Genomic DNA, 115343 nt, shown 5'->3' with positions numbered 1-115343 from the left:
GACCTTGGCAATGTTCGATAGCTAAGGCCCGCTGCTCGCTCGATACGGTGATACCTAAAACCTTCACACCATAGCGCTCCGCCGCGAATTTAGCCAACCCACCCCAACCACAACCAATTTCTAATAGCGACTCACCTGGCTTTAACTGAAGCTTCTTACAAATCAAATCAAGTTTATGTTCTTGTGCCTCGGTTAAATCCTTTGCATGAGCCCAGTAAGCACAGGAGTAGATCATGCGTGGATCAAGCATGGCCTCAAACAGATCATTGCCCGCGTTATAGTGCTGCTCACCCACCTGAAAGGCTCGATCTTTGGATTGCAAATTAAATAGTTTGGAGCGGGCGATTTCATAAAGAAGGCGGACTTTAGCGAAACCCTGCACGCTCTCGTCTAATTCATCACGCATTAAACGATAAAAGAACTCGTCTAGACGCTGGCAGTCCCATTGCCCATCCATGTAGGACTCACCAAGGCCCAAAGACCATGTTTGTAAAATCCGATCAAAAACCATCGGGTCATGAACTTGCATGTCCCAAGCTTGAGTACCGTTAACGACAATGCCGGCTTGCTGAAGAATTTGTTGGAGTGCAGCAGGGGCTTTGATACCCCCGGGAGGTGAATAACTTGCGGAATTACTTGACATCATGGCAAGTGATACCGGCTTACATCATCGTGCTAGAAGCACTGGCATTTAACCAAATACGTAACCCATATGGGCTGCAACCAAGGCAAACAAAATCGCTAGGCTGGTAGCGGCTGCCAACATCACAATTAGGGTAATCATCTTTTTGTTGATGACGTCTTTGCTTTCATTTTGCCATTCGTTCATGGTCTGCCCCTTTATCTAAACGATATAGTCAATATTATCCACACTTTAGGTGATTATCGGCCCCGACCAGCTTTTCGCATCATGCCCTTACCACCCCCAAATCCTTGTTGTGGCTTGCCCCCCATACTTTGAGGGCCCTTCCCGACCGGTGGGCGGGCTGGAAGCTTAGGTGCCTTCACGGCGGATTTAACTAGGGGTTTCTTCTCATCGGTCACAATAGCCTCCTCTCGATATGATCTTAATATGATTTCTGACTATTCTATCCAAGCTATTGCAATTAATGCGATTCCCTTGGTTTTTGCCATTACGATTCATGAGGCTGCTCATGGGTATGCAGCCAAACGCTTTGGCGACAACACTGCTTTCTTTCTTGGTCGTGTCACGCTTAACCCCCTAAAACATATTGATCCGATTGGCACTGTTTTAATCCCGATTGCACTGATTTTGGCAAACTCCCCCTTCTTGGTTGGTTATGCTAAACCGGTTCCAGTGCGCTTTGATCACTTGCGCAATCCTCGAATCGATATGATTTGGGTCGCACTCGCTGGGCCTGGTTCTAATTTTTTTCAGGCGATCGCTTGGGCTATTGCTTGGATTTTGCTTCAAGGGTCAGGTATTAATGAGCCGTTTTTGATCTCCATGGCTAAGGCGGGGGTCTTTTGGAACATTGGACTCTTGGTCTTTAATTTATTTCCCCTCCCTCCATTGGATGGTGGCCGCATTTTGGCAGGCTTGTTACCGTACCGCCAAGCCCTGTTATTAGGTAAATTAGAGCCCTGGGGCTTTTTTATTGTGTTGGGACTCGTGTTTACCGGAATTATTTCTCAATGGTGGATGGTTCCCTTAAGTGAGTTCTTCATTTCGATCGTGCGGGGCCTCACCTACCCCATCAGGATGATTTTTGGAGCTTAATGAGCTCGCAAGGACTGTCTTATCGCCATCACAAAACTGGAGTATTCTTAGATCTGAATCAATTCTGATTAGTTTCATGGAGGATTTATGAGTATTCAATCACTTCGCTTTTCCCTAAAAGCCCTCATCCCAGCACTTGCTCTCGTAACTGCATCACCGGCCATGGCCCAGTTTGCCAAGCCAGAAGATGCAGTCAAGTACCGTCAAAGTGCATTTGTATTGATGGGTGCTCATATGGGCAGACTTGCTGCCGTGGTTAAGGGTGAAACCCCCTACAACAGAGATGAGGTTGTTCGCAATGCAGCGGTCATTGGAACGCTCTCGAGCTTGCCTTGGCAGGCATTTGGTCCTGGGACAGAAGGTGGTAAGGCTGAACCAGCCATTTGGAAGGAAAGTGCTAAATTCAAGACAGCTGCTGATCGGATGCAAGCCGCAGTTGCAGAACTCAATACTGCCGCTCAATCAGGCAATCCGGAGAACTTGAAAAGGGCCTTGGGGGCAACGAGTCAAACCTGCAAAGCCTGTCACGACGATTTCCGCAAGAAGTAATTATTCGCCACAACTCGGCCTATATTCTCTGATTAAGCAATCAGGAGATATAAGCCGAGAATAATCAACAAAAATATTGCCAGTGCCAGCATGCGTTGGCGAGATGAATCAACCGTTTCCTGCAACTTTGGAGCGGTAGTAGTTAATTTATCTCCAGTGACCATAGGTCGGACTAAGTTTTCTCGTTTCACGAAATAGTAGTACGAGATTGCGGCAATATGCAGTCCGACCAAAGCAAATATTGAGTATTGGTTGAAGCGATGAATACTAGTGAGTAGTGCGACCGTACTATTTGATACATATTTTGCAAGTGGTCCCTGGAAAAAAATATCATCATCGGCAAATAGGCCTGTCAGAGCCTGAATTAAAACGACAAGTAATAAACCGATGACGGATAAGGCGCCGAGCGGGTTATGACCAAGTCCGCCATCGACTTGACCCCGAAGAAAAGCAATTAGCGTTGCGGGGCTGGGAATGAAATTAGCAAACCGTGCATACTGCGAACCCACAAAACCCCAAATGATGCGAAACAAGATCAGTGCCAGCGCAGTATAGCCACAATAGGCATGCCACTGAATAGCATTACCGCCAATTTTTACAAACACAATACCGAGCACAATACAGATCGCCAAAGCCCAATGAAATAGCCGCGTTGGCAAATCCCAAATGCGAACCGGCGTGCTCACTTTATTTGATTTCAGGAAGTTCTTTTTGTAAGAGTTTCAAACCGGCACGAAGCAAATCATCATACCGCTGGCGCTCTGCTTTGATCGCCTCGGCATCCCAGGAATAAAACCCTTGGCCTGTTTTCATTCCGAGATTTCCAGAATCTACTTTTTCCTTAAGGCATTGTGCAATCTCACCTTTGTTATTCAGGGAGGGGTAGATACTGGCTCCGGCCGCGGCATGAACCTCAACACCAGCATGATCACGCTGTAATACTGGGCCTGCAGCCAAGTAACGAAACCCGAAACCAAAACGTACTGCTTTATCAACATCCTCGGGGGTCACAATCCCCGCATCGATCAGATCAAAAGCTTCACGAGAGAGTGCATGTTGCAATCGATTGGCCAAAAACCCTGGCAGATCTTTTTTGACTGTAACGGGAACCATGCCACACGCGGTCATTAAACGACTCAAACTGTCTGCTACCAAACGCGATGTTTTTTCACCATAGATCACTTCCACACAAGGAACCAAATGTGCGGGCATAAAAAAATGCAAACCAATCATGCGAGCAGGACTTTTTAAACCTTTGGAAATTTCACTAATAGGAAAGCTAGAACTATTACTTGCTAGAACAGTTTCAGGGTTAACCACCTGCTCGAGTTGGGCAAATAAATCCTGCTTGACTTCGAGTTTTTCTGGAACGCACTCAATCACCAAGTCAATTTCTGACCAGTCAAAATGATTGAGTGAATCAACGACGGAGAGTAAGTGGAATCGATGCGAATAGCCAATTTCTTGCAATTTAGTTTCAAAATAATTGGGCAATAGAGCGCGACGTTCAGCGCTCGATTCAAAAACTTGGGTTGCGCACCCTCCACGAGCACAGACTAGGGCAACATCAGCCCCCATGGTTCCACCACCAACGATTAAAACTTTAGTCTCGGCTGGATTAAATAGCATCTCATTTTCCCTTTAGAAGTGGTACCACGCCATGTGCAGAGGGAACCATAAAGTCAAAATCACACCCAACATCTGCTTGCGTAACCGTCGTTTGATAGAGATGACGATAACCTGTTTCTGGAATATTCAAGCGCTTTGCTGGTGTCTCAAGAGCAGCGATGCGACGCGCAATTTCTGCATCATCAAGATCTAATTGCAATAAACGTTTTTCAACATCCAAGGTAATCATGTCGCCATCCTGAACGATGGCAAGCGGTCCATTCTCGGCCGATTCTGGGGTGACATGCAACACAATCGTGCCAAAGGCGGTGCCACTCATGCGTGCGTCTGAAATCCTGACCATGTCTTTGACCCCTGATTGAGCCAGCTTTTTGGGAATTGGTAAATAGCCAGCTTCAGGCATACCCGGCGCACCTTTGGGGCCAGCATTTTGTAATACCAAGATATCTTCTGCCGTGACGTCTAGATCTGGACTGTCCACGCGCAAGGCTAAATCCTCCAAAGATTTAAAGACTACTGCGCGACCGCGATGTTTGAGCAAATTAGGGCTAGCTGCTGAATGCTTAATGACTGCTCCACGTGGTGCTAAATTGCCCTTCAAAACAGCCAAGCCACCGACAGGGTAAATTGGTTCGCTCGCAATCCGAATGACCTTACGGGCTTTGGTCACTTTTGCTGCGTCAATCTCCTCGCCCAGTGTTCTGCCAGATACTGTTAAGCAATCGAGGTACAAGTGGGGTTTTAGCTCTCGCAAGACACCCATCAAACCACCGTCTTCGTATAAGTGCTCCATGTAGTGCGAACCACTGGGCTTTAAATCAACCAGGACCGGTATATTTCGGCCCAAGCGGTCAAAGCGCTCTAAATCCAGTTTGATTCCCAGACGTGCTGCGATCGCCGTGAAATGAATCAAGGCATTGGTTGAGCCCCCGATTGCATGCAAGACAACAAGCGCATTCGTCAACGCTTCGGGACTTAAGATGGTTCGTGGTGAGAATTTACCTTCACCAGCTGTTTTGCCAAGCTCAACCGCTCTGCGACCGGTGAGCTCCGATAAACGAAAGCGTTCTGCAGTGACTGCTGGAGCTGCTGCTGTGCCAGGCAAACTCAAACCAGCGGTCTCAACCATGCAGGCGATGGTGCTGGCGGTTCCCATTACCATACAAGTACCGGTCGTTGGAGCTAATTTGCCATTGATCTCATCAATTTCTGCTTGGTCAATTTCCCCAGCCCGAAACTTTCCCCAATATCGACGGCAATCGGTGCAAGCTCCTAAACGATCGCCCTGATGCAAGGTGGTCAGCATAGGGCCTGTTGGAATTGATAACACTGGCACATCAAGACTAGCCGCAGCCATTAATTGGGCGGGGATGGTTTTATCGCAACCACCAACAAGTACTACGGCATCCACCGGTTGCGAGCGCATCATCTCTTCGGTATCAAGCGCCATCAAATTGCGCAAATACATGCTGGTTGGAAATGCAAACGACTCGTGAATGGAGATGGTTGGAAATACCATCGGCATCCCACCCGCCTGCATCACACCACGCTTAATCGCCTCAATCATTTGCGGCACATTACCATGGCAAGGGTTGAAGTCACTATAGGTGTTCGTGATTCCAATAATGGGTCGGTCAAGAGCGCTGTCACTAAATCCCATCGCCTTGATAAAGGCTTTGCGCATAAATAAAGAAAATTCAGTATCGCCGTAGCGAGTGAGGCCCTTGCGAATTCCTGTTTGGGGTGTGCTGTTCGATGCAGCTTTAGGATCGTTATTAGTGCTCAATGGGTGGTATCCAAAATGTTAAAAATATCGACTTACAATGTCACATTATTCCAATAAAAATAGAAACAAGACATGATTCCAGTCAATAGCGTATTACAAGTGGGATTTTTCCCTGAAAGCATGCAAGATGAGGTCTTACGTCGCCTAACACCAGTGATGATGCCTGACCCTCAGGGTCTCATTCCACAACAGGATGTTCAGGCGATTTTGACAAGACCCAGCTATCCAATCACGCCCGCTCTTTTAGATCAATTGCCCCGGGTCGAAATGATTGCCTGCTGTGGCGTTGGATATGACAATCTTCCGCTCGATTATTTAAGGCAAAAAGGGATCATGGCATCGAACACGCCAGGGGTACTCAACGATGCAGTGTGCGAACTCACGATCGGCATGTTGTTTGCCCTACTGCGACAAATTCCGAAGGCGCATGAGTTTGTAATTCATAAAAATTGGAGTAAAGGGGCCTTTCCGTTTACAACTTCCTTGGCAGGTAAAACAATCGGGATCGTAGGCATGGGACGAATTGGTCAAGAGCTCGCAGCGCGACTAGTGCCTTTTAAGGTAAAGATTGCCTACCATGGCCCACATGACAAGCACCTGTCCTATCCATACATTTCCTCATTAATTGAGCTAGCAAGAATGAGTGATATCTTGATTCTGTGCTGCCCCGGCGGCAAAGAAACCGAGCGCATGATTCATCGGGAGGTGCTTGAGGCTTTAGGTCCCTCGTCCTACTTGATTAATGTCGCCCGTGGCACTGTGATCAACGAGTCCGATTTATTGGACGCACTTCATGGCGGGAAGATTGCTGGAGCTGCCTTGGATGTATTTGAAAACGAACCCAATCCTGATCCACGATTTTTAGAGCTCCCCAATGTCTTACTAACACCCCACATTGGCAGCGCGACCCAGGAGACTCGTCAAGCGATGACGAATCTTGCGATTGATAATCTTGATGCTTTTTTTAATCAGCGCCCTCTACCAACCCCTATTGTCTTGTAATTGGAGATTGTGATGCCCGTTCACCCCTCAAGTTTTTCAGCAGTCCTGTCACCGGTTCTAACCCCATTTAATGCCGATGGTGGTCCGAATTCCAAAAAACTCCTGCGACAATGTCATTGGCTACAAAGTCACGGAGTGGGTCAAGCGGTCTTTGGAACGAACTCTGAAGCCAATTCCATGTCCGCACGCCAAAAGATCATGGTGCTAGAGGAATTGATTGATGGTGGGCTCAACCCAAATAATGTGATGCCAGGGACTGGTGCATGCTCGGTTGATGATACAGTTGCCATGACACGTGCCGCAGTGAATGCTGGTTGTGCCGGAGTATTGATGCTCCCACCCTTTTATTACAAAGACGTCGCCGACGATGGCTTATTTGCGTTTTATGCTGAAGTCATTGAAAAAGTGGCTGATGCAAACTTAAAAATCTATGTCTACAACATCCCTCCGGTCACCAAAATTGGTCTGAGTATTCCTCTGTTGGAGCGCTTGGTGAAGGCTTATCCCAATACTGTCATCGGGATGAAAGATAGTTCGGGAGATTGGCCATATACCGAATCTGTGATTAAAGCGTTGGCGGGCTCAGGATTTCGGGTCTATGCAGGTAGTGAGGTATTTTTACTGCGCACCTTAAAAGCTGGGGGCGTGGGTTGCATCTCAGCCACTGCGAATGTCAATCCAAAAGCAATTGCCCAACTGGCAGCGCGTTGGCAAGAACCAGGGGCAGATGCCCTACAAGAGTCCTTATCGGCAGTTCGGGCCATTTTTGCCCAGTTCCCGATGATTCCTGGCATGAAGGCAGCGGTCGCTCACTATAGTGGTGATCTTGATTGGCTTCGCGTGAGACCCCCTCTGCTATCCCTCGATGCAGAGCAGCAAAACAGACTGGTTCACGAACTGCAAAAAATTAACTTCCAGATGGAAGGGCTTTAAGACGATTAAATTGGTATAGACTTACGGCTTGTAGTAACGATCAATAATGATTACAGGAGATATCTACATGAAACTACTTAAATTGTTGCCTCTGTGTTTTGCACTGCTTTGGGGCAGCGTTCAAGCTCAAAATCTTTCGGTCGCGACTGGCGGTACCGGCGGTGTTTACTATCCCATGGGTGGCGGCCTAGCAGCTGTTCTGTCCAAAAAAGTGCCTGGGATGTCTGCGACTGCTGAGGTAACTGGCGGCTCAGTGGATAACCTCAACCTGATCGGCACTGGTAAGCCTTACATTGGCTTCTCAATGGCCGATGCCGCTAAAGATGCACAAACTGGTCAAGGCAAGTTCTCGGGTAAAAAAATTGACCTCAACACCTTGTTAGTTCTCTATCCTAATCGGATGCACATTGTGACCACCGAGGCATCGGGCATCAAAACGATGCAAGATCTCAAAGGCAAGCGGGTAAGTACTGGAAGCCCTGGTAGCGCCACCGAAGTGATGGCCTTTCGCGTGATTGAGGCTGCTGGTCTCGATAAAGATAAAGACATGAAGCGTGAGCGTCTTGGTGTAGCGGAGTCTGTCAATGCAGTGAAAGATCGCAAGATTGATGCGTTCTTTTGGGTAGGTGGCTTACCAACCGCTGCTGTAACTGATCTTGCCAATACTCCCGGAACTAAGATTGTGATGATTGATCACTCCAAAGAAGTGGATGCCATGAACAAAAAATATGGCAACCTTTACTTCAAGGACGTGATTCCAAAAACTACCTACAAGGGTATGGATAAAGACAATAATGTGATCTCTGTTGCCAATATCTTGGTCACCAGCTCAAAGATGTCTGAAAAAGAAGCCTATGACATCGTGAAAGCCGTGTTTGATAACAAGATCGACTTGGTTCGTTCACACTTTGAGTACATCAATGTGACCCCCGAAGGTCAAAAAGCTGCCTCAACACCAGTTCCATTTCATCCTGGTGCTTTGAAGTACTTCAAAGAGAAAAACATTAAAGTCAATTAATTCGTTTCTTCGTTTTGTTTGAATGGCCGCTAATGCGGCCATTTTTCAGTAAAGACCAATACCATGAGCCAAAGTGCAATTGATAGCGCAACCCAAGAAAAATTAGATGCGCTGATTAAACAAGAAGAGGGTGACTCCAATAATTACAAAGGGATCTTTGCGATCTTTTTGACCTTAATGGCGGTTGGCATGTCGCTGTTTCATTTGTACGCCGCTTACTCCATTGTTCCAACCCAAGTGCTTAGAACAGTACACGTGAGCTTTATGCTCTTTTTGGTCTTCTTAAGTTTTCCGATGTTGGCTCGGTACAAGAATCAAGTGAAATGGTGGGATGTGATTTGCGCCCTGTTGGCGATTTATATTGCCTATTACGCAATTGCCGGTGGAGATGATTTTGGCGATCGCAATACTGCGCCCGACCGCATGGATGTGGTTTGGGGCTCCATACTGATCCTATTAATCCTAGAGGCTGTGCGTCGCACCAGTGGCGCTATTTTGGTATCAGTGACCATACTATTTTTACTCTACGCACTTTTTGGAGACTTGCTTCCAGCCCCCTGGACCCATAAAGGCTACTCAGTAGACCGTCTGGTTGGGTTTATGTATATGACCCTAGAGGGTATCTACGGTACCGCGGTTGATGTATCCGCTACCCTCATTATTCTCTTTACGATCTTTGGGGCATTCTTGCAATTTACGGGTGCGGGCAAGTTTTTTATCGACTTCTCATTTGCTGCCATGGGCGGCAAATCATCTGGTGTAGGACGCACCATTGTTTTATCTTCATTCTTGCTGGGCGGCCCCTCTGGGTCCGGCGTAGCCACTACCGTCACCGTCGGCTCAGTAGCAGCCCCAATGCTCGATAAGGTAGGTTACGAGAAAAACGCGGCTGGTGGCCTCTTAGCAGCTGGTGGCCTAGGGGCGATCATTTCTCCGCCAGTATTGGGTGCAGCAGCCTTCTTGATTGCCGACTTTTTGAAGATTTCGTATCTCGATGTTTTATTAATGTCGATTATTCCGACCATTTTGTTTTATCTCGGACTTTTTACGATGGTGGAAATCGATGTTCGTAAGTACGGCATGAAAGCAATGCATTTTGAGGCAGTCGAGAGTGCCTGGTCCCTCAGCAAAAAATACTGGTTTCATTTCTTCTCGCTGATCTCAATTGTTCTATTTATGCTGATGGGCTTCACGCCCGTCATGGCTGTGTTATGGGCAACAATTATTTCCGCGTTGACCAGCATGTTGCGCCGGGATACGGCCATCATCCCCTACGAGTGGTTTATGGGTAAACAGCCCATCCTTAAGGGTCTTTATGAATCCAATTTAACCAAGGCGCTCGCTTCTGGCTCAACCGGTGTTCTGGCGATTGCGGCAACCTGCGCTGGTGCCGGCCTGATTGTGGGTACCGTGGTATTGACTGGTTTAGGCCTCAAGTTCAGCTCGATTGTGATTCAGTATGCGGGCGGCTCTTTATTACTCACCGCCATATTTACTGCCTTCATTGTTTGGATTGTCGGTCTAGCAGTACCAGTCACTGCTTCGTACATCATTTGTGCTGTGATTGCAGCTCCTGCGCTCATTAACTTGGGCGTACCCGCATTTGCAGCGCATATGTTTATCTTTTACTATGCAGTGTTATCGGAGGTTTCACCGCCTACCGCCCTATCGCCCTTTGCGGCGGCAGCGATTTGTAAGGGTAACCCATACAAAACAACCTTACAAAGCTGGAAATACGTGGCGCCTGCGATTCTGGTGCCCTTTATGTTCGTGCTAGATAAATCAGGGGTTAGCCTCTTGCTGATGGGCTCTACAACTGCATTGGCCGAGGCAAATTGGATGGAAATCGTTTGGTCAACACTAACCGCCATCGTCGGAATTGTGGCACTGGCCGGCGGTCTGCAAGGTTGGTTTATTGAGAAGACTAATATTGTGGAGCGTACCCTGATGATTGTTTCTGGGGTCGCGCTGGCCTACACCTCACCAACCGCCGATATGATTGGCTTTGCTGGATTTGGCTTGGTACTCATCCTGCAGTTCTTTAAGTACTTTAAGGCCAAGCCTAAGGCCAGTGCCTAAATGGTCATCAACTAAAAAGCCGCTTTCATCAAGCGGCTTTTTTGATTCGTTTCGTACTATTTTTTGATCGTAGTCCAGGCTGATTTGCCGGCGTATTTCTTAACCGCAGCTTCATCAAACTCAAATCCCAATCCTGGTGTTTTATGCAAAATCAGATCACCGTTCTTAAATGCCAACTGCTTGTTAATAAGGCGTCTGAAGTTTAAGACTTGGTTGTCAGGGAAAAACTCCACAAAGCGAGCATTGGGTGTTGCCGCAACTAAGGGAGCATGCAAATCATGGAACCAGTGGGGGCAAACTGTAATCCCTTTAGAGTCAGCATAAGCAGCAATCCGCCTGAATTCGCTAATGCCACCGCACACTGCCGCATCCGCTTGCAGGATGGTTGCGCCACCGGCATCAACCAGCTCACGAAAACGCCAACGGCCTACCTCAATTTCGCCAGTAGCGATCGTGATGGAGGTATTTTTTGCCAAGCGGGCATGCAAATCAATAGCATCCGGGGAAAATGGCTCTTCCAACCAATAGGGGTTGTATTTCTCAAAACGACGGACATACTCCATCGCGGTTGGTAAATCGCGCCAAGCATTATTCGCATCGAGGGTTAAAAGGACATCATCGCCGACTGCACTGCGAGCGGCTTTGACTCGAGCCTCCTCCTCACGGGGGGATAGGCGACCCACTTTCATCTTCACCGCCTTAAAGCCAAGCTTCACAAACGATTCCATTTCCTTGCCCAATTTAGCTGGAGTTTTACCTTCCAAGTAGTAACCACCGCTGGCATAGGCAGGGACGCGATCATCTACCACGCATCCCAAGTATTGATGGAGAGGCAAACCAACGGAGCGGGCGTTGAGATCCCAAATTGCAGTATCCAGAATCGAGATGCCACGCATCACAGAGCCAGAACGACCTTGCAAAATCGATTCCGCATACATCTCCGACCACAGACCCTCGCTACGATGGCTATTCTGACCAATCAATTTAGGAGCCAACAATTGCTCAACGGCGACTTTGGCGATACTACCGGCGGCAGATCCGACGTAACAGAAGCCAACCCCCTCGTGACCATCTTTACTGCGAACTTTAACGATGCAGTAATGGCGCTCGCTCACGGTTCGAGTCGCAAACGATGTTACAACATCTAAGGGAACTGGCACGCTGGCCACTTGAACAGATTCAATAATCGGCATCTTTTCCTCTTTTGGTTAACCAATCAAAGAAAATGATTGTAGCGATTATTTGCCGATGGATTCTGCAAGACAGCGTTTCATAAAACTCTCTTTAGCAACGTCGATCAATTTACGATCTCGTGCCGTCCGCTCACAATCGATGCGAGCCTGCTTGACACAATCGTCATAACTCATGAGCTTGGATCCTGGACGAGCAGAATTTTGTGGGGCCAATTGTTCTGAGCAACTCTTGGCCGACGCCTGCGAAGAAGGGATACTAAATACACAGGCAGCGGTCATCAAACGAATCATCACAGCTTGCATCGATTACCGCTCCCTTGAAGTCAATGCCTGATCATACCTAGTTTTTAGATACAAAAATGTTGCACTACGGAATAAATACCTCGATTACCCCTCTTGATATTGGATAATCGAGGTGTGCATCAAACCCATACCTCTCGATTCAGTGTTCAATCTTTGGCTCCTTGGGGCAAAGTATGTCTTGGAGTTTGCCTCATACTTTGCAGTCAGATCGCGCTCTCTCAATCTAATCAAAACACCAAATCGAATGTCACCAACAAAAAAGTGACCGCTCCCCAAAAAGGAATTCAGGTTAATCAACGCACCCAAAGTAAAGCAGGGAGTGGTGCCTCGGGCTTGCAAAGTAAATCCGTTGCAGAGCAAAACCAACAGCTGACCGATCCCGGCACCGAAGAATACAGTCAGTTTGATGCGGTACCTGATTTTCAGGTACAACGTGGCTGTCTAAAGCGAGGATTTCGAGAGGGGAATCTTCCCAGTCGAATTGGAATCAACGATCCAGAATTTTTAGAGTATTTCAAGAATCAAACGGGTCGGTTCTTCGACTCCGCAAGTGGTCCATGCATCCCTTATGTCGTTGCTTTCGGAAAACGGGGGCGCTTTGAGTCGCTGAGCATCATGAATGGGCCAAGTAGGAATGAAAAATCGCAGATTTTGACCTTTACTGCCTCAGGGTTTGGGGGATACCTCGTTCAAGAAGAAAACCTTGCTGACCAAATGCAGTTTTGGACAGAGTTATTTATTCCGTTGCAAGAGGTACTCTATGACCCCCAACGTTTAGGAGATAAATTACCTGTTGAGCTTGCCTGGGAACTCAACTCGATCGTGAAGCAACTTTATCCAGATGACTCCGCCTCACTTGGAAATAGCCCAAAGCAAGTGCGCGTGATCGTTGATTTTGGTACTCGGGATCGTTGGGCACAAATTTGGGCAGTTGAGATTCTGAACCTAGCAACCAATCAAGTACTAGCCGATGCATTTTGGTTGGATCGCGATGATATTCCTGGATCATTTTTTACTGCCAACGGCGACTCTATTGAGCGTAGCTTTTGGACCAATCCTCTTAGCTATCGACGGATCTCTCGAGGTGTTGGACAGGTTCCGATTCGCTCCCGAACCAATCCTAATAATCCGCAAGCCCAAAGCAAAGACCGACGCTATCGAACCCATATGGGGATTGACTATGCAGCCCCTACTGGTACGCCAGTATTTAGCGTTGCGAATGGGAAAGTGGCTTTTCTTGGTTACAGCGGCGCGTACGGCAAACTCATCATCATTGACCATCCAGGCAACTATCGAACCTATTACGCCCACTTGAGTAATTACAATAATGAATTAGTAGTCGGAAATGATATTCGGCGCGGTATGGAGATCGGCTATGTTGGCTCGACCGGTCGTTCCACCGGCCCCCATTTGCATTACGAATTACGAAAGAATGGTATCTATGTGGATCCATATAACCCAAAAATCCAGCTGGATTTGTGGACCATGCGCCCAAGCGATAGCGGCTCGTTCACGAAGCAGCTGTTAATGTTAGGTAGCATCCCCAAAGAATGAGTGCGCATGTCTAAATCGTTACGCCTTGAGTCCATTGCATGCGTGCGTGGGGGTCGTACCTTGTTTGAAGATCTCCGCCTTGAAATTAAACCGGGATCTATTCTACGCATCTCTGGGGATAACGGTTCAGGCAAATCCAGTCTTCTGCGTATTCTGTGTGGCCTACTCTCACCCCATTCGGGACAGATATTTTGGGGACCAGATCCAATTACCGAGGACCGGGATCAATTTCATAGCGAGCTGATTTATCTTGGGCATATCCCCGCCCTGAAGTCAGACTTTAGTGCGATCGAGAATTTAATGTCATTGGCATTACTAGGTGGACAATCGATCTCCAACGATGAGGCTATGTTCGCTCTGCGTGCAGCGGGTTTGGAGCGCCAAGCCCATCGTTTTATTCGCACCTTATCGCAAGGGCAAAAGCAACGTATCGCGCTAAGTCGCTTGCGCCTTCCTCAAGCAAAAACAATTTGGGTTTTAGATGAACCATTTAATGCCTTGGATCGAGAGGCCAACCTTGCGTTACAAAGCTTATTAATTGAGCATGTCAATCATGGAGGAATCGTAGCACTTAGTAGCCATCAAGAGCTACAGATCGATAGCGAACCTTGTGTGATTCGATTAGAACTATGAGTCAAAGCGCATCCGGATTTGTGATCTTCCAAGGCGTGATTACGCGCGACCTGCGCCTCGCTCTGCGACGCAAAAGCGATAGCCTTGCGGTCATCATTTTTTTTGCCGTAGTTACGAGTCTTTTTCCATTGGGTATTGGGCCAGAGCAAAACTTGTTGATGCAAATTGCACCAGGCATGCTGTGGATTGCCGCCTTACTAGCAGCCATGCTATCGCTTCACAAAATATTTTCAGAGGACTTTATCGATGGGTCTTTGGACCAAATTGCGTTAACCGCCTTACCCTTGCCACTCGTAGTGCTTGCTAAAACCATTGCGCATTGGATGAGCAGTGGTCTATTACTTGCCCTCATCTCACCAATCCTTGCCTTGCAATTTAATTTACCGATGGATACGGTCGGTGTTTTGTTTTTATCCCTTCTACTGGGAACACCTCTATTGAGCCTAATCGGCTCTATTGGTGCAGGCTTAACCTTAGCCAGTCGTGGTAGCGGGACCCTGTTGGCCCTGATCATTTTGCCCCTCGTAAGCCCCGTCCTCATTTTTGGAGCCGGCGCAGTCGAGTCCTACCAGAGTGGCCTTGGGGTTGCCGCCCACTTTTCTTTGCTTGGCGCCATGCTCGCAATCGCATTATTTTTAGCCCCCCTTGCCAGCGCGGCTAGCATTCGGATTGCCTTGGAATAAAAGACGATCACACGCAATCGACTTACAATACTTTCGGTTAATTAATCCTTTAGGTTTTATTACTTTGTCTTTACTCAATCTAAATTGGTTTAAGTATGCAGCCCCCCAACGTTTTTATGGGCTTGCCGGATCGCTAATCCCATGGTTTGTGGTGAGCGGTGTGATCCTGACCGTCATTGGTTTGGTGATCGGCTTAGGTATTGCCCCCACCGATCATCAGCAGGGTGACTCGTATCGCATCATCTTTATCCACGTTCCTGCGGCCTGGATGTCGATGCTGATTTATCTGGTCATGGCATTTTGGGCGGCGATTGGTCTCATTTTTAATGCGCGCTTGGCAAGTATGTTGGCTCTCTCCCTAGCGCCAACAGGAGCCATCATGACCTTTATTGCTCTGTGGACGGGTGCGGTTTGGGGTAAGCCAACCTGGGGTACCTGGTGGGTCTGGGACGCTCGCCTCACTTCAGAGCTCGTATTACTTTTTCTGTATTTTGGCTTCTTATCATTACACGCCTCGATTGAGGATGTGCGCAAGGCCGACCGAAGCGCAGCACTACTGGCAATAGTGGGGGTGATCAATGTCCCCATTATTTATTTTTCAGTGAAATGGTGGAATACCCTTCATCAAGGGGCCTCCGTTAGCCTCACCAAAGCCCCTACGATGGCCACTCAAATGTTGACTGGCATGCTCATCATGGTTTTTGCTTTTTGGATGTATTCGATTGCAGTTGCCCTATATCGCTGTCGCAATCTCATTCTGGACCGCGAGCGCCACGCCGACTGGGTGAAGGAGTTGCTGTAATGTTTTATTGGTCGAGCTTTTCTGACTTTCTTCACATGGGTGGCTATGCCCTCTTCGTTTGGGGGTCTTACCTGGTCACGATTTTGGCTCTAGTCATTGAGATAGCCCTGTTACGAAGTCGGAATAAGACCCTCCGAAAAACCCTAATTTCTGAAATTCGCGAGTCCCAAAGAAATTAGGCAAAATAGGGGGTTATGAAACCCCGTACAAAGCGCGGTCTTGCGATCGCTGGTGGTCTGGCCTCATTAGGTGTTGCAGCCTATTTGGTATTGCAGACCTTCCAAAGTAATTTAGTGTTCTTTTTTAGCCCATCCCAGGTCTATGCCAATGAAGCACCGAAGAACAAATTATTTCGGATTGGCGGCTTGGTTAAGGAAGGTAGCATTACACGCGACCCCGGTGGTCTGAAGGTGAACTTTATCGTGACTGATACTGCACACGATGTCCCCGTTCAATACGAAGGTCTTTTGCCAGATTTATTCAAGGAAGGTAAAGGCGTGGTTGCTCAAGGTCAACTCGATCAAAACGGAATCTTTCAGGCAAAGCAAGTGCTTGCTAAGCATGATGAGAACTATATGCCACCAGAGGCTGCTGAGGCTCTTGAAAAAGCCAAATCAAAAGACCCTCAAGCCGCACCTACTCTAAAAGAGTATGGGGGTAAAAAATGATTGCAGAAATCGGCCAATACGCGATGATCTTGGCGCTGGTGACTGCGCTCATCCTCTCTGTGTTTCCAATGGTAGGCGCCCAGAGTAATCGCCCTCATCTCATGGCCATTGCTAGGCCTGCCTCTTGGGCCCTCTTTATTTGGGTCGCAGTTGCCTTCGTTTGCCTCACAGTGAACTTCATTCAAAATGATTTCAGTGTGCTGTATGTGGCACAAAACTCCAATTCCAATCTGCCTCTAATTTATCGAATTTGTGCCGTCTGGGGTGGCCATGAAGGCTCCATCTTGTTATGGGCATTAATGTTGGCGGCCTGGACCTTAGCCGTGGCTGTTTTCTCAAAACACCTTCCAGACAAAATGATTGCACGCATTCTGGCCGTATTGGGTATTTTGAGCGTGGGTGTTTTGCTATTTACCATCCTGACCTCCAACCCCTTTGATCGGCTCTTTCCTCCCGCTCCTGAAGGGCGCGATCTGAATCCTCTGTTGCAAGACCCTGGGATGATTATTCATCCGCCGTTTTTATACATGGGCTATGTGGGTTCAGCAGTCGCTTTCGCATTCGCAATTGCTGCTCTTTTATCTGGTCGACTCGATGCTGCCTGGGCGCGCTGGTCGCGCCCTTGGGTTACTACCGCCTGGTGCTTCTTAACCATTGGTATTGCGCTTGGAAGCGCTTGGGCATACTACGAACTCGGTTGGGGTGGCTGGTGGTTCTGGGACCCCGTTGAAAATGCGTCCTTTATGCCTTGGCTAGTCGGTACCGCATTGATGCACTCGCTTGCCGTTACAGAAAAGCGTGGTGGTTTCAAAATGTGGACCGCCCTCTTAGCGATTTTAGCTTTCTCACTATCACTATTGGGAACCTTCCTAGTTCGCTCAGGTGTGATTACTTCGGTTCACGCCTTTGCTACCGATCCTGAGCGGGGCGTATTTATTCTGGGCTTTTTAGGTCTGATCGTTGGTGGCTCCTTATTGCTATTTGCATGGCGAGCCCCGAAAGCCAACATTGGTGGTAACTTTGAGACCGTCTCACGCGAAGGCATGCTCCTCGTCAACAATGTTCTCTTATTGGTTGCCGCCGCCGCAGTGTTACTAGGCACTCTCTATCCACTGATCTTAGATGCCTTAAACCTTGGAAAGATCTCGGTGGGCGAGCCTTACTTCGAAGCAGTATTTGTACCACTCATGACGCCTGCATTATTTTTAATGGGAGTTGGTCCAATTGCGCGCTGGCGCCAATCGCCGCCAATCGAACTGGCGACTAAATTGAAGTGGGCACTTGCAGCAAGTGCGATCTCTGCGATTATTGCCCCCCTAATTCTGCGTTCCTGGACGCCAATGATCGGCTTTGGACTTTTGATTGCTGCCTGGATTATTAGCTCTGGTATTACGCAATTAATCGATCGTGCCAGGATTAACCCAAGTAAGACCTGGTGGCAAAACCTACGGATTCAACCAGCTGGTTACTACGGCATGCTACTGGCACATTTTGGGGTTGCAGTATTTATTATTGGCGTGACCGCAGTGCGTGGCTTTGAAACCGAGCAGGATGTGCGCATGCAAATTGGTAGCGTATCGCAGTCCGGTGGCTACGACTTCAAGATGGTTGGCTTAAAAACCATCAATGGCCCTAACTATGCGGCCATTCAGGGTCAATTTGATGTAAGCAAGAATGGCAAACCAGTAACCAGCTTGTTCCCTGAGAAGCGGATTTACACCGCAAGCCAAATGCCGATGACCGAGGCAGCAATCGATTCTGGCCTGACACGCGACCTGTACGTATCTCTAGGAGAGCCAATTAATGAAAGCGAATGGAGTGTAAGGATTTATCACAAGCCATTTGTTGATTGGATCTGGGGCGGATGCTTCTTGATGGCTCTCGGTGGTTTCTTGGCGATTACCGATCGTCGCTATCGTAAGAAAGAAGCTTAAGATGCGACGTTACCTGATTCCCTTCATCATCTTTTTGGTGCTGCTGGTTTTTCTGGGAATCGGCTTACAGCTGAAGCCGCGTGAGGTTCCCTCGCCATTTATTGGTAAACCTGCTCCGATGTTTAATCTACCAGTGCTTGGTAAAGAACAAACAAGTTTTTCTCCTGATCAGATGAAAGGACAGGTGTGGATTCTCAATGTCTGGGCATCTTGGTGTGCTGCCTGTCGGGACGAACATCCTTTACTAGTTGACTTTGCAAAAACTCAGAGCACACCTCTGATTGGGCTTGACTACAAAGATAAGCCTGAGGCGGCGCAAGCGTGGCTCAAGCAATTCGGCGATCCGTACCAACTCTCAGTATCGGACATTAAAGGTCAGGTTGGAATTGATTATGGGGTCTATGGGGTTCCTGAAACCTTTGTGATTGATCGCTCTGGCGTGATTCGCCTCAAACACATCGGGCCACTCACCAAGGATGCGATCGAGAAAAAAATTATCCCCTTGATTGCCAGCCTCTAATCATGAAACGCCTCTCTATTCATTTAACTGGACTCTTGCTTAGCTTTGCTATTCCCGGCCTGGGTTTTACACAAAGCAATACAGCCCCCTCGGTCTCCGATAACCCAGCGCTTGAGAAGAAAGTTCTTGAGGTCTCGAATGAACTGCGCTGCCTAGTTTGTCAAAATCAGACGATTGCAGATTCTAATGCCGATCTTGCGGTGGATCTCAAAAACCAAGTTCGCCAACAGCTAAGTGAGGGGCGCTCCAAACAAGAGATTTTGAAATACATGACCGAACGCTATGGGGACTTTGTGCTGTATAAGCCCCCCTTTAATGCAGCGACCGTAATGCTTTGGGTTGGTCCATTTTTACTGATGCTGCTTGGTCTCATTTTATTAGTTCGCCAAATTAAGCAACGCAAACAAGAGCTGTCTCAAGAAACGTTTTCGGCTCAAGAGATTGAGCGCGCGAGACAACTACTAGACCGCAAACTAGGAAACCAGTAATGACTCTTTTCATCCTGATTGCTGTATTGATGACCGTAGTTGCGGTTTTACTGATCATTATTCCGTTTCGTAAAAGCAAGCTTAATACTGAAAAAATTAGCCTCGAGCAAGATGAGAATATTGCCATTCTTAGAAATCAATTGCGTCAATTTGAGCTTGATCACCAAGAAGGTCGAATCACCAAAGAGCAACTAAATGAATCACGTCTAGACATTGAAAAACGCTTACTTCAAGAGGAGCGGGCGATCGCTGCTGATCAACTTGTTTTAGATGGTGAGTTGCATCAACGTAAGAAAAAATGGTCGACCATTTTCATTGCCACTACATTACCCATTGGGGCGATTGTTTTATACCTCTTGGTCGGCTCCCCATTGGCCCTGTACTTGCCAGAGGCTAATCAAGGCCAACCGCAGCTGACGCAACAAGATATTGAAGGCATGGTTGAGCGTTTAGCTCAACGACTCGAGAAAGAGCCTAATAACGCTGAGGGCTGGCAAATGCTGGGGCGCTCATATGCTGCATTAAACCGGATGGCAGAGGCTCGGGCGGCTTATAAGAAGGCATTGGAACTCAACCCCAATAATGCCCAGCTCTTAGTGGACTATGCCGATCTCTTAGCGTTTGAGAATAAGAGTATTCGGGGTGAACCGATGCGCCTGGTGCAAAAAGCCCTGCAGATCGACCCCAATAATCTCAAAGCCCTTGCTCTTGGAGGCACCGCTTATTTTGAGATGGGCGACTATAAAAAGGCTGAAGAATATTGGGCGAAGGCAAAAGGCTTGGTTCCTGCCGATAGCGAGTTTGCACGTGGCATGGATGAAAACATCGCTGCAGCCCGCGCTGAGGCGGGCCAACAGAAAAAGAAGTAGAAACTAGCCTAAAACCAATACTGGCAATTTAGTGTGCACGATCACTGCGTGGGTTTCACTGCCGAGCATAATCCCTTTGAGGCCAGTATTTTTATGGGATGCCATCACAATCACATCTCCTTTTGATTTCTTGGCAGCTTCAATAATGCCTTCGAACAGATTGACATGAAAAACATGGCGGGTATCAACCATTAATCCTTTACCTAATTTTTCAGTGGATTTAGCCAACACTTTTTTTGCAAAGGCCTCGCAGGTCTTTTTATGCTCGGTATCGGTAAACGCAACGCCCATCGTGCTATCGGCATATGCAATCGGAGGCAATGGATCAGACACATAAACTAAAGTAATTTTTGCGCCATCTGCTTTTGCTAACTCAGCTACTTTCTTGAGCGATTTCATACTCACATCGCCGCCATCAACGGGTACGATTAAATTCTGAAACATAGAGGCCTCCAACGAAATAATTGAAAGATATATACTCGAAGTACTATGTTAAGTCTGATTGACGTTCTGTGCGGCTGGTTCTGACCAAAATGCTCAAGTATTTCATCCCCTATTTTGCCTTCCTGCTTTGCCTCTTAGTGATTGATTTAATTTGGTTATTAGGAATTGCCAAAGGCCTGTATCGCAGTGAAATGGGTACCCTCATGTCCCCCAATCCCAATCTGATGGCCGCTTTAGGCTTTTATCTGTTGTACGGACTTGGAGCCCTAATTTTTGTGATTTATCCCGCCCTACAAAAGCAGGTATGGCTTGATGCACTCATTTATGGTGCGCTTTTTGGACTCTTTTGCTACATGACCTATAACCTCACCAATCTAGCCGTGATTCGTGATTTTCCAAGTAAGCTTGCTCTGATTGATATCGCCTGGGGCAGTATTCTGACAGCAACATGCTCAGTGTTGGCCTATGGGATTACTCAGTGGTTGGGGAATTGGTTTAAAACCTAAAAACCTACAATGGCTTTCTTTCGACCAGCCATCCTTGATTCATTTAGCGAGTATTCGCGTCAACAGTTCTCACAAGATGTACTCGCCGGTATCACGGTAGGGGTGATTGCTCTACCACTGGCAATGGCGTTTGCAATTGCTAGTGGCTTAAAACCCGAGGCTGGAATCTTTGCCGCCATTATTGGGGGATTGATTGTCGCCCTATTTGGCGGCACTAAAGTTCAAATTGCAGGGCCTGCTGGTGCCTTTATCGTGATCGTTTATGCCATTGTTGATCGCTATGGGGTTGCCAATCTCTTACTAGCCACCACCCTATCAGGTGTTTTTTTATTTCTGATGGGACTGTTTCGCCTAGGAACTCTAGTTCGCTTTATACCGATTGCGGTGATTGTTGGCTTTACCAATGGCATTGCAGTTCTCATAATCCTCTCGCAAATTAAAGATTTCTTTGGTTTGCAAATTCCACAATTACCATCGCAATTCGTTAGCATGGTACAAACGCTCATTCATCAGGCCGCTACCTGGAGCCCAACGACCTTAGCTCTATCACTCTCAAGTCTGCTCTTTCTGATTCTATGGCGACTCTTTCATAAGCGCCTCGGAAAACCGGGGATCATTCCAGGGACCATTTGGGTTCTGGTACTCGCAACTCTGGTAACCACCATTTTTTCATTACCAGTGGAGACGATTGGAACGCGCTTTGGTGGAATTCCATCCGGTCTTCCAAGTCCTCAATGGCAAGGAATTACTTGGGAGAGCGCTCAATTGGTGATTGCCCCAGCGATGACCCTAGCACTATTAGGCGCCATTGAATCCCTGCTCTGCGCTCGTATTGCCGATGGCTTGACGCATGAGCGCCATCGCCCCAATCAAGAGCTCATGGGCCAGGGGATTGCTAACTTTTTCATGCCTTTCTTTGGGGGTATGCCAGTTACCGGTACGATTGCCCGCACGGTCACTAATATTGAATCTGGCGCTAGAACACCAATCTCAGCGATTGTTCATTCAGCCACTCTACTGCTCATCATCGTATTAGCATCACCATTGGCAAAAAATATTCCCTTGGCATGCTTAGCCGCTATCCTCATCTTTATTGCTTGGAACATGGGGGATTGGAAAAAGTTCATCGATGTCCAACAATTTCGTCTGCCCTACCGCATCACCATGATCAGCGTGTTTTTACTCACAGTCACGGTGGATTTAACGGTTGCTGTGCAAGTGGGATTAATCTTGGCGTTCATCACTTTTGTATATCGAATTTCAAGTCTCTCACGAATTGAAAATGCGCCGATCACTGACTTTCCATTTCTTGAGGGTCAAGAGGATAAAGTGGCAGCGTATCGCATTTATGGCGCACTCTTTTTTGGAGCTATTCAGCTGCTTGAAAAAATCGAGCAACGGCTGCCGCAATGTGCGGTGGTATTGGATTTTAAGAATGTAATTTATATGGATGCGACTGGGATGGATAGTTTGATGGAGTTCATGCACCATTGCCAAACTCAGGGCGTAGTAGTTTATATCTGCGGCTTAAATCATCAAACCCATGATATTGCCCTGCGCTCTGGTCTTTACGACAAGATGAGTTCGGAGTATTTCTGCCATGACCTCGCTAGTGGACTTCAAAAAGCCAGAAATGCATTTTTGATAACTTAGCGGACCCAGCCCTTGCGACGTTCATAGATCACAAATAAGACTCCCCAAACTACGATCGAAGCATAGGCCCAAATCCAAGAAATCCGATCGGACTGGGATCCGGTGAGATCAAGCACAAAACCAAAGATTGCTGGGCCCAATAATCCACCCCCAAAACCCATCAGTGAATGTAAGCCCATTGCTGCTCCCTTGAGCTTCTCATCAGCGCTTGTTACTAGCCCCGCGGTCAACGTAGCAGAATCTGCCATGATAAAAATGGCATGACCAATTGCCAGTGCCAAAATAATCCAACTGGCATGGCCCATGGAGTAAGCGAGCGCCACTCCAAAAACAGCGCTGGTGATCATCACAATACACACCCATTGTTGGCGACCCACCTTTAAGGCAAGCTCGTTACCCAAAATCGAGGCAGGTACCCCAAAGAAATTAATGACTCCAGCAAGTGTCGTAGCCGCCAGAATAAATTGCTCGCCCGAAAGCTGGGTGCTAAGGATAAAAAAGGCAACCAACCAACTGCGCGAGGCAAAGAGCTCAAGTGAATGAACGGTATATCCGAGGATGTATCCTGAGGCATTGCGATTTTGCAAAACTTGTTGCCACTTCCGGATCGGAAAAATATTACGCCAATCAATCCTTATATTGTCTTGCCAGTGAGAATGACGTGTTGGCTGAATCAACACCAACACGATCAGGAGCGAGCATGCTGGACCCAAAGCGACCCAACGGTAAACATGATGCCAATCACCCAGATCGAGGATCCACCCTGAGATGACGTAGGAGAGGCCCGTGCCAACCCCAAAGAAGGCCGTATAAAACGCAATATGGCGGGTGATTTCCCCTTGGATAGCTCGATCGGAAAGGATTTTGAGACCTGGCATATAGGTAGCTGCCAACCCAGCGCCGCTCACCATCATACAAGCGCAAGCGCTGATAAAGCCACTGGCGATAAAGCCCATTCCCAATTGACCCGCAATCGCTAACAAACTTCCAGTCATATAAATACGCCGTGCATCCATCTGATCGGTTAGCGCCGTGGCAAATGGCACTACCGCGATATATCCAACAAAGAATGCACTGGCAATTAGGCCGGATTCAAAATTAGAGAGGCCCCACTCGCCTTGCAAAGTGGTTAGGGTCACAGCATATGCAGCAAAGCCTAATAGAGCACCGACTTGAGCTACCAACATCCATGGTGTATTCCCTTTCAGAATGCTCATGACGATTTAATTATTGATCTTGCCGGTTTGAAGGCTCTTGAAAACCGTTGTGCCGAAAGGTAATCACCAAGGTGTCTCGATAGCCATGGGCTCCGATGGGTTGAATTGGTGTGGTCTCATGAATCATCTTCGCATCATTCAAAACTAAGGCTGTCCAAGAATCCTGCAAGGTAAACCGCAAACCAATCGAGCCTTGTGCTTCAAAAATACGGGTCTCCCCGCCTTTGACACCCACTCGATCCACCAAAATCACCACAACGTAGTCGACACCGTCGCGGTGAGCCCCTTCAGGCGTAGGGCGCCCAATACCATCGCTGGTATCAATCCGAAAAGGATGGGCCTCGACAAACCATTTTGGAGATGCAGGAAATAATTGCGAGATCCCCAGCATTAATTGTTGCCAAGTAGAGTTGTTCTGCAATTCGGGCTCTAGGGGCTCAAACCAACGCTCGATCCCGCCATGCAGAGCGTTGTAATCAACCGATTGCCAATGGGCACGATGGGGTGCTAATTCAAGAGTTCCTTGATGAAGCAGATAGCTCGCATGACGACGAAACCGATAGCGTCCCCCATCTTTTAAGTACGGATCGCGCGGCAGATTATTCCAATAGGTCTTCAAGCCCTCCAGATCCTTGAGGGGAGTTTTCACCAATTGGCTCAGGCTATCAGGGGATATCACCGCATAGCCCCGCTCTTGCAAGGAAAGTTGCAGTTGATCAAAGGGGGTAAATGGGGGCGCTAACATTGAAATCTTATTTTGCCTGTTTTAACTGATTACGTACTAAAGCAATATGCGAACGGAGATCATAAAGTTCTTTTGACTGAATTAGGGATACATTGAGTCGCTCAATGCGTTTCTCAAGATCATTTAGCTCAGTCAACAAATGATCCGCATCTCTTGAAGATGCAAAGCGTTTTTCAATATTTTTCAAGACTCTATAGAGTCGGCCCAGCCGAATCTTCAAGCTTAGGTTCAAAATCGCAGGCAGATAGGCAAAAATGGGAAACAAAATGATGAGCAACGGGATCAAAATCTTGATGACGCGCTCAAGCCATACCGCACCCCAAAAAGGCAGATGTCGATAGAAAAATGAAGGGCCGTCTTTTAAGAAAATCTCTGCGTCTAAATCGATTGGAAAATCCAAGCCTTTACTGGAAGGAAACTCACCTGGTTTTTGCAAGCGCGAGTAATTGCGCAATATGTCATAGGAAGCGCCTAGCAAAAGACTCACCGTAGCAGGATTGATATTCGAATGTGCTACTAAGGTTGCCGTGGGTGCAATCACATGAATATCTTCTTTCGGTAAATCATGTGCAATGCTCACTATCCCCCTTGGGACATCAACCCTCTTGAGAAAAGGCAGAACACGGGTGTATGCCTCTGCTTGATCAAAGTCCATTAGGCGAATGCCGGGTAATTGGTAGAAATCTTTCAATAGGGGCGCTTCGCCAGCAAGAACAATCATGGCAACGTCAATCTCCCCTTTGCGAAGCTGTGAAATCGCTTCATCAGGATTCAGGGTTAATAAATGAAGTTGCGTGAGCTCAATATCATTGAGTTTGAGAATCGCTCGGGAGAGTAAATTTGTGCCGCTCCCCTCATTACCGATTGATACTTTTTTTCCCTTGAGCTGATTCAATTGCTGTAAAGACCTCCCATCTTTGACAAAGGCCTCGGGTCGATACCAAACCCAAAGAGGTTCGTAGAAGAGTCCTGCCAATGCGGTGAGCTTTGAATACCGACTAGGGTCACCTACCCCACTCTGAATAATCGCTAAATCCACTCCCGATTTGGGATCTGCCATTAGCGCCAAGTTATCCGCACTGCCACCCGTATTCCGGATACGCAAGGTGATCTTTTGTTTTGCGAGTTCTGCTTGAAGTTGCGTAGCAAACTGATGGTAGAGCCCCTCCGGAAAACCAGTAGCAATCGTCAATGTCTTGGGAGGCCCAGGCAATATCAGCCAGATCGCCAAAAAGATACTGGCAATGATCGCGATAAATGCCGTCACCAAGTAGGCAGGTCGAGAGGCGATCTGATACAAAAGGTTCATGGCTTTATCATTCTATTTTTAACTATTATGCCCTGATTAAATCCATGCCAACGAACTCAAACTCTCTGCGTGTTGCTCTTATTACCGGTGCCGGAACTGGTATTGGTAAGGCCGCTGCTAAAGCACTGTTATCCGATGGATTCTCGGTCGTGCTTACTGGGCGTAATCTAGAACGTTTGCAAAAAGCAATTAACGATATTGGTGGCAATGCTAGCAATTGCTTAGCGGTGGCGTGTGATGTCGGTAAACCTGAAGAAGTGAAATCATTATTCAGTAAGCTCAAAAATCAATTCGGCCGCATTGATGTACTTTTCAATAACGCGGGGATGGGCGCACCTGCGATCCCGATGGATGAACTCTCCTATGAACAGTGGATGAATGTCGTCAACAGCAATCTTTGTGGCGCCTTCTTATGTGCACAAGAGGCTATGCGGATGATGAAAGCCCAGTCACCACAAGGTGGTCGCATTATTAATAATGGCTCAATTTCAGCCCATGCGCCTAGACCCAATACCGCACCTTACACCGCAACTAAGCATGCAATTACCGGTCTAACCAAATCCATCGCCCTCGATGGCAGGCCATTCAATATTAACTGCGGTCAGATTGATATTGGTAATGCCGCTACTGAAATGACCGAGCGCATGGCCGCCGGAATTATGCAGGCTGACGGCTCGATCAAAGTCGAGCCGCGGATGGATGTTGATCATGTTGGACAGGCTGTTTTACAGATGGCCAAACTGCCGCCCGAAAGCAATATCTTGTTCATGACCATCATGGCAAGCAAGATGCCATTTGTTGGTCGCGGTTAGTCGTCTAGCGATAACCTGCCTGATCCAAGATACGCTGCGCCGCTACTTGATTACGGCCAATGGCAGCGATCGATACTTTTTCGACTTGATAAGGTCCGAGCGCTTTTAAAGCAGGATTGTCGACTTTTACGCCCGTCACAACCGGCCATTCGTTATTACCATCGGCCAGATAGATCTGCGCCGCATCGCTGGCTAGATACTCTAAAAACTTAACGGCTGCTTGCGGATTGGGAGCGTTCTTGGCTACCCCTCCCCCAGAAATATTGATGTGCACACCACCGGCATTTTGATTGGGCCAAATATGACCCACTTTAGCAACCACCGCAATATCCTCAGGCTTGGTCGAGCGCATTAGGCGCGCTAAGTAGTAGGAGTTGGTTAAAGCAACAGCACACTCACCCGATGCAACAGCACGGATTTGATCGGTGTCGCCACCTTTCGGTGCGCGCGCCATGTTGGCAACCATGCCTTTGGCCCACTTTTCAGTGGCCGCAGAGCCATCACGCTCAATCAGAGCACCCACCAATGACAACATATAGGGGTGTGAGCCCGAACGAGTGCATACCTTACCTTTATTGATTGGATCAGCTAACTTTTCGTAAGTGTTCACATCCTCCGGCTTAATACGATCTTTGTTGTACACAATAATGCGCGCCCGAGTTGAAAATCCAAACCAGGTGGTTCCATCCGGATCAGCCTTAGCACGCAGGTTGGCAGGTATGCGCTGATCCAATACCTTCGACTGAATCGGCTTGAACATTCCATTGACTTGAGCGCGCCACAATCGTGCTGCGTCAACAAGCAAGATCACATCGGCTGGGCTTTTGGCACCTTCGCTATTCAAGCGCTCAAGCAAAGCATTGTCGTCTGCCTCAATCCGGTTAATCTTGATACCAGTACTTTTTGTGAAGTTGGCGTAGAGCGATTCATCGGTTTGATAATGACGCGCGGAGTACAAATTAAGAACTGTATTAGGCTCAGCCGCATGGCTAAGTGGGGCACTAATTGCAAAACCCAAACCAAGTACGAAAGATACCTTCTTGATTGAAGATGTGAAGCCTGAGCGAATTCCTTGCATGTCAAACCATTCCTATCAGCAATTACAAAGATTACATTGTAATACGAATGAGAATGATTATCAATAATATTGGTACTTATGTGGTTTTTTAACGTTTCTGAGCAATGGCCCTAGATAGCAAGATCACCGGTAAAAGACCAACCAAAACAATGCTTAAGGCAGGTAAGGCTAATTCGGCCAGACGCTCATCAGCTGCTAATTGATAGGTAGCGACTGACAAGGTATCTAAGTTAAATGGTCGCAATATTAAGGTGGCTGGCAGCTCTTTCATGACATCAACAAACACAAATAACAAGGCTGTTAAAACACTGCGTCTTAGTAATGGCAGATGAATCCGCCAAATCATCTCCATCGGCTTGGCGCCCAAGAGCGCAGCGGTCCCATCCATCGCTGGGGTAATACGGGTCAGGCCAGTCTCAATACTTTGCAAGCCTGCAGATAAAAAACGAATCAGATAGGCGTAAACTAATACTCCAACGCTTACCGACATCAACCAAGCAATATCCAATAAACCCAATAGAGACAAAATACCGACTCCCAAAACTGCACCCGGCAAGGCATAGCCAACCGTAAGCAAGCGATTGACCCCTTGCAACGTTTTGCTTTGAGTGAGGCGTGCCGCATACGCCAAAAAGAGTGCGCAGAATACAGCCAATATCGCAGTGAACGCGGATAAGCTTAAGGAATTTTTTAACCACCCCCAATAGCGCGGATCAGCCTCTAGCCCCTGCTCGCTTAGAAGATCAAATAAAACTGCCATTGGCAAAACAAATGCAAAAAATAGGGTTAAGGCGCAGAATAAAAATGCGTAGAGCGCATGCGAACCGACTAAGCGTTTTGGGATCGCAGGTCGGGTATTCGTGTTAGCGAGGGCATAGCGTTGCCTGGCTCGATTATGACGCTCCCAATAAAACACGATGAGGACAAAACTTAAGAGCATGAGGGATAGATGAACTGCAGCACTGCGGTCCCCAAACGATAACCAAGCCTTAAAAATGCCGGTCGCAAAGGTTTGCAAGCCAAAGTACGATACTGCTCCAAAATCGGCTAAGACCTCCATCAGTGCCAACGCAATACCGGTAAAAATTGCGGGTCTAGCCATGGGCAATACTAGCTTCATGAATGCTTGCACACTGGTGTACCCCAGAGTCTCGGCAACCTCCATAAATCGTGCACTTCGATCTAAAAAAGAGGTGCGAGCCACTAAGTAAACGTATGGATATAAACACATGGAGAAGGTCCAAATCGCACCTCCCAAAGAACGCGGATCGGGCAATGCCAATGAAAGACCTAAATTCTCACGCAACATAGTTTGCACAGGCCCTGCGTGCTGCAAAAAATCCACAAACAAATACGCCATCACATAGGCAGGAACTGCAAGGGGCAGGATCAAGGCCCATTCAAAGATTGCCTTTCCTGGAAATTGATAGTTCGCTACTAGCCACGCATTACCAACGCCCAATACAAAGACGCCGATACCAACGCCTAAACACAACAAGATCGTCGTGACAATGTAATCGGTCAGCACGTAGTTCCAGAGGTGGGTTAGCGTACTCTCGGCGACTATCCCATCGGATAGGATGGGGCTAGGTTGACCCAATAAAGCTGCCAAGATCAACCCTAGAATCGGAAGACTGAGGGCGAGGGCTAAAAGAATGGAGCTAGTGCGCATCGACTGCTGTGAAGGATCAAATAAATAGGTAGGTTATGGTGTTTTTATGAATTTTTATGATTCAATGCGAAAATTATAGGGATGAATTCCAATCCAGCCCTGATTTCCCTTGAAAACATTGCCATTGAGTTTCCAAAGCAGGAAGGCTCAGGCTTTATTCGAATTGTGAATGGGCTCAGTTTCCAACTTCCCAAAGGGGATATTGCCTGTCTTTTGGGCCCCTCCGGCTGTGGCAAATCTACGGTTCTACGCGCCATTTGCGGCTTTGAGCCCGTGCAAACTGGAGAAATCAAGATTTATGGCAAAACGGTGAGCTCACCAGGTATTCGAGTTCCACCAGCAGAGCGCAAAGTGGGGATGGTTTTTCAGGACTTTGCCCTCTTTCCACACCTAAGCGTTCTCGAGAATGTCATGTTTGGACTATGCACGGGTACAACAGCAGAGCGTGAAACTGTTGGGATGCAATGGTTAGAACGCGTAGCACTTGCCGATAAAGCAAGCGCTTATCCTCATGAGCTCTCGGGTGGACAACAACAACGCGTGGCTCTGGCACGTGCAATGGCTCCCGAACCCGATCTCATTTTGCTCGATGAGCCCTTCTCCAACTTGGATATTGATTTGCGTGAACGTCTGGCTAGTGAGATGCGCGACATCCTCAAGGCCAATGGAGTTACCGCTCTTCTAGTCACGCACGATCAATTTGAAGCGTTCGCAATTGCTGATCACATTGGGGTGATGAACGAGGGCAAAATTATTCAGTGGGATACACCTTATGACCTTTATCACAAGCCTAATACACGGTATGTCGCTGAGTTTATCGGTCGCGGGGTATTTATCAAAGGCAAAACCCAAGATGGTGGTGCCGTTGAAATTGAACTCGGTCAGTTACAGTTAGACCCAGGTGACGAACTAAGTCCTGGAAAACAAATTGATGTGCTCTTACGCGCTGACGATATTCAGCATGATGATGAAAGTCCGATGCAAGCTGAGGTTGTACGCAAAGCGTTTCGGGGAGCTGATTTTTTATACACCCTCAAACTTAGCTCAGGTCAAGAGGTATTTGCCTTTGTTCCCAGCCACCATAATCACGCCATTGGTGAAAAGATTGGGATTCGCTTAGGCGCGGATCACGTGGTCACGTTCAAAAACTAAGCAACTACTCCGTTGGGGTTGGATTTTGATTGGGCTTGTTGCCAATCGATAGCAAGATCGCAATACCAATTAGTACAACCACAATACCAGCAAGCTGTAATGTGCTCACAGGCTCACTCAAGAAATACCAACCCAAGAATGCCGTTCCCACCGGGCCAATGGTGCCTGCCTGAGCGGTCAAGCTTGAGCCAATACGATTGACGGCCATCATGATAAAGAGCATGGGCATGAAGGTACAAAACAAGGCATTGACGAGAGCAAAGTAATACACCTCGGGCTGTTGTACAAAAAGTTGATCGGCCCCCAGAACGAGGGATTGAATACAGGTTGCGACCGTGGCTGATGCACTTGCAAGCGCAACCAGTCTGATGCTGCCTACACGACCGACTAGCTCACCCGCAAAAATTAAGTAGATCGAATAAACCACAGCCGCTAGAAAGACCAAAATACTGCCCAAGACAACGGCGCCATGCTCATTCAATTGAATATCGTGCATAAATACCATCACAATTCCTAAATAAGCAACGACCATTGCCCAATATTGCCTGCGAACAATCTCTTTTTTAAGAAAGAATTTTGAAAGCACTAAAACAATGGCTGGGGTCAAGTACAAAATGACCCTCTCTAAGCCTGCTGAGATGTAATGCAATCCTAAAAAGTCTAGGTAGCTCGATAAAAAATAGCCTAATAAGCCAATCGCACAGACTTTAATTACATCCTGTCTCACCAAAGGTATAGGGGATGTAACTCGCTGATTCCACCAAACTGCCAACCAAAAGATGGGTAGCGAAAACACCATGCGGAGTGTCAAAACGACATCCGCAGTCGCACCATATTGGTAAGAAAATTTCACCACAATTGCTTTAGCAGCAAATAGGATGGCTCCTAGACTGGCAAGAATGATGGAGAGGTAAAAGCCTGACTGCACTAGCGCTTTCTAAAAATAGTCACCTATTCTTCCCATGGAAATCGTTGGCGTGATAACTCTTCCATGATCTCGCGCTTACTCATGGTGGGCTTGGGCTCAGATTTGATCTCAGCCTTGAGTTGGCTTGAGGATTGATCTTCCTCCTTTGCTTGATCAACTGAATTTGTATTGTTTGGCTCAGATGAATTCATGATGCTTAGATTGTAAGATTATATTGGTAAGATGCCGCTGATCTAAAAATAAGCCGTCATCGAAAACGATGAGTGCTTTGTATTTCATAGCTGAAGCAGTTCATCAAGTGGATTCAAAATTTACTTTTTATTGCGCTTTCTTTTTGGCAAAATACTGTCAAGTATTTCTACATAAATAATATGTTTCTTAAATTCAAATTTTTTGCGTTTTTTATTATTTTATTTAGCATTGCTGAATCCAGCAACGCAATACCGCTCTTCTCGAGACAAACGGGTCAGAACTGCGTCTCATGCCATGCTGGCGGTCAATATCCTGAACTAACCCCTTATGGCAGATATTTTAAGCTCACCGGTTACACGTTGGGCACCCGTCAAGATTTGCCCATTTCGATTCAATTTGTAGGTGGTGCTGCTACCAGTACCAATGGTAATAATGGCACTGGGCAGACTCAGCAAAGTGGCAAACTAGAACCAAATTATCTTTTTCTTAATGTAGGTGGTAAGATTTTTGATAACTTCGGTGCTTTTAGTCAGTGGTACTACGCATTTGATGAGCAAACTAGTGGTGGAGGCTCAGTCAAAAATCAAAACAGTTTTGCTGCCGATGTTCAGGATTGGCGTTATGCTGACCGCTTTGTGGGTGGCGATGGCATCATTAAAGATATTATTTGGGGTGCCTCACTTAATAATTATGCGGGCGTTACTGATGTCTGGAATTCTTCTCCAATGTGGATGTATCCCTACATGGGCTCTAACAGAAACTCGTCAACATATGGACTTCCCTTCAACACCAAACTAAGCGCTTATGGCATCAACGCTCCCGGCTATGGTGTTTATGCATATATTAATAATAATTTTTATGGTGAACTTAACCTATATCAATCAGGTGGTTCGGGACCATTGTCTTGGATGACTTACCCCGCATCAAATAGCAATCCGAATAACGCACCAACATACCTTCAAGGACTTAATCCTTATTTTCGGTTTGCCTATCAAAGTAATGAGCGAAACGGCCACAATTGGATGATTGGATTTCTTGGATCGAATATTAATCAATATCAAAGCTGCTCGACCGTTGCCAATAGCGCTCAATTCACTGGCAACATTCCATCGTGCTTGGCAATAAACTCGCCCGCTCTGGGCTCAGGCACTGTGCAATATCAGGATCGAGCAGTTGATGGGCAGTATCAATACCTAGTGGATCCTCATACTGTTACTGCGCAAGCCCGCTTTACTCAAGAAAATATCACTGATGCAAACAATATTCTTTACAGCAACACAAATAACAATCTCAATTCATTGATTGCTAAAATCAGCTATGTCTACAAAGCGACTTATGGTGCGGGCCTTGGCTACTTAAGTGTTTCTGGTTCAGCAGATGCTCGATATGGAACGAATGCCATTAGCGGTGCAAACTTACAGCCAAACTCAGTCGCCTGGATGCCATCTATTTGGTATCAACCACTCCAAAATATCCGAATTACCTATACGTATACAGCATTCACTCAGTTTAATGGTGGCAATAAAAACTACAATGGATTAGGCACCAACGCAAGCGCAAATAACGCATCATGGTTTTACGTTTGGATTGCAATGTGATGTTAGTGAGATACAAAAACATTAACAAAATTAGTATCCTAAGGATATTCCTTGGTTTACTGGTATCTGGAATATTTTCAGGCTGTACATACTTCAATTCGACCCCCCCTATAAGTACTCTTGAAAACCCATCACGGAGTAGAACCATTGGTGATTATCCAGTTTCTGGAAAAGTTCTTGCCGTTCAGATTTGCTCATCTTGTCATGGGCTTGATGGCTACTCAAACACTCCGATCATACCCAATCTTGCTGGACAGCAAAAAGAGTATTTAATAAATCAATTAAATGATTATCGAGATCAGACTCGTCGAAATGAATATGGCGTGATGTATATGTGGGGCATGGCTAGAGGACTATCCGACTCACAAATTAATGAGCTTGCTGAGTACTTTTCTCAATTAAAGATAAAACCTCAGAAGACCACTTATACATCTGAGTCGATAACTCGAGGAAAAGAAATTTTCGAGAAGGGAATACCCCAGAAATCTGTTTTACAGTGCAATTCCTGTCATGGCAATGAAGGTCAGGGACAAGGCTCAATACCTCGAATTGCCGGTCAGAAAGCTTTCTATAACCAAAAACAGCTTAACCTTTGGAAAAATCCTAATCAAAAAAGATTTATGGAAATTGGCGGCACAACATGGTCGGCAAAAACTATTCACTTTGAACGTCCGCGAGGCAATCTCATGCAAATGATTTCAAAAGGACTGTCTGATAGTGATATGAAAGCAGTTACTGAATACCTTGAAACAATTAATTAAGAAAATATTTCAAAGTTAGTTACTAATTCCAATTAACTCACAAGGCCTTAATAGAAAATTTTGTCTTAACTCAGGTGTAGAAAATCCAGATTTAAGGCAGTACCCAAAAAAGCCGCTGTAGCCTTTTTGGGTAAATTCTAATTAAAACCTATACCCAATTCCGATAACAGCATTTACTGAATTTGCGCCAAGTGTGTTAGAACCAGAGGCACTAAAACCTTGAAATGAACCGGCATAGCTTCTAGTTACATTGCTGTAGCTAGCATAGTTTATTTCACCAAAACCATACAAACCACCTCTAATAATTTGTTTATATCCCAAACCTAACATATAACCACTCAGGTTTGTGGTGTAGCTAAAAGCACGCTCAGTAGACTGAATTTGAGCGCTGGAATAACCTACCTTTGCATACAATAATGCATCGGCACCAATCGGTGTAGCGGGTGAGAGGAAAATATTGTATGAATTCTGTTTTTTCCAATTTCCATTTACAGAAGTCCCAGCTACATTGTAGGCAAAATTTCCAGACTGTGAGTTAAGCGGCTCATAATCAACACCAATTCCCAATAAGAAGTCTTTGGTAATGGGTGCTATGTAACCCAGTGTTGCGACTCCCACAAATGAACCTTGACTGCTAATAGAAGTTGAAGCGGGTACGGTACCAATTCCTGAAAAAGTAATTCCACTACTAGATGTACTTGGGTTTACATTTTCATAGCCAACCCCAATTTGACCGTAAAAACCTTCAAACTTTGACTGAGAAAAAGCACCTGACATTCCAATAGCACAGAAAGATGCAACTAACATTTTTGCTTTCATATTTAATTACCCCCATTTTTATTAAAGTAAATAGATATCAGTCTTTTATTCTACAACCAAAATCTATAAGTCTTTAATGTATGGAAATTAATAAACCGCAAGATGAAACCCTAAGATCTTGAAGATATGTTTTTATGAATACATAATCACATCATAAGTATTTATTGTTCCAATTAATATTTTTTGCTTGCGGCTATTACCTACTTATTTAAAAAAATTGCTCAACATAAAAGTGCGAAGTCATTAATTTGAGGGTTGAACCCACTAAGACTTGAACCTGAGACCAAAGGATTATGAGAGCAGGCACTTAAAAAATGCCTATAGGATTCCAAGAAGTTATATCACTAAGTTATCGGTGTGCGAGCTTTTGTAGAAGTATTTGTCGGCCCCATGTGAATTTCTGCATTCTAAGCACGGCTTGTTACTGTGGCGTCGCTGGCTTTAGGAAAAAATCCATTGCTACCGAAACTACTGCTGGCTCGATGCGGTGCGGACCTTTGAATTCCAAAGAAGTTACGTCATAACCTGCAGCCTTAAGTTTGGTTACGTGAGGACGCGCACTAGTTTCAATTGACAGTTGCTCGTCTTCCAAACCGTGGGCGATGAAAATGCGGGGCGCACCATTTTGCTGAAGAACTGACATAAAGCCTCCAGAAAATACAATCACGTGGCTAACAACGTCGCCATTGGTCAGGCCAACTGACAGTGCATAGCTGCCTCCGTCTGAAAACCCAGAAAATCCCAAGTGGGATGGATTAATAGAAAAACGTGAGGCTACTTCGTGCAATGCTTTGTCTAGCCGCTCTAGGTCTGGGCCATTACCACCCACAACCAAATCCCAAGTCGGAAACTGAGACTGCGGCAGTAGAAGCAAAAAGCCATGCTGACGCGCATGCTCGATCAAAAATGGCAACACCTTATCAGCGCTGCCACCAGCACCATGAAACATCACAAGCAGAGCAACTGGAACTCCAGGCTGGAGATCTTCCGGCACGATCAATACTGCATCGCGCTCGCTAGCAATACCCAGGTTGTGACGACCAGGGGGCAAAGCTTCCTTGTCGGGTACAGTGCCAGGCCGAAAACTGAGCCGGCCCAGTAGCAAATCTCCAAGGAGGGATGTGTCAAACGTTGCCATCTTAGACGGATTTGCTGATGCTGCGAAAAGCCGCGCACTGAGCAAATGCTTCTTCGTTCAGTAACAAATTCCTACCCTTGCAGAATTTGAGCGTCAGCTTGAGCAACTCCTTGATATCGCGGCCGCTGGCAGCTGGGTAAGTTACTATCAAGCGCTCAACTAGGTCATCAGACAGCTCGGTGTTGAACTGCTGCGCGAGCGATTTCCATAATTGTTTCGCCTGCTCTTGTGTCGGCGTCTCGAACTGGATGATAGCGATGCAGCGCGATAGGACAGCATCATCAATATCGGCTACGCGGTTGGTGGTCATGAACAGCAAACCGTTGAAGTACTCGAGGGTCCGCAGAAACTCGGCCACGATGGCGTTATGCTCCAGATCATTGTCGCGGCGGCGAATGTAGACGTCAGCCTCGTCGAGCAATAGCACCGAATCCCAGCGCGCAGCACGCCGCAGGATTTTCGAAAGGTTGGCTTCCACTGAGCTTGCCGTCACGCCGAGTTGACCAGAGTGTACGCGGTATAAAGGTTTCTCGACGACCTCGGCATAGACCTCTGCTGTCAGCGTCTTACCTAAGCCAGGCGCGCCTTTGCAAAGGATGGTTGTACCGCCCGACTTACCCTCGACAATGTCCTCCATTAGGAAGTTACGATCAGCGGTCAAGATATCAATCAGGTCGCGATGAGCATGCGGCAGAACCAGCTTGTCACGCAATTCTGGTTTGTAACGATAAGTCTTAACATTTTGCACATGCACCCATACATTACAGTGGTAATCCAGGTGGAATAGATGTAGATAGCAATGCTGGGGAATCCTCTCAAAACCCTCGCTAATGCCGCTTGCTCGCCAGAAGATTGCGTCAGAGGTGGTATCGAAGTGGCGTTCCAGTAGCTCTTCATCATTGACGCATCGAGCTGTTGTACCGGCCTGCAGCCTCAGGCATTCGAGTTGTGGACGAGACCCTTCGCTAGACATCCAGACAGTGCCAGAAACAGTAAATTGCGCACCAAACTTCGGTTGCATTTGCATGAAATGTTTCAAGTGTGTCTCGTATTCGTTTTTGAATTCCACACATTCCTTGAAGTAACCATAGCCCGTCATCAATTCAGGAATCGTGCAATCCTGAATATCTTCGGCGTAAAAGGTGATACTGTTGGTCATGCCGGTGCGCCTTAACCTCGGATCGTTAATTGGCTCACGATCTGCGGCCTGCAAGGTATTCGCCAGAAGGCCGATGATGACGTAAGCTGCGCCATCGACAGGCTGTACATAGCGCATCGAATGGACCAGCCAGGGCAGCAACACACCGTCCTTGCCAAGTTTGTAGAGCCAGCCATCGATCATGTCGCGCGACAACCAAGCGATCAGACCAGGGATCAGATGCTCCAAGCTTGGGATTTTTCGGGCAGCCGGCGCGGCGTGGATATTGTCCAGCGCAATCATTTGGAACATCAGCTCACGCTCGTCGGCCGTGCGGCACAGGCCGTAGAGCGTGTTCAATGAAGTGGCATCGAAAAGACGGCTGGATACCACACGTTTACCGCGGGAAAGGCCGTACTCGCTAAGCCGCTTCGCAAGCAGCGTATCCTCATCGATCATTTCAAGAAGCGTATTGGCTAGGGTTTCTGGTATTTCGAATTCCATGTGTTCTTTTTACTCTTCTACTCGTTGAATAAATCATAGAAAGCAAAGTCTGAAACATGATTGACTGCAGTCAATGCGAGCCAAAATTGGGTCTATTTCAGGCATGATATACGCATTAGTAATACTCAAAAGACAAAAACCCCGACCATTTCTGATGAGGGTTTTTGTTTTCTGGTGGGCCCACCAGGACTTGAACCTGGGACCAAAGGATTCCGGTTTGTGCGACTTTCATCACTCCCTGGACTATGCCTTCACCGTATTCTTTTCAGAACTTAGGTGGGTGCCGTCTAGTCTCTACACCTTCAGAATCTTGCGATCCTGCTTGGCTCGGCGTTGGCGTATCTTGCGACTTAGCGTTCACCGAATTTGACACCATTCACACAGCAGCTTTCGCTATCTGGTGCACAACTTTCGCTATGAGTCCTCTGCTCTAACCAACTGAGCTATGGGCCCTTCTTAACTTTTTTAACACACCAAAAACCACATAAAAACTCTATTTACTACACACCATGAAAAATGCCTTGGTGTGTAAGCGGTGTGTAGTGAATTTAAACCACTCGTTTCACCACTAACCGCTTGAAATCATTGAGGTCTTTACTGCTAGACCTCATGGTTAAGTCCATTATGAGTCCTCTGCTCTAACCAACTGAGCTATGGGCCCCTAAGACTTCATCAATCTTCTTCAAGGAAGGTTTTCAACTTATCACTGCGGCTTGGATGACGCATCTTACGCAATGCCTTCGCTTCGATTTGACGAATGCGTTCACGCGTCACATCAAACTGCTTGCCAACTTCTTCGAGGGTGTGATCGGTACTCATCTCAACACCAAAACGCATCCGCAATACTTTTGCCTCGCGCGGTGTTAAGGAATCAAGCACATCCTTCACTACATCGCGCATCGAGTCATGCAGTGCGGCCTCGGCAGGTGCCAAGGTATTAGAATCTTCAATGAAGTCGCCCAAATGTGAATCCTCATCATCGCCAATCGGGGTTTCCATCGAGATTGGTTCTTTTGCGATCTTCATGATCTTCCGAATCTTATCCTCTGGAATCTCCATCTTCTGTGCCAAGGTTGCAGCATCTGGCTCATGACCAGTCTCTTGCAAAATCTGGCGACTAATGCGATTCATCTTATTGATGGTCTCAATCATGTGCACCGGAATACGGATCGTTCTAGCTTGATCCGCAATCGAGCGAGTAATTGCCTGACGAATCCACCAGGTCGCATAAGTAGAGAACTTGTAACCACGGCGGTACTCAAACTTATCGACTGCTTTCATCAGGCCAATATTGCCCTCTTGAATCAAATCCAAGAACTGTAAGCCACGGTTGGTGTACTTCTTCGCAATCGAGATTACCAAGCGCAAGTTTGCAACGGTCATCTCGCGCTTCGCTTCCCTCGCCCGCTTCTCACCGGCAATCATTTGCTTATTCACTTCTTTGAGCTCATTGAGCGGTAAGACCACTTTGGTCTGAATATCGATCAACTTTTGTTGCAGCTCTTGAATCGCTGGGACATTGCGCTCTAAGAGAGCGCTATAGGGTTTTGGCTCTTTTAAAAGATTTGCGGTCCAACGCAAGTTCATGGCCATTTTTGGAAATGCTTGCAGAACTTCAGCTCGTGGGATCCCGATCTTATCAACCAGAATACTCACAATGCCACGCTCAAGCTTCCATACTTCATCGACTTGGGCACGCATGGTGTCACAGAGCTTTTCAACACTCTTTGCTGTTAAGCGAAAGCCAAGTAACTCGTTTCGAATCGCATCTTGCGCTTTTAAATAACCTGGTGAGTTATAACCATCGCGGTCGTGGGCGCGACGCATCTTGTCAAACTGCGTCCGAATCACCGCAAACTTTTCAAGGGAACGTTGCTTGAGCTCTTCGAGTTGCTTCGCACTAGCAGTACTCGCGCCACCACCGCCACCTTCATCATCATCGCCCTCTTCGCCCTCATCCATCATCTCCAGATCCTCGGGCTCATCGGCAGCCATCGGAATATCTTCAGCATTAGGATCTACTAGGCCATCGACAAACTGATCGATTTCCATCTCTCCGGAAACAATCTTGTCAACATTGGTGAGGATCTCTGAAATGGTGACGGGGCAAGCAGAAAGAGCCATCACCATATCTTTGAGACCGGCTTCGATCTTTTTGGCGATCACGATCTCACCCTCGCGGGTTAAGAGATCGACGGTACCCATCTCGCGCATATACATGCGCACGGGGTCAGTAGTACGACCGAACTCCGAGTCAACGGTTGAGAGAGCAGCTTCAGCTTCTTCTTCCGCCTCTTCTTCCGAGGTTGCGGTAGGGCCATGTTCATTTAAGAGTAAGGTTTCTGCATCGGGAGCTTGCTCATAGACGGTAATCCCGATGTCATTAAGTAGGCCGATCAGAGTTTCAAGGGCGTCCACCTCTGATAACTCATCGGACATGACATCGTTCATCTCGCCATGAGTTAAGTAACCCTTAGACTTACCCATTTTGATGAGGGTCTTCAAACGTGCACGGCGTAACTCTTGCTGCTCTTCACTACCCAATTGTTGTGCAGCAAACTCTTTGAGGAGTGCTTTTTCTTTTGCTTTGCGATCGCGTGCTTTTTGGCGATCGGTGCGATTATCAACACCAGGCTCACCCGCTACTTCGACCTTTGGTTTACGACCACGCGTCTTTTTAATCGGCTGACCATTTTCATCCAACTCAACCGCTGCCTCTTTGGCTTTTAACTTGGCGGCTTTTGCTTCCGCCTTAGCTTGTTCCTTCGCCGCCTTCTCTTGCGCTTTCTTCAGGGCCTTCTCTTCAGCTGCTTTTTTAGCCAACTCTTTCGCGGTCAGCTTTGGTGCCGCTTTCACTGATTTAGCACTTGGCTTGGCAGTCTTTGCTGTCGGCTTGGCAGTTTTGGAAACCACTTTTTTAGCTGGCGCCTTTATTGCCTTACCCGCAGGTTTGCTCACTTTTTTTACTGGAGCCTTGGCGGGCTTCTTAGCAACCGCTTTTGCTGACTTCTTTGCCGGAGCAGCAGGCTTTGCTTTTTTAACCGGTGCCTTAGCTTTAGGTGCCGGTTTTGCTAATTTTTTAGGAGCGACTTTGGAAGCTGGTTTTTTCATGGATATCTTTGCAATCGATCAATCTAATAAGTTAGTAAATACTCACTTAAGCCATATTTCCTGATGATCTGGTTCATTTGCCCGCATCGATCATCCAAAGGTACTCAGGCCATGGAGGTAAGTGGCTGATTCAAATAGTTTTTTCTGGAAGTGCGTATTATACTCGATTGAGCCAATCAAGACCTACAAAAGCTTAAAAAATATCGATTTAAGCCATTTATTTTCTGATTTTCCTACTGCCTACTCAAACGCTGACTAATTTCCCGGTAGCGCTCTAAATCCTGTGTATTTGCAGTTCCCTGAGTCATTTTTTCGGTAATTTCAGTCATTTCGGCTTTCAAATGACCAAGTTCTAGCTTATTTAAGACTCCCTCCAGATCCTCTTTTGCTCCAAGATACTCAATCTCAGAACCCAAAATGCGTTGCCTGAGGATTTGGTACAAATCGGCCAATGGACTGGTTGCTAACTGATCCTGAAAAACCGCAAAAGAGGAGTTTGGATTTTGCGAATTAATCTCCAAAATGTCGCACTGATGAATCAGGTCGCCCATTAAATCATGCGCCTTATCCGATCGTTTTTTGGCGACCTCCAATGCCAATTGACGTTGATCGGCTGTCATATTTTTTCCTAGAACCGGAAACTGAATCAATAAACGCATGATGTGTTCCGATAAGTCGGTTAGCTTTGGTGGTTCAACCTTGGGATGCGACTGTTTTGCCGATCTTGGGGCGATTGGTTTTGTCATTGCCAGTTTGATAGTCTGCAGATTTGTTTGGCTTTGAGTTGTGGGGGGCGGTGTTTTAGTCGCCGGTGTCAGTGCGCAAAATTGCTCGAGTTCACTTAGGCTGGATGCCGTACGATTAGCAAGTTCACGCAGCAATTGAGAGCGCATGGCAATCGCTGGCATCGATTGCAACCAGGGCTTAGCAACATGGTGGGTTTTAGCGCGACCCTCTGGAGTTGCTAGATCATTACCCTCGCTCGCAAGCTTGAAAAAGAATCCGGATAAGGACATCGCCTGATGAATTGCTTGCTCAAACGCGGCAGCGCCATATTGACGAATATAGCTATCGGGATCGTGCTCACTGGGCAAGAATAAAAAACGAATTTCTTTATCGTCACTCAAGATGGGTAGGGTTGCCTCCAGCGCACGCTGCGCCGCACGTTGACCCGCCGCATCCCCATCAAATGAAAATACAATCCGATCGGTTTGGCGCAATAAAGAGCGCACATGAAAGGGTGTGCACGCAGTCCCCAAGGTGGCAACCGCATTGGCAAAACCTAGTTGGGCCAAAGCCACCACATCCATATAGCCTTCACAGACCAAGACAAATCCGCGATCCCGAATCGCTAAGCGTCCCTCAAATAATCCATAAAGAGTATTTCCTTTGGAAAACAATGGGGTCTCTGGAGAATTTAAATACTTAGGCTCCCCTTGATCTAAGATGCGGCCGCCAAAGGCAATTACTTGTCCTTTGGGATTTCGAATGGGGAACATGATCCGATCTCGAAAGCGGTCATAACGTTTGGTCTTGCCCTGACTGTCGGTACCCTCCCCCTGGATAATCAAGCCAGCTTCGATCAGTAGCTTGGCAGTTTCATCCTTGCTATACGAATCAAATACCGCCTCGAGTCCCTGCCAGCCATCAGGTGCATACCCAAGGCCATAGCGCTTGGCAATCTCGCCGGTCAAACCACGCCCCTTCAGGTAGTCAATGGCCCGCTGCGATCCTTTTAGTTGCTGGGAATACCAATCACTCGCCATGGTCATTACTTCACCCAAGGCCAAGGCTTGCTTTTGCGCAATCACATCACGGACATTGCGCTCCTCACGGGGAACAGTGAGGCCTACCGAACGTGCGAGATCTTCAATCGCATCCACATAAGACTGTCCGGAGTACTCCATCATGAAGCCAATTGCCGACCCATGCGCCCCGCACCCGAAGCAGTGATAGAACTGCTTGGTGGGGGATACTGAAAACGAGGGTGACTTCTCTTGATGAAAAGGACATAAGCCTTGATAGTTCGCGCCCGCCTTTTTGAGTTTGACGTGCTTGCCCACCACATCCACAATATCGACCCGATTGAGTAAATCGGAAATAAAGGATTGGGGAATCAGGGCCATAAACGAATCACTACTTTGCGAGAGCGGCCTTGACCATGCCCGAGACCATTCCCATATCGGCTTTCCCAGCAAGTTGTGCCTTAAGTGCCCCAATCACTTTGCCCATATCCTGTGGGCCCACAGCTCCCAAGCTCGAAATTGTCTTTTGAATCGCCGCCTGTACTTCAGCCTCCGATAGTTGGGCTGGCATATACGCTTGTAAGATTCCCAGCTCTTTACTCTCTTGGTCCACTAAATCCGTGCGACCTGCTTTCTGAAACTGCTCAATTGAATCTTTGCGCTGCTTGATCAGTTTTTCAACAATGGCAATGATGCCGGCATCATCTACCGTAATACGCTCATCCACTTCGCGCTGTTTAATTGCAGCCAACAATAAGCGAATGGTGCCCAGCCGCTCGGTCTCTTTAGCACGCATAGCTGACTTCATGTCTTCGGTAATTTGCTCTTTGAGAGTCATTTAAGTTCTCCAAATCGTAGATGGCATGGATCCATTATCCAAGAGATTAAAAAAACAAAGCCCGCAGACTAGGCGGGCTTTGAAGATTGGTGGTTTTCGGGAACTTTCCGAAACCCCAGAAATTCTTAATAGAGCTTTTTAGGGAGCATCTGGCTACGAATGCGCTTGTAATGGCGTTTTGCAGCGGCTGCTTTCTTACGCTTACGCTCAGCAGTGGGTTTCTCATAGAACTCACGTGCACGAAGATCGGTCAATAGACCATTCTTCTCAATGGTGCGCTTAAAGCGGCGCAATGCCACTTCAAATGGTTCGTTTTCGCGAAGGCGTACTGTGGTCATGCTGTTTTTACTCGCTTTTACTCTTTGATTGCTTGAAAATGATCAAAATTTACTAAAACATGGATTCTAGCACGACCCTGCCACCAATGATAGTCCTCGGTATTGAAACCTCCTGCGACGAAACCGGCCTAGCCATCTATGACACAGGGCCCTGGGAGGCTGGAAGACCTGCCCATCATGGCATCTTAGGTGCTGCTTTGCACTCCCAAATTGAGATGCACCAAGATTATGGTGGGGTGGTTCCTGAATTGGCCTCACGGGACCATATTCGCCGCTTAATTCCTTTATTAAACAAGGCGTTAAAAGATTCTGGCCGCACCTTCCAGGAAGTCGATGCCATTGCCTACACCCAGGGGCCTGGTCTGGCAGGCGCCCTGCTGGTGGGATCAGCCTTTGCCAATGCACTAGCCCTGGCAACCCAAAAACCCCTGGTCGGAGTTCATCATTTAGAGGGTCATCTGCTATCCCCTTTGCTAGCAGATGGATCCTCGCGCCCACCTAAATTCCCCTTTGTTGCCCTATTGGTCTCCGGTGGGCATACGCAACTCATGCTCGTAAATCGAATTGGGGACTATCAACTGCTTGGGGAAACAGTGGATGATGCAGCCGGTGAGGCATTTGACAAGACTGCCAAATTGTTAGGTCTTGACTACCCAGGCGGGGCAGCGCTCTCAAAATTGGCAGAGTCTGGAAAGGCTGCCGGATTTGATTTACCCAGACCGATGTTGCATTCCAAGGATCTGGATTTTTCGTTTTCGGGACTAAAAACCGCAGTGCTGCACCAAGTCAAAAAAGCGCAATCCACCAATTCCGATACCGAGTCCTTTCGTGCCAATCTTGCCTATGCATTTGTTGAGGCCGTGACCGATGTCTTAAGTCATAAAGCAATGGCAGCACTCGAGCAAATGGAGTGTCGTGATTTAGTGGTTGCCGGAGGTGTGGGTGCCAATACCCAGCTTCGTAAAAAACTGACGGCCATGGCAACTGCTCGCGGGTATCAGGTGCACTATCCATCAATCGAGTTATGTACTGATAACGGGGTGATGATTGCATTTGCAGGAGCACTTCGACTACTACAAAGTGGTTCGACCACGAATGGGGCATTTGATATCAAACCCCGTTGGGATCTGAGTTCTTTAGATCGCTCCAATCATTAAGGAAGGCTGATACGGGCGAACGCACTGTGGTTATGGATGGACTCAAAGTTCTCCGCTTCGACCATCAAAGACAGGATTCGTTCATCGTGCTTTAACCGGGTAGCAACATCACGCACTAAGTCTTCCACAAATTTAGGAGTCTCATACGCGCGCTCTGTTACCCACTTTTCGTCAGGGCGCTTCAAAATAGCCCATAACTCGCTTGAGGCTTCGGTCTCCGCAATCCGCAATAGCTCTTCAACATTCAGATTGGCGGCAGGATCGACTTTGACCAAAATGGTGACATGCGAGCGCTGATTGTGGGCGCCGTATTCCGAAATCTCTTTTGAACATGGGCATAAGCTCATGACCGGTACGATAGCCTGTAGATACAAGTCAACATCGACGCTTTCATCAGGCATTTGTTTGGCCTCGGCACGATACGTGACCTCGTAATCCATCCAACTTTCTACCGAGGAAACGGGTGCGCTTTTCTTTTCAAAATGGGTGTATTGCATTTGAATACGGCCCTGCTTCGCCTGCAACAGGGGTAACATTTTTTTTGCCATCCCAACGATCTTTGAGCCACTGTAAGCGCCTTGCTCATCGTGCAAAAGATGGACAAAGCGCGACATATGGGTCCCCTTTTGGTCAGCTGGGAGTGCCACATCCATTTCAAACTGAGCAACAGTTGGAAATGATCCAGAACCACTTTGAACATGAATGGGATGCTTGATGCCACGAATTCCAACACGCTCAATCGCAAGAGCGCGAAGGTCATGACCACCTTGAATGTCAGGTAAGGCAGTCGTGTTCAGGAAGTGGGTGTTTAAATCATTCATACCAATATTTTCGCTCAAAACAATCCAACTGACTCAAGGAGCGCCTGTACAAACGCTTTACTTACCGACGGGGACCTGATCCGATGGGGTCTTAAGATTGAGTGGGGCGGTACCCAAATCTGGGAAGCGGGCAAGAATTGCTGCTTCGATTCCTGCAGCATCCAATCCACACTGAGCCATGAGCAAGTTGTAATCTCCGTGCTCAATAAAGACATCGGGTAATCCAAGAGTTAATACCGGCTTGGTGATACCCAAGAGGTTCATGGCCTCCATGCAAGCGCTACCAGCACCACCCTGAACACAACCGTCCTCAACGGTCACAAAGTAATCATGATTACGGGCAAGCGTTTTGATCAACTCAATATCCAGCGGTTTTACAAAACGCATATTCACTACCGTAGCATCCAGTTTTTCGGCGACATCCAAAGCAGGATAGAGCAGCGTTCCGAATGCCAGAATAGCGAGACGTTTACCCTTTGTTTGCGCCTCACGACGAATCTCACCATACCCGAGTGGTAAGGAGCGCAATTCGGCAGAAGGCGGATTGCCAATACCTGCGCCGCGGGGATAGCGAACTGCGCTTGGGTGATTTTGATGATACGCGGTCGTTAATAAATCACGGCACTCCGCTTCATCCGCCGGAGTCATGATCAACATATTAGGAATGCATCGCAAATAGGCAATATCGTATGCCCCGGCGTGAGTCGCACCATCGGCACCCACTAACCCAGCACGGTCAATCGCAAACACAATCGGTAAATCTTGCAAGGCCACATCATGAATTAACTGATCATAGGCACGTTGTAAGAAGGTGGAGTAAATCGCCACGACGGGTTTCATACCCTCGCAGGCCATACCTGCAGCAAAGGTCACAGAGTGTTGCTCGGCGATGCCCACATCGTAGTAACGATCGGGGAAACGTTTTTCAAACTCGACCAAGCCTGAACCTTCGCGCATTGCAGGTGTGATACCAATTAATTTTGGATCCGCCTGCGCCATATCGCATAACCACTCACCAAATACTTGAGTGAATGTTTTCTTACCCGCACCACTCGATTTGATTCCTTCTTGGGGATTAAATTTACCGGGGCCATGGTACAAAATGGGATCCGCCTCAGCCAACATATAGCCTTGGCCTTTGCGCGTGATCACATGCAAGAACTGAGGCCCATTCCCCTCCTTTGCCAAACGGCGTACGTTTTGCATCATCGGGATGAGGGTATCCAAATCATGGCCATCAATGGGACCAAAGTAGGTAAAGCCAAACTCCTCAAAGATAGTGGATGGAGACACAAAACCTTTGGCATGATCCTCAAGACGTTTAGCAAACTCGCGTAGCGGCGGTGCCATCGAGGACAGAACCGAATCAATTCCTTTTTTGGTTGCCGAGTAAATATTGCCGCTCAGAAGACGCGCTAGATAGCGATTGAGGGCGCCAACCGCTGGTGAAATTGACATATCGTTGTCATTTAGAATGACTACCAGGGGCATGTTCTCATACACGCCTGCATTGTTCATGGCTTCAAACGCCATCCCTGCACTCATCGCGCCGTCGCCGATCACAGCAACTGCCACCCGATCCTCGCCCTTGGTTTGCGCTGCGCGCGCCATCCCCATGGCTGCCGAGATGCTGGTAGAGGAGTGAGCTGTACCAAAAGTGTCGTACTCACTCTCAGAACGTCTTGGAAATCCTGACAATCCCCCAAATTGCCGTAAGGAATGCATCTGATCGCGACGTCCAGTCAAAATCTTATGCGGATAACTTTGATGACCCACATCCCACACGATCCGATCGTGCGGTGTATCGAATACATAATGCAAGGCAATCGATAGCTCTACCGTTCCTAAATTCGACGAGAGGTGACCGCCCGTCTTTGATACAGAATCCACGATGTACTGTCTTAGCTCATCGGCAAGCGCCGGGAGCTCCTCACGTGTTAATTTACGTAAATCGCGAGGGTCATTGATCGAGTGCAACATACTATTTTTTGCGATCCACAACTAAATGAGCAATATGACGCAAGGCATCGGCCTGTGGCCCAAACTCATTCAGACTGTTTAGCGCTCTCCCCTTTAATTCATTAGCCAGTTCGTTTGCATAGTCTAAACCCTTCAGGGTCACATAGGTAGGCTTATCTTGCGCCGCATCTTTGCCCGCCGTTTTTCCAAGTGTTGCACTATCAGCGGTCGCATCCAGAATATCGTCCACCACCTGAAAAGCCAAGCCAATCGCCTTTGCGTAAGTATCAAGTTGAGCCATCGCTGGATTGGACAATTGGGCGGCAATCCCTCCGAGCTGGACAGCGCAAATGAGTAGAGCACCGGTCTTCATGGCATGCATTTCTTCTAGAGCGGGCAAGTCCATTTTTTTGCCCACGTTCTGTAAATCAATCGCCTGTCCACCGGCCATGCCCTTAGAACCCGAGGCATGAGCCAAGGAAGCAATCATGCGCAGCTGTGCAAAACCGGTCTTTGGGTCAGGACCGACTGGATACGAGAGGATTTCAAAGGCACGGGTTTGTAATGCATCGCCCACTAGTAAAGCAGTCGCCTCGTCATAGGCTTTATGAACTGTAGGCCGTCCACGGCGTAAATCATCATCGTCCATGCATGGCAAATCATCGTGCACCAGGGAATAGGTATGAATCATCTCAATCGCACTCGCGGCACGATTCACGAGCGACCCATCCACTTGATCAACTGACCCTAACTCACTCGCAGCAAATACTAATAGGGGACGAATTCGTTTGCCACCACCCAACACGGCATAGCGCATCGCGGAGTGCAAATGCTGGGGGATCGCAGTATCTGAGTCGAGATACTGCAGGAGCGCATTTTCTGCTCGCTGCGATTGGGAGGCCAACCATGCCTCGAATGAAAATAAGCTCATCGATTCAGTGTTAATCGACTTAACTCTCGATCACTTTAACTTGTTGCTCAACCTGTGCCAACACGCCCTGACAGTGTTTTAAGAGTGCGGCACCTCGTTGATAGGCGGCCAAGGTTTCTTCAAGGGATAGCTTGCCAGATTCCATAGCAGCCACCAAGGACTCAAGCTCTTTGAGGGCTGCCTCATAGCGCATTTGGGGGTCAATATTTCCCTCGATTGGGGCTGGGTTCATTTTTTTACTTGCCATATCAAGATCTTAATACCGAATTGGATTTCAACTGATTTCGGGGTTTATGGGGATTTCCTTCGTTTGACAAATGTCACGAGCAAGATTTTGCCCCATGGGTATAATCCTCCTTCCTTTCCAATATCGACATGTCGATGGTTGGATTGGTTGTTCCGCTTAGCTTCGGCTGACTTTTTCGGGGGTGGGGAGAATGACTAATCTGGCTACCGCGCAATTCCTTGCGCCGTCCAATTTACAACTGCCGGTTTCGGCATATTTTGACGTTGATTTATTTCAACAGGAATTGCAATTGCTGTTTAAGCAAGGGCCCGGCTACGTCGGTCATGAACTCATGGTTCCCGAAACAGGTTCGTATCGAACCCTGCTAGCGGAAAATGAGGGGCGTATTCTGGTTCGCAATCACGAAGGTCCAAACGGTATTGAGCTCTTATCCAATGTCTGTCGCCACCGACAAGCACTGATGCTCAATGGTAGCGGAAAGGTCGACAACATCGTTTGTCCACTGCATCGCTGGACCTACGATCTCGAAGGTCAGTTGCTAGGTGCTCCACATTTTGGGGACAAGCCTTGTTTGAATCTTGGTAAGTCACCTTTACAAAATTGGCAGGGCCTACTATTTGAAGGTCCTAGGGATGTTCAAGCCGATCTCGGAAAGCTGTCCGTGGGTTGCGATTTGGATTTCTCGGGTTATATGCTCGACCATGTTGAGGTGCACGAGTGCAACTACAACTGGAAGACCTTTATTGAGGTATATCTCGAGGACTATCATGTAGTCCCTTTTCATCCAGGGCTTGGTAAGTTTGTGTCGTGTGATGATTTGCGCTGGGAATTTGGTGACTGGCACAGTGTGCAGACCGTCGGGATTCACAAGGAACTGAGTAAGCCTGGTACACCAACCTATCGCGCCTGGCACGACGCGGTTTTACGTCATCACCAAGGGCAAATGCCAAAGCATGGCGCCATCTGGCTCACTTACTACCCCAATGTGATGGTGGAGTGGTATCCAGGTGTACTCTGTATTTCAACGCTGCATCCGATTGCCCCAAACAAGACTCGCAATATTGTGGAGTTCTATTACCCTGAGGAAATTACTCTTTTCGAGCGCGAGTTTATTGAGGCGGAACGTGCTGCGTATATGGAAACCTGCATTGAGGATGATGAAATTGCCGAGCGCATGGATGCAGGTCGCGCGGCCTTGCTTGCTCGTGGCCAAAACGAAGTGGGCCCTTATCAAAGCCCCATGGAAGATGGCATGCAACACTTCCACGAATGGTATCGTCGTGAAATGAATTACTAATGGATCTTCACCCAGGAGGCTATATGAATCCCATCATTACTGCAAATCAACTGGAAGAACTGATCAATGAAGGCAGCGATGTCTTAATTTGCGATTGTCGCTACGACCTCACGAATGCCAACGCCGGCTATGCAATGTACAAAAATGCCCACATCACTGGCGCCATCTATGTGAATGTTGAGCATGATTTATCGGGCCCTAAAACTGGAACGAATGGTCGCCACCCACTACCCACCCCCGAGGCTTGGGCAAAAACCCGTCAACGCCTAGGGATTGCTAATCACACCCATGTGGTTGCCTACGACAGCCATGGCGGTACCTTTGCGAGTCGTTTATGGTGGATGCTACGCTCCACTGGTCACGCTTCGGTGCAAGTACTTGATGGCGGACTAGACGCTTGGAATGGCAGCATTGGCAATGTGGGTCGTGAACCAACACCATTGACCTCGATGCCAGAGGTCTATCCCTTCCAGGGAGTTATCACAACCAATGAGATGGAACAAAACGTCAAATCCGACGCTCCTAAAATGGTGATTGATGCGCGCACGCCAGATCGCTTTCGCGGTGAGAATGAGACTTTAGACCCGGTCGGTGGTCATATTCCCGGAGCAACCAATCGCTGCTTTAAGGAGAATTTGGTCTCGGGTAAATTTAAATCGCCCGAGCAACTCTATAAAGAATTTGTTCTCCTCATTGGTCAACAAAAACCTGGAACTATTATTCATTCGTGTGGATCTGGGGTTAGTGCTTGCCATAATCTGTTGGCGATGGAAGCAGCAGGCCTCAGTGGCTCACGCTTACATGTGGGTAGTTGGAGCGAGTGGTGCTCAGATCCAAGCCGTCCGATTGAGCGATAAACCCAGTTTGTATTCTTTAAATTAGTGGTTGTGGTCGGTTAGCAAAACCACAATTCCAACCCCGATTGCGATCAATACGACTTGGCGTAGCGACTCCTGCCAATGGGGTCGCCGATGCATCTGCGGAATTAAATCACTCACTGCAATGTAAATAAAACTGCTCGATGCAATCACCAGCAGATAGGGCATCACTTGAGTAGCGCGCTCTAAAAAGTAATACGCTAATACGCCCCCGACCACTGCCATCAAACCACTAATTCCGTTGTATAGCAATGCGCGTGCCCGAGAGAAGCCCGCATTGAGAAGTACGATGAAGTCTCCAATCTCTTGGGGGATCTCATGCGCAATGATGGCTAAGGCAGTAAAGATACCGATTTGCACATCGACCATAAAGGCGGCAGCAATCAAAACACCATCCACAAAATTATGAATGCTGTCACCCACCAAAATCATCCAACCACTACTACCCGCCTCCTCTTTATCGTGGCCGTGGTGATGGTCATGCCCATCGCCTTCGTGGTGATGGCTATGACGAAGGAGTGCGATTTTCTCCAAGAGAAAAAATCCAAGCAATCCACCCAAGAGGGTGGCAAATAGGTAGTGGGCTTGCGCACCTGGGATCTCAAAGGCCTCGGGCAGAGAATGTAAAAAGGCGGTGGCCAACAAAATACCTACCGAGAGGCTCACCATATTGTTGACGATTTTGGCAAGCAAGGTTAAGGAAAGGCTTGCGGCAGCGAGCACACTCGCAAGCCCTGCGCCTGCGGTGACCAAAACAATCATTTGAAGTGTGCTCAAACCCACAGGCAATCCGCTCGATTCAATGGATTTTAAGAAACGCCGTACTGCTTAAACCAAGCTAGGCATTTTGCCCAGCCGTCTTTTGCGGGACCCTCGCGGTAGGTATTGCGATAGTCCGCATGAAAGGCATGTGGGGCATCTGGATAGATCTCGAACTTGGAGGCTTTCGCCGCAGGATTGGAACTTGCTTTAGCGAGCGCTGCTTTCATTTGCTCCACGGTATCGAGTGGAATACCAGTATCAGCTGAACCATAGAGACCCAATACGGGAGCTTTCAGATCAGCTGCAATCTCAACGGGTTGTCTGGGGTTATTAGCGGTTTTATCGCCCACCAGGCGTCCATACCAAGCTACGCCCGCCTTCACCTCAGGCATCGTTGCTGCTAACCAGGTAATGCGTCCACCCCAGCAAAATCCAGTGACACCGACTTTTTTAAGATCGCCGCCATTTTTACCAGCCCAGGCAATCGCAGCCTTGAGATCGCCCAATACTTGAGCATCGGGTGTCTTAGCCACAATATTGCTCTGAATCTCAGCAATGGTTCCAAAGGTATTGGGATCGCCTGCACGGGTAAAGAACTCTGGCGCAATCGCCATATAACCCAATTTTGCAAAGCGCCGAGTGGTGTCAGCGATGTACTCATGTACACCAAAAATCTCACTCACGACAATCACGATGGGTAATGGGCCACTCGCTTTCTCGGGACGAGAAATATAAGCCGGCATATTAAAACTACCCACCGGAATATCCTGCTCACCCGCTTTAATGCCAGTAAAGTCGGTTTTAATCGCTTGGGCCAAAACAGGATCCGAAGCGGCTACAAAGCCAATCCCCAAGGCTCCGGCGGTCACCGTTGCTGTTGAGGCTTTCAGTGAGGTCTTCATGAAATCACGTCGACCTAAATCATTGCGCATATGATCGTTCCTCATCATCTTGTCTCCTTATTTGATTTCAATTACTAGTGTGCTTCTTCCCAATTATCGCCAACTCCGATACTTACAATCAGAGGCACCTTGAGTTCAGCAATCGATCCCATCAGTTGAGGTAGGGATGATTTTAGATGCTCAAGCTCCTCAGGCGGGGCCTCAAAGACGAGCTCATCATGCACTTGCAAGAGCATGCGGGTCTTCAGTTGCTCTTGTTCTAGCCAATTTTGTACGGCGACCATCGCCATCTTAATAAGATCAGCGGCCGTTCCTTGCATTGGCGCATTAATCGCTGCGCGCTCAGCGCCCTGCCGTCTTGGACCATTGGCCTTAATGTCGGGTAACCATAAGCGTCGCCCAAATACGGTTTCTACATACCCATTGGCACGAGCCTCTTCTCGAGTTCGTTCCATATATTGGGCAACGCCTGGGTAACGCTCAAAATATTTTGCAATGTACTGCTGAGCAGCTGCGCGCTCGATCTTTAAATTGCTGGCTAGTCCATAGGCGCTCATGCCGTAGATGAGACCAAAGTTAATCACTTTGGCATAGCGCCGTTGCTCCGAGCTCACTTGCTCCAGTGGAATCGCAAAGATCTCGGCCGCTGTCGCTTGATGAATATCCTTACCCGCCTTAAACGCAGCTAATAAGTTTTCATCCTCGGCAATGTGCGCCATGATGCGCAGCTCGATTTGCGAGTAATCCGCAGAAACCAAGCGATAGCCTGACTGAGGAACAAAGGCCTCCCGAATCCGACGACCCTCTTCAGTGCGAACTGGAATATTTTGCAAATTAGGATCGTTTGACGCCAAACGGCCGGTGACCGCAACGGCTTGGGCGTAATTAGTATGCACGCGCCCTGTTTTGGGATTGATCATGCGCGGCAGTTTCTCGATATAGGTCGACATCAACTTGGCCAAACTGCGGTAATCCAAAATCCGTGCCGGCAAGGCAAAGTCCTCGGCTAGTTTTTGTAAGACCTCTTCGTCGGTGGATGGCGCTCCTGATGGAGTCTTTTTAACTACAGGTAATTGCAGTTGCCCAAACAGAATTTCACCGATCTGCTTGGGTGATTGGATATTAAATGGCTGACCCGCCAGTTGATGAATCTCTTTTTCGAGGACGAGGAGTTTTTTTCCAACCTCCTGCCCCTGGATTGCTAACTTCTCACGATCAATCGTGATGCCATTACTTTCCATGATGCCCAAGACGCGCATCGCTGGCATTTCGATCTGTTCATACACGTACCGCAAGCTGGGCATGCGTTCCAATTGTGGCCACAAATGGTGATGAAGGCGTAGGGTGATGTCAGCATCTTCAGCGGCATACTCGGTCGCAGTTTTGAGATCCACCTGATCAAAGCCAATTTGATGCACGCCTTTGCCACAGACCTCTTCATATTGAATGGTCTTCACTCCCAAATGGCGCTGGGCTAAGTTATCCATGCTGTGACTGAGGTGGGACTCCAATACATAGGATTCAAGTAAGGTGTCGTGCTCCACTCCTTGCACCTGAATTTGATAATTGCCAAAGACGTGTATGTCGTATTTAAGATTTTGACCAAGCTTCTTCGCTTCAGGATTCTGAAGCCAGGGCTTTAGTCGAGCGAGCACCCAATTGCGATCCAGTTGCTCTTCGCCAGTACGATGCGCAACCGGGATGTAACAAGCCTTACCCTCTTCAACCGATAAGGAAATCCCAACCAGCTCGGCTTGTAAGGCATCTAGGCTCGTGGTCTCGGTATCAATGCAGGTTAGTGTGGCATTCTCAATTTTCTGTAGCCATTGTTCAAACACTTCTTGGGTTGTCACGCATGTGTAGTCACGCGTAATCTCACTTTTAGATGGTGCTTGAGACTCCTGCGAAAGAGACTCTTGGAAGACTGGGGTATCTGAATGATTCGTTGCGCTCTGTGAAGTTGGAGCAGATAGACTCTTAGCGTCTAGTTCTTTCAACCATGATTTAAATGCGTAGCGCTCAAAGAGTGCTCTCAGTTGGCTTGGGTCCTCGGGCTTCGCGTGTAAATCATGTAATGAACCGATGTGCGGATTGAGATCGCAATCGAGTTTTACTGTCAGCAGTTCTCTGGCCTTGGGCAACCAATCAAGACTCGCTCGTAAGTTATCACCCACCACTCCTTTAATTTCACTCGCGTGGGCGATGAGTTGATCCAAATCACCATACTCAGCTAACCATTTATTTGCGGTTTTAGGCCCTGCCTTATGAACTCCTGGAACGTTATCCACGCTATCCCCAATAATCGCTAGATAATCCACAATGCGCTCCGGTGGCACACCAAATTTAGCTACCACCCCCGTGCGATCTAATTTCTCGTTGGTCATGGTGTTCACTAAAGTTACTTTGTCATTCACGAGTTGCGCAAGATCCTTATCACCCGTGGAGATCACGGTTGACCAGCCCATCTCAGCAGCTTGCCGGGCCAGAGTGCCAATCACATCATCGGCCTCGACGCCAGAGATCATTAGAACTGGCCAGCCAAGCGCCTTTACCACCTCATGAATTGGCTCGATTTGTGCCACCAAATCCTCGGGCATGGGGGAACGATGCGCCTTGTACTCAGGATATAAATCCTCTCGGAAGGTCTTGCCCTTGGCATCAAATACACAGGCAATGTGATCGGCACCAATTTCTGCACGGGCGCGTCGCATCATATTGACCATACCGTAGATTGCCCCGGTCGGCTCCCCAGCACTATTTCGTAGATCCGGCATGGCATGAAAGGCTCGGTAGAGGTAACTAGAGCCGTCGACAAGGAGTAATTGGTGTGCTGACATGCCTCAATCGTACAATTTAGTTGCTGGGGTCTGGAAAACCCCTGATTTTGCTGTATCGGCGTAACGGTGCGGCAAATCCTAGTTTCTTAGGATAATAGGTGGCATTCTCTCTTAATAAAAATGACGATATCCCTCAATTTACCTACTAAGTCTGGACTACTTATGAGGCGCTATGCTTTCATCGTATGTTCTGCCGCACTCTTATCGCATGGCGTGTTTGCCCAAACATCTGGCACACAAGCGCTAAGCAAAGAAGATCTGAACCAAATTAATAATCAGCCATTAGCTCCGTCATCCAGAAATCCTGCGGGTCTTGGTGTCAAAGAAGAGCGCAAGCCCAGCTTTGAATACACCGACCCCTCCGGTACTCAAATCCGCGAATACCGGGACAGTAATTTACCTACTGAGATCGAGGTGAAATCCGCCTTTGGTACTTATGAGATGTCACCCCCGCAAACGGTATTTCCAGCAGGCGGTATGTCATCGGATAATTTGATTAGCGTTCCGAGTATTCGGATTCCGATAAAGTAATCCGACTCATGGCGGTTTATACCTCCCTCACTCTTGATGAGATCGCTCCTCGCATTGCTAACGATTTTTCAATTGGCAATGCCATCGAACTTAAAGGTATTCATGGTGGGATTGAGAACTCCAATTTCTTTCTGGATTGCCAAACCTCTGAAATCAATTACTATGTTCTGACCATCTTTGAACGGTTAAGCGCTGCGCAACTGCCCTATTACTTGGAGCTAATGCTTCATCTTGCCAATCAAGGCATCTCAGTTCCCAAGCCGATTGCCAATCGTGCTGGACAGCTATGGTTTGAGATCAAAGGAAAACCGGCAGCGATTGTCACCAAACTCTTGGGTCAATCAGAACTTACCCCCCAGAGCGAGCATTGCGATGCCGTGGGTAGAGAGTTAGCGAAAATGCATCTGGCTGGGCAATCGTTTGCGCTATCCCAACCCAATTTACGCAGCCTCTCCTGGTGGCAAGAGACCGTTCCTGTCATCGTGCCACACCTTAATACGTCTCAAAAAGAATTGCTCTTATCCGAGATGCAATTTCAGGAGACATTTTTTCAATCCTCGGTATACGAGTCTCTTCCTGAGGGCCCTTGCCATTGCGATCTCTTTCGGGACAATGTGCTTTTTACTCGCCACCATGGTCAAGAATCCTTAGGTGGTTTTTTTGACTTCTACTTTGCGGGCAATGACAAATGGTTATTTGATTTAGCCGTCACTGCCAATGATTGGTGTTTGGAGGATCCCTTTACCAATGGCTCAGGCGCTCTTAATCGCCAGCGTTTACACGCCTTATTAGCATCCTATATGGGAGTGCGTCCACTCACCGATGGCGAGGAGGCATCGTGGAGCGCGATGTTACGTGCAGCCGCTCTGCGGTTTTGGATCTCGCGGCTTTGGGATTTTTATCTACCGCGTAATGCACAGATGCTCACCCCGCATGATCCAACCCATTTTGAGCGAATCCTACGTAACCGCCGTCACACAAGTTAAGGTAAGCTAAGTGCCTATGAATCTCAATCCCGTTGCAACCAATGAAGGCTATGTATGGGTCCGCCAGGGGGTTTGGCTCTTCAAGCAAAACCCGCTAGGCTTCTTGATGTTGGTCTTTATGTATGTTTTTCTGGCTCAGCTAGCCATCATGATTCCATTGGCTGGAGTATTTGCGGTCCTCATTTTGACCCCTGCCTTATCGGTTGGCTTCATGACCGCGTGTCGTCAAACGATTCAAAAGGATCGGATTTTGCCAACCGTCTATTTGGCAGCGTTCCGCTCGAATAACCCTGAGGTTAAAAAACGCATCTTGCAACTAGGACTGGTGTATACCCTCATGATCTTCACCATGAGCTTAATTGCGAGTATGGTGATTGATTTTCAGGCGCTCCTGCCATTCATTACCAATGACAAACCGATCACCTCTGAGGTCATGCAGCAGTTGTATTACTCACTGATGATCGGTGGTATTTTGTATATTCCAGTAGCCATGCTGATGTGGTTTGCGCCCGTCTTGGTGGCATGGGCTGATATGCCACCGAGCAAAGCTTTATTTGTTAGCTGGATGGCGTGCTGGACCAATAAAGGTGCATTCTTTTACTACATCACCATCTGGAGCGTGGTGTTGATTGTGATTCCGCTCACGCTAGGAATGATCATGGATATCATCGGTTTGAGCCGTTACGCGTCCTTTGTGGTGGCGCCCTTCTCCATGGCTGCATTAACGGTGATGTATTGCTCGTTCTTTGCGACCTGGAAGGGTTGCTTTACGGGTAATGATTACGAGCAGTTACCGAATTAGACCGGAGTATTAGGTCTCAACTGCCACCAGCTTGGCAATCGATAGTTGTAACCACTTTGTGCCATGGCGTTTGAAGTTCACTTGCGCCTTGGCATCGACTCCTTCACCTTCTACTGCGGTCACACGCCCTTCACCAAACTTAGTATGAAATACTTCTTGACCAACCCGAAAAGAATGTCCGCGCTTCTTGTTTTGCTCTAACTGGAGAGAGCTTGTGACAATCGCGTTACTCACCTGATCATTGCGCACAGGCACATCACTCTCGTTGCCGCCCCACCACAACTCATCGACACTGTTTGTATTTACAGATCGTCCTTTTTGCCACGATGTTGCTCCCCAGCGGGCATCTTTTGCTTTAGGTGTTAAGTGTTTGAGGCTCTCAGCGGGCAATTCATCTAAAAAGCGTGAGGGCATGTTGTAACGCACTTGACCATGGAGCATGCGTGACTGCGTATGCGAAAGATACAACCGTTCCTTCGCTCGGGTGATTGCCACATACATGAGGCGTCGCTCTTCCTCAAGTCCACGGGGCTCTGAAATGCTGTTCTCATGCGGAAACAATCCTTCTTCGAGACCAGTCATAAACACGGCGGAGAACTCTAAGCCTTTAGCCGAATGTACGGTCATCAACTGAATGGCGTCTTGACCGGCCTCGGCTTGATTGTCACCAGCCTCGAGCGAGGCGTGAGCCAAAAATCCTGCCAAGGGAGAAATATCCTCCACGCCCGCCTGCTCAGGACTAGGTGGCGTGGCTGCTTGAACGTCTTGACCATAACCCTCTTCGGCTACAAATGCAGTGGCGGCATTAATGAGTTCCTGCAAGTTCTCGACACGATCTTGCCCCTCACGCTCAGTCAAATAATGCTGAATCAAACCACTGTGCTGAATCACATACTCTACCGTCTCCGGCAAAGTGTTGTGTTTAGTCGCATCTCGCAGATGCTCTATGAGGCGCACAAATCCCGAGATACTATTACCGGCTTTGCCCTCAATAAATGAAGCTGCTGCATAGAATGAGCACTGGTGTTGTTTAGCAGCATCTTGTAAGGCTTCGATCGAACGCGCCCCAATCCCGCGCGCCGGGAAGTTCACAACCCGCGCAAAGGAGGTGTCATCATTGGGGTTCTCGAGTAAACGCATATAGGCTAATGCATGCTTAATCTCGGCGCGTTCAAAAAAGCGCAGGCCCCCGTAAACGCGATACGGAATATTGGCTGAGAACAGCCCATGCTCAATGATGCGTGACTGGGCATTGCTGCGATAGAGCACCGCAATCTCACTGCGGCTCATGCCACCACGAATCAAAGCTTTGATCTCATCAATCAACCAAGCGCACTCCATGCCATCACTCGCAGCCTCATAAATACGAACGGGCTCACCAACACCCGCCTCAGTACGCAGGTTCTTGCCCAAACGATCTTGATTGTGTGCAATCAAATGGTTAGCGGCATCGAGGATATGCCCATGGGAGCGATAGTTTTGCTCCAACTTCACGGTTACAGGCTTAAATTGCCTCTCATAAAGTCGCATGTTCTCGACATCTGCACCCCGAAATGCATAGATACTCTGATCATCGTCACCAACCGCGAATACCGAGCTGCTAGTCATCTGACCATTGCCGGCTAAGAGCTTGAGCCAAGCATATTGCAAGGCATTGGTGTCCTGAAACTCATCAATCAGGATATGTTTAAAGCGCTCCTGATAGTGTGTGCGGATTAACTCTTGGTGTTTAAGTAACTCATAACTTCGCAATAAGAGCTCCGAGAAGTCACACACGCCTTCGCGCTGACACTGGGCATCGTATGCCTCATACAGTTGGATCATGCGAGCCTCAAAATCATCACCCGGATCGAGATCCTTGGCACGCTTGCCCCGCTCCTTGGCATTGGCAATAAAGTACTGCAATTGCCGCGGCGGGAATTTCTCATCATCGACATTAAGACTTTTTAGAAGCCGCTTAATCGCCGAGAGTTGATCTTGGGTATCTAAGATTTGAAAGGTCGATGGCAGGCCCGCATCACGATGGTGCGCGCGTAGTAATCGATTACACAGACCATGAAAGGTTCCTACCCACATGCCTCGGGTATTGATGGGGAGCATCGCACCCAAACGGGTCAACATCTCTTTGGCTGCTTTATTGGTAAAGGTCACCGCCAAAACCCCAATCGGAGAAATTTGCCCCGTTTGAATCAGCCAAGCAATGCGGGTGGTTAAAACTCGAGTCTTGCCGCTACCTGCACCCGCCAAAATCAGCGCTGATTGAGGGCGTCCGTCGGGGTGAGTTGGAGATAGGGTCACCGCCTCCCGTTGTTCAGGATTGAGGTTCTCAAGTAAATCAGCGTACATCGTCCCAATTATAATTTGATGCTTATGCCTGACACTACCCATTCTCCTGAAAAACCCTCGCCAGATCACAATCCTGACTTGGCCAAATTAGCCAAGTCGTATGAACCAGCCCCAATCGAAGCATTCTGGGGGCCTGAGTGGGAGTCGCGCGGTATTGCCACCGCCAAGGTCGAAGAAGGTAATGACAATTTTTGTATTCAGCTACCACCACCGAACGTCACAGGCACCTTGCATATGGGTCATGCGTTTAATCAAACCATCATGGATGGCTTGGTGCGCTATGCACGGATGTCCGGCAAGAATACCCTCTGGGTTCCCGGCACCGATCACGCCGGAATTGCCACCCAAATTGTGGTGGAACGCCAACTCGATGCCCAAAAAATCTCCCGCCATGATCTTGGGCGCGAGGTCTTCCTAAGGAAGGTATGGGAGTGGAAAGAAGAATCCGGTTCCACGATTACGCGGCAGATTCGGCGGCTCGGTGCATCAATCGATTGGTCACGTGAGTATTTCACGATGGATCCCAAGATGTCCGAGGCGGTAGTTGAGGTCTTTGTCACTCTTTTTGAGCAAGGACTAATTTATCGCGGCAAGCGTCTTGTGAACTGGGATCCGGTCTTAGGTACTGCGGTTTCAGACCTCGAAGTAGTTAGCACCGAAGAGCAAGGCAGCCTGTGGCACATTCGCTATCCACTCTCCGATGGGAGCGGTCATTTAGTAGTTGCTACTACACGTCCCGAAACCCTCTTGGGTGATGTGGCGGTCATGGTGCATCCAGAGGATGAGCGCTATCGTCACCTGATTGGTAAAACTGTTGAGCTTCCCCTTTGCCAACGTAGCATCCCGATTATTGCGGATAACTATGTGGATATGAGTTTTGGGACTGGGGTAGTAAAGGTCACGCCCGCCCATGACTTTAATGACTACGCGGTGGGTCAGCGTCATCAGTTACCACTCATTAATGTCTTAACGCTCGATGCGAAGATTAATGAGCATGCCCCGCAGATCTATCAGGGTCTCGATCGCTTTGCCGCTCGTAAGCAAATTGTGGCCGATCTCGAAGCAGCTAATCTACTTGAGAAAGTCAACCCGCATACCCTCATGGTGCCACGGGGTGATCGAACTCAAACCGTGATTGAGCCGATGCTCACTGATCAGTGGTTTGTGGCGATGTCTAAAGCAAGTCCTGATAATCGTTACCAACCGGGTCAATCGATCGCAGGAGCCGCCTTGCATGCGGTCACTTCAGGCGATATTCAACTCGTACCTGAAAACTGGATCTCAACCTATACCCAGTGGCTCGAGAATATTCAGGACTGGTGCATCTCACGACAATTATGGTGGGGCCATCAAATCCCCGCATGGTACGGTAATAACGGCGAGATCTTTGTAGCGCGCAATGCGGATGAGGCAAAGGCCAAGGCTAAGGCGGCAGGCTATAGCGGTGAACTGAAGCGCGATGAGGATGTTCTAGATACCTGGTTTAGTTCTGCATTAGTGCCATTTAGTTCACTGGGGTGGCCCAAACAAACCAAAGAGCTCGATCACTTTTTGCCCTCCTCGGTCTTGGTCACCGGCTTTGACATCATCTTCTTTTGGGTGGCCCGTATGGTGATGATGACCTGTCACTTTACCGGCAAGGTGCCTTTTAAGACTGTGTATGTGCATGGCTTAGTGCGCGATGCCGAAGGCCAGAAAATGAGTAAGTCCAAGGGCAATACTCTGGACCCCATCGATTTGATTGATGGTATTGCACTCGACGACTTGGTTCAAAAACGCACTGTAGGCCTCATGAACCCCAAACAAGCGGAGAGCATTACCAAGAAAACCAAGAAAGAGTTTTCAGAAGGTATTCCAGCGTTTGGTACCGATGCATTGCGCTTTACCTTTGCTTCACTGGCCTCTTTAGGGCGCAATATTAACTTTGATCAAAAACGTTGCGAAGGTTACCGTAACTTTTGTAATAAGCTGTGGAATGCTACACGCTTTGTTTTGATGAGTTGCCCCGGGGATGAGAAAGATAATGGCTTTGCACCCTGTGATAATCAATGCGGCCCTGAAGGCTATCTGGATTTCTCGCAAGCGGATCGCTGGATCGTCTCGCAACTGCAGCGTACCGAAGCGGATGTCGCCAAAGGCTTTGCCGATTACCGGTTTGACAACATTGCTCTCGCCATTTATCAATTTGTGTGGGATGAATATTGCGATTGGTATTTAGAGCTTGCCAAAGTTCAGTTACAACATGGCAGCCCTGCTCAACAAAGGGCAACCCGTAGAACGCTTTTGCGCGTTCTCGAGACCATTTTGCGCCTGGCTCACCCCATCATTCCATTCATCACCGAGGAGTTATGGCAAACCATTGGTCCCAAGAGTGGTAAGGCGCTTTCCAATCAACCGTTGCAATCCATCGCACTCCAACCCTACCCTGTATCGCAAAGTGACAAGATCGATCCGGCTAGCGAGTTATGGATGGGTGAGGTTAAAAGCATTATTGATGCGTGCCGTAATCTGCGTGGAGAAATGCAAATCTCGCCTGCTCAGAAGGTGCCCTTATGGATTTATGGGGACACAGACTTTTTAACCAAAGCGGCTCCCTACCTAAGCGCACTGGCAAAGCTCTCAGAAGTGAAAATCGTGACTGATGAATCCACTTTGGAAAAAGATGCGCCAGGAGCACCGATTGCCCTCGTCGGTCGTAATAAGTTATTGCTGAAGATTGAGGTTGACCCCAAAGCAGAAGAAGCGCGACTTACCAAAGAAATTACGCGCCTTGCCAACGAGATCGCTAAATGCCAAAGCAAACTAAATAATGAATCTTTTGTGTCCCGTGCTCCCGCTGCAGTTCTGGAGCAGGAGAAAAAACGTCTAGCAGATTTTGAAGTGAGTCATGCGAAGCTGACTGAGCAATTAGCCAAGTTGAAGTTGTCATCCTAAAGCCCCATAATTATTGATATGAGTTCAAAACCCATCACCAAAGCAGTCTTTCCTGTTGCAGGATTGGGTACTCGCTTTTTACCAGCTACCAAGGCATCTCCTAAAGAAATGCTCAATGTGGTGGATAAACCATTGATTCAGTATGCAGTCGAGGAAGCCATTGCTGCTGGCATTACGGAAATGATTTTTGTGACCGGTCGCAGTAAGCGCGCGATTGAGGATCACTTTGATAAGGCGTATGAGCTTGAAGCGGAACTTGAAGCGAAAAATAAGCAAAGCCTTCTAGAGATCGTGCGCAATATCAAACCCAGCCATGTGGATTGCGTCTATGTACGCCAAGCAGAGCCATTGGGCCTCGGACATGCGGTTTTATGCGCTGAGAAATTAGTACGTGACGAACCGTTTGCCATTATCTTGGCTGACGATTTGTTGGATGGCAAAACTCCAGTCCTCAAACAAATGGTTGATCTGCATTCCAAACACAATGCTTCAGTCTTGGCTGTCGAGAAAATTCTGCCAGAGCAAACCAAATCGTATGGGGTCGTAGCAGCCAAAGCCCAAAGCGCTGGAATCCACTCCGTTACTGGAATCATTGAAAAGCCAGCGGCTAAAGATGCTCCATCCAATCTTGGGGTAGTAGGTCGCTACATCCTCTCATCATCTATTTTTGGCCACATTCGTAATCTTAAACCTGGTTCGGGCGGGGAATATCAACTCACCGATGCCATACAAACTCTCCTAAAGGATGAGCCGGTACTGGCTTATGAGTACGAGGGTGTGCGCTATGACTGCGGCAGTAAGTTGGGCTACCTTAAGGCAACTATTGAGTTTGCACTCAAACATCCTGAACTCAAAGATGAGTTTGGGTCTTATCTTAAAAATCGCTCATAAAAATTAGGCGTACTGAATTTCTACCGGATTAGGGCTTGAGCCTGTTTTACTTCCCAAAATCTGATGCAAGTTGCGTAGGCAATTGTCATCCGGGTAAAGACGGACATCTTCTGGAAACTGGACTAAACAAGCTCCGCCTTTAGCCATTACAGCAGCAGTCAATGGCAGTCCTTTCGGTGGATTTTGTAGGGCGCTCCCCATTGGGGCTTTGACTAAAAATGGATTGATCTGGGCTTTCAGAACCTTTAGATCAATGCCGGTATCTAAGTTGAGATGAACGTTTCTGGCAAAGCGTAGACGTGCGCCCACAATATCCATCACACTCTCAGCAACAATTCGCAAGCCTCCTGAGAATTTATCAGGACTGACATTCACCTTAGCAATTAATAACTCATCTTCTTTAAGCCAAGAGCGATTGGGTTCGTACACTTCGCTATAGAGCGTGAGCTCAACGGCTGCACTACCATCATCAATCGTAGCAATCATCATCCGTCCACGCTGCCCCATCAGCATCCGTGACGAGGTAATGATGCCGGCGACGAGTTGATCCTTACCCTCTGTGAGCTTGATGAGTGGTTGACGAATAAAGTGCGTCACTTCGGGCCGGTAGGCATCAAACAAATGCCCGGTTAAACACAGGCCCAATGCCGCTTTTTCATCTTGAAGTCGCTTCTTCTCAGAAAAAGGAAGTTCCTTCACGTACTCCGGTGCATGGGCTTGCGCCACATCCTCTGCATCAAAGAGACTTACCTGATGCACTGAGGCTTCAGCCTGCTCGGCAGCCTCGATCGCACGGGAGAGTGAGGCTAGAAGTGTGGAGCGCGCATCATAGGTATTTGCGAAGCCTTTAGCAGCATCGGTCGCAATCGAATCAAATGCCCCCGCCCGAATCAAGGCTTCAATGGCACGGCGATTGACTTGACGCCGATCCACGCGGGCACAAAAATCAAACAGATCTTTAAATAGTCCATTCTTGCGAGCTTCCACAATGATTTGGATTGCCCCTTCACCGGTGCCTCGGACCGCTCCCAAGCCATAACGAATTGTGCGTATCCCTGCGCTTTGCTCCTCATCATCGGGCTCGGTAATCGGTGTGAACTCGTACATACCGGTATTAATATCCGGCGGCAAAATCTTTAAGCCATTGTGCAGGCTATCGTCATACAAGATCTTCACCTTATCGGTGTCATCCATCGAGAGCGATAAGTTGGCCGCCATGAATTCAGCGGGGTAATAGGCTTTAAGCCACGCGGTTTGATAGGCTAAGAGCGCGTAGGCTGCTGCATGGGACTTATTAAATCCATAACCCGCAAAACGCTCCATGAGGTCATAGATTTCATCGGCCTTGTGCTCGGTGAGTCCATTTTTTTGCGCCCCCTCGCGAAAGATCTGGCGATGTTGAGCCATCTCCTCGGGCTTCTTTTTACCCATCGCGCGCCGCAATAGGTCAGCACCCCCTAAGGAGTAACCTCCAATCATCTGCGCCATTTGCATAACCTGCTCTTGGTAGACCATGATGCCGTAGGTCTCACGCAATACGGGCTCAATGCGAGGATCGGGATACTCCACTTTCTGCTGCCCGTGTTTACGTTTAATGAAATCGGGAATGAGGTCCATGGGACCTGGTCGGTATAACGCCACCAAGGCAATAATGTCTTCAAAGCGATCGGGTTTGGCATCGCGCAGCATCCCTTGCATGCCCCGACTTTCCAGCTGAAACACGGCAACCGTATTACCGCGCTTTAAAAGCTCAAAAGCTTTGGGATCATCCAGTGGGATATCACTGATACTCCAATCCTTACGTTCCGCATGTAGTTTCTGAATCCAACGCTCTGCCCCCGCCAAAATCGTCAGAGTGGTGAGTCCCAGGAAGTCAAACTTCACAAGACCAATCGATTCCACATCATCTTTATCAAATTGGCTAATAACCCCTGCATTGGCATCGCCCCCATCTTGGGTATAGAGCGGGCAAAAATCGGTGAGTTTGCCAGGGGCAATTAACACCCCTCCGGCATGCATGCCCACATTGCGGGTCATACCCTCGAGCTGCTGTGCAAGCGCTAAGAGTTGGCGCACTTCCTCTTCATTTTTTTCCCGCTCAGCGAGTTGCTTTTCTTCTTTCTTGGCAGACTCGATCGTGACTACTTGCCCTGGCTTAAACGGTACGAGCTTGGCAATGCCATCAACAAAACCATAAGGCTGCTCTAGAACCCTTCCCACATCCCGAATCGCGGCCTTAGCTGCCATGGTTCCAAAAGTGGCAATTTGACTCACCGCATCCTTGCCGTACTTCTCTTTCACATAGGCAATTACGCGATCGCGCCCATGCTGACAAAAGTCAATATCAAAGTCGGGCATCGAAACTCGCTCGGGATTTAAAAAGCGCTCAAAGAGTAAGTTGTAGCGCAGAGGATCCAGATCAGTAATCCCCAATGAGAACGCGACCAAGGATCCAGCGCCCGACCCACGACCCGGGCCCACCGGCACGTCATTATTTTTGGCCCAGTTAATGAAGTCCGCGACAATCAAGAAGTAGCCTGGGAAGCCCATTTGCGCAATCGTATTGACCTCAAAGCGCAAGCGCTCGCGATAGCGGGGCTCAAGGGCCTTACGCTCTTCTTCGTTGGGATAGAGTTTGCGCAGATTTTTATCCAAGCCGATCTCCGCCTGTTGCATGAGGTATTGATCGAGTGGCATACCATCGGGCGTTGGGAACTCGGGTAACCGCGCTTGTCCTAAGGTCAGGTTGAGATTGCACATCTTGGCAATTTCTACGGTATTGGCAAGCGCCGCTGGGAGATCCGCAAAGCGCTCGCTCATTTGCGCTTGCGTCAGAAAATATTGCTCTTCGGTAAAACGTTTGGGACGACGCGGATCGCCCAATAACTCGCCTTCTGCAATGCACACCCGCGCTTCATGCGCCGTGTAATCCTCGGGCTTCATGAACTGAATCGGGTGGGTGGCAACGACCGGAATCTTCAAATCACTAGCGAGTTGGCATGCAAGCTGAATATGCGCCTCTTCTTGAGCATGACCAAAACGCTGAAGCTCCACAAAATAGCGGCCACCAAAGACCGTTTGCCAGTGTTTGGCCGACTCACGCGCCCTCGCCTCATCCCCGTTTAGGAGTGCAACTCCCACATCCCCCAGATGTCCACCCGAGAGCGCAATTAAGCCCTCGGCCAATGTTTTCTTCTTTGATCCTTTAGTACTTGCGGGCAGCGACTCACTCAACCATTCCGGTTGGATCTCTGCTCTTCCGTGACGCTGATTATGGAGCGACGCTTTACTTAAAAGCTCGCAAAGATTGAGGTAACCGGTGTGGTTTTGCACCAAGAGCAGCATGCGATAGGGTTGGTCGGGCTCCTGGGTGTTGGTCACCCACACATCGGCACCAGCAATCGGCTTCAGACCGGAGGAGCGGGCAGCCGAGTAAAACTTAATGAGACCAAATAAATTGCCCAAGTCGGTAATTGCGAGGGCGCCCATACCATCCAAAGCAGCGGCCTGCACCGCGTCATCGATGCGCACTACCCCATCGGTAATCGAGTACTCCGAATGCAAGCGCAGATGAATAAATTGGGGGGCTGCCATATGAGATGATTTTAGCTGTGCGCACCACCAAATCATGAGCCTGATGACCCGCCCTTCAAATCCCCAATTCAATCAAGGCACTAGGTCGGAGATAGGCCATGGGGTTGATAGACCCTACCGGGGTCGCTTTGCCCCCTCGCCCACTGGACCCCTTCATCTGGGTTCGCTCGCAACCGCTTTAGGAAGCTGGCTCGATGCCAGGGCGCATGGTGGAACATGGCTGGTTCGCATCGAAGATGTGGATACTCCCAGATCAGCACCTGGGGCCGATCGGTTGATCTTGGATCAACTGCAAGCATGTGGCTTGGAATGGGACGAGGCACCGGTCTGGCAATCGCAACGGACAACTCACTACCAAAACGCTCTGGAACAACTCATCACGATCGATCGCATTTATGGCTGTCAATGCTCCCGCAAGCAAATTGAAGAGGTCTTACAAAAAGAAGGTGTTCTGATTAAGCCTAATCAAGAATTGATTTACCCAGGGGTGTGTCGAGAACGAAAGGTATCGATTGAAAATCATGCTTTGCGCATTCGCTTGCCACACGAGTGCCAGATCAGCTTTACGGATCGAGATTTAGGTAAGCAAACCCAAGATCTCAATACACAAGTGGGGGATTTTGTTCTGCGCCGAGCTGACGGACTCTTTACCTATCAGTTAGCAGTGGTGGTCGATGATCACTTACAAGCGATCACGCATATTGTGCGGGGTGAAGATTTACTCAGCAACACTTCACGGCAAATCCATTTACAGCAGTGTTTGGGCTATCAAACGCCGAACTATTTGCATTTACCACTCGTGACCAATGACGCTGGCGAGAAACTCAGCAAACAAACGAAAGCAACTGCGGTTGATATCACTCGCACGGAGTCGATTCGAGAAAACCTCTGCCGTGCGGCAAATCACTTGGGATTACAAAACGATCCGATTAGTGGAAGTATCACGCAGTGGTTAAACCGTAAGGTGCAGGAGTGGCAGGAACGCCACTTCATGTAGTTACTTTTTAGTGCCGCCCAAGAGTGCCCCAAGCACTGGCTTTTTTTGATTGGTGCCCGGCTTGATCGATGAACTGGTTGGCTCTTGCTTTGGTTCTGCCGTGATTTGCCCAGGCTCATAAGGCATGTAGAAAAATGGGTCGGCTGCAATCGGTTTGGAGCCACCACTTTTACTCTCTCGCTCACTCGTGGGTAAGCGCGCAATCGTGAGCTTACGCTTCATGAGTTTCTCAATATCCTCGAGTAAGCGCTTTTCACTATCATCGACTAAGGCAATTGCATCACCTTTGCTACCGGCGCGGCCAGTGCGACCAATTCGATGAATGAAGTCTTCCGCATTAAAAGGTAGCTCATGATTAATCACGCACGGCATATCGGCAATATCTAAGCCACGTGCTGCAACGTCGGTAGCAACTAAGGCATCGATTGCCCCAGTCTTAAAGGCTTCCAAAGTTGCCATCCGTTCGGTTTGACTCTTATCCCCATGAATCGCAGCCGCTTTAATGCCATCGCGCTCTAAGGCACTCGCTAGGCGCGCACATCCCATGCGGCTATTGGTAAAGATGATGCACTGGCGGCTTAAGCCGGCCTTCACCCGGTTTTGCAAAATTGCCACAATGGCTGCGCGCTTATGTTCGGAGGGTACCAAGTGCACCACTTGATTGACCGTATCGGCTGCGGCATTTTGCCGAGCCACTTCAATGGTCACGGGATTGCGCAAATAGGTTTGTGCGAGCTTCTTAATTTCTGGAGAAAAGGTGGCAGAGAACAATAAGGTCTGACGCTGTGCGGGGATCAAATTGATAATGCGTTGCAGATCGGGCAAAAAGCCCATATCGAGCATGCGATCAGCCTCATCCAATACCAAGAGTTGCACTTGTGACAAATCGGCCGTTTTACTGGTGATGTGATCGAGTAAACGCCCAGGGGTTGCAATCAAAATCTCTACCCCCGATCGCAGCAAGGCTGTTTGAGGTTTGATGTCAACACCACCAAATACAACGGCCGTGCGTAGATCCGTAAATTTGGCATAGAGGCTCGCGTTATCGGCCACCTGATCGCTTAACTCTCGGGTCGGGGTCAAAATTAAGGCCCGAATCGGGTGGCGAGCAGGCGAAGTACTCGTATTCGCCTGCGGCAAGAGCTTCTGAATGATCGGTAAGGTAAAGGCGGCGGTTTTACCAGTACCCGTTTGGGCTGCGCCCATCACATCCCGACCTTCTAGGACGACTGGAATCGCCTTAGCCTGAATTGGTGTTGCCTGGGTATAGCCTTGCTCCTCAACCGCTTTGAGGATCTTAGGATCTAATTGGAAATCAGCAAAATTAGCGCTGGGCGCATTACCCGAATCGGGTAGGTTTGGATCGGTTTTTGTAGACACCCCTTGATTTTACAGGGTTTAGGGACTCATTTAAGATTTTGGTCATATATTACCAACCAAAGCATGGATCAAAAACAATCAGATAAGTTCCGACTTTCTCAATAGAAATGTTAAAAAAGTCGGGTAAGCGGCCAATTTATACGAATCGGCTCAAATTTTGAGCCGTATTTTTAAAAATACGGCTCATGTTTTCCTACAACATGGTCTTTGGATCAGGGCAAAATCGCGGCGATGCCGGCTCGAGCGATACCCGCATCATCGGCTGACTTCACGCCGGAGACACCGACCGCACCGATGGTGTGCCCATCCACATCAATATTGACCCCACCTTCGAGCATGCCCTTAATGTGGGGGACCGTCGCAAACGCAGTTCGGCCATTATTAATGATGTCCTCATACACCTTGCTCTCACGCTTGCCCATCGCTGCGGAGCGTGCCTTGTCTTGAGCAATATAGGATGACACCGGGGCACAGCCATCGCGACGAATCAGTCCCAGTAAATGGCCGCCGTCATCGCACACGGCGATGGTGACCGCCCAGTTATGTTTCTCGGCATGGGCATTGGCGGCATCTAAAATTTTTTGCACATCGACTTGGCGCAAATAGGGTTTATTGGCTAGCATGGCTGTCTCCTTGGTATTTTGATTCTTTCTTTAGGGTCATTCTGCCATGGATTGGGGCCCTCCCCCAATTTAGCCCCAAATCAATACAATCAATTGTTTATTGATTTAGATTCGTTTGATTCATGACCAAAATTGCACCCGATCCCAGCTTTACTCTAAGCAGTCTGCCGCCTGAGATTTCCACCAAGCTCCAACAGCATGTTGAGGGCGAGGTCTTGGTTGATGGTGCTAGTCGTGGGCGCTATGCGACTGATGCATCGATCTACCAACAATTTCCGGTAGCAGTTCTCGTTCCTAAATCGTCGCAGGATATTGAAGTGGCTCTTGAAGTTGCAAATGAGTCAGGTATTCCCGTTTTACCCAGAGGCGGCGGCACCAGTCAATGCGGCCAGACCACGGGTGCTGCACTCGTGATTGATAACAGCAAACACTTTCGTAAGATCCTCTCTTCTGATCTCAGTGATCCGGATCACGCTACGGTAGAGGTGGAACCAGGTATGGTGCTGGATCATCTCAATGCCCACCTTAAACCCCATGGGCTTTGGTATCCGGTTGATGTCTCCACAGCAGCGCAAGCCACCATTGGCGGCATGGCAGGCAATAACTCGTGTGGTAGCCGCTCCATTGCCTACGGCAATATGGTGCACAACGTCTTAGGGATTAATGCCTGGCTTGCTGATGGAGAGCTTGCCTCTTTTGAAGCATATTCCGAAAGTGCGGGCCGTGCCAAAGTATTGGGAGATTACGTTAAGCACTTGGTGGACGATCTAAAACCGGAGATTGACGCACATTGGCCTAAAGTGATGCGCCGAGTAGCAGGCTACAACTTGGATGTCTTTCATCCGCAAAGTGAGTTGCCCTACACCTTGGATAACAGTGTCAATCTTGCTCATTTACTCGTAGGTAGTGAAGGCACCCTAGCCTATTTCAAATCCTTAACACTCAAACTTGCGCGCTTACCCAAGCATAAGGTCTTAGGGGTCGTGAACTTTGCGAGTTTTTATCAAGCGATGGATAGCGCCCAGCACATCGTGAAGTTAGGGCCTACTGCCGTGGAGCTCGTCGATCGTACCATGATCGATCTCTCGCGCAATAACCCGGCGTTTCGCAAAACCATTGAGACCGCGCTCGTGGATGCGAACGCCAAAACAGTCGATGCCATTTTGCTCGTGGAGTTTAGCGGCGATGAGCATGCTCCACTCTTACAAAAACTTCAAGATCTCAACACCCTCATGAGTGATCTGGGTTTACCTGGGTCGGTCGTGATGATGCCCGACGCGGCGATGCAAAAGAACTTATGGGAAGTGCGTAAAGCAGGGCTCAATATCATGATGAGTCTCAAGGGTGATGGTAAGCCGGTGAGCTTCATTGAGGATTGTGCGGTGCCCCTAGAGTACTTAGCTGACTACACCCAAGCCTTGACCGAGGTCTTCAGTAAATATGGCTCGCGCGGCACCTGGTATGCCCACGCTTCAGTCGGCACCCTCCATGTGCGCCCGATTCTGGATATGCGCCGCGATGGGGCTCTCAAGATGCGCGCGATTGCAGAAGAAGCGGCGGAGCTCGTGCGCAAATACAAAGGTGCCTTTAGTGGCGAGCATGGCGATGGTCTGTGCCGGGGGGAGTGGATTAGCTGGCAATTTGGTCCCAAGATTACCGAGGCGCTTGCCAAGATCAAAACACAATTTGATCCCAAAGGGCTTCTTAATCCCGGCAAGATCGTCAATCCCCCCAAGATGGATGACAGCGCTTACTTTCGTTATCCACCCTCCTATCAGGTCATTACTGTTCAACCGAAGCTCGATTGGTCCGCCTGGAATGTGCAAAACAATCCTGTGACCGAAGCTGTTACCGCAGCAGGTACCGGTGGCGATCCTGCGCAAGGCTTAGCCAAAGCGATTGAGATGTGCAATAACAACGGGCATTGCCGTAAGTTTGATGCCGATGTGATGTGCCCGAGTTATCGCATCACCCGCAATGAAAAAGATCTCACCCGCGGTCGTGCCAACACCTTACGTCTTGCGATCTCAGGGCAAATTACGAGTACGAGTGATACACCTCCTGCTCATTTGCCACTCGCCACCCAAGCAGTGAAAGAGGTGATGGATTTGTGCGTGAGTTGCAAAGGCTGCAAACGTGAGTGCCCCACGGGCGTGGATATGGCCAAAATGAAAATTGAGTATTTGGCGCAATACAAAGAGCGCTTTGGCCATACCCTACGTGATCGCTTAGTGGCCCATTTGCCCAACTACGCCCCCATCATTGCACGCATTCCTGGTTTGCCAGCGCTCATGAATTTACGTAACCATATCCCACTTTTGGCCAAGCTCCAAGAGTGGTTTACCGGAATTAGCGCTCAGCGTTCCTTGCCAGTGTGGAAAAGCAAGCATTTTTGGAATCAAGTACCCCTGCCATTTGCAACGCCTGAGGAACTCGCCAAGCACGACAAGCGCGTCGTGCTCTTTGCCGATACCTTTAATGCCTATTTTGAGAATGAGAACTTGCAAGCGGCGCTCGCCCTCTTCCAAAAGTCGGGCTACGCGGTTCATGTGGCGCAACCTGCAAACGATCAAGATGAACAAAAGCCGTTTTGCTGTGGTCGCACCTACTTAGCATCCGGTATGGTGAATGAGGCGAAGACACGACTCTCAGTACTTGTTAACCATTTAGCAGCCTATGCAAAAGAAGGAATAGCGATTGTGGGTCTAGAGCCCTCTTGCTTATTTACGCTTCGCGATGAAGCGCTCACCATGGGTCTGGGTGACGCTGCGCAAGTCGTGAGTAAGCAGGCCCAACTCCTTGAAGAGTTTTTAGCCAGCGAACACAAAGCCAATCGGTTTGTGCCGAACTTCAAAGAGTCCGCTCAGCCGATTTTGGTACATGGCCATTGCCATCAAAAAGCCTTTGCGGCCGTGAGCCCCGCCCTTGAATTACTGAAACTCATTCCGAATGCCAACCCCCAACTAATTGAATCCTCGTGCTGTGGCATGGCGGGTAGCTTCGGGTATGAGGTGGAGCATATCGAGGCTTCCAAACAAATGGCAGAACTTAGTTTATTGCCACGTATTCGCAAGGAGCCCAATGCAATCGTGGTCGCTGATGGCACCAGCTGTCGTCACCAAATCGCCGATGGGGCAAGTCGCGAGGCAGTGCATATTGCGAAGGTTTTAGAACAGCATTTGAATTAAGTCGAGTAACTTAGAGATTGGGGTCACGAATTACCGCATCACACCAATCGTGACCATCAATAAAGTACCGGTGAGCAATGCCGGCACCAAACGCCGATTGGGATTGGAGAGCATCACCCCCAGAGCCAAGATGCACACCAGAATACGCAGATAGAGCGGCACCGTAGCTAAGAGCCCAATCGGTAAAAAAATCAAGCGAATCGTGAGTGCTGCCACCATCGCATAGGTCACTGCGGAAAGCCAGCGAAAGAACTCGCTATCTTGGCTGACTTGCCCCGAGAGCATCACCCCCACCGCGCGGCACACATAAGTTCCAAGAGACGCTGCCAAAAGCGCAAGCCATGCGCCCCACCCCTGTTGAATCGCAAAGGCGGTATCGAGGTTTTGGGCTAGAGATGCTGTCACACTCATGAAGACACCTTTCGGTCATAGCGCCTGATCCAACGCCGATCGATCCAGTAGGCCAAAGTACCGCCAATCAGTCCGGCGGTTAACAGGCTCGTATCGCGATCGAGCAAATAACAGATGGGGCCGGCAATGCTGCCTAGAAGAATGGCCAAGCGATAGCCGCTCACCTTAATCTCGGTAAAGGTGAGCAAGAAAAAGAGGGGATTAATAAAGATGAGTCCCAAAGTAATGGGCATAGGGACCGAGCCCGCAATTAAAAATCCCACAATCGTTCCGGGTACTGAAATTAACCAGCACAAGATCCCAAGCCCTACAAAGTAACTTAGACGATGCTTAGGTTCAATCGTTTGGAATTCTTTCAAAGAAACTGCCCACGCGGTCATTGCTAGAAGGTGCACTTTGGCATAGAGCGCCTTATTGCGATCGCGCTCATGGAGCATCGGAAACAACGTGGCGGTCATGGTCACAAAGCGGGTTGCGGTGAGAGTGGTCGCAAGCGCAATCGTGAGCGATGAAGCGCCTACTAAAATCATCTCGAGCATCACAATCTGACCGGGAAGAGCAAACATCAAAAAGCTTGTTGCGGTGGTAAACCATAAATCAAAGCCATTGGTGCGCCCCATCGCCCCAAAGCCCACCATGCCAGCAAAGAGCACCATGGCAGGGGCACCTCGCGCATCGCGCACCCCACTCCAAAAGGCATCGTGCGCGCTAGTAAAGCGCGGAGTGATAGGCGAATTAGATGGCGATTGAAGCGCCTTCTCATGAGACTCGAGCGCATCGATTTCGCTCACCACCCGATCAGCCGGACGCTCAGCACCCGTTTTAGATACATCGTTCGAATGGATGGGCGGTGTACTCATAGTGGATCTACCCTATTTTAGCGGCTTGACCCTTGGGGATCTTGTGAGCTATCTCGACTGAGTGCCCAAGAGATATGCTCGGCGACCAATGGGCTTGCGCACGGTAAGGCCTCTTGTAAGTGCCAAACAATCTCCCTCTTTACTTCATCATCAAGATTCGATGCCAAAGCATTTCCCAGAGCAACGGCTAGATTGCGTCGCCAGCGCTCATAGCCAATGCGCAAAATGGCGCTACCCGCATGGCGCTCGATAAACTGGGCTTCGCTCCAGCTCCAGAGTTCCAGTAGTGATGCGCTTCCCAATCCATTTCGCTCCCCAAAATCCGCTACGGTCGAGAGCTGGGCGTATTTATTCCAAGGGCATACGAGTTGACAATCATCGCAGCCATAGACGCGATTACCTATGGTGCTCCGAAACTCCACGGGGATTGCATCACGATGCTCAATCGTTAAATAGGAAATGCAACGCCTGGCATCCAATTGATAAGGAGCCGTTATCGCCTTTGTAGGGCAGATGTCGATGCACGCCTGACACGAGCCACAATGCGCCTCCATAGGCGCATCGATTGGCAGTGGAACGTTAATGAGGATTTCGCCTAAAAAGAAAAACGATCCGGAGTCGCGATTAAGCAGTAAGGTGTGCTTGCCCCGCCAACCCAAGCCGGCTTTGCGCGCCAACTCCACCTCCATGAGCGGTGCGGAGTCGGTAAAGACGCGGTATTGCAAAGAATGATTTGGTTCACTGAACGCAGCTTGTAGTTTTTCTTCAAGTTCCATAGCTAAAATTTGTAAACGCGAACGAATCACCTTGTGATAATCCCGCCCTCTGGCGTATAGCGACACCACCGCTTGATTGCTCTCTAAGAGACGCTTTTCTTCATACTGAAGCAGTTGCTCGACTGAAGACGCATCTATCTCATGCGGCTCAGGCTGCCCATGCTGCTCATGAAACTTACTTCGCTCACTCAAATACGGCATGGTGAGGCAAATGCTACGAATCGCGCCTGCTTGCAAAAGACCAGGGTCGGAACGCAGATCCTTATGGCGCTCCATATAGGCCATCTGGCCATGACGACCCTCCTCTAACCACTTCACTAAATGAGGGTGAGCATGACTGACATCGGTATCGGTAATGCGTACTTCCCCAAAACCCAACTCCTTGGCACGGGTATTGAGCCAAGTACGCAAGGTTCCCCACTGGGTGTGCAATTCTTGCGAAAATGCGTGAGAATGCATGGGCACTTTAGAATCCATCCCTAAATGAGTGTGAACGCACGAGGTCATGACGCGCTTGGCAATCAACCATACGATCCATTGTAAAGATGAGAAGGCTACTGCAGAGGCGGTACAAATGCTCGCCAATGCAATCCTTGCGTTTTATACCTCCACCCCTGAAAAACCTCAATCACTCTTTATGAGTCTTCATGGGGACCTGGGAGCGGGCAAAACCACCGCCACCCGTTACCTTCTCCAAGCGATGGGCTATCCGGGCAAGGTCAAAAGTCCGACCTATAGCCTCTGTGAAGAGCACATTTTGGATTTACCCAAGCAAGCACTCCACGTCTTTCACTTTGATCTCTACCGCATGCAAAGCCCAGAGGAATGGGTCGATGCTGGTCTCTTAGAGCACTTCACGCATTCCGAATACCCGACTCTGTGCATTATTGAGTGGCCAGAGAAAGCCGAGCACACGCTTCCCACCATGGATCTGGCGATCACCCTGATTCATCCTCAAGAGATGCAATCGGAGCTTGCGAGAACGGTTGAGATTGCCGCACAGACCCCAAAGGGTGAAGCCGTCCTTCAATCCCTCATCACCCAATCATCAATCAATCCATGAACCCCAAACGTCGCCAGATGATTTCGCAAGGGCTGCAATCGATGGGCTCACTCGGTGTGCTCTATCTCTTGCTGACTGAGAGTGAACTGGTGCAAGCCAATAGCGGCGCCAAACTCTTAGGGGTGCGCATTTGGCCCTCGGAGGATTACACGCGCATTACCCTGGAGTCGGATAAGGCACTGCCGATTTCTCATCAACTACTCACAGGTCCCGATCGACTGGTGGTCGACATCGATGGTTTGGAACTAAACCCCACCTTGAAAGATTTGGTTGCGAAGGTCAAACCCAATGATCCGTACGTGGCGCAAATTCGGGTGGGACAATTTCAGCCAACGGTGGTGCGACTCGTATTTGATCTCAAAGAAGCGGTCAAGCCTCAGCTCTTCACTCTTGAGCCAATCGCTGAGTACCAGTACCGCTTGATCTTTGACCTCTACCCCACCAATCCCCCTGATCCCCTCATGCAACTCGTCAAAGAATCCGCCAGAAAAGAGAAGTTGCTCTCAGAAGAACAAGCGAAAAATCCAAAAGGGATGGCTACGGAAGAAGACCCCATCGCGGCCTTTGCCAAGAAAGACGCCGCCCCCAGTAAAAAGGGTGGTCCCGGTACAACCCAACAAAGTCCACCAAGCGCTACCACTGCTAACACCCAGCGCATTCCATTTAAGCGCTTAATTACGGTGGCACTTGACCCTGGTCACGGGGGCGAAGATCCAGGCGCCATTGGCGCACGCGGCTCGCACGAGAAAAACATTGTGCTCTCGATTGCCAAGCGCTTAAAGAACAAGATCGATCAAGAAGACTCAATGCGGCCCTTTTTAACCCGCGATGGCGATTACTTTGTGCCCCTGCATCGCCGCGTCTTTAAAGCACGGCAAGTGGAGGCCGATTTATTTATTTCCATTCATGCGGATGCGTTTATTCAGCCGCATGCCAAGGGAGCGTCCGTCTTTGCCCTCTCCCAACAAGGAGCAACGAGCTCTGCAGCACGCTGGATGGCCAATAAAGAAAATGCCTCCGATCTCATTGGTGGGATCAATATTAAAACTAAAGATAAGCAAGTGGCGCATTTACTCCTTGATATGTCGACCACAGCCCAGATTAACGATTCTTTACGGGTGGGTAACTCGGTCTTACGCAACATTGGTCACTTTGCGCCACTGCATAAGAACCGCGTCGAGCAAGCGGGCTTTGCAGTCTTAAAGGCCCCCGACATTCCATCGATCTTGATTGAGACGGCTTTTATTAGCAATCCCCAAGAAGAGAAAAAGCTCAATGACGAGAACTACCAGGAGCGGATTGCCGAAGCCATTTTGGCGGGCATTAAGGATTACTTTGCCAAAAACCCACCCATGGCACGGCGTGGCTAGGGGCAATTCACCGTCAGTTGAAGATATGCCAGAAATCAAAAACGGGGGACCCAGTAGACTACCAACATCTTGCTATAATCTTGGTTTTGCCAAATATCATGAATTAAAACGGTTTCATACAGTGTTCTTATTTGGCGAATTTCTTGCTCGTTCAGTTTTGAATCTAGCAACACCACACTGGGTCGGTAGCTCAGTCGGTAGAGCAGCGGACTTTTAATCCGTTGGTCGCGAGTTCGAGTCTCGCCCGACCCACCATTACAAAGCGGGTGTAAACCGGTCACATGGTTTACACACGATACTAGGCAAATGGTTCAAATCCTTGCTTAAGTATAAGTACATACTTTGAAAGATTTGGCATCAGTCAAATCCACCCAAGCAGTCTCTTGGGTGGATCAATATTTGAGTCTAAATTATTAAAGAACGCGGTATTTTTTAATTCTAAAAAATACCTAAGTTTTTGTTTTTTCTGTTGATTCTGCTATTTCGTTTCGTTGGGCGCTCGAAGATGAGTGGGTTGGGTTCGAGCTTGCCACAACGTTTGTAATAGCTGCTGCTCTACACGCCTTGCGGTAATTCATGAGTTGCGTCAAATACGACTGATAGCGGGCAATTTCCTTAACCACCATCTCATCTTGCATGTCACTCTCGCGTCGCTCAATCCGCTGCAAAAAGAACCATGAGGACATGGCTACCCGAATCGCGGGGCGTAAAGTATCAAAATTTATTTTGTAATACAAATGCGCTGCATAGGCTAAGAGCACTTCTTCCACTTTTTTGGGTTGCTGTTGCCAGGCAATCTGGATCCCTTTGCGATCGTGATTTAAAAAAGGAACCTTGTAATCGAGTCCCACGAAATCATGCACTCCCTGAAAGAGGTCTTTATACGAACCAAACACCATCTGGTAGTTCTGAATCCCCTTAGAATTTTTGATGAGATGCTGATAGTCCGCGTATTGGTGTCGTAAGGGTTGCAATTCCCTTTTCGAAAATCGAGTATTGGGCTCCTTCAAGTAATCCGGAGCAAACGATTGGTAGACAGCTGGAATATCAATAAGCTGGGCAAGTGCTATTGGAGTAAGTTGCCGAAAAATACCCTCTTGCTTCATCGCTAGACGTAGGATAAATCTCTCACGGTTCCAATAGCTATCGGCCATGCGATCGACCAAGTCTTCCTCAACCGCATCTTGTGGGCCTAAGGCTCGATAGAGCTCACGCTCGAGGCGCTTGCGCTCTCCCGCATCTTCAAAGGGAAGGATCTTGGTTTTGGCATAGCCGCCGTGTTTGACGGCATTAAGACTAGAAATAGTCTTGCCTTTAGTACTTTTTGGGCCGGTGCGACCAAGGATTTGGATTTTCATATTAATTACCTTTCTCTCAAATATAGGTAATTAAGCGTAGAGTGAGTTTTTGCCAAAACTCACGGATTAATTCTTGGGCGATCTATAAATTAATCTTTTTCATGGTTACCAGCACTGAACTGCGACGGTCAATGATCCGAGAGAGGCGTTTACGGTAAGATTTAAAGTCATTGAGGTTATCAATGATGTTAAAAATGCCAAGGCTCATCAGAATCGGTTCGGCAAAGATCACAAAGCGACTATCCCGAAAGTCGCGCCGATTGACCGATGGCTTCTTACTCATACCCCTCATCCACACGGTATTTAAGACACTAATGAGATAGGTGGTTTGTGCGCTTTTAGAGGGACGACCAGCGCCTACCTGCGGGGTACGATCACCTATTTTTGAATTATTTTCTGCGCTATATAAATTTTTAGCAATTCGTCGCTGAACCCGGATATTCCAAATAGCATCAAGGATTTTTTGCTCGGCCTGCTGGCGATAGTCAATCGGAAAGCCAGCCTGGCGAATTTGGTTACGTACTAATTGTTGATGAGGATTTGGCATGAAACTATCGCCTCCATCGAACGCCCGCTTGGGATTCGGGGGTGCCGATAAATTCAATTCCAGCTTTTTCAAAAGCACTCTGTACCAATTGGAGAGTCTGAATCTTTCCTGCGGGCACGCCTTCCGAAGCCTCAAAGCGCATTAGTGCTGAGATTCCAACTCCAGATTTTTTGGATAGATCATCGCGAGACCAATCCAACATAGCTCTTGCACCTCTTATTTGAGCACTTGTAATCAAACCAAATATATCCTAAAATGAACTAAATTAGTTCATTAAAGAACTAATTTATTATAAAAAGGAACATAAAAATGCTTAATAATCAAGATTTTACACATAATCGCGCTGGTTTCCTAGGTGGTAGCGATATTGGGGCGATTCTGGGGGTCTCGAAGTACCGCTCGGCGATGGACGTATGGCTCGAGAAGACGGGTAAGAAAGTTGATACCAAAGATAGTTTTGCCCTGCGCTTTGGTTCTTTCGCCGAATCATTTATTGCCGATGAATACGCTCTACTCAACGGTGAGCATGTGGTTGAGTATCCCGGGGGCCTGGCTCATCCTGGGCATTCTTTTTGCATTGGCCACATCGATCGCTTTGTATTGAATCAAAAGGATCAACCGCTATTTAATAATTATGGAACGCTCAATGCTAAGAAACTCTTGGAGTGCAAAACCGCCAATCACTATAGCCAAAGTGAGTGGGGCGAACCAGGAACCGATGCAATTCCCCTGCCCTACCTATGCCAATGCTTGTGGTACTTGGGCATTACAAATCTACCTGAAATTGATGTTGCCGTTCTTTTAGGTGGATCGGATCTTCGGGTCTATACGATTACTCGTGATATTGAGCTCGAGAAGTTATTGTTTGAAAAGGCTGTTTTCTTTTGGACCGAGCATGTGAAAAAAGATATTCCACCCAAACCAGAATCGATCAATGACTGCCAAGCACTCTTTCGGCAAGCCAGTATTGGAAAATCAATAGAAGCAAATCGCGAAACAATTGCATTAATCAAACAACTCAAGTCCATAGAATTGCAAGTCCAAGCCGACGAAGAGCAAATGGAAGCCATCAAGCAAACGCTGATGGAAACCATGGCCGATGCCGAAGTACTTACTTACCTAGGTAGGCCTGTTATTACGTGGAAAGCCCCCAAGCCCAGTTATCGAGTGGATACCAAACGCTTGAGTCTGGATCATCCGGAGCTGGTAAGGGCTTATCAACACTCCGTCATAAATAGTCGGCGCTTCGTGGTAAAAGACCTACCTAACGACCTTTGGCAAGAAAATATAGTGTGTGAGGAAGCATTCTAATGAAGACCGTATCGATCATGGATCTCGCAGAAGATTTATCGGATGAACTACCTACAAACGAAAAACGTCAGGAAGAAAAATCCAAACAAAAAACCTTAATCATCAACAAAAAACAATTGGATGATTCTTATGAAATAGAAAAATTGGTTGCCGAGGTGGCGAACATTCTCGGGGTTGTCACCAAAGAATTCGCCGACTGGGCACAACACACTCCAATTCCCAACAAAGTTTTAGAAACTATTCTGATTATCGCCAAACGCTACAAACTCAATCCGCTTCTCGGCCATATAGCATGGGAGTCCAATACTGAAAATCTGTGGGACATCTACATTCCGATTGATGGTTGGATTGCACTGATTCACCGAGAATCGTCCTTTGAAGGACTCACGTTTAGCGAAGCTACCGAAACCGAAGCGGGCATTCCGATCTGGATGGAATGCACCATCTATCGAGGTGATCTTACCCACCCAATCACGGTACGGGAGTACTTTGCAGAACTTAAAACTGAACACCCTGTATGGACGATTATGCCTCGAAGGATGCTGCGGCATAAAACCTTACAGCAGTGCGCCCGCCTAGCGTTTGGGATTAGCGAGGTAATTCAGATTACCTCTTTAAATCTCGCCAATACAAAGCTCAAGAGAGTAATAAAAAATGATCAAGCTCACAATAATCCAAAAGAAGTTCTAAGAGGAAAATTAGCTCACTGTACAGGCTGATTAATTCTGTAAGAACGAAAGCTGCAGATCTTATAAAAATAATCTCCACGCTTTTTTGTATATCTTTATTGGATAGTTGAAGAGTTACGGCCTTTAATTCATTAATTGATAGTCATTTTTACAAATATTAGAGAGCCCTAAGGTTAATATAACTTATCAAAATAATTAGCGCCTGACGGATAGCCAACGAGGCACCTTAAACCGGACAATACTCCAATAGAGCCAAACATAGCTAATGGCGAACAAGACTGCAAATCCCTTAAGTACCATGTGATAGCGCCAGAATAAGATCGCTGGAATAACAGTTAACAACGCGAGCACCCATAAATAAGGGGAAGTCATTGCATTTTGCTGAGTTTTTAACCTCACATCATGACCACCGATCGCCCAACGTACAATCCGCATATAAATTAACTGATGTAAATGCGAGGAATCGGGCATTCCGGGATGAGTGCGCTTCACAATAACCCTGCGATAGATAGTAAACAAGGTTTCAAAGATAGGGTAAAAACATAAAAGCAGTGGGAACCACTTGGATACCTCGGGGTGGCGAACTGTTAACAACACAGAAAGCTCAGCAATCCAGAAACCGACTAAATAGGCCCCGCCATCACCCAAAAAGATCAAGCCCCGCGGATAGTTCCAGACCAAAAAACCAGCAAGGGCACCAATCATAGCCAAAGCCGCAATCATGATCGCATGATCCCCCACCTGAAAGGCAACATATGTGATTCCAGCTAAGATCATGACGGCAACCATGGCTGATAGGCCGTGATAACCATCAATGATGTTAAATGCGTTTGCCACCCCACCCACTGCGAAGCACGTAATTGCAATGGCTACAATGGGATATGTCAACATCAAATTATCAATGCCAAATATCTGAAGACTACCAAGCCATGCATTAAGAAAAAAGCCGGCAAGACCCGCCGAAAAAATAGTGGCTAAGAGCCGGATCTTGATGCCAACTTTTTTGGTGATATCTTCCGTTAAGCCAGATAAAAAAGCTGGTAATGCACAAAAGAGTAAAAGGAGGCCAAAGGTGGCAATCTCGGAATTCTGAAAGTAGCGGGCAGTCAGAGCTACCAGTGTCCCAAGAATAATGCCCACCCCACCCACGCGCGGAACAGCAACACTATGAAATTTTTGCACTCCTAATAGATCAGAATCAGCTGTAAAACGCTTGTGGAGATGGGCCGAGCGAACTATTAAGAGTGTCACAAAAAGGCAACTAAGGAATGCGAGAATTAAAACTGACATTTATTAATTTTATAGCAATTCAATCGTTGCAAAAAGAATTACTAATATCTACAGGGTATAAAAAAACTACTACCGTATCGTTTGAATGTTATCTACTGGTAGTGCAAAGATACCTAAGAGTCGCTGCCAAATAAATCTCTTGTGTACACCTTACTACACACATCCTCTAATTCTGAGCTCATCCGATTTGAAATAATTAAATCTGATTGATCCTTGAACTGCTCAAAGTTTTTAATAACCTTTGAGTTAAAGAAACTATCATCGGAAAACATTGGCTCGTAGATGATGACATTTATACCCTTGGCCTTAATTCGCTTCATAATTCCCTGAATACTTGATGCTCGCCAATTATCAGAACCAGCCTTCATCACCAACCGATAAATTCCTACGGTTTTTGGCTCTCTTTTAAGAATTTCATTTGCAATGAAGTCTTTGCGGGTTGAATTTGAACTAACAATAGCCTGAATTAGGTTTTGCGGCACGGCATCATAATTTGCCAAAAGCTGCTTTGTATCCTTTGGCAAACAATAGCCGCCATAACCAAAAGATGGATTGTTATAGTGAGTACCAACCCTGGGATCCAAACCCACTCCCTTTATGATGTCTTGTGTATCTAAATCGTGAAGTGCTGCATAAGTGTCAATTTCATTGAAATATGCCACCCGCATTGCTAGATAAGTATTAGCAAATAATTTAATCGCCTCGGCCTCTGTGGGACCAGTAAAAAGAGTGGGAATATCTTTCTTGATGGCACCCTCTTTTAGCAAATTTGCAAAAACTATTGCTCGCTCAGAAACTTCGCCAACAATAATTCGGGATGGATATAGGTTGTCGTAGAGGGCTCTGCCTTCCCGCAAAAACTCGGGCGAAAATATAATATTTTGGGAATTTAATTTTTCTCGCAAACTTTTCACATACCCAACAGGTATAGTAGATTTAATCACCATAACTGCACTGGGATTCATTAGTAATACATCTTTTGCAACCGACTCTATCGAACTAGTATTAAAGTAGTTAGTTATTTCATCATAGTCAGTTGGGGTGGCAATAATGACATAATCCGCATTTATGTAAGCTTCAGACTTGTCTAAGGTAGCCCTCAAATTGAGTGGTTTCTTGCGTAAGAAATCAATCATCTCTTCATCATGAATCGGTAGTATTTTTTTATTGAGATTTTCGACTCTTTTTAGGTCAATATCTAATGCAACAACCTCATGATTCTGAGAGAGCAAAATAGCGTTTGACAGACCAACGTAACCTGTGCCAACCACAGCAATTTTCATAATCAATCCTGAGAATTAAATTAAACCAATATTATTTTGAAATAAGCAATCGTTTCTTTCAGGCCATCCTCAAGGGATACCTTGGGCTCCCACCCTAATTTGGCTTTAGCTAAATCAATATTGGGCTGACGCTGCTTCGGATCATCCGATGGCAATGGTTGATGAATAATCTTGGATTTACTGCCAGAAAGCTTGAGAACCATCTCGGCAAGCTCGAGCATGGTGAACTCTCCGGGGTTGCCAATATTAACGGGGCCAGTAAAACCCTTCTCTGAGTTCATCATTCTGACCATGGCGTCGATTAGGTCATCGACATAGCAAAAACTTCGGGTCTGAGAACCGTCTCCATAAATCGTGATGTCTTTACCTTGCAAGGCCTGTACGATAAAGTTACTCACGACCCGGCCATCATTGGGATGCATCTTTGGGCCATAGGTGTTGAAGATACGGACCACTTTGATATCGGTTTGGTGTTGGCGAAAGTAGTCAAAAAATAGGGTTTCAGCACAGCGCTTACCCTCGTCATAACAGGACCGAATGCCAATCGGATTCACCCTACCCCAATAGCCCTCGGGTTGAGGATGCACCTCTGGATCACCATAGACCTCACTCGTAGAGGCTTGCAAAATACGTGCTCTCGTGCGCTTCGCCAAACCCAGCATATTAATGGCGCCATGTACGCTAGTTTTGGTGGTTTGCACGGGATCGTATTGGTAATGCACTGGAGAGGCGGGACACGCCAAGTTATAGATCTGATTGACCTCGACATACAAAGGAAAGGTCACATCATGGCGCATGATCTCCAAATTAGGGTTACCCATCAAGTGCGCAAGGTTCTGTTTGTTGCCAGTAAAAAAGTTATCCACTACCAAAACATCATTACCCTCCCGAACCAAGCGTTCAGTCAGATGAGAGCCTAAAAATCCAGCTCCACCGGTGATGAGGATTTTGTTCATAATTTGTTAGTCATTAATAATTATTACTACAAAGTCTCGAGAGACTATAGCTGATTCTTAAATCTCTTAGTTAGAACTGCCTCTTGAAATATTTTTAAAGTTAAATCGGCAGCTTTATCCCAACTGAATAATGCAGCTTGTTTCAATCCAATTTCAGATAACTTAACTCTAAGTGTTGGATTACTAAGCATAGTTTGAATACCCATTTTAATAGAGTCCACACTATAAGGATCCACTAAGATTGCAGCATCTCCAACCACCTCCGGCATAGATGAACAATTAGATGTTAGGACAGGAGTGCCAACTGAAAGCGCCTCAAGTAGAGGCAATCCAAATCCCTCATAAAGTGAAGGCATCACCAGAAAAAGAGCTGATTTATACAAAAGATTTAAAACATCATCCGAAACATATCCAAGAACTAGGACCGAATTTTGAATATTATATTGAGCAACAAGTGCGGCAACATCAACACTACCCCAGCCTTTGCCGCCGACTATTACCAACTTTACGGACCCTACGTCAGAATCCGGAATACGAGAAAACGCCTCAATCAATCTTTGTAAATTCTTTCGTGGCTCTATCGTGCCTACAAATAAAAAATAGTCATGATTAATCCCAAGCGTTGAAAGGCTAACCGATTGATCATGCATTGCAGATATATTCCCCCCCAAATGTATTGGCTGAACTTTACCAGAGGGGATAGGAAACTCATTTTCTACATCTTTGGCCGTATGCTTTGAAACAGTAATAATCCGATCAGCTCTGGTAATGGCATATGGCATCAGCCTAGAATCCAAGTATCGACTTAGTGGTCGCATGGTGCCGCCGGCATGCAACCAAACCAAATCGTGAATAGTTAACACAACTGCAACACGATCTTCCAGAAAGTAGGGGATACGATGTGATGGGCCCCAAAAAATATCAATAGAATCTCGCTTCGCCCACAATGGCAAAATTGATTGCGCCCAAATCATCCTCATAACTCGCGACTGAAAAGCGCAGGTTTTAACCGCAACATTTTTTTTATACGCCCAATCTCCGTTCACAAGCGGACGATGTGAATACAAAACCCAATCATGACCCATATCGACTAGACGAGACAAAACTTCGAATAAATAGCGCCCTATCCCAGTATGTGGCTCAGATAGTAAGCGTGCGTCAACGCCTATCTTGTATCTGTGGAATTTTTCCAATGCTCAGAACCTTTATTTTATAAAATAATAAAAATTAATTAGTCATTTATAATTATTCGCGAATATTAAATCAAAAATTCAAGTGTACAAACGTAGAAATTAAAATCTATTCCCTGTCAATTTCAAATGAAGATTACTGTAACCATAAAAAGTATAGGCGGCGAAAGAAGCTACTGTTAGAGAGGCATATTTATAAAATATATGCTATGCCTATAAATGTAATTAATAAGTATACAAAAATCATTTTAATATAAGATAACCATATGCCACGACAGATTTGTAGAAAAAAATTATTTATTATCGACGTTATTTATTTTTTATCGGCAGTATTTTTTTTTCTTCCAATGTTAAAATTATACTCGCTTCACTCTTCTTTCTTTGACTTAGGAGTTCTTGAGAATACTCTATATAGGATTTCTTATAACAATGAATGGCAACTGGCCTTTAATGGGCATGTACATGGCATAGCCTTACTCTATGGCCTGATTTATTCTGCAATCCCCGCCGCAATAACTTCATATGTACTTATAGGATCACAATCATCTTTTTTAATTCTGCCAACATTTATAATTTATCGTCAGTTTGGCTGGCCTTCCACTTTTGCATATATTGCATTTTTCCCCCTATGGATTAATAATCTTTTTGACTTTCATTTTGATCATTTGTCAGTTCCATTGCTATTTGGATTTTATTTTTCCCTAATGAAGATGAGGGTTGGATATGCGATATTTTTTGCAACTCTTCTCATTTTCATTAAGGAACCTTTTGCTTTGCAGGCAGCGGCTTGTGGAATATTGATGATTTATGCTTTTTTTAAAAAAGATTACATTTGGGATGCATCTCCCAGTAAACAAGATCGAAAATGGATGTTTGCAGGCGGGATGTGGTTGGTAATAGCTGGATTTGGATACTTTTATTTTGCAATTCACTATTTATTGCCCTTTTTTGCACGCGAAAACTGGGGGGGCGCACTTAGCAATGAAGCTTTCGGTTGGCTGGGGGGCGAATTAAGTCAAATTATAAAAGCAATAATTTCTCAACCAAATATCATCGCATGGGAAATAGTTTCTACACCAAGTAAATTAATTTATCTTACTATTGCGTTTGCTGCATTAGCATTTATTCCACTTCTAAAAATATCATTACTAATTCCAATTATTCCACTACTTGGAATTGCACTACTCTCACGCTTAACAAACTATTATGACTATAATACCCATTATATGGCGGGCTTTATTGCTCCAGTAATTTTTTCTTTCGCAATCAGCATAAGTCGAGCCGAGAAAATATGGGTACTATTGGAAAAAAATTGTATTGATATTCTATTTCACCTGAAAATTTTTTTTTCCTCAACGCATACCTTAATAAATAAATCTTTACAAGCAAGAAATTCATTCATCATATTCTTAACTACCTGGATTATTCTTGGTAATATCATTCTTTCTACATCACCAATTTCACGTATATTTTGGTCTAATAAATCCTGGTCATACTCGTGGAGTGCTTATGTGCCAAATGAACGAACTTCAACAATTAAGGCTGCAATTTTAGAATACATACCTACCGATCCAAAAGTTATAGTTACAACACAAAATACGTTAAATTGGACTCACCTGGCACAAAGAAACACATATTTATCATTTCCCATGGGGATTACTGAGCCTTATCAAATAGTGAGCTGGTCGAGCAGGTCTATTGATGATTTTATGAATTTTGTTAGGACTGGGTATCGTTCAAAAAATTCAGAAATCGAAGTATTCGCTCATTTTGTTCTCATTGACTTAAAGCGTCCTTATTTTTTGGTAGATCAAGGTTGTAATTGGGCCTATGGGAAATGTCAAAATATAAAAAAAGAGAAAGAATTCTTGACCATTCTTGAATCTACGAAAGCTCTTTATAAAATAATTTATGAATATGACGGGTTTATGATTCTCGAACGGAAGTCACTGTGAATCAAAAAAAAAATAAAATCTATTACCTTCAATTAATTATTGCTTTTTTTCTTTTGACGCATTTGGATTACTCGGCTGGGACAGCAAGAGAATATTCTGATAATGCAATCCCTGCATATGATGCAAATTTTTCTAAAAAAGATCCGACTTTAGCGAATAAAACATATATGGATAGAATGCGAGGTCTTACTGTTTTGCCAGCTAACCGCCAAATAGATGGAAATAATTTACTAGCCAATGCAAAGATTACCCTTAAAAGTGCCTACGAATCAAGATTAACTGATACTCATAAATTCGATCTTGAGCCAATTGATGGTCGCCGTGACAATCAATGGAAATTTTCTAACTCTATTTATTATTGGAATAAAAAAATTGGAGTACCAGAAGCTCCTTTAACTATAAGGCCAATCTCCAAGAGCTCCTTAGACCTTCTGTCTAGTAAAAACATAGAAGGTCTTAAGCTAGACTATGCTGCCATTATAGGAGAGTCATTGTGCATCCCTAGGATAGATCTAGATATCAATAATTTCCGCTATAGCTCTGCCCCTTCTAACTTAGCCCCACACGGGCATTTTTTAACTATTGACGCCGAAATTGATGCTATAGAGAAAAGGGGCGGCTCTTATCATATAAAACGTCTCCTAAATTTTTCTCCAGATAATAGCTGGCATACCACACAGGACAAGAAGAGCGTAATATTTCAACGACGACTGCATGTGCCAGCAAATAATATCGAAAAACTTGATATTGATTTCCTTCCAGATTTAACTATTAATCATATTAATGTGAGATTGATCAAAGAGAATAGTCTCTCCACAATAATATTGAAGTTTAATAAGCCTCAGTTGGTTGCATTATTGAATGGAAAAATGAGGGTAACACTTAATCTAAAAGAGGCGCCTGAAATAGAAAATTCTAACCCATGGGGAGAGAACTTTAATGGCCTTAATAAGCAAAATTTTTATATTGGGGAAATATCAATTTTTATAGATGGTGATAACGAGACTTTGCAAAAAAGCAAACCAATAAAAAATCTAATTTTTTACGAAAAAAATAATGAATCTCAACCTTCATTACTGGTTCCTAGCATAGTTCAATATAATAACCTAGATAATCGTATGTTGTTAAATCTACATAGATTTAACAAGACAAATAATATAACTATAAAAAATCTTGAATTATCCCTTATTCCTCCACCTGGTAAATCATCTTGCTCCATTCATATTAAAGAATTAACGAGCGTTAGAGCCTACAGTCTATTGACCCCCATTTATGTGGACCGTATAGAAGATGGTAGTAGGCGATGGAAGGGGCCAATGATTAATTTGTTGCAACCCCCTGATGTTGTAAATAATCCAAATGTTATTGCTTATCTTCCCTTATCCACTTTTGCCCTTAATAATACCCAAAGTAATTACGCAGAGTATGATACATCATTAACATATCGAATAAATGAGCTTAATAATGCTTCGCCGTTCAGTTGGCCAATTCAACAACAAGATATAGATAAAATTACTAAAAAGAATAATTTATCAAATCCAAAAATAGTATATTCACATGGATCCGAGTTAAAACTCGATGGGACTATAAGCAATCTTTCTAATGATAATAATCATTTAGATATCAAGGGTACATCTCAAAATATTGAATTTTTATGGCCTGTAAATAAGCATCTACACAATGAATCTTGGTTTTTTTTCGGTCTTAAAGAAGGATCAGATTATATTGAGAACATTTATCTTACATTATTCTTGCTCGATGGAAGAATCGAACAACACCAAGTAACTCCAAATTTGCCATTGAAAATTTTAAGTAATAAAAAAATAATCTCAAAAATCAGCTTAAATATACAGCCCAAAGCGGGCCCTTACCATCTAAAACTCCATGAGATGGTTGTATTTTCCCCCTCCAAGATTAACTATGAACAGGCATTTAAAACTAGTATGCCCACAAACATAGAAATTAATTCAACTCCAATTGCCTTAAACTACCAGACAAATAATCTAACACTTTCACCTGGAAGAATTACAGGAAATTTAAGCAATGAGCCTGTTAAATTTATAACAAGCTTATACCCATCATTAAACTGGGCACTAGGGATTCGGTTAAACCACTTGTTTAGTCAAGAACTTTTAAAAACTAACCCGTGTCCACTTTTAATTCAACTAAACTGGACCAACCTAATTACAAAGAAGAAAATATGTTTTGAGAGTGACGCAGGTTCAACTTATATTCCAATATCGGCGCATTTTGGGTCGAATAATTCTAGGGCGAAATTAGGCACCCTTAAGTCTATAGAGTGGACTCTGGATGCGCTTAAAAAAAGTGATGTAGAAACTTCAGGCTCTTTCAATCTTAGCTTTTCAGTTCTTGGCTGGGAGATGATTTCAGCGGCAGAACAATTAACAAAATACCCACTATTAGATATTCAAGGCCATCTTGTATTTGCTAATCAAAAAAAATTTCAACTAGATTATGCCAGTCTCAACATGACAGTTCCACTGATTGACGGCACAAGTATGGCACTTATTGCGAATAGAAAACCAATAATCCCAATAGAAAACAAACTCTTTTACGTTGATCAAATCAACATACACTCAGAGAGTTTGAAGATGTCCGAGAAATGGATATTCCAAGAACCAGATTTAGCTACGAAGAATCGCACATTATCACCTATCTTTTGGACATTTCTTTTACTTACACCATTAGTTTTTGTCGCTAAAAAACGATTCCACGTAATATTATCAAGGATAAATTCAAAACTTCTGCAGAAGCCACTTTTAAGTCTGCGCCATATTTTTGTTGCAACTATGTTGCTGTACTTCTGCGGCCTAATGTCAACAGAAGGCACTACAGAAAATTATTTCTTTACCTTCGGTGGATTGGCGATCGCTTATCTCGTTAATTCAATACTAAAAAAAATAAGTTCACGCAATTTCGCAATTAGATTAAATACGATTGATCATCCGCACAATACCTATATCTTCGCCTTTATTATATGCCTCTCCACTATTTCATTACTTGCAATCGCAATGTTCAAATTAGAACTTATATTTATTACTGACCAGCTCACTAACATTATGTTATGGATGATTTTTCTGGAAGTAGCAACACAAATTTTTAGAGCAAGCTTATCTCAAAAAAATGATTAGGTACCTATTATTACCATATTCAATAAAATTTATTTACGTAAATAAAATGAATTGCACCCGTTAAAGTACGCCAAACTGTAATTCACATTGTTCATAAAGTTTGTGACCTGCTCAATTCTGTTTGCATCTGACTCAAAATCAGCAACCTCAACCACCACAAGCTTTGGCCTATAAATTGCCCAATTATTAGAGTCTAGGACATTAAGCTCATAACCCTCTACATCAATAGTTAGTAGGTCAACACTTACTCCATCGCAATAGAGTTGAAAGATCTTTTCAAGAGAAATAATTGGCACCTTAATAACTTCCTGAAGTTTGAATCCACAATCCCTATAGTGCTGAGCCACTGAACTATCGAAAGTTGACAATGTATCTAATGAAAAGGAATAAAAATCGAGTTCAGCGCTATTCGTAGAACTCACCCCCATTGAAAGATTTAAATCTCTCCTTCTCTTCTTTTGGAACCGCTTAAGCAAAGAAGGATTAGGCTCAATGTTAATACCATGAGCACCTTTGTTATAGAACCTTCTGGTATTTGAAAATCTTGACGGATGATTTGCGCCTATGTCAATATAAAATTTTACTGGCGCTCCGAGTAGTTTTTCTGAAATATAATCTTCGCTATGCTGACCGTATATATTAAACAGACTAGCCTTTAATTGGCTCAATAAAGTTAATATGACATATTTAAGACTTGTCCTTATTCCATATTTTCTTATTTTAAATTGTAAATTCTTAAGCATTTTTTTAAAAAAATTTCTAAATAAAAGTTCTTAATAAGTAATAAGCAAACGTCTAAGTTTGCCCATTAAAGATATGCGCCAAGCCCAAGGAATTTTTATGACAGAGTCAAAATAAACCATTTTTAGCTTACTTAATAAACCATTGATCGCATTAAGCATAGGGCGTTTAGTTAAGTCTAAATCAAGCCCTTCTGAATCGGCCCAAGCTAATGATTTGGGTATCCAGCAACCTTTTTCAACCATATTAACGTATGAACAAATCGGCTTCATAAAACCATAAAATCCATCAGAATAAGAAGTTCTGTACGATCCAAAAATTTCAAAATCCCACGGACTCTCACCCTCAATTAATAACTCCATTAAATACTCTCTATCCCAAAATCCACAAACAGTAGCTCGATATGGAGCCCCTCTTAAATACATCCCCACGCCAGACATGACGCATGGTTTATCGGGAATCGGATTTGCGAAGTACTTAACATGTAGAACTTTATTGTCATTTAAAAGTACTGATGCAATTTGTAGCAAGCTTCTATCAACTGGCGAAGACAAAAATATATCCTCAAGAATAATAAATATTTTTGGCTCATTTATCTGAGCAAGAATTTTCTTTAGGCTTGTAGACCAATCTATATCGACGCCAGATAAAATGGGCTTTACGTTTGGCTCATTACAGGGATAGGAGTTACTTCCCACATAAATTTTAAAATCATCTACAGGAAAATATTTTTTAAACTGATTAAAAAATGGGGGCCACAAATCAGCATACTTGTCGCAAGAAAGAACCAGAACAGCCAAAGTATTTGTACTCATATTAGCCCAATAGACCTCAATTTATATTTTTTAAAGTGAAATAAACCACATCCATAATATGTGTACGCAAAGTCATCGAGCCTAGCATTCTGGTGAAACTTATTAGCGTCATCTATTACACTAAATTCAATAAGTTCACATTGATCAAATAAATTAACTATAGTATTTGGATCAAATATACGCTGCGCATTAAACTCCAAACGCTGGTAACCAATTGGCACGCTCAAATATATATCACCCCCCAATTTAGAAATACGTTGCATTTCTAAAATAACTTTTTTGTAACCAAATGGATCTATTGGATCGCCATATCTTCCAAGTCCAAAATGTTCCACCGCGTGGAGGGATGATAATGAGAAAATTGAATCAGAACATATCTCTTCCATATTAGTGCAATCCACTTGAAGGAAAGAGAGGTTATTAATCGAAATATCAAGAGGTCGGATATCCATCATAACCACCTCGCAAAAAGGTAGACAATGTGCAATAAATCCGTCTAGACGACTTCCAATATCAAAGTGCCTGGCAACTTTAGATTTGTAAACTTTCTCCGCAGCCCACAAGTCCTGCCAAAAGTAATGCCTTGGCATATTTCCAGCTGAATCATACCGATCAAGAAAGATTGGGAAAGAGTTAGTAAAAACAACTTTAAATCCACTATGAACCTTATTTTCTGAAAAAATATAAATCATGCAATCATGTAGATATCTATATACTCCAAAGAATAAATTTCCATTTATGTAATTTTTTAATGGTAGCAGGAATGGGAATAGAGAATTAACCCAATATCCAAAGCAACGCAAGCTTAAAATAATTCTAAATTTTAATTTACCAAGATTATTCATAGAGTATTAACTATTTTTCATTTATACGGATATTTTTTATTATAACAAATATAATTATTAATGAAAAAGCAAAAAAAGTAAAAATTATTATTAAAAATAATAAAAATTGTGGGATATAAAATATTTCTACGCGCAGTGTTTCTTTAAATAATTCATTACTGACATTTAAACGCCACACATTTTTAGGATTTTCAGCATTGGGGTCTGATATATTTATGAATAAATCACTATTAATACTTCTATATAGACCATCATAAAAACAGATTCTATACCAATATCCATCACATCGATTGCTTATTAAAATTGGTAACCAATTAGAGTTATATGAGCCAAACTTTTCTATAGTTGTAACCCAACCATGTTGGTTATAAATTTCTAAAACTTCCCTATATGGTGTTACTTCAATAAATTTTATATTATTATTCTTTGTGGCTACAGGAGGATTAATTATTTCGAATAAGTCATAAGATTCTGTTGTTACAGCTAACTTAACCTTAGATTCGTTTTTCCATAAATTGACTAACTCCGAAAATATTAAAGCCTCTCCGCCGACTTTACCAATGACATTCTTCTTAATAAGAATATACTTAATATTTAAGTAATCTAAACTTTCAATATTTTTATAAATAAAAAATTGCTCTATGGCGTTTGCAACTCTATAATCAGATACCTCACTCATTTCTCTATAAAAAAATGGATTCTTTACATTGTTCGCAATTATGTCCCGATGGGCAAAGATGCTTTTATCTATTTCTGAATGAAGTGCATATTGTCCTGGTATGGGGAATACATTAGAATTAGAATCTTCATTAAGATAATTAATTATTGCTAACTCATCTTTACCCAGCACAGTAACATATGAAGAGTTTGATAAATATTTCGAATTAATACCAAGTGGTGCTTCTTTATTTAATATTGGGATTGCATTATAAATAATACAAACCACAATTATAGGAATTATTATTAAATAGAAAAAATAGTCTTTAATCCTACCAATTAGCATTAATAGTAAAATTGAAATTACTATTAGAATAATTATTCCAATCTTTGTATCAGGCGTACGTATTAGCTCAAAAATAAATATATTATTAACTAACCATTCAAAAACGCTACCGAATGGTGGGTTAACGCCTTTCGCAAAAAAAATAGAGCCCAATAAAACCAAGCCCAACCAAAGCCTAATTGTTTCTGCTTTTTTAATCCCGATAAGTAAGGATATAACTGCTAGAATAAAAATTATTATTTCTATAACAAGATAGTAAATTGAAAAAAAATGGTCGCTAAATCCCAAAATTACTCTCGGGCTCCATTCTGTATATATGATCCAAGACGATATTTGCAAAATTGGAAATAGAAATCCATTTTTTATGTTGCCATAAGCCGCATTACCTAAATAATCTGGGACATGAACATTAACTCCAGAATAGTAACGATCAACTATGATAATAAATAGGGCTGGTAAAGTCGATATAACTAGAAATAGGATACTTAATCGCGTCCTTAAAATTATTGCTTTTATGCTGATAAATGGCAGCAACAGTACCATCATAAAGAAAACGGGGAATAAAAATAGAAGGGAATAAAAGTGAAGAGCAATTAAAAGTGCAAAAATAATCTGATTTTTTAAATTTATGAGATGGTGTTTAAAGAAAGTTATATTTATTAAGTAATAACATAGCAATGGAAGAGTGCCGATTGCCAATATGGTCGTTAAAGTCCAAATCACACCATATGACATGAACATTAAATTAAAAGGGGATATAAGATATATTCCGGTAATTAATCCTACTTCAATTGATATTCTGTATTTACTCTTACCAGAGTTAATATTAAGTAAGTCATGTAATTTTAGAAACCCATAAGTTGTTATCATTATTAATATGGAAATTTCAACTATTAAAAATATTTTTTGAATTTCAAAACCACGAATTCCAAAATTTGAAATAGCTTTATACAACATGCTATCAGCGCTACTTACTAATAGTGGTACAGCCCCCTTGCTGCCACCATTTTTAGAGCTCAGTAGACTAAGACTTTGATTTGCATTAATTTTTGATATTGGGATCGAAGAATCCCAGGGTGCAAATATCGAATTATTCTCTGTATCGAGAAACCAAATATTATTTATTAAAACATAAGAAATAATTAATGGAATTATTAGAAAGAAACACCAAAATGTCCATTTTCTTTTAGTGTTACTTTTCATGTAGGTTTGGTTTTTTTACCCAAATAGATAATATTGCGCTTCGATTCTGAAAAATTTTATATCTGAGTAAAAAGTTTTCAAGCCAAAGAATCGGTTTATAAATATTTTTGTATTTACCTTTGGAAATTTCAAGCTTTAATATTTTCTCAAACCAATCGAATACAAAGAAAAATAAACTATGCCTTCCAACTCTTTCTATTTCATAGCCAGCACTAATCAAATCTCCTACTATAGTATCTGGATCAACAGGTAATTTTTCAGGAATAGTATTTTCAATTATTAAATCCTTTGAAAATTGTTTTTTTATATATCCTGGTACATACATAAAAATTTTTCGCCCAAATTCTATAAATAAATTCTTATCTGTAATATCTATAATTAAAAATTTTCCTCCGGGCTTTAATACTCTTAAAACTTCGCAAAAAATTTGATTTCTTGTTGTCGTGTGATGCAAGACATTAATCATATACACCGAAGATACAATCCCGTCTTGCAGCATTGGGATTTTATTCTCGGTAATTTGATAAAAATTATATGCATATTTTTTTTCTATCTTGCTAATTGCATTTTTGGCAATATCAACGCCAATCAGGCTACTCGGATAGCTATTATTCGCCAACCTATACATTTCAATAGAGTCCCCAAGCCCACATCCGTAATCCAATATCAATTCGTCAGTGTTTAGCCATCTCATCCCGTCGAGCGTAGCTTGAATCGAATAAGCTAAAAAATATTCATCTAAATTTTGTTTGTCATCTTCCCTAAGAGCATTTAACTCAAAGAAAATTTTTTGTTCTTTTTCTTCTTTTAATATGCTCATTTGAGTAAACCTTCAATTATGTATTTTTTTATTTGGAGTTAAGTCTAAAGACTAAATCTATTTTCTTTAAGATAGTTATTACCTTATTTCTTGTAATTAAAAATAAATTTTGAATGGATTAGTCCAACTCAAAAGCCATCTCGTAATTTCTCATTAGGGCCTGATCCTGATTTTCTTTTTTCAAATAGCAATTGCCTATGGCGAGAATATCAATATCGGTTCCCATAAAGCAATTAAATGCATCTTCTGGAGTGTTAACTATAGGCTCCCCACGAACATTAAAGCTTGTATTTACTAAAATTGGGCAATTTGTCAGCGCATAAAATTCTGTAAGGAGAGTATAATATCTTTGATTAGTGTCTTTACTTACCGTTTGTATCCGGGCACTATAATCTATGTGCGTGATAGCAGGCACTTCGGATCGAACTAAATTCAATCTTTCTATTCCAAATAGCTGATTTACTTGCTCTGAATTTTTTATCCGCCTGCTTTTCACAATGTCAGCAACAAAGAGCATATAAGGGCTCTCTCTATCTAGCTCAAACCAATCATTAACATGCTCTTGAAGAATAGATGGAGCAAAGGGTCTAAATGACTCTCTGAATTTTACTTTCAGGTTTAAGGTTTTTTGCATAGTCGGCGAACGTGGGTCACCAAGAATTGAACGGGCACCAAGTGCGCGAGGACCAAATTCCATTTGCCCCTGAAACCAACCAATTGTTTTTCCTTCCGAAATATCTTGTGCACAAATTTTAAAAATGATGTCGTCCTTAAGAGTTTCAAATTTTGCACCCAGCTTATTAAGCCGAGACTCAATTTCTTTTTGAGAAAAAGATGGGCCGAGATATGAACCTTTCATACAATCACCCTCATAATTTACGACCCTTGGTTGGCGTGAGTGTATGTAATATGCAGAAAGGGCAGCGCCCAATGCTCCGCCAGCATCCCCTGCGGCAGGCTGAATCCAAATATTTTCAAACTGTCCATCTCTTAGAATTTTTCCATTAGCAACGCAATTTAGCGCAACCCCTCCTGCTAAGCATAAGTTTTTCATGCGCGTTTCTTTTGCTATAGAGCGGGTTAATCGAAGCATTACATCCTCAGTAACAGCCTGTATCGATGCCGCTAAATCCATATGTCTTTGAGTAATTTCTTCAGCTGGATCGCGCCTTTTTCCACCAAAAAGATTTTCAAAACGATTATTTATCATGGTTAGGCCTGCGCAATAGTCAAAATAATCTTGATTTAATCTAAAGCTTCCGTCAGGCTTAATATCAATCAAATTTTTATAGATTATGTCAGCATATTTAGGCTCTCCATATGGAGCCAGTCCCATTACTTTATATTCTCCAGAGTTAACCCTAAAACCAATATAATAAGTAAATGCGGAGTAGAGTAAACCCAAGGAATTCGGGAAGTTAATTTCTTTTATGATTTCTAAGTTATTTCCACTTCCAATCGCGAGTGATGTGGTTGCCCACTCCCCAACACCATCCAAAGTGAGTACAGCCGACTCTTTAAATGGTGATGGAAAGAATGCGCTAGCAGCATGACTTAAATGATGCTCACTAAACAAAAGTCGAGCTCTCCAGTCAACCTGCTTATTAAATTTAGTTAATTCCTTACAAAGTAAGTTTTTTAGAAACAACTTATCACGAAGCCAAATTGGCATTGCAATCCTGAATTGCGAAAATCCGTGTGGAGCAAATGAAACATATGTTTCTAGCAGTCGCTCAAACTTTAAGAAGGGTTTATCATAAAACACCACGAAATCAATTTCATCTGCGCCGACCCCAGAATGATTTAGACAAAAAGTTATTGCATTTCTCGGAAAACAAGAATCATGCTTCATTCTTGTAAAGCGCTCCTCCTGAGCGGCGGCAATAATTTCACCATCCCTCACCAATGCAGCGGCACTATCATGGTAGTAGGCTGAAATTCCAAGAATATTCATTTTATATTTAAAATAGGGTGTATATAAATGGAGCAAAAACAGTACCCTGAGCAAATACTATTAACGCGCCAAATATTCCCAAAACAATGATTATTGGTAATAGCCAAAATTTTTTTCTAATACACAAGAAATTCCATAATTCTCTAATAAATGACATATTTACCTTAAAACTGATTTAACATTGACTCTGGTGATGGGCCACGAGGTGACCGCTCTATCCAATAGGTTTGTGAATTTATATCAAATTTTTTATCAATATTATTTAATCGTGATAATCGCATAATTAAACCTATGGGGGTAATTACGAGGTAAAAAATTAACGCCAAAACCATGGGGCTTGTTACATAATGGAGGATATTACCGATGCCAATCCACACTTTCTTCGGAAATTTCATTGAAGCTGGATATATCACCGACAAAACAAAAAATAAGCTTGCAATAATAAAAGGCCAGTATCTAATCGTTGGGCTACCTTGTATGGTTAGTATTAGGCCTATTATTAAAAAAACAGCGGCGAAAAGAAAGCCGAATGCGCGACTGGAGTTCTTGTCATCTTTTTTTTCAATTTTCGTTAGCTTAGTGTTCATAATTCAAGTACTTAATCAATATAGATATATTTTAGCAATTATATACATATATTATTTATAAAGATCAATTTTTATAGTTTCAAAAATTGCATTTGCAACTACTTCATTTCCAATTTCAGTTACGTGACAGAAATCAAGATATGGAGAATAATTAAGATTGTCAAATATATTTACTAAATCAACACTATATCCAGTATTAGCGAGCATCTCTTGAAATACTGGATATGTAGCCTGAAAAATTGCTCTTAAGCCCACTGGAGACTCATTCCCCCCCCAATTGAGCAACTTAATTTCATACAAATTATGAGGTGATTTAGTATATAAATTTGGCTGTAAAAAATGAATAAATTTGCCTTTATTTTTAGCGGTAAATATTTGTGCAGAATTAAGGTTGTTTAAATATATCTTTGAGGCGCGGTTTATTAATTCAAAATCTATTGGATATGATTTTAATGTCAAATAATTTTTATCATACCAACGCAAAAATGCAGAATACTCTGCCATTTTTCTAACCAAGGAAATGAAGTATGGGGCCTCAAGAGCCTGAGTTGATAGGGATTTTGTGGCGTCCTTTAGCCATACCTTCTGAAGGACATCATTAACACCATCGTAAAAAATTACTATATCGCCATTGGTAATTTTAACTTCACGCCTCAATCTCTCAAGTTGTTGCCCTGAATCAATCGTAGTTGTACCGTAATTAACCACCCTATATGGTAGTTTATTGCCATTTATTAAATTCTGTAAGAGCGAGGCTACCGTTAAACTATCCGGCACCTCAGAGTTATAAATAGTAGAACCGCCAAAAATAAAAATTGTATTTCGATAGTTTTCTGGGGTTCCAACAGTTTTTCTTATGCCTCCAGAAATATTAAAGTGAGCGCTGCTATAGTCGTTTGGAATAATTAGTGAAGTGCCCTCTGGCACGCTCCAGCCGCCCGGTTGCCTAAAGCTTTCCTCAATAAATTCTCTAGAAAAATAAGGGCTTTTAGCATACGGCTCTGGTTTAGATAGCCTAAACTCTTTATTATTTTTTATTGCAAAGTTATCAGCGAATATAGAAAAAATTAATTCAATTGAGCCCACCAACGACAGCACTAGTAGAAGGTTGATGATTATCACCTTTAGGTAGGTAATTTTTTTCATGTGTTTAATTGCTTTATAGATTAAATTATTTAGCTAATTAAATTTAGCTCTATCCTAAGTCCGATCGAGAATATTATTGCTGAATTTGATTATTTATTGTCGTATACCCCCTACTCTTAATTCGATTCTGATAACGTATTATTAAGAAATCTTAGTCATTCCTTGATATACCTAGACAAAAAAAATTTGCATTTCCCGTATATAAAAGTAATCCCAACCGCGATTCTAAGAATATACATGCCAATCATTAGATCTGGCCTTGACAACATTCTTCTCCACTTTCCAGACTCTACAAAGACTATTAGGTAACGATACCAAAACCCAAACTGTCGACGAATATCAGGGTCATTGCGACCCCACTTCTTAATATATCCGTCAAATCCCTCGCTATAGTAAAGCTTCTTTTTTAAATATTGGGTAACAGAGAATTCTGCTTCATTGTGGTACAGGCCACAGTAAAAAGGGTCAAATTTAACACCACGAATCTGTATAAAGTGTCTTAACTTCCATTCGTTTAAATATGGTTTATTTGCCTTGCCATTCAAAAGACAAATTTTTCCAATTCGCTTTATTTTTTTATCAATATCCCAGTCTTCTCCACTGCCCCTTTGAAATGTTTCAGAATCAAATCCTTTTATATCGCAAAAAACTTCCCTGTTAAAAAATCGCGCGCCATCAATTACCGTACCATCATAAAACTGTCTTTCATAACGTCTTACCTTACTCAAATATCTAGATCCCAGTATAACTTCGGGTAAATGTAGCGCTAAAGCCCCATCATTCAACCCAATTCTATCTATGCAATTCTCTATTAGTATTGGTGAGAGAATCATATCTGCATCAATATAGAGCACGAACTCTCCCTTGGCAATGTCAATCATTCCATGGTTTCTCTGGGCAGATCTCTCGGGGCCAAGAATTTCAACCCTATCGGCATCTCTTCTTGCTAACTCTACAGTTCTATCGGTTGAGAAGTTATCCACAACGATTACTTCAATATTTTTATAAGTTTGAGCTTTTATACTAATTAAACAATTCTCAATGTTTTTTTCTTCATTTTTTGTTGTTACAACAATAGATACCAATGGGAGAAAATTTTCATAAACTATTCTAGGGCTAGGCTCAACTTTATTGGTCACAGTCTACCTTAATTTACTAATTAATTTTTTAGAAAACATTCCTTGAATAAACCTTATTCCATACCATATATGGGTAAAAAATATATAGGGCAATGCAACCAATCCAACCCATATTGATTCATTTTTTTTGATATCGTAGAGCGCTTTCATAAGTGCTAGGCCATATATAGCCCATCCCGCAAAAATGACTTGTTGAATGATGGGTGGTAGAGTGCTCATAACGCAACTAACCACAATAAAAAAAACAAATGCTGATGGAATGAAGTAAGTAATTTTTCTTGAAGTTTCAGGATGAACCTTGGCAAAGTAACCTCTGTGTAATCCATATGCGCCAATCTGTTTTAAGTGTCCAATTAATCCACTTCTTCGATGGTGCCAAACCATAAGATTTGGGACGTACATAATTTTTTTATTTGTTTTATTTACTAAATCAAGGCATAACTTAGTATCCTCTCCAGGCCAATATGGAGAATCAAAACCACCAATTTGTAGAAATTCTTTTCGCCTTACCATTAAATTTACAGATGGCCAATCCTCAACTTCCTTAGGCGCGCCAACTGAAATGTATCTTTCAGGGTTACCTCCAGAAAATTTACTTAAGAAAACAGCGCCAGAAACTTTTTGCCAAAAACTATCGGCAGGTGGTGTGATTGCAGGGCCACCTATTGCAACGATACTCTCGTCGCCAAAGTATGGAGTCGCAACACTCAATAAATTTGAGCTTGGATATGAATCATCATCTAAAAAAACTAGTATTTCACCGGCTGCATGTTCAGCACCTAAATCTCTTTTAGCTGCTGGTCCAACCTGTCCGCTTGGAATGAGCTTGATGCGGTTATCACACCATTCGTCTTGATCCGCCTCATTAGGCAATATAAGAAGCTCCCAATTATTACCATCTAAAGATTGCACATAAGGCACTGTTTCACGCACATAATCGTTAATCGCTTTTACTGGAATTATTATTGAGAATCTAACCATTTTTGGGCCTGCAAAAACCCTGATACGAAAATTTATATATGGCGCGAGATATTAATGAATAGCCAAAAATTCGAACGCGATAAGAACATTGATCCTGTATTAAATGAGCGCCATGTGCAATCGCAGCCGCTAGCAAAGGTGCTCGGTAACCCGGCATTAGCAGACCTAAAATCAAAAGAAGAGCCGTAATTTCCCATGAGTGCAAGGGAACGATAACAACGTTATTAATCTTAAAGTATTCACCCGTCTTTATAAAAGATAAATTTATTTTCTTTGAACGGATTGAATGGAGAAGAAAGTCGCATAAGTGATCTAAATCTATGAGCCAACCAGCAATGAGTGTACTTGGGACGCAATAAAAATCATCAGAAACAAACCACCCGATGCAACCAATCAATAATGCCGCGAATAGATGCTCAAACAACAACTTCATACTAACTTACCGCACCCAAATCTTCCGCAGTTTTAACACCCTCATGTCTTGTTAAATTGAACATATGCTGACGCACCCTGCGAATTGCTCGAACACTATAAGTAAACAAAAATTGCCAATCTCTTTTTCGTCCGTTCAATAAAAATCTAAACTGCCTCAAAATAAATAACGGATTAAAAGCAATGCCATACATCTCTCTTACAGCCTTATAGTACTGATCGTGTGGTATTGGAGTCTTAACAATAAGTTTGCTCATGTCAAAATCATCATAGTCGCTCGTCAAAAGTACACCTTCTTTGATGCACTCTTGGTGATAGGGGGTGTAGTCTAGTGGCGTACATAAGGTCACCTGCAATGTTCTTGCTAAACCACTTAGCATTAATCGCTTTACTTCAGAGACTGTTTTATCTAACTGCTGTTGTGTTTGCCAGTAATAACCAACCATAATAGTTAGGTGTGGATGTAATCCATACTTTGTAAGCCACTTTAAGCAATTTTCTACATGTTGCAATTGATAACCTTTGTTCAAGCGTTGTAAGGTTTCATCATCTGCAGCCTCATACCCCAAGAGAACAAATCGAAAATTTGCTTTTCCCATTAGCTTGATGGTTTCCTCATCAAGATATTCGAAGCGGGTATTAATACCAAAGTAACAACCTTTTTTATGTAGCCCGCGATCAATAATGCCTTGTGCAAATTCTCTTGCTTCTTTACCTCTATACCAAACACCTGAGTCATCAAAAATTTCTTTTACGCCATGATTATTAATAAGATCTTCATACTCATCGAGACTGCGCTGGACAGACATTAAGGAAAAAGTTAGATCAGGGCCGTTATAACGACAAAATGTACATTTACCAAACATACAATCCCGAATAACACTTGTTGCATAAGTGCCGGGAGTTTGTAAAAAATTTCCATTTTCGTATCCATAGTCCCTCCATTTCACAAGATTGCGATCAATCAAAGGGGAGCTATCCAGAGGCTCTACCTGTCTAAAATTTCCCGTAGAACGGATTTCCTTATCGCGCATGCGAATGTGCAGGCCCTCAAGCGGACAAGTAAGTCTCCAAGAGGGGTTTTTTGAAATATAATCTACCAATCGATGTAAAACAAAATCAACATTACTGCTACGAATAACTAAATCAGCGGCACATGCCTGCATTGTCTCTTCTGGCATCCGCATTGAGTGATAACCAGTCATTGCAACTATAGTATTTGGTAGTAGTGATTTAATTTCATCAATTGTTCGCCAGTAAAATTTCATAACCGGCGTTGTGCTCTCCAAAATCACCATATCTGGACTCCACTTAACCAAATCATCAAGCCATTGCCGATAGGTTTTTAATTGGGCATTTCCATCGTCCCACAGAACGTCGTGGCCATCTTGCTTTAACCATGTAGCAGCCTGTGCATATGTGACGGGCAAAAGATAAGTCGGCTCTTTGAAAAATTGAACATTGCGATTTTGTGAAACCATCGCTTTTTGGCCAAGCGAATTAATAATCGGAGGATATGAGATTGCTATGCGCATTTTTTTAAACCTTAGAAAAATACTTCACTAATAATTTGATCGCCGCCTATTCCCTGATCTAGAAGAATTTGGACAGAGTCAATAATCATGTTTCGATTACCGCAAAGGTAGATAAATGAATTTTGGGGGATTGGATTAGCTCGAAGATAATCGGTAACTCGCTCGCTCTTTCCACCCTCATTTCTAGAAATACATGGAATATATTTGCCAGCCTGGTAATCCTCAAAATCATAAGTTTCATCGGGGAAACGAATGCCATGCAATAGAGTAAATTGAATATTAGGATAAGTTTGAACAAACGAATGAAATGGTGCGATTCCAGTTCCACTGGCGATAAAGAAAAATTTCGATCCTAGCCTATTTGGGGGGATACAAAATTCTCCGTAGGGACCATCAATCTCAACCTCATCACCTACATTTAATTTTTGTAAATTCAAGCTGACCATACCATTATCAACAGCCCGAATTAAAAATTCAAGATATGGAGCTTCTGCATTGGAGTACATTGAGTATTCACGATTGATATCCATGCCCGGTATGCCAACATTAAAACATTGACCACTTTTAATTGGAATGTTGGGGCGAGTAACCCTTAGACAAAAGGTGTTTTGACTTTTTTGGGTATTTTTAAGTACTCGATATTTTTGCATAAAGTAATTATAGCGAAGATACTTTTAACTTACCACTGTAATGCATAAATAAGATACCAATCAGCGCTAACAAAGATCCAAATATTCCCATGCTTACTAAAATCATCCATAATTCAGTATGCCAAATATAAATCGCTAGAATTTGTAATGGGGCAATAGCCAAAAATATCCAAGCAAACACAACTTGCCCTTTTGCTATAAGGTATTGCTCTGAAATTATTACTATAGCCATCGGTAGAATGGCAAAACCATACCAGCGAAGAATTTCTCCAGCGCCGTAATAATTTGGACCATAAAAAAAATTGATAATACTGTCTCCAAATATCCAATAAAAAATGGATATAGAACCACAAAAAAATAATGTGACTAAAATTGCTTGTTGAAAAATTTTTATTCCACTCTTGCCCTTGGTGTGGAGTTCTGCAACCATTGGAAACAAGGCAATAATTAAACCACCGGGGAGATATAAGATAGCCTTACCAAGAACAGAGGCTGCTGCATATAATCCCGCATCTTTAGGTGAAAAATACCAATTAACAAGAACCATATCGAGCTGGGTCATGGCAGCTGCAGCTATTGTGGCTGCAAGCACTGGGTATATCTTTGAAATCGACGAAATATCAATTTGATGCCTTACCATATTTACATGATTTGGGAGTTTCGGCAGAAGTATTGATGTGCTAACAAGAACAATGATTCCGATTGATAACAAAGTTCCCAAAAGAGCACCATTTAATGCTAAGCCAAATGAGATCAATCCAGCGCTCAAAATAATTTTTAATAGTATAGAAATTAAACCTATTACGGCCATAAAAATAAATTTTTGTAATCCCTGAAAAATTGAGTTATTAGCTGTATTAAAAAGACTGAATATTAAAATCATTTCAAATAAAAACAGAGTTGTAGTATTGGGTATGCGCAATAACTCCCTCAATGAAGCATCTACCAACCAAAAAAGAATCAAAGTTGCAATACTTACAACAATTAATATTTTGTATAACTTAAATAAAAAAGGTTTGACCAGAAACAATGCTTCGTTAGCTTTGAAACTCGATACTTTCCGAACTATGATCATAGAAACTGCCACCATCGGCGCACCCAAAAACATGAAAGATGCCATAAGGGAGCTAAAAATAGCAAAATCCCCTGGTGAAAGCATGCGACCTATCAATATTTGAAATAGGTAACCAAAAGCACCAGAAATTACTTGCGCTAATGTTAGGAAAAAACCAAAACCTAAAAATTTATTTTTCGAAAAAATTTGTGAAATAAATTCAAAATAGCGCCCAACGAGTCTATTCATGGTATGAAATTTTTTGTCGCACTATATATAGTGGCCTATTAATTACTTCTGTATGAATAATACCAACATATAGGGCCACAAGGCCAAGGGCCATCAAAACAATTCCAATGAGAAAAGTATTAATCACAACTGTCATTGCAAGCGGTGTATAGATCCATATATTAAATACAAGATAATTTGCAAGCATCCAAATAAACAATAAACCACTAATTGTTGAAATAAATACTCCTAAATATCCAGCCAATCTTAAAGGCCATAGTGAAAAGGCTGTAAAACTATTTACTGCAAGACGCCATAATTTGCCATAGGAATACGCCGCCTCCCCCTCGGCTCTTGCATCAGCTTTGAATTCAACATAGGAGCGGCGAAATCCCATCCAATCCATGATTCCCCTAAACATGCGCTCACGTTCAGTAGTCCGTACAAATGCCTTAATTACTTTTTTATCGTAGAGTCTAAAATCAGTCGTTTTAGCTTTCAGATCAATTCCAGACATTTTTCTCATCAGCCAATAATAAATATTTGAACCCAGTCGCCGCAATAAGGGCTGCTTAGCAATTTCAGTTCGAATCGTCACAACTACTTCTGCCCCCTCTTCCCATTTTTTAATCAAAGTAGGAATTAATTCCGGAGGATGCTGTAAATCTGCATCAATACATATGGTTGCATCAGATTCTTGGGATTCATGAGCTCCCGCAGTTAACGCAATTTCTTTACCGAAATTACGAGAAAAGTCAAGAACTTTAACTTTTCTATCCTTCATAGCAAGATTTTTGAGTTCCATAAATGAATTATCTGAGCTCCCATCATTCACAAAAATATATTCCCATTGAAATGGCAGCTCGGCGGCAATACTTTCGAGGCGAGAATATAACTTCGTAATACTTCTATCTTCATTAAATACTGGAACAACAATTGATATTTTTTTTACCGTATCCATGGGATTTAATGGTTAAATGAAAAATTTAAGTGTAAGAAAATAAATCAATGATTTATAATCACACTGATTATATATAAATATTCTTAGCCTAAAATAAAATAACCGTGAGGGTTCTTCACTTTTATAAAAATGCTTTACCTGATAGCCTAGGCGGCGTCGAGCAGGTGATAGATCAAATTGCACAGGGCACTAAGTTACTAGGTGTTAAAAATACTATCTTAGCCCTCAGCAATTTGCCGTACCCAAATAAAATCACCATAAATGGCTATGAGCTAATAAGAGCTAAACGTGATTTCGAATTCGCATCGAACGGGTTTTCCTGGCAATCAATTGCACTTTTTCGGGACTTGGTTAATGAGGTAGACTTAATTCACTATCATTTCCCATGGCCATTTGCTGATCTAGTACACACGATTATCAACCCGAAGAAACCGACTATCCTGACTTACCACTCCGACATTATTCGGCAAAAAATTCTTTTGCCAATTTACCGTCCGCTAATGCATCATTTTCTCAAATCGGTTGACTATATTGTCGCTACCTCACCAAACTACTTAAAAACTAGCCTCACTCTACAAAATTTTTTAGATAAAACTTCTGTTATTCCAATAGGTTTGGATTCCCAAACTTATCCCAGCCCAAACCCTAGTCTTGTAAGATTCTTCAAGGCACACTTTGGAAATCGTTTTTTTCTTTTTGTGGGCGCTTTTCGTTACTATAAAGGCCTTCATTATTTATTAGAAGCTGCCAAGACTTCAAGGTATCCGATTGTAATTGCTGGTGCCGGTCCAATTGAAAGTAAACTAAAAGTCAAAGTCAAAAAAGCGCGACTCAATAATATCTTTTTCGTCGGCCAAATATCTGAAGAGGCCAAAAATGCGCTCCTTGAGAGCTGTTTTGCTATTGTTTTCCCATCCCACCTTCGCTCGGAGGCGTTTGGTGTTAGCCTTTTAGAGGGCGCAATGTATGGTAAACCTCTTATTTCTTGCGAAATCGGAACGGGCACCTCCTTTATCAACATTGATCATGAGACTGGATTGGTTATTTCTCCTGCCAATTCAATGGAATTATCTCAAGCAATGGCGTGGCTTTGGAACCATCCTGAAGAAGCCTTAAAAATGGGAAAACAGGCACGTCTAAGATTCCAAAAGCTATTTACTGCAGACCAAATGGCAATGTCCTATTACGATCTTTATCGAAAAGCCCTCAACCATTGAGGCATTGATAGGAATAAACTTTTACCAAGAAAAATATCTAAAGTAATCTGCTATGCCATTCCTGCCCTCTAGAGCAAAGCTTTACTAAATCGCCTTACTAAATTAATTGCCAAGTATGAAGAACTATCTTTATCAGCTTACCTCAGCAATTAGTGTGGGGGTTATATCATTTGGACTAAGCATTTTAATAGCTAGGCAAATTGGAACAACTAATTTTGGACTGTACTCTATTGCCCTTGCAGTAGGATCCATTCTGGCAATTTTTATTGATGGTGGATTTCGTAACTTACTAACTCGGGAACGGACGAAATCAACCCATGACTTAAGTTATCTTAATCAAACACTGCCCTCAATTGCAATGGGGCACTCCCTCATTGTCGCCCTACTTGCAAGCATTCTATGTTTTCTTTTATTTTCCAGTCATTTGTATCTTGGGCTTTCCATTATTTGGTGCTTCTGGGCTGTGATACTTACTCAATTTGCTTGTGCAATTCTTCGTGGAGATGGTCATTTAAAAGTAGAAGCATTTTGGCAAATTAAGCAACGAATATGCACCGCTTTATTTATTGCTGCAGCCATCTTCATTGGATTTTTTGAAGCATGGCAACTATTATTAGCTTGGTTCATTGGTGCGCTGACTATAAATCTAATCTTTAGAGAAGGATTTTTACCAAAACCCGCATTCAAGCCTTTGCTCTTTGAAAAGCTAAAGTTATATCGTACCTTATTGCCACTTTTATGGATTGATTTGGCAACGACAATTTATTTTCGATCTGACCTAATTATGCTAAGCATATTCAAAGTCTCTGATGCAGATATTGGGCGATATGCTTCTGCTTACAGATTAATTGAGGCATCTGTTCTTATATCAAGTCCTCTATCAATTATTTTTTTTAGGAAGGTTCGTCTTCTATTTAATGATCAAATTACTCGTAATCGATACGTATTTCATTCCACATTATTAGCGCTGGGACTAGGCCTGCTTGGTGTAGTATTGACAAATTTACTATCCAACCAATTGATTAACTTATTTTATGGTGAAGAGTATGCTACAGCGTCTAAATTATTAATAATTTTATCTTGGATGATTTTATTGCTTATACCAAATATAGTTTTAACTCAAACTGCACTAGCCTTAAATCTTGATAAATATTATGCACTAACTGCCACAATAGCTGCAATAGTCAATGTCGTTTTTAACTTACTTTTTATACCTCTGTATGGAATAGTTGCGTCTGCCTACAGTAGCATCATTACAGAGTTAGTTTTATTTATGGGACTATCTTTCAGTATCTGGAAAAATCGCAAATCAACGATCTAATGGAAGATCTGAATCTTAAAGATTAGACATTTATTTAAGTTTTTTATATTCGAATAATTTTGATGGATAGCGAGAAAATAATTTCAATAAATTTGTCTCAATATTATTTTCCTTGCAGGCGCGCAAAATTTCAAGTGTTGTAATAGCACGATTTATTAAATTTTTATTACTAATACCACCGCTTTGCATTCGCACAAGAACTTTTGGCACGTAAAAATACCTGAAATAATTATTTTTAAAAATTCTTGCCATGAATTCAAAATCACCTGCAATCCGGTAGTTGCTTTTATAAGGGCCATAAATGATGAATATTTCTCTTTTGACAAATAAACTTGGATGCGCTGGAACCCTGCCATAAGAGAGGCTCTCTCGATTAAAGTTTTTAGAGCGGTAGAGACGAGAGATTGAATCAATTTTTTTTCTATTGAAATACTCAACATCTCCAAATATTGCATCAACTTGTTCAGTTTCAAAAATATGATGGATCTCACTTAAAATATTTTCATTTTTATAGTAGTCATCACAATTTAATATTCCAATAACGTCTCCGGTTGCCAGTCGAATACCCTTGTTCATTGCGTCATAAAGACCTTGGTCAGGCTCCGAAACTAATATGGCAATTTGATCTTGATGATTTTGAAGAATTGCTAATGTCCCGTCAGTAGACAGGCCATCAATTACGATGTGCTCAATTTCAAAATGAGGTTTTTTTTGGATGAAAACCGATCGCAGGTTACGCTCAATCGTTTGTGCACCATTTAAAACAACCGTAATGATACTAATTTTCATGAGTAGTTTTTCATTGCAGTTTTTACAAAACCCTAGCTAGAATCATAGTATCAGCTGATCGATTGCAGCGATAGCTCTAGATACAGAAACCTTTTCGATACAGGGAACCAATTCGCGTGTTGATGAGGTATATTGACACTGCCAATTACACCCATAACACGGCAAATCAAAATTAACTACGCGAATCTTCGGTAACATTGGAGAATTGGGATACGGTAAGAATCGGCCATAGTGCCCACCACCAACAATCGCCACTGTTGGGACACGAAGAGCAGCGGCAATGTGGGTGATTCCACTCTCGTTAGCGCAAACTAGGTCTGCCCGCGCAATCACGCTGATTAATTCCTCAATACTCGTCCGACCAGTCAAGTCGACTAAGGGCTGTATAAGCAATTGATTGATCTTAAGGGCTAGGGATTGATCGGCACCATTACCGCAAATAACACCACACAAATTACTTTTTTGTTGAAGGTATTTGATCACATCGACAAAGTTTTCAACGGGCCAGCGTCGATTAGCAGAACTTGACCCCGGGCAAATCACAAAATAGCGTTTTCCTTCTAGGCCCAATCTTTTGGGAATCAGATCGACCGACAATGCGGCTAACTGTGGATCGGCTTGTACATCCAAAAACCGCATAAAGCTCGCAGCTCGAACTAACTCTTCAGCCTCATCAGTATTTGGAATAAGCTGTGTGTAGTAAAAATTAGATAACCATCGCAAAACGGTTGGCGCTCGATTGGGATCTCCAATAAAACCGATTGCTATAGGGGCGGAAGCAAAACGAATGAGGGCATCAGATCGATAAAAATCTCTTGAATACATTGGATTGAGAGCTACCCCAATATCTAAAGAGCGAAGCTGTTTTACTAACTGAAATCGATAAACCAAAGAATGGATAAATCGCGTTGCATCAAGGGCAATGACTTCATCAAAAATTTGGGTCCTTGAGGCTAATGAGGCCCAGACCTCATTAGCTACTAAGGTTAATTTAAAGGTTTTAGACGGATAGCGCATTCGCAGGCTATCCAATTGCCCCGCCCATACGACATAATCACCAATCCGATCGGTGCGCACGATCAAGACAGAGTGTTGATTGCTTACTCTTTTGGGCAATAGTAATAAAAAGATTGAGTCTATGAAAAACAGGATAAGCCCTACGGATATGCGACCACAAACTCTCATTGCTCTTAAAAGAATTTTTTTCATCGCGCAGTGGCCTTTTGTGGCAATAGGTCCAGATCGTTTCTCATCAAAAAGGTTTGATAATTGGCTAGACTACAAGATATTTTTAAAAAATAATTACCATGTTTCATACATCTCATTAATTCACTTCATTTCAACTACACATATGATCTAAGTGACCTTGAAACCAGCGCTCGATCGTGAAGGAATGTGCATATTGCCGATTGGCCAACAAACGACTTCGAACATCATCTTGAGATTCGAGGGTTTTTTCAATCGCACTCGCAATCGATTCGCAATCCTCTGGATTTACCAATTGAGCCCGACCCTGCGCCAATTCCCGCATTGAACTCGAGTCCGATGTAATCACCGGCGCTCGCAAGGCCATGGCTTCGATGATGGGCAAACCAAAGCCTTCGGCAATACTGCAATACATCATACAAGCAGAGGCACTGATTAATACCCTTAGGTCGGACATGGGTACATAACCTAAAAAAATTATTCGCTCCCTTAAAAAGGGTTTGGCAAGCAGCTGAATAATCTCTTGCGAGAGATTATTTTCCAATCCAGTTAAAACGTATTTCAAGGGTGTCTTCTTTTTTTGAATGTAAATACTAAACGCTTCAATTTGGTTTTTTAAATTTTTTCGCGGATCAAGAAATCCCGATGAGATAAGGTATTCCCCTTTTATCAATTGATATTTTTCTAAAACTGCGTTTTGAGTCTGGGATGAAACATCTGTGAAGTAGTCTCTACTGATTCCTGGATAAATTACTCGTATCTTGTTAGGGTCCAGGTTGGCATAAGTCGACAGTCGATCTTTTACGTCATAGGAAATGCAATTTATAAATTCTGCATCCCGTTGCGCAAATTCAATGGCTTTCTCGGTTTTTTTTATAAGGCGAGGGCTAAACCACTGCGGATACTCAAGAGGCAAAAGATCCGGGATGGTTATCGAAGCACGCGCCAAAGGCGGATTAAAAATTCCCCAGTTCCAAACGTGATTAATGCAATTTTGTAATTTTGGGATAGGGACTAAACCTGCTCCTATAACCAATTGCATTGGTCTATGGAGTCGATTCGAAAATAATTTTGGTGTTAATGAGTAATAATTCCGGGGAATTAATTTTGCAACTTGATGATTAAAAATTCCAGATCGATCATAAAAGGTAATATCAAACAACTCTGAATATCTGGTATTGGCTGCAAAGGCGTCGACGAAGGCCCAGTATAGATTCTGAACACCTGTTCGATATTTCCATGAAAGCCCGCTAATATCAAAGGCGATTTTTGTCTTCATCCACTCTTTCTGCTATTCCTAGTAGCCAATACGTTGGTGGGGTAATAAAAGCATGCGCCCAATCCAAATAAGTTGCTGAATCATTTGCAACCCTAAAATTCCTAATGAGGTATTTAAGTAAATTTAATCGTGTTTCGGCAATCGATTCGATGGTTACTCGATAACCAGATTGCCCCAATAGCGTGCGGAGTGATTTTTCATCCCACCAACTCAGATGATTGGGTGGACAATCATGTTCTGCAAACCGCTTATCGTACCTTCGGCGAGTATCCCATGCCGGAACAACAACAGCCAATAATTGGGGTGATTTTTGCTCAAATATCGCTCCGATTAATTTTCCTGGCTCAGTCAAGTGTTCTACGACTTCCAATAAGCTAATGACATCGGCTCGATCCTGCGAGGCTAAGAAATCTTCAATGCCACCCTGTCGAACCTGCATACCATAGCCCTTCAGTTTTTGCACCAAAACTTCTGCAAACTCATAACCACGGCTATCGCTAAATTCATTTTTGGCAGCTCGTAAAAATCGACCTGTTCCACATCCTAAATCGATCAGACTAGAGCATGCCGTATTCAAGCAAATGCGGGTGAGCAATCGTGACTCAAATGGCAGCAATAAACGAGATAGCTTGACTGGCGAACAGCGATGAAACCGATCGATACTTTTTAAATGCTCTGCATAAAGGGAATCTTGCTCGGTGTAGGTCGATGCATAATTGATAGGACTTTCTTGATTCGAAAACATAAGCCCGCATCCATTACAAAGTTGGTAATCAGACTTATTGATCAAATTGTAGCTATCGCAACTAATGCAATGGTTTCTTAAAGACATAATCTTTTACTATTGAAAGCAACTTGAACAAAAAAGGTCTGGTGGCAAATTTTTCAATCCATTGCTGATAGTGATAGTTTGGAACCATCAACTCAGGAGCAACCAATGGAAAAGTCAGGCGCTCTTCTCCCATTTTACTTCGTTGTATATTTTGAGAATGTATAGTTTTGGTATGGGTTGCATCAGCACCAAAACCAATATTTTCAATTAAATTGAATCGTGGCACCACAGAGAGTTGTGATGCGCTCC

At 44.9% G+C, this 115343-nt stretch carries 104 protein-coding genes and 1 tRNA gene (2 of these 105 only partly in view); 42 read left to right on the top strand and 63 right to left on the bottom strand.

Annotated features, from left to right (window positions below):
* Together cfa and QUE62_RS02060 are read right to left on the bottom strand one after the other, a co-directional pair.
* A protein-coding gene (gene cfa, locus QUE62_RS02065; protein WP_286261981.1) for a cyclopropane fatty acyl phospholipid synthase crosses the window boundary here: on the bottom strand, window positions 1-646 show its 5' portion. The gene continues 524 nt to the left of window position 1, outside the view; 646 of the gene's 1170 nt are visible here — the first part of the coding sequence; the start codon lies at window positions 644-646; its stop codon lies beyond the left edge, outside the window.
* Window positions 647-691: 45 nt separating this feature from the next.
* Window positions 692-829 carry a hypothetical protein gene (locus tag QUE62_RS02060; RefSeq protein WP_199908516.1) on the bottom strand — a complete coding sequence of 46 codons (138 nt, stop codon included), beginning with the start codon at window positions 827-829 and terminating at the stop codon, window positions 692-694.
* A 243-nt stretch (window positions 830-1072) separates the two neighbouring features.
* On the opposite strand from QUE62_RS02060, the gene QUE62_RS02055 reads away from it, so the two are divergent.
* On the top strand, window positions 1073-1741 hold the full coding sequence (locus QUE62_RS02055; RefSeq protein WP_286261980.1) for a site-2 protease family protein: 669 nt from the start codon (window positions 1073-1075) through the stop codon (window positions 1739-1741).
* Window positions 1742-1828: 87 nt separating this feature from the next.
* Window positions 1829-2290, top strand: coding sequence for a c-type cytochrome (locus tag QUE62_RS02050; protein ID WP_286261977.1), 462 nt, complete (start codon window positions 1829-1831; stop codon window positions 2288-2290).
* A gap of 32 nt (window positions 2291-2322) precedes the next feature.
* On the opposite strand, the gene QUE62_RS02045 is transcribed toward QUE62_RS02050, so the two are convergent.
* The 3 genes from QUE62_RS02045 to QUE62_RS02035 are packed head-to-tail and all read right to left on the bottom strand — an operon-like array spanning window position 2323 to window position 5705.
* Window positions 2323-2976, bottom strand: a complete 654-nt coding sequence (locus QUE62_RS02045; protein WP_286224157.1) for a cytochrome b/b6 domain-containing protein — start codon at window positions 2974-2976, stop codon at window positions 2323-2325.
* Between the two features lies 1 nt (window position 2977).
* Window positions 2978-3919, bottom strand: a complete 942-nt coding sequence (locus QUE62_RS02040; RefSeq protein ID WP_286261974.1) for a 3-hydroxyacyl-CoA dehydrogenase family protein — start codon at window positions 3917-3919, stop codon at window positions 2978-2980.
* 1 nt (window position 3920) lies between these two features.
* Window positions 3921-5705: an IlvD/Edd family dehydratase gene (locus QUE62_RS02035; protein ID WP_286261972.1), complete on the bottom strand. Its 1785-nt coding sequence runs from the start codon at window positions 5703-5705 to the stop codon at window positions 3921-3923.
* A 72-nt stretch (window positions 5706-5777) separates the two neighbouring features.
* Between QUE62_RS02035 and QUE62_RS02030 the strand changes: the two genes are divergently transcribed.
* The 4 genes from QUE62_RS02030 to QUE62_RS02015 all read left to right on the top strand — a co-directional run bounded on the left by QUE62_RS02030 (window position 5778) and on the right by QUE62_RS02015 (window position 10737).
* Window positions 5778-6707 carry a 2-hydroxyacid dehydrogenase gene (locus tag QUE62_RS02030; protein WP_286261969.1) on the top strand — a complete coding sequence of 310 codons (930 nt, stop codon included), beginning with the start codon at window positions 5778-5780 and terminating at the stop codon, window positions 6705-6707.
* Window positions 6708-6719: 12 nt separating this feature from the next.
* Complete coding sequence (locus QUE62_RS02025) at window positions 6720-7640, top strand: dihydrodipicolinate synthase family protein (protein ID WP_353506837.1); 921 nt, start codon at window positions 6720-6722, stop codon at window positions 7638-7640.
* A gap of 67 nt (window positions 7641-7707) precedes the next feature.
* The gene (locus tag QUE62_RS02020) at window positions 7708-8658 is read left to right on the top strand and encodes a TAXI family TRAP transporter solute-binding subunit (protein WP_108507935.1); all 951 of its coding nucleotides are present in this window, start codon (window positions 7708-7710) and stop codon (window positions 8656-8658) included.
* A 63-nt stretch (window positions 8659-8721) separates the two neighbouring features.
* Window positions 8722-10737, top strand: a complete 2016-nt coding sequence (locus QUE62_RS02015) for a TRAP transporter permease (RefSeq protein WP_286225729.1) — start codon at window positions 8722-8724, stop codon at window positions 10735-10737.
* A 56-nt stretch (window positions 10738-10793) separates the two neighbouring features.
* Here QUE62_RS02015 and QUE62_RS02010 read toward each other — a convergent pair whose 3' ends face one another.
* Together QUE62_RS02010 and QUE62_RS02005 are read right to left on the bottom strand one after the other, a co-directional pair.
* Entirely contained in the window at window positions 10794-11930 is a 1137-nt protein-coding gene (locus QUE62_RS02010; RefSeq protein WP_108507933.1) for a mandelate racemase/muconate lactonizing enzyme family protein, read from the bottom strand.
* 45 nt (window positions 11931-11975) lie between these two features.
* Window positions 11976-12233 (bottom strand): hypothetical protein, encoded by a 258-nt coding sequence (locus tag QUE62_RS02005; protein ID WP_286261967.1) that lies wholly within the window; start codon window positions 12231-12233, stop codon window positions 11976-11978.
* A gap of 261 nt (window positions 12234-12494) precedes the next feature.
* On the opposite strand from QUE62_RS02005, the gene QUE62_RS02000 reads away from it, so the two are divergent.
* The 10 genes from QUE62_RS02000 to ccmI all read left to right on the top strand — a co-directional run bounded on the left by QUE62_RS02000 (window position 12495) and on the right by ccmI (window position 20384).
* A complete protein-coding gene (locus tag QUE62_RS02000) occupies window positions 12495-13787 on the top strand; it encodes a M23 family metallopeptidase (protein WP_286261965.1) in 1293 nt (430 codons plus the stop codon).
* Between the two features lie 6 nt (window positions 13788-13793).
* Window positions 13794-14420 (top strand): cytochrome c biogenesis heme-transporting ATPase CcmA, encoded by a 627-nt coding sequence (gene ccmA / locus QUE62_RS01995; protein WP_286224146.1) that lies wholly within the window; start codon window positions 13794-13796, stop codon window positions 14418-14420.
* On the top strand, window positions 14417-15103 hold the full coding sequence (gene ccmB / locus QUE62_RS01990) for a heme exporter protein CcmB (RefSeq protein WP_286261963.1): 687 nt from the start codon (window positions 14417-14419) through the stop codon (window positions 15101-15103). Before ccmA ends, ccmB begins: the two co-directional genes overlap by 4 nt.
* Before the next feature lie 64 nt (window positions 15104-15167).
* Entirely contained in the window at window positions 15168-15905 is a 738-nt protein-coding gene (gene ccmC, locus QUE62_RS01985; RefSeq protein WP_353506836.1) for a heme ABC transporter permease CcmC, read from the top strand.
* Window positions 15905-16084, top strand: a complete 180-nt coding sequence (gene ccmD / locus QUE62_RS01980) for a heme exporter protein CcmD (protein ID WP_353506772.1) — start codon at window positions 15905-15907, stop codon at window positions 16082-16084. The genes ccmC and ccmD overlap by 1 nt, the downstream gene beginning before the upstream one ends.
* Before the next feature lie 15 nt (window positions 16085-16099).
* The gene (ccmE, locus tag QUE62_RS01975) at window positions 16100-16573 is read left to right on the top strand and encodes a cytochrome c maturation protein CcmE (protein WP_286224144.1); all 474 of its coding nucleotides are present in this window, start codon (window positions 16100-16102) and stop codon (window positions 16571-16573) included.
* Window positions 16570-18507: a heme lyase CcmF/NrfE family subunit gene (locus tag QUE62_RS01970; RefSeq protein ID WP_286224143.1), complete on the top strand. Its 1938-nt coding sequence runs from the start codon at window positions 16570-16572 to the stop codon at window positions 18505-18507. The genes ccmE and QUE62_RS01970 overlap by 4 nt, the downstream gene beginning before the upstream one ends.
* 1 nt (window position 18508) lies before the next feature.
* Window positions 18509-19027, top strand: coding sequence for a DsbE family thiol:disulfide interchange protein (locus tag QUE62_RS01965; protein ID WP_286224142.1), 519 nt, complete (start codon window positions 18509-18511; stop codon window positions 19025-19027).
* 2 nt (window positions 19028-19029) lie between these two features.
* Entirely contained in the window at window positions 19030-19515 is a 486-nt protein-coding gene (locus QUE62_RS01960; RefSeq protein WP_286224141.1) for a cytochrome c-type biogenesis protein, read from the top strand.
* Entirely contained in the window at window positions 19515-20384 is an 870-nt protein-coding gene (ccmI, locus tag QUE62_RS01955; protein ID WP_286224140.1) for a c-type cytochrome biogenesis protein CcmI, read from the top strand. The genes QUE62_RS01960 and ccmI overlap by 1 nt, the downstream gene beginning before the upstream one ends.
* 3 nt (window positions 20385-20387) lie before the next feature.
* On the opposite strand, the gene QUE62_RS01950 is transcribed toward ccmI, so the two are convergent.
* Window positions 20388-20828 carry a universal stress protein gene (locus QUE62_RS01950; RefSeq protein ID WP_286224139.1) on the bottom strand — a complete coding sequence of 147 codons (441 nt, stop codon included), beginning with the start codon at window positions 20826-20828 and terminating at the stop codon, window positions 20388-20390.
* 89 nt (window positions 20829-20917) lie between these two features.
* On the opposite strand from QUE62_RS01950, the gene QUE62_RS01945 reads away from it, so the two are divergent.
* Window positions 20918-21334, top strand: a complete 417-nt coding sequence (locus tag QUE62_RS01945) for a DUF2177 family protein (RefSeq protein ID WP_286227018.1) — start codon at window positions 20918-20920, stop codon at window positions 21332-21334.
* A gap of 9 nt (window positions 21335-21343) precedes the next feature.
* Window positions 21344-22987: a SulP family inorganic anion transporter gene (locus tag QUE62_RS01940; RefSeq protein WP_286261961.1), complete on the top strand. Its 1644-nt coding sequence runs from the start codon at window positions 21344-21346 to the stop codon at window positions 22985-22987.
* Here the strand turns inward: QUE62_RS01940 and QUE62_RS01935 are convergent.
* The 3 genes from QUE62_RS01935 to QUE62_RS01925 are packed head-to-tail and all read right to left on the bottom strand — an operon-like array spanning window position 22984 to window position 26258.
* The gene (locus tag QUE62_RS01935) at window positions 22984-24204 is read right to left on the bottom strand and encodes an MFS transporter (protein ID WP_286261960.1); all 1221 of its coding nucleotides are present in this window, start codon (window positions 24202-24204) and stop codon (window positions 22984-22986) included. The two genes, QUE62_RS01940 and QUE62_RS01935, sit on opposite strands and share 4 nt — an antisense overlap.
* Window positions 24205-24214: 10 nt before the next feature.
* Window positions 24215-24949 carry a 2OG-Fe dioxygenase family protein gene (locus QUE62_RS01930; protein ID WP_286261958.1) on the bottom strand — a complete coding sequence of 245 codons (735 nt, stop codon included), beginning with the start codon at window positions 24947-24949 and terminating at the stop codon, window positions 24215-24217.
* Between the two features lie 7 nt (window positions 24950-24956).
* Window positions 24957-26258, bottom strand: a complete 1302-nt coding sequence (locus tag QUE62_RS01925) for a TAXI family TRAP transporter solute-binding subunit (protein WP_286261956.1) — start codon at window positions 26256-26258, stop codon at window positions 24957-24959.
* A 44-nt stretch (window positions 26259-26302) separates the two neighbouring features.
* Here QUE62_RS01925 and QUE62_RS01920 point away from each other — a divergent pair, with 44 nt between their 5' ends.
* Window positions 26303-27070 carry an SDR family oxidoreductase gene (locus QUE62_RS01920; RefSeq protein ID WP_286227014.1) on the top strand — a complete coding sequence of 256 codons (768 nt, stop codon included), beginning with the start codon at window positions 26303-26305 and terminating at the stop codon, window positions 27068-27070.
* A 4-nt stretch (window positions 27071-27074) separates the two neighbouring features.
* On the opposite strand, the gene QUE62_RS01915 is transcribed toward QUE62_RS01920, so the two are convergent.
* Both QUE62_RS01915 and QUE62_RS01910 read right to left on the bottom strand, forming a co-directional pair.
* Window positions 27075-28148 carry an extracellular solute-binding protein gene (locus tag QUE62_RS01915; protein WP_286227013.1) on the bottom strand — a complete coding sequence of 358 codons (1074 nt, stop codon included), beginning with the start codon at window positions 28146-28148 and terminating at the stop codon, window positions 27075-27077.
* Window positions 28149-28236: 88 nt separating this feature from the next.
* Window positions 28237-29820: an ABC transporter permease gene (locus QUE62_RS01910; protein ID WP_286261955.1), complete on the bottom strand. Its 1584-nt coding sequence runs from the start codon at window positions 29818-29820 to the stop codon at window positions 28237-28239.
* An 81-nt stretch (window positions 29821-29901) separates the two neighbouring features.
* On the opposite strand from QUE62_RS01910, the gene QUE62_RS01905 reads away from it, so the two are divergent.
* Window positions 29902-30972, top strand: a complete 1071-nt coding sequence (locus tag QUE62_RS01905; RefSeq protein ID WP_286261953.1) for an ABC transporter ATP-binding protein — start codon at window positions 29902-29904, stop codon at window positions 30970-30972.
* Window positions 30973-30976: 4 nt separating this feature from the next.
* On the opposite strand, the gene QUE62_RS01900 is transcribed toward QUE62_RS01905, so the two are convergent.
* Together QUE62_RS01900 and QUE62_RS01895 are read right to left on the bottom strand one after the other, a co-directional pair.
* Complete coding sequence (locus QUE62_RS01900) at window positions 30977-31900, bottom strand: DMT family transporter (RefSeq protein ID WP_286261951.1); 924 nt, start codon at window positions 31898-31900, stop codon at window positions 30977-30979.
* A gap of 23 nt (window positions 31901-31923) precedes the next feature.
* Window positions 31924-32091 carry a hypothetical protein gene (locus QUE62_RS01895; protein WP_286225710.1) on the bottom strand — a complete coding sequence of 56 codons (168 nt, stop codon included), beginning with the start codon at window positions 32089-32091 and terminating at the stop codon, window positions 31924-31926.
* Window positions 32092-32271: 180 nt separating this feature from the next.
* Here QUE62_RS01895 and QUE62_RS01890 point away from each other — a divergent pair, with 180 nt between their 5' ends.
* Complete coding sequence (locus QUE62_RS01890; protein WP_286225709.1) at window positions 32272-33690, top strand: cytochrome C; 1419 nt, start codon at window positions 32272-32274, stop codon at window positions 33688-33690.
* Window positions 33663-34451 (top strand): c-type cytochrome, encoded by a 789-nt coding sequence (locus tag QUE62_RS01885; RefSeq protein WP_286261949.1) that lies wholly within the window; start codon window positions 33663-33665, stop codon window positions 34449-34451. The genes QUE62_RS01890 and QUE62_RS01885 overlap by 28 nt, the downstream gene beginning before the upstream one ends.
* Before the next feature lie 141 nt (window positions 34452-34592).
* On the opposite strand, the gene QUE62_RS01880 is transcribed toward QUE62_RS01885, so the two are convergent.
* The 7 genes from QUE62_RS01880 to rpsU all read right to left on the bottom strand — a co-directional run bounded on the left by QUE62_RS01880 (window position 34593) and on the right by rpsU (window position 44082).
* Complete coding sequence (locus QUE62_RS01880; protein WP_286261947.1) at window positions 34593-35270, bottom strand: outer membrane beta-barrel protein; 678 nt, start codon at window positions 35268-35270, stop codon at window positions 34593-34595.
* Window positions 35271-35691: 421 nt separating this feature from the next.
* The gene (locus QUE62_RS01875; protein ID WP_286261946.1) at window positions 35692-36408 is read right to left on the bottom strand and encodes an alpha/beta hydrolase; all 717 of its coding nucleotides are present in this window, start codon (window positions 36406-36408) and stop codon (window positions 35692-35694) included.
* A 1-nt stretch (window position 36409) separates the two neighbouring features.
* Window positions 36410-38050, bottom strand: coding sequence for an AAA family ATPase (locus QUE62_RS01870; protein WP_286261944.1), 1641 nt, complete (start codon window positions 38048-38050; stop codon window positions 36410-36412).
* A 672-nt stretch (window positions 38051-38722) separates the two neighbouring features.
* Window positions 38723-41161, bottom strand: a complete 2439-nt coding sequence (gene rpoD, locus QUE62_RS01865; protein ID WP_286227008.1) for an RNA polymerase sigma factor RpoD — start codon at window positions 41159-41161, stop codon at window positions 38723-38725.
* Between the two features lie 233 nt (window positions 41162-41394).
* Complete coding sequence (dnaG, locus tag QUE62_RS01860; RefSeq protein ID WP_458574832.1) at window positions 41395-43281, bottom strand: DNA primase; 1887 nt, start codon at window positions 43279-43281, stop codon at window positions 41395-41397.
* Window positions 43282-43297: 16 nt separating this feature from the next.
* Complete coding sequence (locus QUE62_RS01855; RefSeq protein ID WP_286227007.1) at window positions 43298-43744, bottom strand: GatB/YqeY domain-containing protein; 447 nt, start codon at window positions 43742-43744, stop codon at window positions 43298-43300.
* A gap of 125 nt (window positions 43745-43869) precedes the next feature.
* The gene (gene rpsU / locus QUE62_RS01850) at window positions 43870-44082 is read right to left on the bottom strand and encodes a 30S ribosomal protein S21 (protein ID WP_011903537.1); all 213 of its coding nucleotides are present in this window, start codon (window positions 44080-44082) and stop codon (window positions 43870-43872) included.
* 86 nt (window positions 44083-44168) lie between these two features.
* Here rpsU and tsaD point away from each other — a divergent pair, with 86 nt between their 5' ends.
* Window positions 44169-45239: a tRNA (adenosine(37)-N6)-threonylcarbamoyltransferase complex transferase subunit TsaD gene (tsaD, locus tag QUE62_RS01845; protein ID WP_286262530.1), complete on the top strand. Its 1071-nt coding sequence runs from the start codon at window positions 44169-44171 to the stop codon at window positions 45237-45239.
* Here the strand turns inward: tsaD and folE2 are convergent.
* Genes folE2 through xseB form a run of 4 tightly spaced genes read right to left on the bottom strand, consistent with a single transcriptional unit; the run spans window position 45236 to window position 49197 of the window.
* Window positions 45236-46060, bottom strand: a complete 825-nt coding sequence (gene folE2 / locus QUE62_RS01840; protein ID WP_286224045.1) for a GTP cyclohydrolase FolE2 — start codon at window positions 46058-46060, stop codon at window positions 45236-45238. The two genes, tsaD and folE2, sit on opposite strands and share 4 nt — an antisense overlap.
* A 57-nt stretch (window positions 46061-46117) precedes the next feature.
* Window positions 46118-48040: a 1-deoxy-D-xylulose-5-phosphate synthase gene (gene dxs / locus QUE62_RS01835; RefSeq protein ID WP_286261939.1), complete on the bottom strand. Its 1923-nt coding sequence runs from the start codon at window positions 48038-48040 to the stop codon at window positions 46118-46120.
* A 1-nt stretch (window position 48041) separates the two neighbouring features.
* On the bottom strand, window positions 48042-48950 hold the full coding sequence (locus QUE62_RS01830) for a polyprenyl synthetase family protein (protein ID WP_286261937.1): 909 nt from the start codon (window positions 48948-48950) through the stop codon (window positions 48042-48044).
* Between the two features lie 19 nt (window positions 48951-48969).
* A complete protein-coding gene (xseB, locus tag QUE62_RS01825) occupies window positions 48970-49197 on the bottom strand; it encodes an exodeoxyribonuclease VII small subunit (protein WP_286227002.1) in 228 nt (75 codons plus the stop codon).
* Window positions 49198-49387: 190 nt separating this feature from the next.
* Here xseB and QUE62_RS01820 point away from each other — a divergent pair, with 190 nt between their 5' ends.
* Window positions 49388-50494, top strand: a complete 1107-nt coding sequence (locus QUE62_RS01820; protein ID WP_286227001.1) for an aromatic ring-hydroxylating oxygenase subunit alpha — start codon at window positions 49388-49390, stop codon at window positions 50492-50494.
* Window positions 50494-51351 (top strand): sulfurtransferase, encoded by an 858-nt coding sequence (locus tag QUE62_RS01815; protein ID WP_286261935.1) that lies wholly within the window; start codon window positions 50494-50496, stop codon window positions 51349-51351. Before QUE62_RS01820 ends, QUE62_RS01815 begins: the two co-directional genes overlap by 1 nt.
* A gap of 21 nt (window positions 51352-51372) precedes the next feature.
* Here the strand turns inward: QUE62_RS01815 and QUE62_RS01810 are convergent, their stop codons facing one another.
* The 3 genes from QUE62_RS01810 to polA are packed head-to-tail and all read right to left on the bottom strand — an operon-like array spanning window position 51373 to window position 55873.
* Window positions 51373-52134, bottom strand: coding sequence for a ZIP family metal transporter (locus QUE62_RS01810; RefSeq protein ID WP_286226143.1), 762 nt, complete (start codon window positions 52132-52134; stop codon window positions 51373-51375).
* A 47-nt stretch (window positions 52135-52181) separates the two neighbouring features.
* Window positions 52182-53081, bottom strand: coding sequence for a dienelactone hydrolase family protein (locus QUE62_RS01805; RefSeq protein WP_458574801.1), 900 nt, complete (start codon window positions 53079-53081; stop codon window positions 52182-52184).
* Between the two features lie 29 nt (window positions 53082-53110).
* A complete protein-coding gene (gene polA / locus QUE62_RS01800; RefSeq protein WP_286261933.1) occupies window positions 53111-55873 on the bottom strand; it encodes a DNA polymerase I in 2763 nt (920 codons plus the stop codon).
* A 162-nt stretch (window positions 55874-56035) separates the two neighbouring features.
* Between polA and QUE62_RS01795 the strand changes: the two genes are divergently transcribed.
* Genes QUE62_RS01795 through QUE62_RS01785 form a run of 3 tightly spaced genes read left to right on the top strand, consistent with a single transcriptional unit; the run spans window position 56036 to window position 58192 of the window.
* Complete coding sequence (locus tag QUE62_RS01795; protein ID WP_286225697.1) at window positions 56036-56404, top strand: hypothetical protein; 369 nt, start codon at window positions 56036-56038, stop codon at window positions 56402-56404.
* 8 nt (window positions 56405-56412) lie between these two features.
* Entirely contained in the window at window positions 56413-57390 is a 978-nt protein-coding gene (locus QUE62_RS01790; RefSeq protein WP_286226998.1) for a homoserine kinase, read from the top strand.
* Window positions 57391-57406: 16 nt separating this feature from the next.
* Window positions 57407-58192 (top strand): BPSS1780 family membrane protein, encoded by a 786-nt coding sequence (locus QUE62_RS01785; RefSeq protein ID WP_286227462.1) that lies wholly within the window; start codon window positions 57407-57409, stop codon window positions 58190-58192.
* 9 nt (window positions 58193-58201) lie between these two features.
* Here QUE62_RS01785 and QUE62_RS01780 read toward each other — a convergent pair whose 3' ends face one another.
* Complete coding sequence (locus tag QUE62_RS01780) at window positions 58202-60538, bottom strand: UvrD-helicase domain-containing protein (RefSeq protein WP_286261932.1); 2337 nt, start codon at window positions 60536-60538, stop codon at window positions 58202-58204.
* 24 nt (window positions 60539-60562) lie between these two features.
* On the opposite strand from QUE62_RS01780, the gene QUE62_RS01775 reads away from it, so the two are divergent.
* Both QUE62_RS01775 and galU read left to right on the top strand, forming a co-directional pair.
* Window positions 60563-63472 carry a valine--tRNA ligase gene (locus tag QUE62_RS01775; protein ID WP_286261930.1) on the top strand — a complete coding sequence of 970 codons (2910 nt, stop codon included), beginning with the start codon at window positions 60563-60565 and terminating at the stop codon, window positions 63470-63472.
* Between the two features lie 18 nt (window positions 63473-63490).
* Entirely contained in the window at window positions 63491-64363 is an 873-nt protein-coding gene (gene galU, locus QUE62_RS01770) for a UTP--glucose-1-phosphate uridylyltransferase GalU (RefSeq protein ID WP_286224034.1), read from the top strand.
* A 3-nt stretch (window positions 64364-64366) separates the two neighbouring features.
* Here galU and dnaE read toward each other — a convergent pair whose 3' ends face one another.
* A complete protein-coding gene (gene dnaE / locus QUE62_RS01765) occupies window positions 64367-67957 on the bottom strand; it encodes a DNA polymerase III subunit alpha (protein WP_286261927.1) in 3591 nt (1196 codons plus the stop codon).
* A 34-nt stretch (window positions 67958-67991) separates the two neighbouring features.
* Between dnaE and gluQRS the strand changes: the two genes are divergently transcribed.
* Window positions 67992-68954, top strand: coding sequence for a tRNA glutamyl-Q(34) synthetase GluQRS (gene gluQRS, locus QUE62_RS01760; protein WP_353506835.1), 963 nt, complete (start codon window positions 67992-67994; stop codon window positions 68952-68954).
* Here the strand turns inward: gluQRS and QUE62_RS01755 are convergent, their stop codons facing one another.
* Window positions 68955-70334, bottom strand: coding sequence for a DEAD/DEAH box helicase (locus QUE62_RS01755; RefSeq protein WP_286261925.1), 1380 nt, complete (start codon window positions 70332-70334; stop codon window positions 68955-68957).
* Window positions 70335-70546: 212 nt separating this feature from the next.
* Window positions 70547-70957, bottom strand: coding sequence for a heme-binding protein (locus QUE62_RS01750; RefSeq protein ID WP_286224029.1), 411 nt, complete (start codon window positions 70955-70957; stop codon window positions 70547-70549).
* 122 nt (window positions 70958-71079) lie between these two features.
* Between QUE62_RS01750 and QUE62_RS01745 the strand changes: the two genes are divergently transcribed.
* On the top strand, window positions 71080-74145 hold the full coding sequence (locus tag QUE62_RS01745) for an FAD-binding and (Fe-S)-binding domain-containing protein (RefSeq protein ID WP_286261923.1): 3066 nt from the start codon (window positions 71080-71082) through the stop codon (window positions 74143-74145).
* A gap of 30 nt (window positions 74146-74175) precedes the next feature.
* Here QUE62_RS01745 and QUE62_RS01740 read toward each other — a convergent pair whose 3' ends face one another.
* From QUE62_RS01740 to queG, 3 genes are read right to left on the bottom strand one after another with little or no spacing between them, the layout of a single operon-like run.
* Window positions 74176-74556 (bottom strand): AzlD domain-containing protein, encoded by a 381-nt coding sequence (locus QUE62_RS01740; RefSeq protein ID WP_286224023.1) that lies wholly within the window; start codon window positions 74554-74556, stop codon window positions 74176-74178.
* Window positions 74553-75416, bottom strand: coding sequence for an AzlC family ABC transporter permease (locus tag QUE62_RS01735; RefSeq protein ID WP_286261921.1), 864 nt, complete (start codon window positions 75414-75416; stop codon window positions 74553-74555). The genes QUE62_RS01740 and QUE62_RS01735 overlap by 4 nt, the downstream gene beginning before the upstream one ends.
* A 17-nt stretch (window positions 75417-75433) precedes the next feature.
* On the bottom strand, window positions 75434-76651 hold the full coding sequence (queG, locus tag QUE62_RS01730) for a tRNA epoxyqueuosine(34) reductase QueG (protein WP_286261919.1): 1218 nt from the start codon (window positions 76649-76651) through the stop codon (window positions 75434-75436).
* A gap of 46 nt (window positions 76652-76697) precedes the next feature.
* On the opposite strand from queG, the gene tsaE reads away from it, so the two are divergent.
* The 3 genes from tsaE (at window position 76698) to QUE62_RS01715 (ending at window position 78880) form a co-directional block, all read left to right on the top strand.
* On the top strand, window positions 76698-77255 hold the full coding sequence (gene tsaE / locus QUE62_RS01725; RefSeq protein WP_286261917.1) for a tRNA (adenosine(37)-N6)-threonylcarbamoyltransferase complex ATPase subunit type 1 TsaE: 558 nt from the start codon (window positions 76698-76700) through the stop codon (window positions 77253-77255).
* Window positions 77252-78625 carry an N-acetylmuramoyl-L-alanine amidase gene (locus QUE62_RS01720; protein WP_286261915.1) on the top strand — a complete coding sequence of 458 codons (1374 nt, stop codon included), beginning with the start codon at window positions 77252-77254 and terminating at the stop codon, window positions 78623-78625. The genes tsaE and QUE62_RS01720 overlap by 4 nt, the downstream gene beginning before the upstream one ends.
* Before the next feature lie 179 nt (window positions 78626-78804).
* Window positions 78805-78880 (top strand) — tRNA-Lys (locus QUE62_RS01715).
* A gap of 194 nt (window positions 78881-79074) precedes the next feature.
* Here QUE62_RS01715 and QUE62_RS01710 read toward each other — a convergent pair.
* The 3 genes from QUE62_RS01710 to QUE62_RS01700 all read right to left on the bottom strand — a co-directional run bounded on the left by QUE62_RS01710 (window position 79075) and on the right by QUE62_RS01700 (window position 80732).
* Complete coding sequence (locus QUE62_RS01710) at window positions 79075-79983, bottom strand: hypothetical protein (protein WP_286261914.1); 909 nt, start codon at window positions 79981-79983, stop codon at window positions 79075-79077.
* An 82-nt stretch (window positions 79984-80065) separates the two neighbouring features.
* Window positions 80066-80530, bottom strand: a complete 465-nt coding sequence (locus tag QUE62_RS01705; RefSeq protein WP_286261912.1) for a hypothetical protein — start codon at window positions 80528-80530, stop codon at window positions 80066-80068.
* A gap of 4 nt (window positions 80531-80534) precedes the next feature.
* Window positions 80535-80732: a hypothetical protein gene (locus QUE62_RS01700; RefSeq protein ID WP_286261910.1), complete on the bottom strand. Its 198-nt coding sequence runs from the start codon at window positions 80730-80732 to the stop codon at window positions 80535-80537.
* A gap of 107 nt (window positions 80733-80839) precedes the next feature.
* Between QUE62_RS01700 and QUE62_RS01695 the strand changes: the two genes are divergently transcribed.
* Together QUE62_RS01695 and QUE62_RS01690 are read left to right on the top strand one after the other, a co-directional pair.
* Window positions 80840-81841 carry a YqaJ viral recombinase family nuclease gene (locus QUE62_RS01695; RefSeq protein WP_286261909.1) on the top strand — a complete coding sequence of 334 codons (1002 nt, stop codon included), beginning with the start codon at window positions 80840-80842 and terminating at the stop codon, window positions 81839-81841.
* A complete protein-coding gene (locus tag QUE62_RS01690) occupies window positions 81841-82560 on the top strand; it encodes a recombinase RecT (protein ID WP_286261907.1) in 720 nt (239 codons plus the stop codon). Before QUE62_RS01695 ends, QUE62_RS01690 begins: the two co-directional genes overlap by 1 nt.
* 165 nt (window positions 82561-82725) lie before the next feature.
* Here the strand turns inward: QUE62_RS01690 and QUE62_RS01685 are convergent, their stop codons facing one another.
* The 4 genes from QUE62_RS01685 to QUE62_RS01670 form a co-directional block, all read right to left on the bottom strand.
* Window positions 82726-83820, bottom strand: a complete 1095-nt coding sequence (locus tag QUE62_RS01685) for an MraY family glycosyltransferase (protein WP_286261904.1) — start codon at window positions 83818-83820, stop codon at window positions 82726-82728.
* A 113-nt stretch (window positions 83821-83933) separates the two neighbouring features.
* Window positions 83934-85103: a nucleotide sugar dehydrogenase gene (locus tag QUE62_RS01680; protein ID WP_286261901.1), complete on the bottom strand. Its 1170-nt coding sequence runs from the start codon at window positions 85101-85103 to the stop codon at window positions 83934-83936.
* A 20-nt stretch (window positions 85104-85123) separates the two neighbouring features.
* The gene (locus tag QUE62_RS01675) at window positions 85124-86059 is read right to left on the bottom strand and encodes a UDP-glucuronic acid decarboxylase family protein (RefSeq protein WP_286261900.1); all 936 of its coding nucleotides are present in this window, start codon (window positions 86057-86059) and stop codon (window positions 85124-85126) included.
* Between the two features lie 44 nt (window positions 86060-86103).
* Complete coding sequence (locus QUE62_RS01670) at window positions 86104-87252, bottom strand: glycosyltransferase family 4 protein (RefSeq protein ID WP_286261898.1); 1149 nt, start codon at window positions 87250-87252, stop codon at window positions 86104-86106.
* Window positions 87253-87515: 263 nt separating this feature from the next.
* Here QUE62_RS01670 and QUE62_RS01665 point away from each other — a divergent pair, with 263 nt between their 5' ends.
* Together QUE62_RS01665 and QUE62_RS01660 are read left to right on the top strand one after the other, a co-directional pair.
* Entirely contained in the window at window positions 87516-89204 is a 1689-nt protein-coding gene (locus QUE62_RS01665) for a DUF2079 domain-containing protein (protein ID WP_286261896.1), read from the top strand.
* On the top strand, window positions 89201-92356 hold the full coding sequence (locus tag QUE62_RS01660; RefSeq protein WP_286261894.1) for a hypothetical protein: 3156 nt from the start codon (window positions 89201-89203) through the stop codon (window positions 92354-92356). The genes QUE62_RS01665 and QUE62_RS01660 overlap by 4 nt, the downstream gene beginning before the upstream one ends.
* Window positions 92357-92385: 29 nt before the next feature.
* On the opposite strand, the gene QUE62_RS01655 is transcribed toward QUE62_RS01660, so the two are convergent.
* The 11 genes from QUE62_RS01655 to QUE62_RS01610 form a co-directional block, all read right to left on the bottom strand.
* On the bottom strand, window positions 92386-93099 hold the full coding sequence (locus QUE62_RS01655; protein WP_286261892.1) for an FkbM family methyltransferase: 714 nt from the start codon (window positions 93097-93099) through the stop codon (window positions 92386-92388).
* A gap of 30 nt (window positions 93100-93129) precedes the next feature.
* Complete coding sequence (locus QUE62_RS01650; RefSeq protein WP_286261890.1) at window positions 93130-93912, bottom strand: hypothetical protein; 783 nt, start codon at window positions 93910-93912, stop codon at window positions 93130-93132.
* Window positions 93909-94757 carry a DUF268 domain-containing protein gene (locus QUE62_RS01645; protein WP_286261889.1) on the bottom strand — a complete coding sequence of 283 codons (849 nt, stop codon included), beginning with the start codon at window positions 94755-94757 and terminating at the stop codon, window positions 93909-93911. Before QUE62_RS01645 ends, QUE62_RS01650 begins: the two co-directional genes overlap by 4 nt.
* A 10-nt stretch (window positions 94758-94767) precedes the next feature.
* Window positions 94768-96963, bottom strand: a complete 2196-nt coding sequence (locus QUE62_RS01640; RefSeq protein WP_286261887.1) for a hypothetical protein — start codon at window positions 96961-96963, stop codon at window positions 94768-94770.
* Complete coding sequence (locus QUE62_RS01635) at window positions 96953-97783, bottom strand: class I SAM-dependent methyltransferase (RefSeq protein WP_286261885.1); 831 nt, start codon at window positions 97781-97783, stop codon at window positions 96953-96955. Before QUE62_RS01635 ends, QUE62_RS01640 begins: the two co-directional genes overlap by 11 nt.
* A gap of 118 nt (window positions 97784-97901) precedes the next feature.
* Window positions 97902-99737 carry a carbamoyltransferase family protein gene (locus QUE62_RS01630; RefSeq protein ID WP_286261883.1) on the bottom strand — a complete coding sequence of 612 codons (1836 nt, stop codon included), beginning with the start codon at window positions 99735-99737 and terminating at the stop codon, window positions 97902-97904.
* A gap of 7 nt (window positions 99738-99744) precedes the next feature.
* Window positions 99745-99894: a DUF5989 family protein gene (locus tag QUE62_RS01625; protein ID WP_286261881.1), complete on the bottom strand. Its 150-nt coding sequence runs from the start codon at window positions 99892-99894 to the stop codon at window positions 99745-99747.
* 7 nt (window positions 99895-99901) lie between these two features.
* Complete coding sequence (locus QUE62_RS09120; protein WP_353506834.1) at window positions 99902-100324, bottom strand: SxtJ family membrane protein; 423 nt, start codon at window positions 100322-100324, stop codon at window positions 99902-99904.
* Window positions 100325-100375: 51 nt separating this feature from the next.
* Window positions 100376-101470 carry a hypothetical protein gene (locus QUE62_RS01620; RefSeq protein WP_286261879.1) on the bottom strand — a complete coding sequence of 365 codons (1095 nt, stop codon included), beginning with the start codon at window positions 101468-101470 and terminating at the stop codon, window positions 100376-100378.
* 155 nt (window positions 101471-101625) lie between these two features.
* Complete coding sequence (locus tag QUE62_RS01615; RefSeq protein WP_286261877.1) at window positions 101626-102609, bottom strand: glycosyltransferase family 2 protein; 984 nt, start codon at window positions 102607-102609, stop codon at window positions 101626-101628.
* A 3-nt stretch (window positions 102610-102612) separates the two neighbouring features.
* The gene (locus QUE62_RS01610; RefSeq protein WP_286261875.1) at window positions 102613-103590 is read right to left on the bottom strand and encodes a glycosyltransferase; all 978 of its coding nucleotides are present in this window, start codon (window positions 103588-103590) and stop codon (window positions 102613-102615) included.
* Window positions 103591-103644: 54 nt separating this feature from the next.
* Between QUE62_RS01610 and QUE62_RS01605 the strand changes: the two genes are divergently transcribed.
* A complete protein-coding gene (locus QUE62_RS01605) occupies window positions 103645-103779 on the top strand; it encodes a hypothetical protein (protein WP_286261873.1) in 135 nt (44 codons plus the stop codon).
* 245 nt (window positions 103780-104024) lie between these two features.
* On the opposite strand, the gene QUE62_RS01600 is transcribed toward QUE62_RS01605, so the two are convergent.
* Genes QUE62_RS01600 through QUE62_RS01585 form a run of 4 tightly spaced genes read right to left on the bottom strand, consistent with a single transcriptional unit; the run spans window position 104025 to window position 108450 of the window.
* Complete coding sequence (locus tag QUE62_RS01600; protein ID WP_286261870.1) at window positions 104025-105557, bottom strand: B12-binding domain-containing radical SAM protein; 1533 nt, start codon at window positions 105555-105557, stop codon at window positions 104025-104027.
* An 11-nt stretch (window positions 105558-105568) separates the two neighbouring features.
* Window positions 105569-106207 carry an FAD-binding oxidoreductase gene (locus QUE62_RS01595; RefSeq protein WP_286261868.1) on the bottom strand — a complete coding sequence of 213 codons (639 nt, stop codon included), beginning with the start codon at window positions 106205-106207 and terminating at the stop codon, window positions 105569-105571.
* 7 nt (window positions 106208-106214) lie between these two features.
* Window positions 106215-107510, bottom strand: a complete 1296-nt coding sequence (locus QUE62_RS01590) for an oligosaccharide flippase family protein (protein WP_286261866.1) — start codon at window positions 107508-107510, stop codon at window positions 106215-106217.
* Entirely contained in the window at window positions 107503-108450 is a 948-nt protein-coding gene (locus tag QUE62_RS01585; protein ID WP_286261865.1) for a glycosyltransferase family 2 protein, read from the bottom strand. Before QUE62_RS01585 ends, QUE62_RS01590 begins: the two co-directional genes overlap by 8 nt.
* A gap of 104 nt (window positions 108451-108554) precedes the next feature.
* Between QUE62_RS01585 and QUE62_RS01580 the strand changes: the two genes are divergently transcribed.
* Window positions 108555-109667 carry a glycosyltransferase gene (locus QUE62_RS01580; RefSeq protein ID WP_286261863.1) on the top strand — a complete coding sequence of 371 codons (1113 nt, stop codon included), beginning with the start codon at window positions 108555-108557 and terminating at the stop codon, window positions 109665-109667.
* Window positions 109668-109782: 115 nt separating this feature from the next.
* Window positions 109783-110988, top strand: a complete 1206-nt coding sequence (locus QUE62_RS01575) for an oligosaccharide flippase family protein (RefSeq protein WP_286261861.1) — start codon at window positions 109783-109785, stop codon at window positions 110986-110988.
* 30 nt (window positions 110989-111018) lie between these two features.
* Here QUE62_RS01575 and QUE62_RS01570 read toward each other — a convergent pair whose 3' ends face one another.
* The 5 genes from QUE62_RS01570 to QUE62_RS01550 all read right to left on the bottom strand — a co-directional run.
* A complete protein-coding gene (locus QUE62_RS01570) occupies window positions 111019-111777 on the bottom strand; it encodes a glycosyltransferase family 2 protein (RefSeq protein ID WP_286261858.1) in 759 nt (252 codons plus the stop codon).
* A gap of 42 nt (window positions 111778-111819) precedes the next feature.
* The gene (locus QUE62_RS01565; RefSeq protein ID WP_286261856.1) at window positions 111820-112854 is read right to left on the bottom strand and encodes a glycosyltransferase family 9 protein; all 1035 of its coding nucleotides are present in this window, start codon (window positions 112852-112854) and stop codon (window positions 111820-111822) included.
* 262 nt (window positions 112855-113116) lie between these two features.
* Entirely contained in the window at window positions 113117-114262 is a 1146-nt protein-coding gene (locus QUE62_RS01560) for a glycosyltransferase family 4 protein (protein ID WP_286261854.1), read from the bottom strand.
* Window positions 114240-115007 carry a class I SAM-dependent methyltransferase gene (locus QUE62_RS01555; RefSeq protein ID WP_286261852.1) on the bottom strand — a complete coding sequence of 256 codons (768 nt, stop codon included), beginning with the start codon at window positions 115005-115007 and terminating at the stop codon, window positions 114240-114242. Before QUE62_RS01555 ends, QUE62_RS01560 begins: the two co-directional genes overlap by 23 nt.
* 61 nt (window positions 115008-115068) lie before the next feature.
* Window positions 115069-115343 carry the final stretch of a glycosyltransferase family A protein gene (locus QUE62_RS01550; RefSeq protein ID WP_286261850.1) on the bottom strand. 616 nt of this gene lie beyond the right edge of the window, so the window shows 275 of its 891 coding nt (coding positions 617-891); its start codon lies off the right edge, out of view; it ends in the stop codon at window positions 115069-115071.

Source organism: Polynucleobacter sp. HIN9 (genome assembly GCF_030297635.1).
GTDB lineage: Bacteria > Pseudomonadota > Gammaproteobacteria > Burkholderiales > Burkholderiaceae > Polynucleobacter.
The sequence above is the reverse complement of the archived record's forward strand: the minus strand, read 5'-3'. Positions and strand labels throughout refer to the sequence as shown.

Coding starts and splice junctions, on each gene's coding strand:
- QUE62_RS02060 (WP_199908516.1), bottom strand. CDS start 829: ATGAACGAATGGCAAAATGAAAGCAAAGACGTCATCAACAAAAAGATG.
- QUE62_RS02055 (WP_286261980.1), top strand. CDS start 1,073: ATGATTTCTGACTATTCTATCCAAGCTATTGCAATTAATGCGATTCCC.
- QUE62_RS02050 (WP_286261977.1), top strand. CDS start 1,829: ATGAGTATTCAATCACTTCGCTTTTCCCTAAAAGCCCTCATCCCAGCA.
- QUE62_RS02040 (WP_286261974.1), bottom strand. CDS start 3,919: ATGCTATTTAATCCAGCCGAGACTAAAGTTTTAATCGTTGGTGGTGGA.
- QUE62_RS02030 (WP_286261969.1), top strand. CDS start 5,778: ATGATTCCAGTCAATAGCGTATTACAAGTGGGATTTTTCCCTGAAAGC.
- QUE62_RS02025 (WP_353506837.1), top strand. CDS start 6,720: ATGCCCGTTCACCCCTCAAGTTTTTCAGCAGTCCTGTCACCGGTTCTA.
- QUE62_RS02020 (WP_108507935.1), top strand. CDS start 7,708: ATGAAACTACTTAAATTGTTGCCTCTGTGTTTTGCACTGCTTTGGGGC.
- QUE62_RS02015 (WP_286225729.1), top strand. CDS start 8,722: ATGAGCCAAAGTGCAATTGATAGCGCAACCCAAGAAAAATTAGATGCG.
- QUE62_RS02010 (WP_108507933.1), bottom strand. CDS start 11,930: ATGCCGATTATTGAATCTGTTCAAGTGGCCAGCGTGCCAGTTCCCTTA.
- QUE62_RS02005 (WP_286261967.1), bottom strand. CDS start 12,233: ATGCAAGCTGTGATGATTCGTTTGATGACCGCTGCCTGTGTATTTAGT.
- ccmA (WP_286224146.1), top strand. CDS start 13,794: ATGTCTAAATCGTTACGCCTTGAGTCCATTGCATGCGTGCGTGGGGGT.
- ccmB (WP_286261963.1), top strand. CDS start 14,417: ATGAGTCAAAGCGCATCCGGATTTGTGATCTTCCAAGGCGTGATTACG.
- ccmD (WP_353506772.1), top strand. CDS start 15,905: ATGTTTTATTGGTCGAGCTTTTCTGACTTTCTTCACATGGGTGGCTAT.
- ccmE (WP_286224144.1), top strand. CDS start 16,100: ATGAAACCCCGTACAAAGCGCGGTCTTGCGATCGCTGGTGGTCTGGCC.
- QUE62_RS01970 (WP_286224143.1), top strand. CDS start 16,570: ATGATTGCAGAAATCGGCCAATACGCGATGATCTTGGCGCTGGTGACT.
- QUE62_RS01965 (WP_286224142.1), top strand. CDS start 18,509: ATGCGACGTTACCTGATTCCCTTCATCATCTTTTTGGTGCTGCTGGTT.
- QUE62_RS01960 (WP_286224141.1), top strand. CDS start 19,030: ATGAAACGCCTCTCTATTCATTTAACTGGACTCTTGCTTAGCTTTGCT.
- ccmI (WP_286224140.1), top strand. CDS start 19,515: ATGACTCTTTTCATCCTGATTGCTGTATTGATGACCGTAGTTGCGGTT.
- QUE62_RS01950 (WP_286224139.1), bottom strand. CDS start 20,828: ATGTTTCAGAATTTAATCGTACCCGTTGATGGCGGCGATGTGAGTATG.
- QUE62_RS01945 (WP_286227018.1), top strand. CDS start 20,918: ATGCTCAAGTATTTCATCCCCTATTTTGCCTTCCTGCTTTGCCTCTTA.
- QUE62_RS01940 (WP_286261961.1), top strand. CDS start 21,344: ATGGCTTTCTTTCGACCAGCCATCCTTGATTCATTTAGCGAGTATTCG.
- QUE62_RS01935 (WP_286261960.1), bottom strand. CDS start 24,204: ATGAGCATTCTGAAAGGGAATACACCATGGATGTTGGTAGCTCAAGTC.
- QUE62_RS01930 (WP_286261958.1), bottom strand. CDS start 24,949: ATGTTAGCGCCCCCATTTACCCCCTTTGATCAACTGCAACTTTCCTTG.
- QUE62_RS01925 (WP_286261956.1), bottom strand. CDS start 26,258: ATGAACCTTTTGTATCAGATCGCCTCTCGACCTGCCTACTTGGTGACG.
- QUE62_RS01920 (WP_286227014.1), top strand. CDS start 26,303: ATGCCAACGAACTCAAACTCTCTGCGTGTTGCTCTTATTACCGGTGCC.
- QUE62_RS01915 (WP_286227013.1), bottom strand. CDS start 28,148: ATGCAAGGAATTCGCTCAGGCTTCACATCTTCAATCAAGAAGGTATCT.
- QUE62_RS01910 (WP_286261955.1), bottom strand. CDS start 29,820: ATGCGCACTAGCTCCATTCTTTTAGCCCTCGCCCTCAGTCTTCCGATT.
- QUE62_RS01905 (WP_286261953.1), top strand. CDS start 29,902: ATGAATTCCAATCCAGCCCTGATTTCCCTTGAAAACATTGCCATTGAG.
- QUE62_RS01895 (WP_286225710.1), bottom strand. CDS start 32,091: ATGAATTCATCTGAGCCAAACAATACAAATTCAGTTGATCAAGCAAAG.
- QUE62_RS01890 (WP_286225709.1), top strand. CDS start 32,272: ATGTTTCTTAAATTCAAATTTTTTGCGTTTTTTATTATTTTATTTAGC.
- QUE62_RS01885 (WP_286261949.1), top strand. CDS start 33,663: ATGGTTTTACGTTTGGATTGCAATGTGATGTTAGTGAGATACAAAAAC.
- QUE62_RS01880 (WP_286261947.1), bottom strand. CDS start 35,270: ATGAAAGCAAAAATGTTAGTTGCATCTTTCTGTGCTATTGGAATGTCA.
- QUE62_RS01875 (WP_286261946.1), bottom strand. CDS start 36,408: ATGGCAACGTTTGACACATCCCTCCTTGGAGATTTGCTACTGGGCCGG.
- QUE62_RS01870 (WP_286261944.1), bottom strand. CDS start 38,050: ATGGAATTCGAAATACCAGAAACCCTAGCCAATACGCTTCTTGAAATG.
- rpoD (WP_286227008.1), bottom strand. CDS start 41,161: ATGAAAAAACCAGCTTCCAAAGTCGCTCCTAAAAAATTAGCAAAACCG.
- QUE62_RS01855 (WP_286227007.1), bottom strand. CDS start 43,744: ATGACTCTCAAAGAGCAAATTACCGAAGACATGAAGTCAGCTATGCGT.
- rpsU (WP_011903537.1), bottom strand. CDS start 44,082: ATGACCACAGTACGCCTTCGCGAAAACGAACCATTTGAAGTGGCATTG.
- tsaD (WP_286262530.1), top strand. CDS start 44,169: ATGATAGTCCTCGGTATTGAAACCTCCTGCGACGAAACCGGCCTAGCC.
- folE2 (WP_286224045.1), bottom strand. CDS start 46,060: ATGAATGATTTAAACACCCACTTCCTGAACACGACTGCCTTACCTGAC.
- dxs (WP_286261939.1), bottom strand. CDS start 48,040: ATGTTGCACTCGATCAATGACCCTCGCGATTTACGTAAATTAACACGT.
- QUE62_RS01830 (WP_286261937.1), bottom strand. CDS start 48,950: ATGAGCTTATTTTCATTCGAGGCATGGTTGGCCTCCCAATCGCAGCGA.
- xseB (WP_286227002.1), bottom strand. CDS start 49,197: ATGGCAAGTAAAAAAATGAACCCAGCCCCAATCGAGGGAAATATTGAC.
- QUE62_RS01820 (WP_286227001.1), top strand. CDS start 49,388: ATGACTAATCTGGCTACCGCGCAATTCCTTGCGCCGTCCAATTTACAA.
- QUE62_RS01815 (WP_286261935.1), top strand. CDS start 50,494: ATGGATCTTCACCCAGGAGGCTATATGAATCCCATCATTACTGCAAAT.
- QUE62_RS01810 (WP_286226143.1), bottom strand. CDS start 52,134: ATGATTGTTTTGGTCACCGCAGGCGCAGGGCTTGCGAGTGTGCTCGCT.
- QUE62_RS01805 (WP_458574801.1), bottom strand. CDS start 53,081: ATGAGGAACGATCATATGCGCAATGATTTAGGTCGACGTGATTTCATG.
- polA (WP_286261933.1), bottom strand. CDS start 55,873: ATGTCAGCACACCAATTACTCCTTGTCGACGGCTCTAGTTACCTCTAC.
- QUE62_RS01795 (WP_286225697.1), top strand. CDS start 56,036: ATGAGGCGCTATGCTTTCATCGTATGTTCTGCCGCACTCTTATCGCAT.
- QUE62_RS01790 (WP_286226998.1), top strand. CDS start 56,413: ATGGCGGTTTATACCTCCCTCACTCTTGATGAGATCGCTCCTCGCATT.
- QUE62_RS01785 (WP_286227462.1), top strand. CDS start 57,407: ATGAATCTCAATCCCGTTGCAACCAATGAAGGCTATGTATGGGTCCGC.
- QUE62_RS01780 (WP_286261932.1), bottom strand. CDS start 60,538: ATGTACGCTGATTTACTTGAGAACCTCAATCCTGAACAACGGGAGGCG.
- QUE62_RS01775 (WP_286261930.1), top strand. CDS start 60,563: ATGCCTGACACTACCCATTCTCCTGAAAAACCCTCGCCAGATCACAAT.
- galU (WP_286224034.1), top strand. CDS start 63,491: ATGAGTTCAAAACCCATCACCAAAGCAGTCTTTCCTGTTGCAGGATTG.
- dnaE (WP_286261927.1), bottom strand. CDS start 67,957: ATGGCAGCCCCCCAATTTATTCATCTGCGCTTGCATTCGGAGTACTCG.
- gluQRS (WP_353506835.1), top strand. CDS start 67,992: ATGAGCCTGATGACCCGCCCTTCAAATCCCCAATTCAATCAAGGCACT.
- QUE62_RS01750 (WP_286224029.1), bottom strand. CDS start 70,957: ATGCTAGCCAATAAACCCTATTTGCGCCAAGTCGATGTGCAAAAAATT.
- QUE62_RS01745 (WP_286261923.1), top strand. CDS start 71,080: ATGACCAAAATTGCACCCGATCCCAGCTTTACTCTAAGCAGTCTGCCG.
- QUE62_RS01740 (WP_286224023.1), bottom strand. CDS start 74,556: ATGAGTGTGACAGCATCTCTAGCCCAAAACCTCGATACCGCCTTTGCG.
- QUE62_RS01735 (WP_286261921.1), bottom strand. CDS start 75,416: ATGAGTACACCGCCCATCCATTCGAACGATGTATCTAAAACGGGTGCT.
- queG (WP_286261919.1), bottom strand. CDS start 76,651: ATGCATTCTCACGCATTTTCGCAAGAATTGCACACCCAGTGGGGAACC.
- tsaE (WP_286261917.1), top strand. CDS start 76,698: ATGACGCGCTTGGCAATCAACCATACGATCCATTGTAAAGATGAGAAG.
- QUE62_RS01720 (WP_286261915.1), top strand. CDS start 77,252: ATGAACCCCAAACGTCGCCAGATGATTTCGCAAGGGCTGCAATCGATG.
- QUE62_RS01710 (WP_286261914.1), bottom strand. CDS start 79,983: ATGAAAATCCAAATCCTTGGTCGCACCGGCCCAAAAAGTACTAAAGGC.
- QUE62_RS01705 (WP_286261912.1), bottom strand. CDS start 80,530: ATGCCAAATCCTCATCAACAATTAGTACGTAACCAAATTCGCCAGGCT.
- QUE62_RS01700 (WP_286261910.1), bottom strand. CDS start 80,732: ATGTTGGATTGGTCTCGCGATGATCTATCCAAAAAATCTGGAGTTGGA.
- QUE62_RS01695 (WP_286261909.1), top strand. CDS start 80,840: ATGCTTAATAATCAAGATTTTACACATAATCGCGCTGGTTTCCTAGGT.
- QUE62_RS01690 (WP_286261907.1), top strand. CDS start 81,841: ATGAAGACCGTATCGATCATGGATCTCGCAGAAGATTTATCGGATGAA.
- QUE62_RS01685 (WP_286261904.1), bottom strand. CDS start 83,820: ATGTCAGTTTTAATTCTCGCATTCCTTAGTTGCCTTTTTGTGACACTC.
- QUE62_RS01680 (WP_286261901.1), bottom strand. CDS start 85,103: ATGAAAATTGCTGTGGTTGGCACAGGTTACGTTGGTCTGTCAAACGCT.
- QUE62_RS01675 (WP_286261900.1), bottom strand. CDS start 86,059: ATGAACAAAATCCTCATCACCGGTGGAGCTGGATTTTTAGGCTCTCAT.
- QUE62_RS01665 (WP_286261896.1), top strand. CDS start 87,516: ATGCCACGACAGATTTGTAGAAAAAAATTATTTATTATCGACGTTATT.
- QUE62_RS01655 (WP_286261892.1), bottom strand. CDS start 93,099: ATGCTTAAGAATTTACAATTTAAAATAAGAAAATATGGAATAAGGACA.
- QUE62_RS01650 (WP_286261890.1), bottom strand. CDS start 93,912: ATGAGTACAAATACTTTGGCTGTTCTGGTTCTTTCTTGCGACAAGTAT.
- QUE62_RS01645 (WP_286261889.1), bottom strand. CDS start 94,757: ATGAATAATCTTGGTAAATTAAAATTTAGAATTATTTTAAGCTTGCGT.
- QUE62_RS01640 (WP_286261887.1), bottom strand. CDS start 96,963: ATGAAAAGTAACACTAAAAGAAAATGGACATTTTGGTGTTTCTTTCTA.
- QUE62_RS01635 (WP_286261885.1), bottom strand. CDS start 97,783: ATGAGCATATTAAAAGAAGAAAAAGAACAAAAAATTTTCTTTGAGTTA.
- QUE62_RS01630 (WP_286261883.1), bottom strand. CDS start 99,737: ATGAATATTCTTGGAATTTCAGCCTACTACCATGATAGTGCCGCTGCA.
- QUE62_RS01625 (WP_286261881.1), bottom strand. CDS start 99,894: ATGTCATTTATTAGAGAATTATGGAATTTCTTGTGTATTAGAAAAAAA.
- QUE62_RS09120 (WP_353506834.1), bottom strand. CDS start 100,324: ATGAACACTAAGCTAACGAAAATTGAAAAAAAAGATGACAAGAACTCC.
- QUE62_RS01620 (WP_286261879.1), bottom strand. CDS start 101,470: ATGAAAAAAATTACCTACCTAAAGGTGATAATCATCAACCTTCTACTA.
- QUE62_RS01610 (WP_286261875.1), bottom strand. CDS start 103,590: ATGGTTAGATTCTCAATAATAATTCCAGTAAAAGCGATTAACGATTAT.
- QUE62_RS01605 (WP_286261873.1), top strand. CDS start 103,645: ATGAATAGCCAAAAATTCGAACGCGATAAGAACATTGATCCTGTATTA.
- QUE62_RS01600 (WP_286261870.1), bottom strand. CDS start 105,557: ATGCGCATAGCAATCTCATATCCTCCGATTATTAATTCGCTTGGCCAA.
- QUE62_RS01595 (WP_286261868.1), bottom strand. CDS start 106,207: ATGCAAAAATATCGAGTACTTAAAAATACCCAAAAAAGTCAAAACACC.
- QUE62_RS01590 (WP_286261866.1), bottom strand. CDS start 107,510: ATGAATAGACTCGTTGGGCGCTATTTTGAATTTATTTCACAAATTTTT.
- QUE62_RS01585 (WP_286261865.1), bottom strand. CDS start 108,450: ATGGATACGGTAAAAAAAATATCAATTGTTGTTCCAGTATTTAATGAA.
- QUE62_RS01575 (WP_286261861.1), top strand. CDS start 109,783: ATGAAGAACTATCTTTATCAGCTTACCTCAGCAATTAGTGTGGGGGTT.
- QUE62_RS01570 (WP_286261858.1), bottom strand. CDS start 111,777: ATGAAAATTAGTATCATTACGGTTGTTTTAAATGGTGCACAAACGATT.
- QUE62_RS01560 (WP_286261854.1), bottom strand. CDS start 114,262: ATGAAGACAAAAATCGCCTTTGATATTAGCGGGCTTTCATGGAAATAT.
- QUE62_RS01555 (WP_286261852.1), bottom strand. CDS start 115,007: ATGTTTTCGAATCAAGAAAGTCCTATCAATTATGCATCGACCTACACC.